The organism is Rickettsiella endosymbiont of Xylota segnis (assembly GCF_964019545.1).
Classification (GTDB): Bacteria; Pseudomonadota; Gammaproteobacteria; order Diplorickettsiales; family Diplorickettsiaceae; genus Aquirickettsiella.
Genome location: NZ_OZ026451.1, coordinates 1,501,715 through 1,617,057, shown reverse-complemented (window position 1 = coordinate 1,617,057; position 115,343 = coordinate 1,501,715). Strand labels below are relative to the sequence as shown.

At 35.4% G+C, this 115,343-nt stretch carries 109 protein-coding genes, 8 tRNA genes and 1 other RNA gene (2 of these 118 running past the window's edge); 60 read left to right on the top strand and 58 right to left on the bottom strand.

Annotated features, from left to right (window positions below; translation table 11 throughout):
- Positions 1 to 177, bottom strand: the beginning of a protein-coding gene (locus AACL18_RS07355) for a type II toxin-antitoxin system RatA family toxin (RefSeq protein ID WP_339050311.1). Its footprint begins 288 nt before the window's first position; 177 of the gene's 465 nt are visible here — the first part of the coding sequence; its start codon is at positions 175 to 177; its stop codon lies beyond the left edge, outside the window.
- Positions 178 to 257: 80 nt separating this feature from the next.
- Here AACL18_RS07355 and smpB point away from each other — a divergent pair, with 80 nt between their 5' ends.
- From smpB to AACL18_RS07335, 4 genes are all read left to right on the top strand, one after another.
- Entirely contained in the window at positions 258 to 734 is a 477-nt protein-coding gene (smpB, locus tag AACL18_RS07350; RefSeq protein WP_339050310.1) for an SsrA-binding protein SmpB, read from the top strand.
- Positions 735 to 818: 84 nt separating this feature from the next.
- Positions 819 to 1,229, top strand: a transfer-messenger RNA (tmRNA) gene (gene ssrA, locus AACL18_RS07345).
- Between the two features lie 194 nt (positions 1,230 to 1,423).
- The gene (locus tag AACL18_RS07340; protein ID WP_339050309.1) at positions 1,424 to 1,939 is read left to right on the top strand and encodes a glycine cleavage system protein R; all 516 of its coding nucleotides are present in this window, start codon (positions 1,424 to 1,426) and stop codon (positions 1,937 to 1,939) included.
- Between the two features lie 33 nt (positions 1,940 to 1,972).
- Positions 1,973 to 2,437 carry a peroxiredoxin gene (locus AACL18_RS07335; RefSeq protein ID WP_339050307.1) on the top strand — a complete coding sequence of 155 codons (465 nt, stop codon included), beginning with the start codon at positions 1,973 to 1,975 and terminating at the stop codon, positions 2,435 to 2,437.
- A 41-nt stretch (positions 2,438 to 2,478) separates the two neighbouring features.
- Here AACL18_RS07335 and AACL18_RS07330 read toward each other — a convergent pair whose 3' ends face one another.
- The 3 genes from AACL18_RS07330 to guaB form a co-directional block, all read right to left on the bottom strand.
- Positions 2,479 to 3,555 carry an AI-2E family transporter gene (locus AACL18_RS07330; protein ID WP_339050306.1) on the bottom strand — a complete coding sequence of 359 codons (1,077 nt, stop codon included), beginning with the start codon at positions 3,553 to 3,555 and terminating at the stop codon, positions 2,479 to 2,481.
- A 197-nt stretch (positions 3,556 to 3,752) separates the two neighbouring features.
- Complete coding sequence (gene guaA / locus AACL18_RS07325; RefSeq protein ID WP_339050304.1) at positions 3,753 to 5,324, bottom strand: glutamine-hydrolyzing GMP synthase; 1,572 nt, start codon at positions 5,322 to 5,324, stop codon at positions 3,753 to 3,755.
- An 89-nt stretch (positions 5,325 to 5,413) separates the two neighbouring features.
- Entirely contained in the window at positions 5,414 to 6,874 is a 1,461-nt protein-coding gene (gene guaB, locus AACL18_RS07320) for an IMP dehydrogenase (protein WP_422395884.1), read from the bottom strand.
- 199 nt (positions 6,875 to 7,073) lie between these two features.
- Between guaB and AACL18_RS07315 the strand changes: the two genes are divergently transcribed.
- Complete coding sequence (locus AACL18_RS07315; RefSeq protein ID WP_339050303.1) at positions 7,074 to 7,742, top strand: hypothetical protein; 669 nt, start codon at positions 7,074 to 7,076, stop codon at positions 7,740 to 7,742.
- 132 nt (positions 7,743 to 7,874) lie between these two features.
- On the opposite strand, the gene AACL18_RS07310 is transcribed toward AACL18_RS07315, so the two are convergent.
- Positions 7,875 to 8,372 (bottom strand): hypothetical protein, encoded by a 498-nt coding sequence (locus tag AACL18_RS07310; RefSeq protein ID WP_339050302.1) that lies wholly within the window; start codon positions 8,370 to 8,372, stop codon positions 7,875 to 7,877.
- A 141-nt stretch (positions 8,373 to 8,513) separates the two neighbouring features.
- Between AACL18_RS07310 and AACL18_RS07305 the strand changes: the two genes are divergently transcribed.
- From AACL18_RS07305 to der, 8 genes are all read left to right on the top strand, one after another.
- A complete protein-coding gene (locus AACL18_RS07305) occupies positions 8,514 to 9,296 on the top strand; it encodes a glycerophosphodiester phosphodiesterase (RefSeq protein WP_339050301.1) in 783 nt (260 codons plus the stop codon).
- A 343-nt stretch (positions 9,297 to 9,639) separates the two neighbouring features.
- The gene (gene ndk, locus AACL18_RS07300) at positions 9,640 to 10,074 is read left to right on the top strand and encodes a nucleoside-diphosphate kinase (RefSeq protein WP_339050300.1); all 435 of its coding nucleotides are present in this window, start codon (positions 9,640 to 9,642) and stop codon (positions 10,072 to 10,074) included.
- Positions 10,074 to 11,186, top strand: coding sequence for a 23S rRNA (adenine(2503)-C(2))-methyltransferase RlmN (gene rlmN / locus AACL18_RS07295; RefSeq protein WP_339050299.1), 1,113 nt, complete (start codon positions 10,074 to 10,076; stop codon positions 11,184 to 11,186). Before ndk ends, rlmN begins: the two co-directional genes overlap by 1 nt.
- 30 nt (positions 11,187 to 11,216) lie before the next feature.
- Positions 11,217 to 12,014 (top strand): type IV pilus biogenesis/stability protein PilW, encoded by a 798-nt coding sequence (gene pilW, locus AACL18_RS07290; protein WP_339050298.1) that lies wholly within the window; start codon positions 11,217 to 11,219, stop codon positions 12,012 to 12,014.
- A 2-nt stretch (positions 12,015 to 12,016) separates the two neighbouring features.
- Complete coding sequence (gene hisS, locus AACL18_RS07285; RefSeq protein ID WP_339050297.1) at positions 12,017 to 13,303, top strand: histidine--tRNA ligase; 1,287 nt, start codon at positions 12,017 to 12,019, stop codon at positions 13,301 to 13,303.
- A complete protein-coding gene (locus tag AACL18_RS07280; protein ID WP_339050295.1) occupies positions 13,296 to 13,925 on the top strand; it encodes a YfgM family protein in 630 nt (209 codons plus the stop codon). The genes hisS and AACL18_RS07280 overlap by 8 nt, the downstream gene beginning before the upstream one ends.
- A gap of 11 nt (positions 13,926 to 13,936) precedes the next feature.
- Positions 13,937 to 15,094 (top strand): outer membrane protein assembly factor BamB, encoded by a 1,158-nt coding sequence (gene bamB, locus AACL18_RS07275; protein WP_339050293.1) that lies wholly within the window; start codon positions 13,937 to 13,939, stop codon positions 15,092 to 15,094.
- On the top strand, positions 15,067 to 16,434 hold the full coding sequence (der, locus tag AACL18_RS07270; RefSeq protein ID WP_339050292.1) for a ribosome biogenesis GTPase Der: 1,368 nt from the start codon (positions 15,067 to 15,069) through the stop codon (positions 16,432 to 16,434). The genes bamB and der overlap by 28 nt, the downstream gene beginning before the upstream one ends.
- 50 nt (positions 16,435 to 16,484) lie before the next feature.
- On the opposite strand, the gene AACL18_RS07265 is transcribed toward der, so the two are convergent.
- Positions 16,485 to 17,285, bottom strand: coding sequence for a Dam family site-specific DNA-(adenine-N6)-methyltransferase (locus tag AACL18_RS07265; RefSeq protein WP_339050291.1), 801 nt, complete (start codon positions 17,283 to 17,285; stop codon positions 16,485 to 16,487).
- A gap of 179 nt (positions 17,286 to 17,464) precedes the next feature.
- On the opposite strand from AACL18_RS07265, the gene AACL18_RS07260 reads away from it, so the two are divergent.
- Positions 17,465 to 19,717, top strand: coding sequence for a hypothetical protein (locus tag AACL18_RS07260; RefSeq protein WP_339050289.1), 2,253 nt, complete (start codon positions 17,465 to 17,467; stop codon positions 19,715 to 19,717).
- On the opposite strand, the gene AACL18_RS07255 is transcribed toward AACL18_RS07260, so the two are convergent.
- The 3 genes from AACL18_RS07255 to hisC form a co-directional block, all read right to left on the bottom strand.
- Positions 19,710 to 20,492: a class I SAM-dependent methyltransferase gene (locus AACL18_RS07255; protein ID WP_339050288.1), complete on the bottom strand. Its 783-nt coding sequence runs from the start codon at positions 20,490 to 20,492 to the stop codon at positions 19,710 to 19,712. The genes AACL18_RS07260 and AACL18_RS07255 overlap by 8 nt on opposite strands.
- On the bottom strand, positions 20,489 to 21,043 hold the full coding sequence (locus AACL18_RS07250) for a methyltransferase type 11 (RefSeq protein WP_339050286.1): 555 nt from the start codon (positions 21,041 to 21,043) through the stop codon (positions 20,489 to 20,491). Before AACL18_RS07250 ends, AACL18_RS07255 begins: the two co-directional genes overlap by 4 nt.
- An 80-nt stretch (positions 21,044 to 21,123) precedes the next feature.
- Positions 21,124 to 22,176, bottom strand: a complete 1,053-nt coding sequence (gene hisC / locus AACL18_RS07245; RefSeq protein ID WP_339050284.1) for a histidinol-phosphate transaminase — start codon at positions 22,174 to 22,176, stop codon at positions 21,124 to 21,126.
- A 60-nt stretch (positions 22,177 to 22,236) separates the two neighbouring features.
- Between hisC and AACL18_RS07240 the strand changes: the two genes are divergently transcribed.
- A complete protein-coding gene (locus AACL18_RS07240; RefSeq protein WP_339050283.1) occupies positions 22,237 to 23,019 on the top strand; it encodes a type III pantothenate kinase in 783 nt (260 codons plus the stop codon).
- 24 nt (positions 23,020 to 23,043) lie between these two features.
- Here AACL18_RS07240 and AACL18_RS07235 read toward each other — a convergent pair whose 3' ends face one another.
- Positions 23,044 to 23,784: a YdcF family protein gene (locus tag AACL18_RS07235; RefSeq protein WP_339050281.1), complete on the bottom strand. Its 741-nt coding sequence runs from the start codon at positions 23,782 to 23,784 to the stop codon at positions 23,044 to 23,046.
- 187 nt (positions 23,785 to 23,971) lie between these two features.
- Between AACL18_RS07235 and AACL18_RS07230 the strand changes: the two genes are divergently transcribed.
- The 5 genes from AACL18_RS07230 (at position 23,972) to AACL18_RS07210 (ending at position 29,922) form a co-directional block, all read left to right on the top strand.
- Positions 23,972 to 25,858, top strand: a complete 1,887-nt coding sequence (locus tag AACL18_RS07230; RefSeq protein WP_339050280.1) for an IucA/IucC family protein — start codon at positions 23,972 to 23,974, stop codon at positions 25,856 to 25,858.
- Between the two features lie 2 nt (positions 25,859 to 25,860).
- Positions 25,861 to 27,066 carry an MFS transporter gene (locus AACL18_RS07225; RefSeq protein ID WP_339050279.1) on the top strand — a complete coding sequence of 402 codons (1,206 nt, stop codon included), beginning with the start codon at positions 25,861 to 25,863 and terminating at the stop codon, positions 27,064 to 27,066.
- Positions 27,067 to 27,171: 105 nt separating this feature from the next.
- Positions 27,172 to 28,563 (top strand): hypothetical protein, encoded by a 1,392-nt coding sequence (locus tag AACL18_RS07220; protein ID WP_339050277.1) that lies wholly within the window; start codon positions 27,172 to 27,174, stop codon positions 28,561 to 28,563.
- Positions 28,564 to 28,576: 13 nt separating this feature from the next.
- A complete protein-coding gene (locus tag AACL18_RS07215; RefSeq protein WP_339050276.1) occupies positions 28,577 to 28,966 on the top strand; it encodes a GtrA family protein in 390 nt (129 codons plus the stop codon).
- Complete coding sequence (locus AACL18_RS07210) at positions 28,963 to 29,922, top strand: glycosyltransferase family 2 protein (protein ID WP_339050275.1); 960 nt, start codon at positions 28,963 to 28,965, stop codon at positions 29,920 to 29,922. The genes AACL18_RS07215 and AACL18_RS07210 overlap by 4 nt, the downstream gene beginning before the upstream one ends.
- A 7-nt stretch (positions 29,923 to 29,929) precedes the next feature.
- Here AACL18_RS07210 and AACL18_RS07205 read toward each other — a convergent pair whose 3' ends face one another.
- Positions 29,930 to 30,082 carry a hypothetical protein gene (locus AACL18_RS07205; protein WP_339050274.1) on the bottom strand — a complete coding sequence of 51 codons (153 nt, stop codon included), beginning with the start codon at positions 30,080 to 30,082 and terminating at the stop codon, positions 29,930 to 29,932.
- A gap of 537 nt (positions 30,083 to 30,619) precedes the next feature.
- On the opposite strand from AACL18_RS07205, the gene AACL18_RS07200 reads away from it, so the two are divergent.
- The gene (locus AACL18_RS07200) at positions 30,620 to 31,072 is read left to right on the top strand and encodes an Hsp20/alpha crystallin family protein (protein WP_339050272.1); all 453 of its coding nucleotides are present in this window, start codon (positions 30,620 to 30,622) and stop codon (positions 31,070 to 31,072) included.
- Between the two features lie 152 nt (positions 31,073 to 31,224).
- Here AACL18_RS07200 and AACL18_RS07195 read toward each other — a convergent pair whose 3' ends face one another.
- The 4 genes from AACL18_RS07195 to AACL18_RS07180 all read right to left on the bottom strand — a co-directional run bounded on the left by AACL18_RS07195 (position 31,225) and on the right by AACL18_RS07180 (position 33,360).
- Positions 31,225 to 31,761, bottom strand: a complete 537-nt coding sequence (locus AACL18_RS07195; protein ID WP_339050271.1) for an Hsp20/alpha crystallin family protein — start codon at positions 31,759 to 31,761, stop codon at positions 31,225 to 31,227.
- 121 nt (positions 31,762 to 31,882) lie between these two features.
- Complete coding sequence (locus AACL18_RS07190; RefSeq protein ID WP_339050269.1) at positions 31,883 to 32,047, bottom strand: hypothetical protein; 165 nt, start codon at positions 32,045 to 32,047, stop codon at positions 31,883 to 31,885.
- Position 32,048: 1 nt separating this feature from the next.
- Positions 32,049 to 33,050 carry an Rpn family recombination-promoting nuclease/putative transposase gene (locus tag AACL18_RS07185; protein WP_339050267.1) on the bottom strand — a complete coding sequence of 334 codons (1,002 nt, stop codon included), beginning with the start codon at positions 33,048 to 33,050 and terminating at the stop codon, positions 32,049 to 32,051.
- 91 nt (positions 33,051 to 33,141) lie between these two features.
- On the bottom strand, positions 33,142 to 33,360 hold the full coding sequence (locus tag AACL18_RS07180) for a hypothetical protein (protein ID WP_339050265.1): 219 nt from the start codon (positions 33,358 to 33,360) through the stop codon (positions 33,142 to 33,144).
- Positions 33,361 to 33,505: 145 nt separating this feature from the next.
- Here AACL18_RS07180 and AACL18_RS07175 point away from each other — a divergent pair, with 145 nt between their 5' ends.
- The 12 genes from AACL18_RS07175 (at position 33,506) to AACL18_RS07120 (ending at position 42,971) form a co-directional block, all read left to right on the top strand.
- Entirely contained in the window at positions 33,506 to 33,847 is a 342-nt protein-coding gene (locus AACL18_RS07175) for a hypothetical protein (protein ID WP_339050264.1), read from the top strand.
- Complete coding sequence (locus AACL18_RS07170) at positions 33,840 to 34,319, top strand: hypothetical protein (protein WP_339050263.1); 480 nt, start codon at positions 33,840 to 33,842, stop codon at positions 34,317 to 34,319. Before AACL18_RS07175 ends, AACL18_RS07170 begins: the two co-directional genes overlap by 8 nt.
- Positions 34,297 to 35,127 carry a PD-(D/E)XK nuclease-like domain-containing protein gene (locus tag AACL18_RS07165; RefSeq protein ID WP_339050262.1) on the top strand — a complete coding sequence of 277 codons (831 nt, stop codon included), beginning with the start codon at positions 34,297 to 34,299 and terminating at the stop codon, positions 35,125 to 35,127. Before AACL18_RS07170 ends, AACL18_RS07165 begins: the two co-directional genes overlap by 23 nt.
- Before the next feature lie 13 nt (positions 35,128 to 35,140).
- Positions 35,141 to 35,929, top strand: coding sequence for a hypothetical protein (locus tag AACL18_RS07160; protein ID WP_339050261.1), 789 nt, complete (start codon positions 35,141 to 35,143; stop codon positions 35,927 to 35,929).
- Between the two features lie 331 nt (positions 35,930 to 36,260).
- Positions 36,261 to 36,728 (top strand): helix-turn-helix transcriptional regulator, encoded by a 468-nt coding sequence (locus AACL18_RS07155; RefSeq protein ID WP_339050259.1) that lies wholly within the window; start codon positions 36,261 to 36,263, stop codon positions 36,726 to 36,728.
- Positions 36,729 to 36,751: 23 nt separating this feature from the next.
- Positions 36,752 to 37,177 (top strand): hypothetical protein, encoded by a 426-nt coding sequence (locus AACL18_RS07150; RefSeq protein WP_339050258.1) that lies wholly within the window; start codon positions 36,752 to 36,754, stop codon positions 37,175 to 37,177.
- A gap of 24 nt (positions 37,178 to 37,201) precedes the next feature.
- Positions 37,202 to 37,924, top strand: coding sequence for a hypothetical protein (locus AACL18_RS07145; RefSeq protein ID WP_339050256.1), 723 nt, complete (start codon positions 37,202 to 37,204; stop codon positions 37,922 to 37,924).
- Between the two features lie 30 nt (positions 37,925 to 37,954).
- Positions 37,955 to 38,527, top strand: coding sequence for a response regulator (locus tag AACL18_RS07140; RefSeq protein ID WP_339050255.1), 573 nt, complete (start codon positions 37,955 to 37,957; stop codon positions 38,525 to 38,527).
- A 96-nt stretch (positions 38,528 to 38,623) separates the two neighbouring features.
- Positions 38,624 to 39,295: a response regulator transcription factor gene (locus AACL18_RS07135; protein WP_339050253.1), complete on the top strand. Its 672-nt coding sequence runs from the start codon at positions 38,624 to 38,626 to the stop codon at positions 39,293 to 39,295.
- Positions 39,292 to 40,383, top strand: a complete 1,092-nt coding sequence (locus AACL18_RS07130; RefSeq protein ID WP_339050251.1) for an MFS transporter — start codon at positions 39,292 to 39,294, stop codon at positions 40,381 to 40,383. The genes AACL18_RS07135 and AACL18_RS07130 overlap by 4 nt, the downstream gene beginning before the upstream one ends.
- A 134-nt stretch (positions 40,384 to 40,517) precedes the next feature.
- Complete coding sequence (locus tag AACL18_RS07125; protein ID WP_339050250.1) at positions 40,518 to 41,435, top strand: hypothetical protein; 918 nt, start codon at positions 40,518 to 40,520, stop codon at positions 41,433 to 41,435.
- 12 nt (positions 41,436 to 41,447) lie between these two features.
- On the top strand, positions 41,448 to 42,971 hold the full coding sequence (locus AACL18_RS07120) for an ATP-binding protein (RefSeq protein ID WP_339050249.1): 1,524 nt from the start codon (positions 41,448 to 41,450) through the stop codon (positions 42,969 to 42,971).
- Here AACL18_RS07120 and AACL18_RS07115 read toward each other — a convergent pair.
- The gene (locus tag AACL18_RS07115; protein WP_339050247.1) at positions 42,952 to 43,512 is read right to left on the bottom strand and encodes a phospholipase D family protein; all 561 of its coding nucleotides are present in this window, start codon (positions 43,510 to 43,512) and stop codon (positions 42,952 to 42,954) included. The genes AACL18_RS07120 and AACL18_RS07115 overlap by 20 nt on opposite strands.
- Before the next feature lie 183 nt (positions 43,513 to 43,695).
- Between AACL18_RS07115 and AACL18_RS07110 the strand changes: the two genes are divergently transcribed.
- Both AACL18_RS07110 and AACL18_RS07105 read left to right on the top strand, forming a co-directional pair.
- Entirely contained in the window at positions 43,696 to 46,098 is a 2,403-nt protein-coding gene (locus AACL18_RS07110) for a hypothetical protein (RefSeq protein WP_339050246.1), read from the top strand.
- A 31-nt stretch (positions 46,099 to 46,129) separates the two neighbouring features.
- Positions 46,130 to 47,620: a hypothetical protein gene (locus AACL18_RS07105; RefSeq protein WP_339050244.1), complete on the top strand. Its 1,491-nt coding sequence runs from the start codon at positions 46,130 to 46,132 to the stop codon at positions 47,618 to 47,620.
- A gap of 2 nt (positions 47,621 to 47,622) precedes the next feature.
- Here the strand turns inward: AACL18_RS07105 and AACL18_RS07100 are convergent, their stop codons facing one another.
- The 18 genes from AACL18_RS07100 to AACL18_RS07015 all read right to left on the bottom strand — a co-directional run bounded on the left by AACL18_RS07100 (position 47,623) and on the right by AACL18_RS07015 (position 66,049).
- On the bottom strand, positions 47,623 to 47,754 hold the full coding sequence (locus AACL18_RS07100) for a hypothetical protein (protein WP_339050243.1): 132 nt from the start codon (positions 47,752 to 47,754) through the stop codon (positions 47,623 to 47,625).
- 9 nt (positions 47,755 to 47,763) lie between these two features.
- On the bottom strand, positions 47,764 to 50,082 hold the full coding sequence (locus AACL18_RS07095; protein WP_339050241.1) for a hypothetical protein: 2,319 nt from the start codon (positions 50,080 to 50,082) through the stop codon (positions 47,764 to 47,766).
- Positions 50,079 to 51,419 carry a hypothetical protein gene (locus tag AACL18_RS07090; protein ID WP_339050240.1) on the bottom strand — a complete coding sequence of 447 codons (1,341 nt, stop codon included), beginning with the start codon at positions 51,417 to 51,419 and terminating at the stop codon, positions 50,079 to 50,081. Before AACL18_RS07090 ends, AACL18_RS07095 begins: the two co-directional genes overlap by 4 nt.
- Complete coding sequence (locus AACL18_RS07085) at positions 51,416 to 52,537, bottom strand: hypothetical protein (protein ID WP_339050239.1); 1,122 nt, start codon at positions 52,535 to 52,537, stop codon at positions 51,416 to 51,418. Before AACL18_RS07085 ends, AACL18_RS07090 begins: the two co-directional genes overlap by 4 nt.
- Before the next feature lie 19 nt (positions 52,538 to 52,556).
- Positions 52,557 to 53,135 carry a hypothetical protein gene (locus AACL18_RS07080; protein WP_339050238.1) on the bottom strand — a complete coding sequence of 193 codons (579 nt, stop codon included), beginning with the start codon at positions 53,133 to 53,135 and terminating at the stop codon, positions 52,557 to 52,559.
- Between the two features lie 3 nt (positions 53,136 to 53,138).
- On the bottom strand, positions 53,139 to 53,402 hold the full coding sequence (locus AACL18_RS07075; protein ID WP_339050237.1) for a hypothetical protein: 264 nt from the start codon (positions 53,400 to 53,402) through the stop codon (positions 53,139 to 53,141).
- Entirely contained in the window at positions 53,399 to 54,787 is a 1,389-nt protein-coding gene (locus AACL18_RS07070; RefSeq protein WP_339050236.1) for a hypothetical protein, read from the bottom strand. Before AACL18_RS07070 ends, AACL18_RS07075 begins: the two co-directional genes overlap by 4 nt.
- Positions 54,784 to 55,428 carry a hypothetical protein gene (locus AACL18_RS07065; protein WP_339050235.1) on the bottom strand — a complete coding sequence of 215 codons (645 nt, stop codon included), beginning with the start codon at positions 55,426 to 55,428 and terminating at the stop codon, positions 54,784 to 54,786. The genes AACL18_RS07070 and AACL18_RS07065 overlap by 4 nt, the downstream gene beginning before the upstream one ends.
- A gap of 13 nt (positions 55,429 to 55,441) precedes the next feature.
- Positions 55,442 to 56,686, bottom strand: coding sequence for a hypothetical protein (locus AACL18_RS07060; RefSeq protein ID WP_339050234.1), 1,245 nt, complete (start codon positions 56,684 to 56,686; stop codon positions 55,442 to 55,444).
- A gap of 43 nt (positions 56,687 to 56,729) precedes the next feature.
- Positions 56,730 to 57,368, bottom strand: coding sequence for a hypothetical protein (locus AACL18_RS07055; RefSeq protein ID WP_339050233.1), 639 nt, complete (start codon positions 57,366 to 57,368; stop codon positions 56,730 to 56,732).
- A gap of 145 nt (positions 57,369 to 57,513) precedes the next feature.
- Positions 57,514 to 58,665, bottom strand: coding sequence for a hypothetical protein (locus AACL18_RS07050; protein WP_339050232.1), 1,152 nt, complete (start codon positions 58,663 to 58,665; stop codon positions 57,514 to 57,516).
- 130 nt (positions 58,666 to 58,795) lie between these two features.
- Complete coding sequence (locus tag AACL18_RS07045) at positions 58,796 to 60,799, bottom strand: hypothetical protein (protein ID WP_339050231.1); 2,004 nt, start codon at positions 60,797 to 60,799, stop codon at positions 58,796 to 58,798.
- A complete protein-coding gene (locus AACL18_RS07040) occupies positions 60,793 to 62,331 on the bottom strand; it encodes a hypothetical protein (protein WP_339050229.1) in 1,539 nt (512 codons plus the stop codon). The genes AACL18_RS07045 and AACL18_RS07040 overlap by 7 nt, the downstream gene beginning before the upstream one ends.
- Complete coding sequence (locus AACL18_RS07035) at positions 62,315 to 62,752, bottom strand: terminase small subunit (protein WP_339050227.1); 438 nt, start codon at positions 62,750 to 62,752, stop codon at positions 62,315 to 62,317. The genes AACL18_RS07040 and AACL18_RS07035 overlap by 17 nt, the downstream gene beginning before the upstream one ends.
- Positions 62,753 to 62,854: 102 nt before the next feature.
- On the bottom strand, positions 62,855 to 63,142 hold the full coding sequence (locus AACL18_RS07030; RefSeq protein WP_339050226.1) for a hypothetical protein: 288 nt from the start codon (positions 63,140 to 63,142) through the stop codon (positions 62,855 to 62,857).
- A gap of 149 nt (positions 63,143 to 63,291) precedes the next feature.
- The gene (locus AACL18_RS07025) at positions 63,292 to 63,711 is read right to left on the bottom strand and encodes a hypothetical protein (RefSeq protein ID WP_339050224.1); all 420 of its coding nucleotides are present in this window, start codon (positions 63,709 to 63,711) and stop codon (positions 63,292 to 63,294) included.
- A gap of 83 nt (positions 63,712 to 63,794) precedes the next feature.
- Complete coding sequence (locus tag AACL18_RS07020) at positions 63,795 to 65,147, bottom strand: AAA family ATPase (protein ID WP_339050223.1); 1,353 nt, start codon at positions 65,145 to 65,147, stop codon at positions 63,795 to 63,797.
- Between the two features lie 23 nt (positions 65,148 to 65,170).
- Positions 65,171 to 66,049 (bottom strand): Cro/CI family transcriptional regulator, encoded by an 879-nt coding sequence (locus AACL18_RS07015; protein ID WP_339050222.1) that lies wholly within the window; start codon positions 66,047 to 66,049, stop codon positions 65,171 to 65,173.
- 320 nt (positions 66,050 to 66,369) lie between these two features.
- Between AACL18_RS07015 and AACL18_RS07010 the strand changes: the two genes are divergently transcribed.
- Positions 66,370 to 67,464: a tyrosine-type recombinase/integrase gene (locus AACL18_RS07010; RefSeq protein WP_339050221.1), complete on the top strand. Its 1,095-nt coding sequence runs from the start codon at positions 66,370 to 66,372 to the stop codon at positions 67,462 to 67,464.
- Positions 67,465 to 67,507: 43 nt separating this feature from the next.
- Here the strand turns inward: AACL18_RS07010 and AACL18_RS07005 are convergent.
- The 4 genes from AACL18_RS07005 to AACL18_RS06990 all read right to left on the bottom strand — a co-directional run bounded on the left by AACL18_RS07005 (position 67,508) and on the right by AACL18_RS06990 (position 68,056).
- Positions 67,508 to 67,583 (bottom strand) — tRNA-Lys (locus AACL18_RS07005).
- Between the two features lie 6 nt (positions 67,584 to 67,589).
- Positions 67,590 to 67,665 (bottom strand) — tRNA-His (locus AACL18_RS07000).
- Between the two features lie 25 nt (positions 67,666 to 67,690).
- Positions 67,691 to 67,767 (bottom strand) — tRNA-Arg (locus AACL18_RS06995).
- A gap of 212 nt (positions 67,768 to 67,979) precedes the next feature.
- Positions 67,980 to 68,056: transfer RNA gene (locus tag AACL18_RS06990), tRNA-Pro, on the bottom strand.
- Between the two features lie 303 nt (positions 68,057 to 68,359).
- On the opposite strand from AACL18_RS06990, the gene AACL18_RS06985 reads away from it, so the two are divergent.
- Positions 68,360 to 71,791 (top strand): acyl-[ACP]--phospholipid O-acyltransferase, encoded by a 3,432-nt coding sequence (locus AACL18_RS06985; RefSeq protein ID WP_339050219.1) that lies wholly within the window; start codon positions 68,360 to 68,362, stop codon positions 71,789 to 71,791.
- A gap of 15 nt (positions 71,792 to 71,806) precedes the next feature.
- Here the strand turns inward: AACL18_RS06985 and AACL18_RS06980 are convergent, their stop codons facing one another.
- The 10 genes from AACL18_RS06980 to rplM all read right to left on the bottom strand — a co-directional run bounded on the left by AACL18_RS06980 (position 71,807) and on the right by rplM (position 79,299).
- Positions 71,807 to 73,105 (bottom strand): replication-associated recombination protein A, encoded by a 1,299-nt coding sequence (locus AACL18_RS06980; protein WP_339051641.1) that lies wholly within the window; start codon positions 73,103 to 73,105, stop codon positions 71,807 to 71,809.
- Positions 73,106 to 73,246: 141 nt separating this feature from the next.
- Positions 73,247 to 74,128, bottom strand: coding sequence for a 30S ribosomal protein S6--L-glutamate ligase (gene rimK, locus AACL18_RS06975; protein WP_339050218.1), 882 nt, complete (start codon positions 74,126 to 74,128; stop codon positions 73,247 to 73,249).
- Positions 74,125 to 74,574 carry an ATP-dependent zinc protease gene (locus AACL18_RS06970; RefSeq protein WP_339050217.1) on the bottom strand — a complete coding sequence of 150 codons (450 nt, stop codon included), beginning with the start codon at positions 74,572 to 74,574 and terminating at the stop codon, positions 74,125 to 74,127. The genes rimK and AACL18_RS06970 overlap by 4 nt, the downstream gene beginning before the upstream one ends.
- Position 74,575: 1 nt before the next feature.
- A complete protein-coding gene (locus AACL18_RS06965; protein ID WP_339050216.1) occupies positions 74,576 to 74,965 on the bottom strand; it encodes a ClpXP protease specificity-enhancing factor in 390 nt (129 codons plus the stop codon).
- Position 74,966: 1 nt separating this feature from the next.
- Positions 74,967 to 75,617 (bottom strand): glutathione S-transferase N-terminal domain-containing protein, encoded by a 651-nt coding sequence (locus AACL18_RS06960; protein WP_339050215.1) that lies wholly within the window; start codon positions 75,615 to 75,617, stop codon positions 74,967 to 74,969.
- Between the two features lie 37 nt (positions 75,618 to 75,654).
- Positions 75,655 to 76,380, bottom strand: coding sequence for a cytochrome c1 (locus AACL18_RS06955; RefSeq protein WP_339050214.1), 726 nt, complete (start codon positions 76,378 to 76,380; stop codon positions 75,655 to 75,657).
- A gap of 50 nt (positions 76,381 to 76,430) precedes the next feature.
- Positions 76,431 to 77,672, bottom strand: a complete 1,242-nt coding sequence (locus AACL18_RS06950) for a cytochrome bc complex cytochrome b subunit (RefSeq protein WP_339050213.1) — start codon at positions 77,670 to 77,672, stop codon at positions 76,431 to 76,433.
- 93 nt (positions 77,673 to 77,765) lie between these two features.
- On the bottom strand, positions 77,766 to 78,341 hold the full coding sequence (petA, locus tag AACL18_RS06945; RefSeq protein ID WP_339050211.1) for a ubiquinol-cytochrome c reductase iron-sulfur subunit: 576 nt from the start codon (positions 78,339 to 78,341) through the stop codon (positions 77,766 to 77,768).
- 79 nt (positions 78,342 to 78,420) lie between these two features.
- The gene (gene rpsI, locus AACL18_RS06940) at positions 78,421 to 78,858 is read right to left on the bottom strand and encodes a 30S ribosomal protein S9 (protein ID WP_339050210.1); all 438 of its coding nucleotides are present in this window, start codon (positions 78,856 to 78,858) and stop codon (positions 78,421 to 78,423) included.
- A 3-nt stretch (positions 78,859 to 78,861) separates the two neighbouring features.
- Entirely contained in the window at positions 78,862 to 79,299 is a 438-nt protein-coding gene (gene rplM, locus AACL18_RS06935; RefSeq protein ID WP_339050208.1) for a 50S ribosomal protein L13, read from the bottom strand.
- A gap of 173 nt (positions 79,300 to 79,472) precedes the next feature.
- Between rplM and hemB the strand changes: the two genes are divergently transcribed.
- The 10 genes from hemB to AACL18_RS06885 all read left to right on the top strand — a co-directional run bounded on the left by hemB (position 79,473) and on the right by AACL18_RS06885 (position 88,927).
- A complete protein-coding gene (gene hemB, locus AACL18_RS06930) occupies positions 79,473 to 80,474 on the top strand; it encodes a porphobilinogen synthase (RefSeq protein WP_339050206.1) in 1,002 nt (333 codons plus the stop codon).
- A 40-nt stretch (positions 80,475 to 80,514) separates the two neighbouring features.
- Positions 80,515 to 80,599: transfer RNA gene (locus tag AACL18_RS06925), tRNA-Leu, on the top strand.
- 43 nt (positions 80,600 to 80,642) lie between these two features.
- Entirely contained in the window at positions 80,643 to 81,956 is a 1,314-nt protein-coding gene (tig, locus tag AACL18_RS06920; protein ID WP_339050204.1) for a trigger factor, read from the top strand.
- Between the two features lie 91 nt (positions 81,957 to 82,047).
- Complete coding sequence (clpP, locus tag AACL18_RS06915) at positions 82,048 to 82,713, top strand: ATP-dependent Clp endopeptidase proteolytic subunit ClpP (RefSeq protein ID WP_339050203.1); 666 nt, start codon at positions 82,048 to 82,050, stop codon at positions 82,711 to 82,713.
- A gap of 78 nt (positions 82,714 to 82,791) precedes the next feature.
- Positions 82,792 to 84,111 carry an ATP-dependent Clp protease ATP-binding subunit ClpX gene (clpX, locus tag AACL18_RS06910; RefSeq protein ID WP_339050202.1) on the top strand — a complete coding sequence of 440 codons (1,320 nt, stop codon included), beginning with the start codon at positions 82,792 to 82,794 and terminating at the stop codon, positions 84,109 to 84,111.
- A gap of 20 nt (positions 84,112 to 84,131) precedes the next feature.
- Positions 84,132 to 86,621: an endopeptidase La gene (gene lon / locus AACL18_RS06905; RefSeq protein ID WP_339050201.1), complete on the top strand. Its 2,490-nt coding sequence runs from the start codon at positions 84,132 to 84,134 to the stop codon at positions 86,619 to 86,621.
- A 237-nt stretch (positions 86,622 to 86,858) separates the two neighbouring features.
- A complete protein-coding gene (locus tag AACL18_RS06900; protein ID WP_339050200.1) occupies positions 86,859 to 87,137 on the top strand; it encodes an HU family DNA-binding protein in 279 nt (92 codons plus the stop codon).
- A 42-nt stretch (positions 87,138 to 87,179) separates the two neighbouring features.
- A tRNA-Val gene (locus tag AACL18_RS06895) sits at positions 87,180 to 87,255 on the top strand.
- Between the two features lie 10 nt (positions 87,256 to 87,265).
- Positions 87,266 to 87,342 (top strand) — tRNA-Asp (locus AACL18_RS06890).
- Between the two features lie 127 nt (positions 87,343 to 87,469).
- Positions 87,470 to 88,927 carry a peptidylprolyl isomerase gene (locus AACL18_RS06885; protein ID WP_339050199.1) on the top strand — a complete coding sequence of 486 codons (1,458 nt, stop codon included), beginning with the start codon at positions 87,470 to 87,472 and terminating at the stop codon, positions 88,925 to 88,927.
- 22 nt (positions 88,928 to 88,949) lie between these two features.
- On the opposite strand, the gene ispD is transcribed toward AACL18_RS06885, so the two are convergent.
- Positions 88,950 to 89,657: a 2-C-methyl-D-erythritol 4-phosphate cytidylyltransferase gene (gene ispD, locus AACL18_RS06880; protein ID WP_339050197.1), complete on the bottom strand. Its 708-nt coding sequence runs from the start codon at positions 89,655 to 89,657 to the stop codon at positions 88,950 to 88,952.
- Positions 89,658 to 89,725: 68 nt separating this feature from the next.
- Between ispD and cysQ the strand changes: the two genes are divergently transcribed.
- Positions 89,726 to 90,520 carry a 3'(2'),5'-bisphosphate nucleotidase CysQ gene (gene cysQ / locus AACL18_RS06875; RefSeq protein WP_339050195.1) on the top strand — a complete coding sequence of 265 codons (795 nt, stop codon included), beginning with the start codon at positions 89,726 to 89,728 and terminating at the stop codon, positions 90,518 to 90,520.
- Between the two features lie 36 nt (positions 90,521 to 90,556).
- Positions 90,557 to 91,546, top strand: a complete 990-nt coding sequence (locus AACL18_RS06870) for a malate dehydrogenase (RefSeq protein ID WP_339050194.1) — start codon at positions 90,557 to 90,559, stop codon at positions 91,544 to 91,546.
- A gap of 413 nt (positions 91,547 to 91,959) precedes the next feature.
- Here AACL18_RS06870 and AACL18_RS06865 read toward each other — a convergent pair whose 3' ends face one another.
- Positions 91,960 to 94,266: a DNA translocase FtsK gene (locus AACL18_RS06865; protein ID WP_339050193.1), complete on the bottom strand. Its 2,307-nt coding sequence runs from the start codon at positions 94,264 to 94,266 to the stop codon at positions 91,960 to 91,962.
- A 156-nt stretch (positions 94,267 to 94,422) separates the two neighbouring features.
- Here AACL18_RS06865 and trxB point away from each other — a divergent pair, with 156 nt between their 5' ends.
- The 4 genes from trxB to AACL18_RS06845 all read left to right on the top strand — a co-directional run bounded on the left by trxB (position 94,423) and on the right by AACL18_RS06845 (position 97,292).
- Complete coding sequence (trxB, locus tag AACL18_RS06860) at positions 94,423 to 95,382, top strand: thioredoxin-disulfide reductase (RefSeq protein ID WP_339050191.1); 960 nt, start codon at positions 94,423 to 94,425, stop codon at positions 95,380 to 95,382.
- Between the two features lie 27 nt (positions 95,383 to 95,409).
- Positions 95,410 to 96,144, top strand: a complete 735-nt coding sequence (locus AACL18_RS06855) for a VacJ family lipoprotein (RefSeq protein WP_339050190.1) — start codon at positions 95,410 to 95,412, stop codon at positions 96,142 to 96,144.
- Between the two features lie 98 nt (positions 96,145 to 96,242).
- Positions 96,243 to 96,722 (top strand): Dps family protein, encoded by a 480-nt coding sequence (locus AACL18_RS06850; protein WP_339050189.1) that lies wholly within the window; start codon positions 96,243 to 96,245, stop codon positions 96,720 to 96,722.
- 156 nt (positions 96,723 to 96,878) lie between these two features.
- Positions 96,879 to 97,292, top strand: coding sequence for an RNA-binding protein (locus AACL18_RS06845; RefSeq protein WP_339050188.1), 414 nt, complete (start codon positions 96,879 to 96,881; stop codon positions 97,290 to 97,292).
- Positions 97,293 to 97,326: 34 nt separating this feature from the next.
- Here AACL18_RS06845 and AACL18_RS06840 read toward each other — a convergent pair whose 3' ends face one another.
- Complete coding sequence (locus AACL18_RS06840) at positions 97,327 to 98,061, bottom strand: ComF family protein (RefSeq protein WP_339050186.1); 735 nt, start codon at positions 98,059 to 98,061, stop codon at positions 97,327 to 97,329.
- Positions 98,062 to 98,232: 171 nt separating this feature from the next.
- On the opposite strand from AACL18_RS06840, the gene glmS reads away from it, so the two are divergent.
- Positions 98,233 to 100,065 carry a glutamine--fructose-6-phosphate transaminase (isomerizing) gene (gene glmS, locus AACL18_RS06835; RefSeq protein ID WP_339050185.1) on the top strand — a complete coding sequence of 611 codons (1,833 nt, stop codon included), beginning with the start codon at positions 98,233 to 98,235 and terminating at the stop codon, positions 100,063 to 100,065.
- Between the two features lie 12 nt (positions 100,066 to 100,077).
- On the opposite strand, the gene glmM is transcribed toward glmS, so the two are convergent.
- The 5 genes from glmM to AACL18_RS06810 form a co-directional block, all read right to left on the bottom strand.
- Complete coding sequence (gene glmM, locus AACL18_RS06830) at positions 100,078 to 101,424, bottom strand: phosphoglucosamine mutase (protein WP_339050184.1); 1,347 nt, start codon at positions 101,422 to 101,424, stop codon at positions 100,078 to 100,080.
- A gap of 26 nt (positions 101,425 to 101,450) precedes the next feature.
- A complete protein-coding gene (ftsH, locus tag AACL18_RS06825) occupies positions 101,451 to 103,367 on the bottom strand; it encodes an ATP-dependent zinc metalloprotease FtsH (RefSeq protein WP_422395883.1) in 1,917 nt (638 codons plus the stop codon).
- Between the two features lie 225 nt (positions 103,368 to 103,592).
- Positions 103,593 to 104,219: a 23S rRNA (uridine(2552)-2'-O)-methyltransferase RlmE gene (rlmE, locus tag AACL18_RS06820; RefSeq protein WP_339050181.1), complete on the bottom strand. Its 627-nt coding sequence runs from the start codon at positions 104,217 to 104,219 to the stop codon at positions 103,593 to 103,595.
- Entirely contained in the window at positions 104,212 to 105,525 is a 1,314-nt protein-coding gene (locus AACL18_RS06815) for an MFS transporter (RefSeq protein WP_339050180.1), read from the bottom strand. Before AACL18_RS06815 ends, rlmE begins: the two co-directional genes overlap by 8 nt.
- Positions 105,526 to 105,560: 35 nt before the next feature.
- A complete protein-coding gene (locus tag AACL18_RS06810; protein WP_339050179.1) occupies positions 105,561 to 106,898 on the bottom strand; it encodes an MFS transporter in 1,338 nt (445 codons plus the stop codon).
- Positions 106,899 to 107,113: 215 nt separating this feature from the next.
- Between AACL18_RS06810 and AACL18_RS06805 the strand changes: the two genes are divergently transcribed.
- Positions 107,114 to 107,200 (top strand) — tRNA-Leu (locus AACL18_RS06805).
- Positions 107,201 to 107,213: 13 nt separating this feature from the next.
- Here the strand turns inward: AACL18_RS06805 and ispF are convergent.
- Positions 107,214 to 107,699 (bottom strand): 2-C-methyl-D-erythritol 2,4-cyclodiphosphate synthase, encoded by a 486-nt coding sequence (gene ispF / locus AACL18_RS06800; RefSeq protein ID WP_339050178.1) that lies wholly within the window; start codon positions 107,697 to 107,699, stop codon positions 107,214 to 107,216.
- 150 nt (positions 107,700 to 107,849) lie between these two features.
- On the opposite strand from ispF, the gene AACL18_RS06795 reads away from it, so the two are divergent.
- From AACL18_RS06795 to ribF, 4 genes are read left to right on the top strand one after another with little or no spacing between them, the layout of a single operon-like run.
- Positions 107,850 to 108,473 (top strand): YqgE/AlgH family protein, encoded by a 624-nt coding sequence (locus AACL18_RS06795; RefSeq protein WP_339050177.1) that lies wholly within the window; start codon positions 107,850 to 107,852, stop codon positions 108,471 to 108,473.
- Positions 108,466 to 108,885 (top strand): Holliday junction resolvase RuvX, encoded by a 420-nt coding sequence (gene ruvX, locus AACL18_RS06790; protein WP_339050175.1) that lies wholly within the window; start codon positions 108,466 to 108,468, stop codon positions 108,883 to 108,885. The genes AACL18_RS06795 and ruvX overlap by 8 nt, the downstream gene beginning before the upstream one ends.
- A complete protein-coding gene (murJ, locus tag AACL18_RS06785; RefSeq protein ID WP_339050174.1) occupies positions 108,882 to 110,414 on the top strand; it encodes a murein biosynthesis integral membrane protein MurJ in 1,533 nt (510 codons plus the stop codon). Before ruvX ends, murJ begins: the two co-directional genes overlap by 4 nt.
- On the top strand, positions 110,411 to 111,355 hold the full coding sequence (gene ribF / locus AACL18_RS06780; RefSeq protein ID WP_339050173.1) for a bifunctional riboflavin kinase/FAD synthetase: 945 nt from the start codon (positions 110,411 to 110,413) through the stop codon (positions 111,353 to 111,355). Before murJ ends, ribF begins: the two co-directional genes overlap by 4 nt.
- On the opposite strand, the gene AACL18_RS06775 is transcribed toward ribF, so the two are convergent.
- Positions 111,315 to 111,671, bottom strand: coding sequence for a hypothetical protein (locus AACL18_RS06775; protein ID WP_339050171.1), 357 nt, complete (start codon positions 111,669 to 111,671; stop codon positions 111,315 to 111,317). The genes ribF and AACL18_RS06775 overlap by 41 nt on opposite strands.
- A 467-nt stretch (positions 111,672 to 112,138) precedes the next feature.
- Here AACL18_RS06775 and AACL18_RS06770 point away from each other — a divergent pair, with 467 nt between their 5' ends.
- Positions 112,139 to 115,343, top strand: the 5' portion of a protein-coding gene (locus AACL18_RS06770; RefSeq protein ID WP_339050169.1) for a hypothetical protein. Its footprint extends 152 nt past the window's final position; only the first 3,205 of its 3,357 coding nucleotides appear in the window; the start codon lies at positions 112,139 to 112,141; the stop codon falls past the right edge of the window.

Below are 115,343 nucleotides of genomic sequence, written 5' to 3'. Positions count from 1 at the left end.
CGAAAGCCCTCCACCAGTCAATGTAAGACGGGCTTGTATACTATCTTCATCCTGGCTAATGATTTGGCTTTCGGTACACCAAGGAAGAAATTCACTATATTTTTCGATGTGGTTGACGAGCTTATACATCTCCGACACATTGTAAGGCACTTCTAAAGAATGTTGAATAAATGGCATAATTAAGGTTCAGGGCGACTATCGTTACTATGTTTGCTATGCTTGGAGCCTATGATTGCTAATATGTTTGAGTATATCCCATGAATTCAAAGAAAGCATTGCAAGACACAATAATTGCACTAAATAGACGCGCTCGTCATGATTATTTTATTGAACAATCTATCGAAGCTGGCTTAGTTTTGCAGGGATGGGAGGTCAAAAGTCTTCGTAGTGGTCGAGCTCAACTGACGGAAAGTTATGTGGTATTAAAAAATGGTGAGGCATGGCTTTTAGGTTGTCATATTACTCCTCTTGCTACAATATCTACTCATCATAGTCATCCTGATCCGACTCGTACGCGTAAGCTTCTCCTCAATGAACGAGAGCTAAGTAAATTTGCCGGAAGCATTATGCGTAAAGGGTATACGCTTATCGCACTAAAGCTTTATTGGAAAAAAAATCGGGTTAAGTTAGAAGTGGGTTTAGCAAAGGGTAAGCAGGAGCATGATAAGCGAGCTAGCATCAAGGAAAAAGATTGGCAACGCGAAAAAATGCGTTTAGGACGTTTATCGAGGTAAGGATATTACTTACATTTAAATTTTTTTCCTTATTTTTTAAGGCTTAACAGAAAGCTTTGTATAAATGAGGTATAATTAATGCTTGGGGGCGACCTGGCTTCGACGCCGGTTACAAACCCTGAGGTGCATGTCGAGGATGCAACTTTGCCTCGTTAATCATGTTGTAAATCTATAGTTGCAAACGATGCTAACTATAACGCTAAAAAAGACGTTGCTATTGCTGCCTAATAGGTAGTTAATTTTGTAACGTTGGGTCTGCCTAAACAGCAGCCGGCGCCATGAACTTCATAGGCTTGTATGTGGAGGTAGTGGTCATAACTGACAAGCTCGTAGTCTAGCCCCTTCTGAGGCGAAAGCTACTAAAACCAAACAGAATCGTCGGTCAATTCCCTGTCAATCGGAGATGGATCGATTAAATTTAAAGATTGTACTAAACATGTAGTACCAAAGGCAGCGGACTTGCGGACGTGGGTTCGATTCCCACCGCCTCCACCAAATTAAAAAATGGTTCTTAAGAATTTGAATCATGGGGTATAAGTTAAAAGGGGTAATGATTTGGATTAAAGTTTTTCCCAAATCCTTACATGGTTTAAAGCATAGCCATAGCTATTGGCCTATCTCGCCCCTAGTGACAACCTCCTTAAAAAAGAATAGACTACCGGCTCGTTAGAAAAACATGATTAATATTTATGGAAAACCTGGTTGTTGTTGTCCTAGGCCTTAATGAAAATCAGCTTACTGATCAAGTATTTAGGTTGGTTGCTCATAGCGGTTGCCATATTGTTGATGCGCGTGTAAATACCACTGCAACCCATGTCACAATGACCTTGTTGATCGGGGGAGCCTGGAATACCATCGCTAAATTTGAGACACTTATAAAAAAATATGAAGGTCAGGTTTTAGTTGCGCGTACCCAGTTTCGAGGTGCCCAACCTGATAGTTTTCCTTATTCTTCTTACATTGTGGCTCCTGATATACCGGACGTTTTAACGAAAATCATTCAATTTTTATCTGAACAGGAAGTAACACTTTACAACCTTCATATAGAGTCATATAAAGCGCCGATAACAGAAGCAGCAATGCTTGGTATATCTTTGTCGTTTGGTTTTCCTGCGCATCATTTAGTAGCAGACTTTCGTGAACACTTTATTGTATTTTGTGATGAAAACAATTTTGATGTAGCTATGGAACCCCAAAAAAATTAGATATATTTTTTTCTTTAAATAGTGTTAGTCGATATGTTAGCTATAAACAAATTTGCACCTGATTTTAGTTTACCCGCTACTAGCGGTAAAATAATAGGTTTAAAGGATTTAATAGGTAAAAATATTATTTTGTATTTTTATCCTAAAGATTGTACGCCGGGATGTACGCAGGAAGGAAAAGATTTTGCAGAAAATTTTAAAAAATTTGCTTCTCTAAACACGACGATTTTAGGAATTTCACGCGATAGCTTGAAACTTCATGAAAAATTTAAGTCAGATCAGCAATTTCCTTTTGAGTTATTATCTGATGTAGATGAAAAAGTATGTCAGTTGTATCATGTGTTAAAAGAAAAAACTATCTATGGCAGGAAAACGTTCGGAATAGAACGAAGTACTTTTTTGATTGATAAATTAGGTGTTTTACGTCATGAATGGAGGAAGGTCAAAGTGCCTGGTCATGTAGAAAAAGTTTTACAAGCAGTCGGTGAATTAAGTTAAAATATGCTGTTCGCACTTGAATTTTCTGCGAGTATATTGATTTAACATAATTTATTTTTATGTGCAGGAACTTTTTTGTAAGAAATAGCATTTAAAATAGCTTTTACCACGCTAGCAAGAGGTATAGCAAAAAATACTCCCCAAAATCCTAGTAAACCACCGAATACCAGCACAGCGATAATGATAGTTACTGGATGTAGATCAACAGCTTCAGAAAATAAAAAGGGAACTAAGACATTAGCATCCAATGTGATAATTAACGTGTAAACCGCAACCAGATATGCAAAATGCGCTGTCCATCCCCATTCTAAAAATCCGATAATAAGGACAGGAATAGTTACCATAACTGCGCCTATATAAGGGATAATCACCGAAATTCCAACTAATACGCTGAGTAATATAGCGTACTGAAGACCAAGTATTGCAAATGAAAGATAAGTAACTATCCAAACTATCAACATCTCTAAAGCTTTCCCTCTTACATAATTACCTGTTTGGGTAAGTACTTCTGTCCAGACTTGAGAAATTAATCGACGTTTTTCAGGTAAATATTGAGTTAGCCAGCTGATTATTTTTTTTTCATCGAGTAAGAAAAAATACACTAACAAAGGGACCAAGACAAAATAAATGGCAAAGGCGATAACATTGGGAATGTAACCTAATGATGCAGATAATATTCCTTGTCCAGTATGAGTTAATTCACCCTTAAATTGATTGATCCATTCTTGAATTTGACTGGCTGATGTATAGCCTGGGTAACGAGTAGGGAGGTACAATAGTAGTGCTTGACCTTTTGCAGCCATGACAGGTAGTTCACTAATTAAGTTACTTAATTGGCGAAATAATAATGGTAACAAACCCACAATCGCCAAGATAACTAAACCTACAAAACTAATATACACTCCTAAAACTGCAGCAATTCGAGGTAAACGCAACTTTTCTAAGGAACTAATCGGCCATTGTAGTAAATAGGCCATAACGACACTGACAAACACCGGAGCTAAAATTTTACCTAAAGAAGCAAAAATAATGATAATGAATAATAGGAATAGCCATAAAATAGCCAATTCTGGGTCGAGAAAATATCGGGAAAACCAATTTTTAACAAGTTGCAGCATAGGTTAAATCACTACTTCTATGAAGTATGAGTATGAAGTCTATTGAACAGATGAGTTAAAGTCAAAAATATACTTTTCGGACTTAAGTTTCTGTCTATATTCTGGTTCAATCCCTGTTCCTTTTTATGGTACTTACCTATAACTCAATTTGCCGTAAGTATAGCTTCCTATAAGTCTTTGATTATGAGAAAATTTTTTTATTCCCATTCTATTGTTGCAGGTGGTTTACCCGAAATATCATAAACTACTCGAGAAATACCAGGCACTTCATTAATAATTCGATTTGATACAGTTTCAAGTAAATGATAAGGCAGATGTGCCCAGCGAGCTGTCATAAAATCTATGGTTTCTATAGCGCGGATCGCAATAATTGGGGCATATTGACGAGCGTCTCCGATAACTCCCACAGAGTTTATCGGTAAAAAAACACAGAATGCTTGGCTTATTTTGTTATAATAATTTTGCTCACGTAACTCTTCTTGTAAAATAAGATCGGCTTTACGGACAAGGTTAATATTTTTTTGATTAACTTCCCCTAAAACGCGTATAGCTAATCCAGGGCCCGGAAAAGGATGTTTATAAATGAGCTCTGATGGCAAACCTAATTCTAAGCCCAGTTCACAAACTTCATCCTTAAATAATTCACGTAAGGGTTCCAATAACTTAAGTTTAAGCGTATCTGGAAGTCCACCTACATTGTGATGAGATTTAATAGCATGAGCCTTTTGAGTACTGGTGCCAGCAGATTCAATGACATCAGAATAGATAGTTCCTTGTGCTAACCAAGCAATATCTGGGTATTTACTGGCTTCAGCTTCGAATATTTCAACAAATAAATTACCTATGGTTTTACGCTTTTCTTCGGGATCAGTAATTCCTTTTAAAGCATTTATAAAACGTTCAGAGGCATCTATTTTTACAACAGAGATATCCATATCATCAGCTAAAGCTTGTATCGCAGAGTCTTTATCGGTAATACGTAGTAAACCGGTATTAACAAAGACACATAATAATTGTTTACCGATAGCTTTATGTAATAATGCAGCTAATACAGTAGAATCAACACCACCTGAAAGTGCTAGTAAAACCTTTTCCTTCCCTACTCTCTCTTTTATTTCAGCAATCTCATGTTCTAAAATTTTAGGCGCTGTCCAACTCGGTTGACACTGGCAAATTTTTTTTACAAAGCGAGCCAATATTTTTTTTCCTTGACGGGTATGAGTCACTTCTGGGTGAAACTGCAAACCATAAAAATGACGCGTCGTGTCAGCCATACCCGCAATAGGGGTGTTCGGAGTATTTAATATAACAACAAAACCTGGGGGAAGTTGTTCAACATGATCACCATGACTCATCCAGACATCCAACAATGCATCTTTTCCTTTTTTCGGGTTATCTTGAATATGGGTTAATAGTTCAGTTTCTGTCGCCACTAAAGCAGGAGCATATCCGAATTCTCGGTTTGCACAGGAAACGACTTTACCACCGAGTTGCTCAGCCATGGTTTGCATACCATAACAAATACCTAAAACTGGACAGCCTAAGGTAAATACTATTTTTGGTGCGCGGGGGGTTGTATCTAAAGTAACTGTTTCAGGGCCGCCGGATAGGATAATCCCTTTAGGAGCAAAGGCTAAAATTTCTGACTCGGGGATATCATAAGGGTAAATTTCGCAATAAATGTGTAATTCACGGATGCGTCGAGCAATTAGGGGCGTATATTGTGAGCCAAAATCGAGAATTAGTATGCGTTCTTTAGGAATAGTCATCTTAAGTACACTCCGTTTTTATTCGAGATTAATTTTAGTTTTCATAAAAAATGCTAAGAATTACTTTGAGAATTGGTTTAAAGAAATATTCAATCTTCTCGGTAATAATTAGGAGCTTCTTTGGTAATCGCCACATTATGAACATGGCTTTCTCTTATGCCGGCAGCTGTTAGTTTTATAAATTGTGCTTTTTTATGGAGATCAGCAAGATCAACACTTCCTGTATAGCCCATACCCGCTCTAACTCCACCTAATAAATGGTGAATAACTGTTTGCAAAGGGCCTTTATAAGGTATTCTTCCTTCTATGCCTTCAGGAACGAGTTTGTTTGACTCCAAAGTATCTTGAAAATAACGATCGGATGATCCTTGCTGCATGGCACCTAAGGAGCCCATGCCACGATACGCTTTGTAAGGTTGACTTTGATAAAGTTCTATTTCTCCAGGCGCCTCTTCAGTGCCTGCAAACAAGCTGCCAATCATGACTGCATGTGCACCAGCTGCCAATGCTTTACAAAGATCTCCTGAATAACGAATTCCACCATCAGCGATAATAGTTACAGGTTTGCCCTTTAGAGCAGCAGAAACATTCATGATAGCTGTAATTTGAGGAACGCCAACACCCGTCACAATTCGAGTTGTACAAATTGACCCAGGCCCCACCCCCACTTTTATAGCATCTGCGCCTGCCGTAGCTAAGGCCTGTGCTGCTTCAGCAGTAGCAATATTTCCTGCTATGAGAGAAACATCTGGGTATTCATCTTTTAACCACTTGATCATATCGATAACGCTTTGTGCATGACCATGTGCGGTATCAACACAGAGTATATCCACACCAGTTTCAATCAAAGATATTGCACGTTTCTTAGCACTGGCACCTACACCTACCGCCGCACCTACGCATAATTGACCGCGTTGATCCTTAGTTGCGTAGGGTTTTTCTTTAGTTTTTTGCAAATCTTTTGCTGTCATCAAGCCACGGCATCGAAATTGATTGTCGACAATTAAGATTTTTTCTAAACGATGGCGATGCAGTAAATCGATTATTTCTTCTGACGTAGCTTGTTCTTTAGCTGTGATGAGTCTTTCTTTAGGTGTCATTACTTGAGATGCGGGTTGATCTAAGCTTTCTTCGAACCGTATATCTCTATGTGTGACTATACCGACTAACTGATCCTTTTCGATAACGGGTATCCCTGAAATTGAGTAAGTTGCCATTAGTTTAAGTAATTCTCTTAAAGTTGTTTCCGGAGCAACAGTGATAGGATTTCTTACCATTCCACTTTCAAAGTTTTTTACTTTTCTAATTTGTTGGGTTTGTGCTTCTATAGCCATATTTTTATGAATAATGCCTAAGCCACCTTCTTGAGCAAGTGCTATTGCAAGCTTTGCTTCCGTGACGGTATCCATGGCTGCTGAAATCAAAGGGATTTTCAAATTAATTTTAGAAGTTAATTGTGTTTCAAGTGATACATCTTTAGGTAAAACCACTGAATGATTTGGGAGCAATAGTATATCGTCAAACGTTAACCCTTCTTGAATCGTTTTCATAATACAAATAAATAATAAAACTAAATAAAATTGCGTAGAAGGTACCTTATAGCCCCCCCTGAAGTCTAGTGGCCGAAAAATAAAAAACCATATTTGGTCCTGCGTAGGCTAGCATTTATTATCTATTTTTAGTTAACTACTTGAGTTAAAATAATTTTTTTAAGTTTAATAAATATCTCTTACAAGGAGACTGACTATTATGTCCAAGGCATTACTTCAACGTAATTTAGATACTCCCGGCACAAGACTTAAATATTTACGCTCAATTTTGCGGTTGACTCGGGCGTATATAGAAAAGAAATATAAATTGCCAGAAATTACTTTGAAATCTTGGGAAAATAGTATGATCAAAATTTCTAAAAATGGTATTAAACGCTGTGTAGCTGTCTATAAAAATGAAGGTTTAATAGTTGATGAAGCTTGGATAGCAGATGGCAAAGGGTTAGATCCTACGGTTAGGCTTTCATTAGGTCATTATTTTGCAATGCCTAGCGAAATTATTAACTTACCTATCGATGCAGATGATGAGATTGCTATGATGCGAGATGCTCAGGAATTTCGAGATCGATACGCTAATGCGGTAGTCATGATAGTTTCTAATGATGAAATGAGCCCCCATTATCGAGCTGGAGATTATGTGGGTGGGAGGCTTAGACCCTGCAATGAATTTGATTCCATCGTCAATAAGGACTGTATCATTTATTTGAAGGATGGCGGACAATATTTCCGGCGACTTTTTAAAGATTCGTTAGGACGTTTTAATCTTGCTTGTTTGAATCCGCTTGGAAGAACGGCAGAGCCTATTATTTTTGATGCGGATATAGAATCCGCTGCAGCGGTTATCTGGATCCGAAGAAAAGACGAATAGTATGGATAAAAATAACATCTTTCAGCTCAAAATGTACTTATACGGTGAGTTTTGACAAAATGCCGTAAAAAAAAGGGTGACAGGAGCGTATTATATATATTAATTGCGACCTAACCAATAGCATAGATAAAATCAAGTGCGAAGAGCATAGTTACTTTCTCTCTCAATGATCTTAGTTAGGTCATTTTTAAGTCTAGTAATTTGAGTATAATATTTAGTGAGGAAGCTAAAATGATTAAATTTCGAAAGTCCAGTAGCTAATACAATCATATAGTTTAGATGATGTTGTTTATGTATAAGCATTAAACCATTTTTCATACCATGTAATGATCGTTGTCGCATGATTTCTTTTCCTTGCGAATCAATATAGTCTATTTCTGAAAAAGGTATAATATTTCTTTGAGATAATTTTTTAGCTTGAATTAAAGGATCGTTATTGGTTATTTGGTTTTTATCGAAATAAATTTGCCATTCTAATCTGGAAATAAGAGAAGTGAGTTTTTTTTGGGCATGATTCTCTATACCTACAGCAAAATAATCTATCGGAGGGATGTTAATATTATTAATGTAGTCGAAAAAGGTAGATCGTGTAGACTCCGCGGATATAGGAGTATAATGGTATTCCTTCATGGAAAAAAGACCTCATTGGACAAGGATACAAGTAAGCTTTGAGTTAGTATTTTAAGGCTTTACATGCTATAAATGAGGAATATTTTATCATATTTTTTTATCAAACAAAGATATATTTATACTAAGTATTATGGGATTTGTATGTTTCCACTTTATCAGGTTAATGCAAAACCGCTTGTTATCGCTCATCGTGGAGGAGCGGGGTTATGGCCTGAAAATACTTTATTTGCATTGCAGGAGGCTACAAAACTAGGAGCAGATTTAAGTGAGATTGATATTCATATGACTCGGGATGGGGTTTTAGTTGCTATCCATGATGAGTCAGTCGATCGGACAACGAACGCTAGAGGATTAGTACAAGATCTCACATTAGCTGAATTGAAAAAATTAGACGCAGGGTATCGTTGGACTAGTGATGAAGGTCATACATTTCCTTTTCGGGATCAAGGAATAAAAATTCCAAGTTTAAATGAAATTTTTGCTGCTTTTCCAAAGCAAGTTATAAATATAGAGATAAAACAAAATGATCCACCTATTGTAGCGGCTTTAAGGGAGCTGATAAATCAGCATAAAAAAACTAAACAGGTATTAGTATCTGCTTTTAACGCACGGACTATGAAAGTAGTGCGCAGGCTTTGCCATAACATTGCTACCGCAGGTACACAAGCTGAGCTGGATCGCTTTTCTAAATTGAGCAAACTATTTTTAACGCGCCCTTTTTTATTATCTGCTACTGCCTTAGAAGTCCCTTATGAGATGGTAACTGCACATTTTGTAAAAGCGGCGCATAAAAAAAATATACGGGTTGATGTTTGGACGGTCAATGAAGTAGAAGAAATGGAAAGACTACTAGCTTTAGAGGTAGATGGTATATTAACGGATTTCCCGGATAGAATGCTGAACTTGCTTCAAAAGGCTGAGTAGGGTCAGTAAATAGATAAAATTCGAAAATCTTGTAAGCATTTTTCAATGCATTAACAACAGGGGTTTTTAAGAAAGCTAATCTTATAAGACCCCTTAAGATCCCAGAAACACCCTGCAGAGGGTATAGTCATATTAAACCTGTAGTACCGGGCTATTAAGTCTGTATAATATACTTTTCGCACTTGAATTTTTGCCTGTGCTGCCCGCTCAACTCGCAATTCTTATGTATATTATACACGCAGATTGCTTCATAGCGTGGTCAACTCAAAAACCCAATTGCTGCGAGTAAACTTATTTTTTCTTAAAAATAAATAATTTGTTATAACAAAAGTAAGAGGCATTTATGACAATTCAAAAGACCCTTTCTATAATTAAGCCTGATGCGGTAAGAAAAAATTGTATTGGCGAGATTACTAAAAGATTTGAAAATTCGGAATTAAAAGTTATTGCAGCCAGAATGGTGAAGCTGAAGAAAGATCAAGCTGAAAAATTTTATGAAATCCATAAAGATAGGTCTTTTTTTAATGAATTGGTTGAGTTTATGTGTTCAGGGCCAGTGATGATACAGGTTTTAGAGGGAGTTAATGCGATTCTAAAAAATCGTGAATTGATGGGAGCTACTGACCCACAACAAGCACTCCCAGGTACAATTCGTGCAGATTTTGCAGAAAGTGTGGGTCAAAATGCAGTTCATGGATCCGATAGTATTGAGACAGCTAAACAAGAAATTGCTTTCTTTTTCACGCCAGATCAATGTTTTGGTGAAGGTTCTAAATAATGAACGTACCCCTAAAAAATTTACTCGATTTTGATCGAGATGGGATGGAGCTCTTTTTTCAAGAATTAGGAGAAAAACCTTATCGAGCGCAGCAGGTTTTAAAATGGATTCATCAAAAGGGTAAGGATATCGAGATGATGAGTGATTTAAGTAAATCATTGCGTTCAAAACTTAGATCATTAGCACAAATCAATTTACCAGAAATAGTTTTTGAAAAACAGTCTGATGATGGTACTAGAAAATGGTTGTTGCGACTGAGTGATGGTAATTGTATCGAAACTGTTTTTATCCCTGAGGTAAATAGAGGCACTTTGTGTGTTTCATCACAAGTAGGCTGTGCATTGAATTGTAGTTTTTGTTCAACCGCGAAACAGGGATTTAGTCGTAATTTAACCGTAGCAGAAATTATTGGACAAGTATGGTTAGCAGTGCGTAGTTTGTCAGATGGGTCTTTACGACATGACCATACTGTCAGTAATATTGTGATGATGGGCATGGGAGAACCTTTATTAAATTTTGATAATGTTGTTAAAGCAATGAATTTAATGATGGATGACTTTGCCTATGGTTTTTCTAAACGTCGTGTTACTTTAAGTACTTCAGGTATAGTTCCTGCATTGCGACGTTTATCTGAAATAAGTGAAGTAGCCCTTGCGGTATCTTTACATGCACCAAATGACGAACTAAGGGACCGTTTAGTTCCTATCAATAAAAAATATCCTCTTGCTGAATTATTAGAAGTATGTCGAAATTATTTTAAAGGGGATAATAGAAGACGTATTACTATGGAATATGTCATGCTAGAGGGAATCAATGATCACCCTGAACATGCGCGGCAATTAATAAAAATTTTAGAAGGCATTCCTGTTAAAGTAAATTTAATTCCCTTCAATCCTTTTCCTGATACGGTTTATCGTCGTTCTTCTCTTGCAACAATTGAAAATTTTAAAAATATTTTAATGAGAGCTGGATTTAATGCAATAACGCGAAAAACCAGAGGTGAAGATATTGATGCAGCATGTGGTCAATTAGTAGGACGCGTTCAAGATAAAAGTTACCGTAGCAGAGAACGTCAAAAAGTAATTCCTATTTTAATTGAATCATCTGCATGAATTTGATGGAATTTAAAAATGGGAGAGTACATGATTTCGATATTAAAGCAATTCATCATCATTATTTTAATAGTAACGCTTACGGCTTGTAGTGTTTTTTCAAAATCTAGAACACAAGTATCCGGTTCGCAAGCATCCGATGTAAATGTTCAGCTAGGTTTAGCTTATTTAGAAAATGGTGATGTACAACGTGCACATCAAAAATTATTGCTCGCTGAACAACAATCGCCGGGATCCTTGCAGGCAAAAGGGGCCATGGGTTATTTCCTAGAAAGTACTGGAAGTTTGTCTTCTGCAGATGCTTATTATCGTCGCGCGATTACCCTTAATCCAAAATCCGGTGCTGCACAAAATAATTATGGTACTTTTTTGTGTCGTCGTGGTCGTTACTCGGAAGCGGATCAGCACTTTTTATTGGCATTACAAGATCCTAGTTATCTTAATACGGCTCAAGTCTATGAAAATGCAGGTTTATGTGCTATGCAGATACCTGATACTGAAAAAGCCTTAGGGTATTTTACACAAGCAATTACTCAGGACCCAAAACGGGCGATTTCTTGGTTGGAATTAGGAAGAATAAATTATCAAACCAAAAACTATCAACAAGCTCAGCAATATTTAGATCATTATATGCAGCTTGTTAAAGAGCCTACAGCTAATGCTTTATGGTTGGGCGCTGTTTTAGCCAGAAATTTAGGAAATCAAACAGCTGCAGGTAGTTATACTTTAAAGTTACAAACAAGATTCCCAAATTCTGACGCCTATAAAGCATTAATTCATACACCTAAATTAAAAACCAAACATAAAAGTAAACAACTATATTATTAATTATGACAGAAAAAATACAAGCGATTCGTGGCATGAATGATATTCTGCCGATGGAAATTTTTACATGGCAGAAAGTTGAAAATAGTTTGCGTAAGCTTGCTAAGCAATATGGATACCAAGAAGTTCGTTTTCCCATTCTAGAAAAAACCGAGTTGTTTAAACGTTGTATTGGCGATGTAACTGATATTGTTGAAAAGGAGATGTATACTTTCATTGATCGTAATGGCGAAAGTTTATCTCTAAGACCTGAAGGAACTGCGGGTTGTGTTCGAGCTGGTATAGAACAAGGTTTACTTTACAATCAAATTCAACGTTGGTGGTATTTAGGCCCCATGTTTCGGCATGAACGACCTCAGAAAGGCCGCTATAGACAGTTCCATCAATTTGGCATGGAAGTGTTTGGTATAGGTCGTCCTTACATTGATGCCGAATTAATTTTGATGACAGCACGTCTTTGGGATGAATTAGGTTTAAAACATCAATTAAGTTTGCAAATTAATTCATTGGGGTCTTCAATTTCGCGTAAGTTACATAAAGAAAGCTTAGTTAATTATTTTACTCAACATCTAAAATATTTAGATGAGGACTCTCAGCGGCGATTACAAACCAATCCATTACGTATTTTGGATAGTAAAAACCCTGAAATGCAGGAGCTCATTGAAAAATCACCTAAGTTACTTGATTACCTTGATTCTGATTCTCAACAAGATTTTTGTACTTTACAAGAAATACTTACGAATACACATATTGATTTTACCATTAATCCTCGTTTGGTCAGAGGCTTAGATTATTACAATAAAACAGTTTTTGAATGGATTTTGACAGATGAACAGCAAGCTGCTCAAAATACAGTTTGTGCAGGAGGTCGATACGATAAACTAGTAGAACATCTAGGTGGACATGCCACCCCGGCAGTGGGTTTTGCCATAGGCTTAGAACGTTTGATTAATTTATTACCTAAATTAAATTCTGCAACATCCATCTCTGTTCCGGATATTTATTTTATTGCAATAAATGATATTGCTATTCAAAAAGCTTTGATTTTTGCAGAACATTTACGAGCAAAGTTGCCTACGGTTACTTTGATGCTTGATGTGAGCGGAGATGGGATTAAATCTCAATTTAAACGTGCAGATAAAAGTGGGGCGCGTTTTGCTTTAATTTTAGGGGATGATGAAGTAAAGTCTAACACTTTCATTATTAAAAACTTAAGAGAAAAAAGTCCACAAGAAATCGTCTCCCAAGATCAGACGTTAAAAAAACTGCAGGAATGTTTAATACATGAATGAATTAATCGCAATAGAACAAGCTGAAAATGTAAAAAAATGGTGCCGTGAATATGGTGTCGGAATTTTAATAGGTATTATTTTTGCTGTTTTTATTAGTTGGGGCTGGAATTATTGGCGTCAAGAGAAAGAAAATAATTTGCTTCTAGCATCAATGCAGTATGAACGTTTAATGGCATCAATAGCCACGGGTGAAAAAATCTCTATTCTCAATAGTTTAGCAGATGGATTGTTAAAGAATTATCCATATACTCCTTATGCATCTTTAGCAGCCTTACAATTAGCTAAATTAGCAGTTAATGAAAATAATTTAATTGAGGCTGCGAATAGATTAGTTTCGATTATTGATCATGGTCATGATCAAGCTTTACAATCTATCGCACGGTTACGTTTAGCGCGAATTTTATTAAATCAAAATCAAGCAAAAGAAGCGTTGAATTTACTATCTAAAAATGAAGATAAGGCTTATATTCCGATTTTTTTGGAGGAAAAGGGAGACATTCTTAATAATTTAGGCCATCGCAAAGAAGCACTCCAAAATTATTTAGCTTCTGAGCAAGCTTTTGGAAATATTATTGAGCAACCTCTGTTAAAAATGAAAATTAATAATTTGGTTTACGCTTGATGAGAAATTTAATGAATAAAATTTATATTTTCGGTCTTTTTATTTGCGTATTCTTTTTAACAGCTTGTGCGGGTTTAGGGGATGATAATACACCTATGCCAGCACCTTTGACTGCATATCCTTTCCAACTTCAACCAGTATTAATATGGTCTATAGCAACCGGCAGAGGTATGGACGATGACTATTTACATTTAAGGCCTGTTATTCAACAAAATCAAATTTTTGTTGCAAGTAAATCCGGTCTTGTAACAGCTTTAGATTTAGCCCATGGTCGTAAAATATGGCAAAAAAATATTAAGCAAGTTATTACGAGTGGCCCAGCTGTTAATGATGGAATAGTTGTTATGGTTACTAAGCAACCTAAAGTGATGGCTTTAGCGGCGGATACAGGAGATGTCTTATGGCAAGCAATCTTGCCTAATCAAGTATTAGCTCCTCCCGCTATCGGACAAGGTCAAGTTATTTTTAAAACGGTAGATGGGCAAGTATTAGCATTAAACTTACAAAACGGTGAATTATTATGGTCTTATGAGCATGGTTCACCTATGTTAATCCTAAGACCAAGTAGCGCACCACAAGTTATAGATAATAGGGTTATAGTTGGTTTTTCAGATGGTAAATTAGCCGCGCTGAATCTAAGGAGCGGTAGTTTAATATGGGAGCGAAATATTACGTTTCCACAAGGGGTGACTGCCGCCGATCAATTAATTGATATAGCTGTGGATCCAATATTATCTTGCGATGTAATTTATGTAGTGACTTATCAAGGGGAACTAGCAGCAGTTTCTTTACGGTCTGGACGAATTTTATGGCAAAGAAGTTTTTCAAGTTATTCGGGTCTTACCGTAGGAAATAGCTTGTATATAACAGATACTGATGGTGTTGTATGGGCCTTCAATCGTTCCACGGGTGAATTGCTTTGGCAGCAGCAGGTACTAAAACATCGAGGTTTAACTGCCCCGGCTTTATATGGAAATAGTTTAATTATAGGTGACCAAGAAGGCTATATTCATTGGCTTGCTCAATCAGATGGTCATCTTTTAGCAAGGGATCTTGTTCATGAGAATGCCAGTATTATAGCAGATCCCGTCGTGGATTATCCGATGGTATGTATCTTAACTAGGGAAGGTGGTTTATCTGCTTGGACGCATACAAGCTTGCCTGTATGACCACTTCTGCTTTGCCTAGTATTGTTCTTGTAGGGCGACCCAATGTAGGAAAGTCGAGTTTATTTAATTGCTTGACTAAAACTCGACATGCTTTAGTTGCAGATACTCCTGGTTTAACTCGAGATCGACTTTATGGCAAAGGGGTTGTAGGAAATCAACCTTACATCGTAGTGGATACGGGAGGTTTAACTGGAAGTAAAGAAAAAGATATTGCTTTTCTTATGGAACAGCAAACCCAACGTGCCATTACTGAGGCCGATCATGTTCTATTTTTAGTTAATGGCAGGGAAGGTCTGTCAGTATTGGATCAGCAATTAGCACAACTTTTACGTCGGCTAAATAAGAAAATTACATTAGTGATTAATAAAAGTGAAGGCTTAGATCCTGTTTTATTACAAAGTGAGTTTTCACCATTAGGTTTTCATACGAAATCACTTGCAAATATTTCTGCAATTCATGGTCAAGGGATTCGAGAATTAATGGAAAAAGTATTAAGTCATTTCCTTAATATTGAAACTTTAACCATGGAACATGCGCTTTTTGAAGAAGATGTTGCTCCAAGAATAAAGGTATCTATCATAGGAAAACCTAATGTAGGTAAATCAACCCTATTAAATAGGATTTTAGGAGAAGATCGAGCTATCGTTTTTGATCAGCCGGGGACCACTCGTGATAGTATTGCAAACGATGTAGAATATCGGGGTAAATTGTATACTTTCATTGACACCGCAGGCATTCGTCGAAAATCAAAAACGGTACAAGAGATAGAAAAATTTTCTGTAATTAAAAGTTTGCAGGCTATTGAGGCAAGTAATGTAGTTTTATTGGTGATTGATGCACAGAAAGGCATAAGTGAACAAGATTTGCATCTTTTAGGATTTATTCTGGAAAGTGGAAGAGCACTTATCATAGCTGTAAATAAATGGGATGGCTTGTCTAACGAACAAAGAGCGCAAGTCAAAAAAGATTTGGATCGGCGTTTACAATTTGTAACTTTCGCAAAACTTATTTTTATTTCAGCTCTTCACGGAACGGGTGTTGGTAATTTATTCGCATTAATCCAACAAGCCTATCGGTCTGCAACGCAAACTCTATCTACGTCACGCTTAACTCGTTTATTAGAACAAGCGGTAAGCGCACATCAGCCTCCTTTGAGTCGCGGACGAAGTGTTAAATTACGCTATGCTCATCCAGGAGGATATAATCCCCCAGTAATCCTCATCCATGGACAACATACTAGTTTTTTACCGGAATCTTATCGGCGTTATCTTGAAAATTTTTATCGCAAGACGTTGAAAATTATCGGTAGTCCAATTCGGATTGAATTTAGAGATAAATAAATTATTCTATTGAAGAAAGAAATATTTTATTTAAACGCTACAAAAAAGAGTTAGGAGAAAATAGCCAATAGTTCTTTAGCTTTTTTTCGTTCTGATCCTTTACTGCTAATGTTGCGTTGCACTATTAATGAAATAATTGTTGCACCTGTATAAATTTCACGAGTAAATTCTGTATCATGATTGGAAATTATCACTCGAATACCATTCGCGGCCAAATTTCTTGCAGCACTTGCTAGGCAAATATGTTGGGTATGACTAAATCCTTCAGACGTATATTGTGTAAAATTTGCAGTTTTAGATAATCCAACATAAGGAGGATCGCAATATATTACATCTCCTTGCTTTACATATTCTAGTGTAGACAAAAAATCTCCATGAATAAATTCCGCTCTTTTTGCATGCACATAAAAATATTGCATTTCCTTCTCAGGAAAATAGGGAGTTTTATAGTAACTAAAAGGAGTATTAAATTCCCCTTTTCGATTAAATCGAGCCAATCCATTGAAGCAATGTTTATTTAAATATAGTAATAAAGCAGCTCTTTTACGATGTTCTTTACAATCATTAAATAAACGACGTAAACGATAGAATTCCTCGGCAGTATTAAAATTATTCTGAAAAAAAAATCGACAATAATCGATAAAAAATTGACCTTCTTGTTGCAAATATTTATATAAGTGAATTAAATCAAGATTGCTGTCACCTAATACATAAGTAGGATATGAAGTGTTAAGAAAGACAGTAGCAGAACCTAAAAAAGGTTCGACTAAACGATCAGTTTTAGGTAAGTAGAATTTAAGTTTATCGATAATTCGATGTTTGTTTCCTGCCCATTTCAAAAAAGATTTCATATTTAAGCAAAGTCTAATCGAAATTGGCTATTAAAAAAAGATTGGGCTGTATTTAATCAGGTTAAAAAATTTTAATTTTTCAAATTATGATAATTAAATTTAAAAAAATAATATATACTAAACAAAAAAATATTTAAAAATTGACTATTGTAATCCACTAAATTCCAGAAGGAGCTCTTATGGTTGATCAATTTTCCATTGAAAAAAAACATAATCAGGGAATAAAAACAACATTCGAACTTGGTGGAAATGCTCCTAGTATTCCTAGAAGGTTAGAAAGACAAATAAGTTTATCGGGACCGAATTCAGAAGGGGAAAAATCGCTATTAAAAAAAGATCCAAGTTGGTTAGTGAGCCCTAAAACAAAAATCCCTGTTTTTAATAGTTGTCTCTGTTCTTTAGATGAACTGGTAGCTACACCTTCTATAAATGTAAGTGTGATTGAAAGTGCATGTGATAAAGATTTTAAGTTTTTTGATGCCATTAATAACAGTAAATTTGTAGGGTTGATCGATGGCGGATTGGTAGTTCTTGGTGTATGTGCCAGTTTTATAAACATTTATGTAATTAAATATTGTACATTGCGTGAAGCAGAACGAAACAGTAATTATTTTTATTTTTATCAATTGTCTAAATTATTTAATGAAGAAATTAAAAAGAAATTAGATAAAATTGATCAATATAAGAAAAATTCTGACTATCCAATTACTTATCCGCATTTAATAACAGCAGCGCATTTTAATCCTAATGATATTCCAAAAATTGCATGCTTTAGACGACGTTTATTTGCTTCTAAAGAGGAAAGAAAGCAACTTAATGATTTAAATGAATTGTTAAAAAAATATTCTAACGAAGAGATACTTAAAATAATTTCAGAACAAGTTTGTGGACTATTAAATCATGAAGTAGGATTGAATATTGTTAAAATTAAAGAAGATAATAATAATTGTACTATTGGCTTGACAGAAAATTATGCAAAAAGTTTTTTTAATCATGTATATCCTTTAATAGCGGCTAACGCAGAAACCACTTTAAAAGAAATAAAACGCGATAAAAGGTATAAAAGAATTATCGCCAGTATTTTTTCTGCCTTAGCTCAGAGTAGCTTTATTTACTGGATTTTACTGTTTATTTTTTATTTTATTCCAATTGCTCCAGTTGTTACGGCTGCACTGATTTCAGTTATTCCGTTAGGCATAAGCTTATGCGTTGCTTTACCTTTGTTGCTAATTATTAATCTTATCAATACCAATCAAACATTCAACATCAACCAAAATATGAAAAAGGAGACAATAGAAACACAACATAAAGACATGCTTGAAAAAAAAATAGTTCTTTTAACTAAACAAATTGTATTTTTAAAATTTCAAGAAAGAAAAGCTGCTAGTTCAACTGTAGTATTAAAAAATTCATTATTAATGAAAAAATTACAAGCGGTGATTAATAATCGTCGCTATAGCAAATACCATGCCATTTGTTTAGGTTTTCTTGAGGGTTGTTTTTTACCTTTATTTTTGGGATGGGTATTCTTCGATGCAACAAAAGTTATTCTTACCTATGCGTTGTGTCCTTCGACAGTAGCTTTGACCAGTTTTACGCCCATAGGTTTAGTAGTAACTGCAATTATTACTGGAGTAACTCTCTTAATAGGTATGAGTTATGGAGTTTATTTGGCAGTCAAGGCAAAGAAAGCCCATGAAAAAAGGTTTGATGACTTGGAAAATAAGATAAAATTATTAGTAGATGAAAGAGGAAATACAAAAATATTACAAGAAGACTATGATCGGATGTTACGTCGTTTTAGTGATGAAAAACCCTTTTGGACTAACATTAAAAAAGGTTTAAATCGATCCATGACAATTATTAAACGCTTGGGCACTGGCAGTTTGGTTTTTCGGCTGGTTATGTGGGGGCCTATAACCTCTATATATGCTGCAATTGTTGCTTCAAGTGCGGTGCCAGCTTTTTTTCCAATCATATTAATTGTGGGTACAGCGCTAGGGGCATTAGCTATCGCATCGTGGTATTTATTTGCTTACAATCTTGAAAGTAAAACTACACAAGTTGAAAGAGTAATGGAATATTTTGTCCAAAGCGAACAACTTATTGAGATTAATAAAGAGTTGTCAGTATCATTGCTCGAAAGTTTAGAAACACAAGAGTCAAGCCTTGAAGTATTAATGTCCTCATCGAAAAATTTAGTTGTATCTGAAAATGATACGCCATTTAGAAGAGCTGAAATTTCACAAGAGAATATTTCGTCTGCTAATGAGGATAGTAACTTAGAAAATATTGATGAAATGACAACTCAAACTGAAACTGCTAGGCAAAGAAGTAATAGTGCTTCGTGTTCGCATGGACTATTTAAAGTTAATCATATTGGAGAATACCATAAATCGGGGCGTTGTTTAAGCCCGGCAATGGTTAGTTAGAAAAATGAGTTAAATATACATCAAAACGGTGTTGTTTACCGAATATACTATGATGGGGTTTTATTTGTGCTAAATACCTAGATAATCGAGACCTTTTTACTATAACACGTCGCTTTGCACAGGTGAGTGCTAATTTCAGTAAATTAGGTGCATCATTATCTTCCCCTACAACGTGTCGAAGAAAGCGCATTTCCTTTTTTACTAAAGCAGATTTAGTAGAATGAGGAAACATTGGGTCTAGGTAAATAATTTCAGGAGATAAATGCATATTGGAAGTTATTTGCTTTAAGTAAATAAGTGCCTCGATTTTTATTAGTTGAACCGATAAAGATAGAAATTTTGGGTGAACTAAAGCGCGTTTTAGAGCATCCTCCAATAAAAGAAAAATTATCGGTGAACGTTCTAATAAAGTGATGGGACAACCTAACTGCGCTAAAACAAAACTATCGCATCCAAGTCCTGCTGTCGCATCTAAAACTACCGGTTTAAAATTAGGTTTTAATCCAATTGCTCTAGCCAACAATTGCTTTTGATTTTGAAGATGGTTTAGCCGATAAGCTAGTTTTCCTTGAAGAAAATCAATTTTTAATAAGCCGAGTTTTTTTTCGACATCCTCTAGATATAGACCCGTTGGACTCAAAGTTAAAAGATAATCAAATTTTTTACTTTCAAGATAATCTATATAGGGTAAGGAGTTATTTTTTGCTAACTCTTTTGCTGCAGATAATAAACAAATTTCACTACAAGTTATTGCAATAGAAAAGTTAGTGTTCATTCGTGTCTAAATACGTCAATACGTGCTGGAGGTAAATTTTGCCATACCCATTGTTGATGGACCAATTTTAGCTGCGGGGCAGGGCATAAGGGTTTTCCCCACAAACTGTAGGTATATTGAATATATAACCCGCCTTTTGTTAAAACATGATTAATTTGAATACCAATTTTTTCTACAATAGAAGGTGATAAAGTGCGTAAGGGCAAACTCGAAACGATAGTTTGTATAGGTGCAGAGGTAGATTGATTAATTAACTTACCTAACTGACATGCATCTCCTTGAATAATTCGTAATTCCGGAAAGCGTTGCATTAAAAGTTTAGAAAGTTTTGCAGATCGTTCAATTACGATAAGCTGACAAAAGAGCCCTTTTTGGTTTATTAAAGCAGCTGTTATAGCCCCTGTCCCAGCCCCCAGTTCGACTACTAATCCAGAATTATTTGATATTTGTTGAGTTAAACGATTAGCAAGTTTTTTTGAGCTAGGAAATAATGCGCCTACCATACTAGGATGCATGACAGCCTCATAAAGAAATAGAGTAAGTGCCCTCATTATTGTTATCCTAAAGTTTATTTTTTTTAATTGTCCAAAATGTATTTTAAATGAAAAATGCTTATCTAGATAGCAAAGTCTTATTCTGTGCTAGATTTAAGTATTTTTTCCAATATGCTTAAAAAGGATTTATTTTGCGTATATGTACCGATAGAAACGCGTAAAAAACTCGGTAAACCATAGTCATGTAACGGTCTTACAGATACTCCTTGTGACAAAAGCAGTTGACTGATAGGTAAACTCGGTGATTTCAAATTTACACATAGAAAGTTTGCAAAAGAAGGTAAAACTTCTAAGCCTAAATTTTGTAAGCCTTGGAGGAGTTGGGAGTACCCTTTTCTATTCAACAAATGGGTTAAATGAATATGAGCTTGATCTTTGAGACTAGCTTCTGCTGCTGCTAGTACAATCGCGTTAATTCTAAAAGGTAAAGAGCTATGATTCAACATACTGGCTATCTTTAGCTCACTTATGGCATATCCTAGCCTCAAACCTGCCAAGCCATAGAACTTGGAAAAGGTCCTAAGGATGATTAAATTAGGATACTGGGCTAAGAATTGAATGCTATTAGGATAGTCTTCGGTTTCAACGTATTCAGCATAGGCCTCATCTATAACGACGAATATATTTTCAGGAAGATGTTTCAACAGATATTGCAGCTCTAATCTATTTATATAGTTACCAGTGGGATTGTTAGGGTTAACGATGAAAACTACTTTGGTCATGGGTTCAATGGCTTCTAGCAAGCTTACAGCGGAGAGACATGAATGCGGATTTTTAGCTATTTTAAAACTAATATTAGCGTTTTTTAGGACTTTTGAAATCCCTGTAAAGCAAAAATTGGGGATAACAGCTGAATTTAAAGGTCCTAAGATCTTTTTGACAATAAGTTCCAATAAGCTTTCTGAGCCATTACCTAGTGTAATATTTTCAGCGAGAATACCTAAATGGGTAGACAAAGATTTTTTTAAATAAAGTCCATGACTATCTGGATAGCGATGGCACTTAAGCATGGCCTGTTGACCCGCAATGATTGCAAAAGGGCTAGCGCCAAGAGGGTTTTCATTTAGATCGAGCTTTATAATTTTAACAATTTTTTCTGTATCAAAAGTGGAGTTTTTGTTTGAAGACATTGTCTTTGGCCAGGCTTTTTAAGTATAGTGTGTCTATTTATAAATAATATTAGGTCAATTATGTTGTTATGTTTGGATGTAGGTAATACACATATGTTATGTGGAGTCTTCTCCAAAGATAAGCTTATTTTGCGTTTTCGCTATGCTACTCCTTTATTGGGGACAGCCGACCAATTCGGAATTTTTTTAATAAATATACTTAAATACAATAAGCTAGACCCTTTGAAAATCAAAGCGGTTGCGATCTCTTCTGTGGTGCCAAATTACGATTATACGGTGCGACATAGTTTTTTCCAATATTTTAAAGATGCTGATTATTTTATCTTACAGCCCGGCGTTAAAACTGGTTTAAATATCCGTTGTAAAAATGCAAATGAAGTGGGGGCTGATAGGATAGCCAATGCCATAGGAGCGATTGCTATTTTTCCTGAAAAGGCATTGATTGTTGTAGATATGGGCACAGCTACGACTTTATGTGCTATTACCAAAGATCGCAATTATTTGGGCGGCGCTATTTTACCTGGATTAAGACTTTGCATGGAAGCCTTAAAAAATAATACCGCTAAATTGATGGCTGTGGACATAGAAACTCCAATAAGTTACATGGGTAGAACAACGCGCGAAAGTATACAAAGTGGTCTTTATTATGGGCATTTAGGAGCACTTAAAGAAATTATTTTAGGATTTAAAAAAGAAGTTTTTTCTGGTGAAGTTGTTAAGGTTATTGGCACAGGCGGCTTTGCACAGCTTTATGAAGATACCGGTTTATTCGATACACTTATTTCAGATTTAGTTTTACAAGGTTTGCGAAAAGCATATGAATCTAGCCAAATAGAAAAATAATAGGGTTGTAAATTTCTGCTTGAATTATTTTTTATTCCAGCCCAAAAAGTTATAAATATAAAAACGAAGTATTCCTATATATTCATGAATTGCAAAATCATTCATTGCAAGATTATATCCTAATGGATATTTAGCAATAGGGATGGTAATAAAATCTGAAGCGACGGGTTTAGGATAAATGTTAAAAAAAGAAAAATATAAAAGTGCGCGTTTCAAAGCTAATCCAGAGCTAACTAGTAAAATTTGTTCATTATAATGCTTCTTTAAGAGATAGCTTGAAAACCTAGCATTTTGAAAAGTATTTTTACTTTGAGTCTCCAATAGAATATCTTTTGAGTTGATTCCTAAAGATAATAAATTTTCTTGATAGGTTTTTGCTTCTGATTTTCCATTATTCAATGGATCCCCACCACTTATTAGTATATGGCAGATTGCATTAGTATTTTTACATTCACGATAAATGATTGCAGTTTGCGAAATTCTTGAAAATGATAATATGCTGGGTTTTATTTGATTTGATCTTGGACTTTTACTGGTGCCTGCACCTAATAAAATAATAATATTCGTTTTTTTCCAGTTGATAGGAGGAGTTTGACTATAAGGTAGTTGTAAGTTGTGTAATAAATAAGCAGGGAAAAAACCATTGCCGATAAGAATATAACTTGTAATTAAAACTGTTCCAGTTACTAAACTGGTTTTTCTAAAATTAAATAGAATGAATAAAATGCATAATAGCAATAGCAGAAATAGAAAAAACGTTGACATATTAATTTTACTTACCGTTAGATAATAGAAAGCATAGATTAAAAGATAAAAAAAACAAAATAGTTCGATTGGAATTCTTGACTCAATTCTAAAACCATGAATAATAGCTAGCTTAATATATTTTATTGGAAAATTTAGTGGTCAGATACTGCTTAAATAATCTGATTTGGATTCTAAGGGAAGAATTATGCATGTGATCGACAGGATTTCTGCGCAAGAAATAAACTTTAGTGAACAATATAAACTTTACTCAAATACTAATAATCTTTCAATCGGTGAATGTATTTCTGAAGTAAATAAACATTCTTTAAAACAATTACTATTGGCATTTTTACGTGAAGGTATTTTTTCTTATCATTATCAAAACGCTACGGTAATTTTTGATCTTCAACATTCCAATTATTTTATATATGTTACTCGTGTAAAATTATTTTCATTATTGAGATTTACAAATTTTGATAGTTTAATTTTAAAACACAAAGCCACATCCTTAAAACAAACGATTACTGATCCTTTAAAATTATTAGATATTGTCAAAAATGAATTAGAAAATATTTTAGATATGGATCAATGGTCAAAATTTTATAAAGAAATTGCTAATAATTTACAAAATTCTTTACTTTCTACTTGGAAGAAATATAGTGTAAATACTTTGGTAGATCGAAGTAAAAAAAAATCTGATCTTCAACTCAATAATTTATTAAAATCATCAGAAATTGCTGTTAACAGTTCGCTAAAATTTGAACAGTCAGTATTTAGCGGACATCCTTATCATCCGTGTGCTAAAACGAAGCTTGGTTTTACTATCGAGGATACTATTAATTATTCTCCCGAATTTCAATCTAAAGTAGATATTCATGTAGCAGCAGTCCAAAAACAATATGTCCATATTGAATCTATGCAACAAAATATAAATTTTATTGAATGGTTTAGTAAGTATTATCCAGAAGCTTGGGTTAATTGGTTAGAAGAAATGAAAAAAAGTAACTTGGAAGTCAAGAATTACATACCATTTCCAGTTCATCCATGGCAAGTCTACTATTTTACATTTATTTCTCCCTTATTTAAAAATTATATGGAAAATAAAATTATTGTAATTTTTGATAAAACTAAAATTAAAACGAGTCCCACTTTATCATTTCGTACACTTTTGCCTATAGACAATATTAACTCACCTTATATAAAACTACCGGTTGCTGTGCAGGCCACAAGTATTGTGAGGACGTTATCGCCCATATCTACCAAAAATATGCCACGGATAAGTAATATTCTGCAAAAAATTTTGGTAACAGAGAATTATTTTTCTAGTCGGTTAAGTATATTGCCAGAGTCCCATGGATTACATTTAAAAGAACTTAGTATAGACGAGGCAAAACATTTTACTGCTATTTTTCGAGAAAATATCACTAAACATCTGGCCGAGAATGAGGTTGCTATTGTTGTAGCTGCTTTTTTTGAAAAATCCTCATTAAGTAAAACCAGTTTATTTATAGAGATCATGGAGCTATCAGGATGTTTAACTTACCATGATGCATTAGGTTATTTTCTTCATTATGCCGACCTTGTATTGGGTAGCTATTTAGATCTATTTCTACTCTATGGTATTGCTTTAGAAGGGCATCAGCAAAATACTTTGGCTATACTTAGGGAAGGGAAAATTAAAAGATTCATAGCTAGAGATTTTGATGGTATAGAAATGCATGACGAGAGTTTGAAATCAATGGGAGTTGACCTAGATTTAACGGAAAACTCACCATATTTGCAAAAAAATAAGGAGACTGTAAGAAATCAACTTTTATATACTGTTTATCAATTACATTTAGGAGAAATTATATTACTTCTAGCAAATTATTTTAATTGTGAAGAAAAACCCTTTTGGAAAATTGTTAGAAAGGTCACGGAACAAAGGTTTTATGCACTAAAGGATCGAATGTGTCCAAATATTTGGAAAAAAGAATTTAATACGATTTTGAATACTCACTGGCCAGTAAAAGCATTGCTTCGGATGAGATTAGAAAAAAATTATTTACGTGATGGCTTGTTCACCCAAATAGCAAATCCCTTAAGCATATAACTATGAAGATTGCGACATCCAATCTAGGTTGTTGTCAGCAGACCCGTTATATAATTTTTGGCCAGTTAATTATTATTGCCATGCTTGATATGAGCGATCCCTACTGGCCATTAATTATCGCTTCATACCATATTTTTCATCCCAAAATTTTACAATATTGGAGCGGTGCTATTTATATGGCCCCATTGTTAACTACAATTTTTACCACATTAATGTGGACAAAAATTGGAGAGCGTGTTGGATTTAAAAAAATGATTCTGCGCTCAGGAATTGCTTTGGCTGTAACTCAGTGGGCATTAATTTTTTTAAAAAATCCATGGGAAATTTTATTAATTAGATTACTGCAAGGAGCTTTAGCGGGTTTTACGGCGGCTGCGCAAGCATGGTCATTAAAAATGACGCCTATTCAAGCCCATAGTCGAGTAGTCGGGCGTCTACAAGCAGCCACTGCTATGGGAAGTATTGTTGGACCGATTTGTGGGGGACTGGTTTCACATTATTATGGGTATTTATGGATTTTTTTTACAGCTGGTTGCATGTGTTTATTACTTACGCTTATTTTAGCTTATTATCTTCAAGAAAATTCTACACAATCATTAGAAGTCATAGCAAAAAAAAAACAAAAAAATTTTTTTCTCCATGAAACCGGAAAAAATCTATTGCTTTTATTAATATGTGGTACCCAAATCGCTCGTTGGATGTCAACCCCTTTCTTCGCATTATATATAGCACAACAGTTACATGCTGATAATTTAGCATTAGGATTGATCTACGCTTGCATGGCTTTATCGATGTCTTTAATGACATTAACTGTAGGAAAAGCTATCGACAAACAATTCAGTTGGCATGCTTGGGCAAAACTATTACTTATTATGGCTTTAATCTTAAGTGCATTATCACAATGGGGGTTTGCCTTTATTACTAAGTTGTATCTTGCTTTTGGGCTAAGTATACTTTGGGGATTAAGTTTAGGTGTTATAGCAATAATTTTATTTAGTTTTTTATTAAGTGATATTAGTGATAGTAATAGAGCAAAAGCAGTAGGTTTAGGAAACACAGCATTAAAATTAGGTAATTTGCTCGGAATTATAGCCGGTACTTTTATACAAGCAGAATCAATACAAGTAGACGGGCATTTCATGGTAAGCTTTATGATGATAGGTTTTTTTTATTTGGTTTTGGCAATTATAGCAGGGCATTATAAATAAAATGAATTTCTAAGATCGTCAGTTAAAACTGTTTTGACTATATAATGATTTTTTTCTGAACTCAACTGAGTATCAAAATTATCGTTTTCTTTATTGAAGTTAATTATGCAAACTGATAATTTTTTTATTAGTTTGAAATGGCTATTTATTCTAGCCACTGCAAGTTTTTTTCTCTGCTTGTTCTTTCCTTATATTGGAGAAGAAGCTGTATATACTATTTCTTCCTATGAAATGTGGTATCACCATCATTATCTTTTCCCAACAACCTATGGCTTAACTTATTGGCGACCGCCACTGTTTAATTGGTTAATTATTTTTTTTGCTAACTCTATAGGTTGGCAACATATGTTAGTCGCTTCCAGACTAGTTACAGCTTTGGCGACAATTTCTACAAGTTTTATGTTAATGTCGTTAGCAAATCGATTATTTAAAAAACCTCATTTTAGTTTATTTGCAGCATTAGTTTATCTCACTAGCGATGCTTTATTTTATCATGGTTGGCTTGCTTATTCGGATCCATTATTTGCGTTTTTTGTAGTAAGTGCTATTTCCTTTTTGTGGATAGCTAATTTAGAGCAACGATATGCCTTTGTATGGCTATCTGTAATTGCCTTAATTGCTGCTTTTATGACGAAGGCATTAACGGCATATATATTTTATGTAATTTCATTTTTTTTTATTATCATTTTCGATAGAAAATTTAAATCTTTTCTTTTGAAACCAGCTAATCTTTTCGTATATTTATTTTCTATTCTTTTTTATTTTTTATGGAATATTGCATCGCAAAAAAAAACAGAAGCAGGGATGTGGATTGATATCTTTAGTAAGTTTCACACTATTTATTGGGGCGCATATATACAACAGTTGATAGTCTTCCCCTTAGAAGTTTGTAGTCGATTTCTACCAGTATCTGGACTTGCAATTTATTATTTTGTTAAGAGAAAATATGAAAAATTTAAATTTGGATGGAACCTAATACTAACATTATCAGGTATAGTTTTATTTAATTTTATTCCTTACTGGTTAGCGCCTCACACCAGCATTCGATATTTATTACCATTGTATCCATTTATTGCTTTATTATTGGCGATTGTCCTATGGAATTTGCCTAAGAGTAAACTAAAAATAATTATTATTTGGATAGCGCTAACTATTTTGGTGAAGTATGTAGAATTAGCTGCGATATATTATTATCAAATTTATTATAGGGGAGATTATACTCAGATTGCTAAACAAGTTATAATGCAAACAAAAGGATTCGCCATCTATTCAAATGATTTTGTGGCTACAGGATTAAGTGTTACAGCTGAAATCGACAGGTTAATCTTTCCTAGTCACCCTTTACAGGGGATTCAATTCGTTAAAGAAAGAAACTATTTTGTAATTAATGATAAAATTGATTCTAAATTAGGTAAATTATATAAAAAAATTAAGTTAGGTAAACAAGGAACATATCTTTATTTATTATGCCAAGGAAAAGCGTGTTATTTGCACTAGTTATTGCGAATTTATGAAAACTATTACTAAACAATTTTCTTGTTTTTTTATTGTAGGTGCACTATCAGCATTAATTCAATTTTCAATTTTAATAGATTTTGTTGAATTTTTCCTTATAAAACCAATTTTAGCTTCTACTTTAGGTTATATTGCGGGAGCCTTAATTAATTATACTTTAAATCATTATTTTACCTTTAAAAGTAGTCTATCGCATAAAAAATCAATAGTTAGATTTGCATTAAATTCCTTGTTCGGACTTCTTCTTAACTTTTCTTTAATGAAAATTTTGTTAACTTATTATTCTTATATTATAAGTCAAATTTTAGCATCTGGAGTTATTTTATTTTGGAATTTCTTAATACATCGATATTGGACTTTCGGCTCAAAAAGAAATGTTCCATGACAAATAATGAAATCTTTCCTATATTTCTTACAGTGATCATTCCAGTTTATAATGAGCATGAAGTGTTAAAAAAATTTCATTCTCGTCTTAATTCAGCTTTAATATGTATTCATAAACCTATTGAAATCTTATATATAGATGATGGGAGCCAAGATGTTTCTGGAAAAATTATTATACAATTAAAAAAAAGTGATTCACGCATTTCATATTTGGCTTTAAGTAGAAATTTTGGTAAGGAAATTGCTTTAACAGCCGGTTTAAATTATGCGCAAGGCGAATTTGTTATTATTATGGATGCAGATTTGCAACATCCCCCTGAATTAATCCCTAAATTTATTCAAGTTGCCCAACAAGGATATGATATCGTTTATGCTAGACCGATAGATCGTCAGATCGAATCATGGATTAAAAGAATGTTAACCCATACATTCTATAAAATAATCAATTCAGTAGCTAATATTCACATTCCAAGCCATGCAAGTGATTTTCGTCTATTAAGTCGTCGTGCAATTGAGGCAATAAAAAAAATAAATGAACAACATCGTTTTATGAAAGGTTTATTTGCATGGGTTGGCTATCCCCAAAAAAGCATTGATTACAAAATGGATGCGCGTTTTGCTGGAAAAACTAAATGGAGTTATTTAAAATTATGGAATTTTGCGATAGAAGGAATAACTTCTTTTACAATTATGCCACTTAAACTGGCTAGTTATTTGGGGTTAATTACAGCTTTTATTGCATTTCTTTATGGGATTATTATTATTAGCAAAACCATTTTATTTGGTGACTCTGCTAGAGGTTATCCTTCTTTAATGGTGGTTGTTTTATTTTTAGGTAGTATACAATTATTTAGCTTAGGTATTATTGGCGAATATTTGGGAAGAACTTTTAATGAGACGAAAAACAGACCTCTTTATTTCATAAAGAATTATTTTCCAAATAATTTTGATGTTTGAAAATGAGCTATTTTTTTTTGGTTTTACCCTTTTTTTTTCGTGCCATGCTATAAGCAATTGCTACGGCTTGTTTTTGAGGTTTTCCGGCTTTAATCTCTTTTTTCACATTAGTTGAAAACCCTTTAGAAGTATTGGCGGCTTTCCCTTTAATAAGAGGCATAGAATCTCCTTAGATAAAATAATATATTTTTATTTTAGTCAAAAAAAATTGGTAAACAAGTTAGAAAATCTTACCGAATTAATGGAGCATAATTTATATTCATAGGTATGAGATTGATCAGAAAAATATTTTAAATATTTTTTCTGATGGTGGGCCGTGATGGGATCGAACCATCGACCAATAGATTAAGAGTCGAAAACTTTCATCGTAAGTTATTGAAAAAACAACATTATTATAAACCGGACGATCCTTACAAATGTATAATAATGTCTATCTATAAATTGTTCAGTCGCGCAAAAGTCGCGCACAGACGATTCTTTTTTTCAGATTTTCGACCAATATGCTAAAAGCATGGCTTATTTTTACTTATTGGCCTTTAATTCACGTTTGATACTTTCAGCGCGAAGCGTTCTTTGTGCCGACCTTTATTTTTTATTAATAGTCCAATTTTTCTTTAATTGGTCTTGATTTTTTACTAGAAAATCCCCATAAAAATGATAGAGATAACTTAAAACCTAGCCACAAAGGAGGCTTAATATGACTAATTTAGCACGTTATGAATATAAAGTACCTTCCCTATTTGATTATATGAATCGAGTATTAAATGGAAGCTCATCTGATATATCATCTATCAACGATGGTTCGTTTGTAGAAACAAGTAGTTGGAAGCCCTACGTTGATATAAGGGAAGAAACCAATCGATTTCTAATTAAAGCGGATATTCCTGGAGTAGATCCCAAAGATATTGAGATTAATATGGAAGACAGTATTCTCAGTATAAAAGGTGAACGGAATACCTTTAATAAGGAAGAAAAAGAAGGATATACTCGATTAGAGAGGTTACAGGGGCAGTTTTATAGGCGTTTTACCTTACCCGATACAGCGGATGCTACTCAAATAAAAGCACGAAGCAAAAATGGGGTTATTGAAATTGAAATTCCTAAAAAGGAACAGGCATTACTTAAAAAAATAACAATTAAGGAAGAATAACTAATTTTACAAAGAACCACCTATTGTAGAGTGAACAATGGGCGGTTTTTTTAAGTATTAAACTAAAGTGATGTCTAACAAAAAATCATATTTAATGGATTAATACATTGAACCACACAAAGTATTATTTACAGATTCTAACTTAGATTTGATCAAGCTATTTCTTTTACAGGAATATCGATCATAGTTGCCAATTTATTGGTTTTTTCAATAGTAATCTGCAAAATACCACGCCTCAAAATCGCACTCATTTTGTGAGTGTTTGCATTTTCTGGCAATGTAACATGATATGAGAAATAATATGAATTAGATTCGTTATCTTTAGATTTATTATCATTTTTAGCTTGTATATATAATACCCCTTGTGAAACAGATACTCGAATTTTTTTGGGGTCGACACCCGGCAGTTCAAATAAAATTAAGAATTGTTTAGGATCTTCTTGTAACGTAAATTTATTGGAATACATTTCATTGCCAAAAAATTGCTTAAACATGACCGAATCTAAGTTCATTCCTTGCTGGAACCAAGTATCAACTGGGATAGATGAGTTTATTTCATTGTTTCGCTTAATTTGAGTTGAAGGTTCACTATTGAACATGACGGGTTTAGCAAAAGCTAAGCTTAATTTAGCGAATAGAACTAAACTTATGGTAAAAAAAATTGAAACTTGTATTATAGATTTTGACATATGAAAACCCTATATCAATTTTTTAATATTCCTTCTATAAATTTAATGTTTAGTTGAGAGTTAATTAAATTATTAATAAAATTCTCTTGATTTTCTTGTAAGCCCAGATAACTTATGAAAGTTAGACATCTTCAAGTTCAGTTAAAACTAGATCAGGCAGTTTAGTAACTTTTTTTACTAGTTCTAAAGGAAGACCTTCCGCTAGAAGGTTTTTAGCCATTTCATACCGCTCCTCTTGGCGGCCTTTCTCTATACCTAATCTTTCAAAACTTGTCACGTAACTCATCTTAAAGCCCTTCGAGCTCGAGTAATTCTTGTTCAGAAAGACCACTTGCTGATTTAATAGTAGCCAAGGAAACTTTCTGCTTTAATAAATTTCTTACCAACGCTAAAACTTCTTGGCGCCCTTGTTGTAGACCTTGTTGTAGACCTTGTTGTAGACCTTGTTGTATACCTTGCTGTTCAATTTTTTGTGCTATAGTACCCATAAACTCTTGTTTATATTCTTCTTTTAACTGTTGAGCAAAAGTCATAATTGTTTTCCTCGCTGGTTCTTCAGGGAAGGCTTTAATTAGTTCTTCAATTAAATGTTGAGCAGCCTTTGGTTCACTATCATCCTGACTCGTATTAACTATATAGTTTAACATATCCGTAAGATAGGAAATATTCAACTGTTTGATTACATTTTGTACAAACTGACTTTCAAGCAGATTCCTCATGATAGTTAAGAAATTTTTATCTCTTTGATGCTTAAAAAGCATCTCCATGAGCCCAACTAAACCATGGGTTTTGATTTCCTCATCACTGAGTATCGTTAAATCAATCAGCTTAAAGGGCCTGAAAGCGACTTCTTTTGCAAATTCTGAGTCATCAAAACAATCATAAAGAGAACTGGAATAAGGATAAGGTGACTTTTCTCCATGATATATGCAAAATGGCAAAATAATAGGTAGCTTCTTATATCCTTGTTTAAGATGCTCATAGCTTAAAGAAACAATGGCATGAAGAAAACGAAATGCCATTAATGGGTCATCAGTAGATTGGTGTTCTAATAAGAAAAACAGATACCCCGTCGAACTATTAATAAGACATTTATAAATAATATCACTATGAATCTCACGGAGCTGAGGAACAATGAAACTTTTTTCAGTTAATTGTAAAGAATGTATATCAATTTTTTGGTAAATATTTGATGGCAAATAGGTTTTTAAAAAATCAATTGCTACTTTTTTGTTTTTAAGGTTTTGCTTAAAAAATTTATCATGAGGGTGATGAATAGTAATTGTCACTTCTTGTTATCCTTATTTTGTGATTTAGTGAGAGAAGCTTATCGCAACATGTCCTAAATGGTAATAATCAATCGATATTTTAAATAAGGGATTACTTTTTTATATATTCTTTCATAAATTCTAATATAGCCTCCCTAGCACTTTTTCCTTCCTTCGCTAGTTTAGCTTTAAAATTGTTCCTTAAGTCTATAGGAACATCAAAACTCATACGAACTAATCTATTTTTTTCTTCTCTAGTGCGTTTAGCTGCTCTAAGATTCATAAAAATAAACCAAAAAAAATAAAAAGAAATTAAACTAGAATTTAACATATAATTTAAATCAAGTAAAAGAGTAAATGCTCTATTGCTTAAATACTCATCTGATGTTACAGTAAAAAAGGTAACAAAAGCGCCGATAGTAGGGACGGCAATCCCAACTACCAGCTAACCACAATCTACTTACTAGGAGTAAATCATGGCTAACGTCATAGTAGATCATTCCGCTCGAATAGAGCAATCTTTAACTGAACTTAACTTTCGAGCTTGCCAGATGGGCGAGCAAGTTCAATCCTTAGAACAGCAAGTTATTTTACAACTCAATAAATTAATCATCGAACTTGATAAAGAAAGAAATCAATCAAGGAAATTTATTCCCCTTTATGATCGAGAAAAGTTTTATCAATGGAATGAACGTTATCTAGATAAATTTAATAGAACTCTACTTAAATTATTCTTAGAAACTCGACAGTACGAAAGTCTTGTCCATAAATACCATGCTGCCATTCAGGCAATTAAGGCGGAGGTGGCACATGGTTAATCGACCCAATTTAGTACTACATAAAGCACTTGGCAACATAACTTGTTGCAGTAATGCTAAGCCTCATATGAATAATAAAAATAAACCGCTTTGGAATGATTTTAATTCTTTAATTGAACAAGCTGTGGTTCATCAGAAAGCTTCTTTTTATAGTGATCTGAATGAAGAAATGAAATGGGCTCTAGCGGTTACTGCTCTTCGTGAAAATAAAACGGAAATCTTAGATGCACAATATGATCATTTTAATCAATTAGTTGCTGATATCTTAGTAACTCGAGGCTCTTTTAAGAGTTTACGAAGGCTTTATGACGAGCTTGTTGCAACACTTATTGAATCGAAGTTTTCACAAGATGCCCATGTGGCTTATTGCATTGATCGCGCTTTAGAAAAAGAAGAAGACAAACAAGCTTCTTATGCTGCCGAAGAAACAGAAACTAAGGGAGGCTATTATGCTGAAGATTATAGTTTCTGACAAAAGCATTAAACCAGGTCTCTATGATCTTTCCATAGAAGATTACCATCGAGGTCCAGGTATTAGTCGTAGTGGTTTAATGGAGTTTAAGCGATCTCCCTATCACTATTGGTATAAGTATCTCAATCCAGATTATAAACCTGAGCCAGTAACACAGGCTCAGATCATAGGTAATGCCTTACACAGTTTAATCTTAGAACCTAATGAGTTTGAAAAACGATACTTTGTCATTCCTGAGTTTAATAAAGTCACCAAGGAAGGAAAAGAACGCTGGCAAAAGATTAAATCTGAGTTAGGCAAGAAAGAAACTTTAACTCTCAATCAATATCAAACCCTACAACACATGGCAGCTAGTCTTAAGAAGAATAAGTTAGCTAGTCAACTTATTGAAAACGCAGAGATAGAACAATCCTTATATTGGACTGATCCGGATACCGGTATTTTATGTAAATGTCGACCGGATATTTTACGTAATAATTTAGTTTGCGATCTGAAGACAGCTCAGGATGGTAGTCCACGATCGTTTCAGTATGCCGCATTCGATTATGGCTATTACATTCAAGCTGCCATGGTGAGAGAAGCAATAAAACAATTAAAACAAAAAATAATAAAAGACTTTCTGTTTTTGGTTATTGAAAAAGCTAGGCCCTATGCCATCTCTATCTATCAATTAGATGAAGCTTCCTTAGATAAGGGCTATCAAGAATTTAAAACACTATTAGTTCGTTATCAACATTGTCTAGAAAGCAATGATTGGCCTGCTTATACCATCCAAGAAGTTTCACTTCCCCGTTATGTGTTTTCTTAAATAGGAGAATAAAATGAATCAACCATTAATCAGCGATCAAGGAAAATTAGTCCGTGCAGAACTTGATATGCAGATCACAACCGCTAAAGCTTATCCAAGAAATCCAGATGATTTTATCCAGCTAGCAACTCAACTGGCTACCCAAGATTTAGAAACCGCACAATCCTGTTTTTATTGCCTCACCCGAAAAAGTCGAGACGGTAAGGTTAGTGAGATTAAAGGTGCTTCCATTCGTTTGGCAGAGATCGCAGTAGCCAGTTGGGGTAATCTCCATGCTGCAAGCCGCATTGTTGAAAATGATGGGAGAGCGATTACCGCAGAAGGAGTTGCTTGGGATTTAGAAAGAAATGTTCGTATTAGCAACCAAGTTAAACGAAGTATTATTACGACAACAGGTGCAACCTACAGCTGTGACATGCAAACCTTAACCGGTAATGCGGCAAGCTCTATTGCTTTGCGTAATGCCATCTTCAAAGTGATTCCTAAAGCATTGATCGACAGGGTATATGAGAAAGCCGTGCAGTATGCCGTAGGCGATCAAAAAACCTTAAGTACTCGTCGCAGTATGGTCTTTGAATGGTTTAGAAAACTAGGTGTGGGTCATTCAAAAATCTTTAAATACTTCAATAAAAATAGTTTTGAGGAATTCACCTTGGCTGATTTGGAGGATTTGATAGGAATTGGGACATCGATAAAAGATGGTTTTTTAGAAATTGATAAGGCCTTTGTCTTAGATGAGGAGACAACGCCCCTCAATGTTGAGGAGCGTGTCAAGAGTTTATTGAATAAAGAAAACAACTAAATCCTAACCGCCAACCCCGTTAAGGGGACACCGGTAAAGTGCGGAAACACTCTACCGGTGCCTGGCCACAACCAATTCTAGAGGAATTGAATCATGGTTACGCACAGCTTATCTCGATCGTTCGATCGAATCAAATTATTAAACCTAAATAATCTTTTTTTTAAAAAAATCAATATCCTGTTTTTGGAAGTCAAATATCTTGAGTTCCAATTAAAGGAATTCCATCTAAATTGTTATATATTCAGAATATGCGTATCCAAAATAAAAATAGGATATGCAATGTTTACCGGCTTTTTATTTTTTTATAATCCCCAAATTCCAGGGGGTTCAAATGGCTTATAGTAAGGAAAGGGAAGCTATTTGGTCTGACGTCCTCACTCGAGAAAAAGATCATTATCAATCACGTGCTCGATTATCACTAATCAAAAGGGGGATTAAAAATCCTAGCCCACTACAACTGAGATTAGAGATATTTTTTCATTCACATAAAAATTTAAATAATGACGCTTTTTTAGGGGATCTTTCAGATCATGAACTAGGCTGTATTTTATTAACTGCATGGGGGTGGGAGGCAAAAGAAATGGGAAATGTCCTTGGAATTAAAGAAGATAGTGTTCATAAATTCCGTGCCCGAGTTTCTCAAAAATTAAATGCCAAAAATATACCCAATACTGTTTATAGGGCAAGTCAAGCAGGAATTTTAGCTGTTGATAATATTGATTTTCTGCTTTATCTAAAGAAAGAAAATTCTATCCAAAAAATCAATAAAACTCACGAAATCGAAAATATTTTAATCTAAAAAAAATTAATCTTGGTGTCTTCATGGAAAAAAATAAAACGATAAAACAATTTAAAGTAGATTCTTCTTGGGACAATCGAGAGAAAGCATTGGTATTTTCTTACCGCACGGAATTTATAAAAAAATTCATTACTATTGCTGAGGATAATTTTAAATTCTTTGTTAAACCACAGCAAAGTCTGGACTCATTTATTACTGAATTACATTTTTCAAAATATCATGTCATTTATTTAGATATTGATCCTATTTTTTATAAATTGGATGAAATATTAACTGATATCAAAAATAGTAAAAATAAAAGGACTAAAGTTTATCTTATTACCTCAAATATAGAAAATTCTTACACGCTAAAAAAACGTGATTTCCCTAAAAACATTTTTCTTCTATTGGATGGAGAAGAAATCATATATCTCTCAGAAGATAGAAAATATATTTATAAAAAGTTTTAAATTTGTTACCAGAGGAAAACTAATATGACCATCGAAAATAATAATAAAACCGAAGCAATAAAAGCCTCTTTAGTGGTTCTTTTAGAGAAATTAGAAAACCAAAAACAAATTATCGCCACCAAAAAATCTTATATCATCTATATTGACGATAAGATAGCTCCCTACGATACAAAAGATAAATTAGAATTATTTAATAAAGCAACGAGTACATTAAGTAACTTAATTAAACAATTTAAATCTATCGATGATTTTAATTCGGTTAAAAAACTTAGACAAACTGAATTATTCTTTAAAAATCCTGATTTAAAAGATTTTAATTTTTTTAGTTATAAATCACTCATCGAACCTAATCTTCTAGATCACGTCAACATAGAAATAAGATTAGATAAGTTATCCAAAAAAGCTGATGATTTATACCGCCGTGGATATCGCTCAGAGGGCATCATTGTTAATGGTGTTGAAACTGAATTAAAAAAATTAAATCATTCTTATTTCGAGGAAAAATTAATTGATCTTAAGGATTACAAAATTCGAGCCTTGACTATTATTGATGAAGCCAGACCTCTATTAGAACAACATCGTGGGTGTAAGAAAATACTAGGTAATCTCCTTTTGCTTATATTCACTCTAGGAATAGCCCATATTGGCAATAAGCTTGTTAATAAGCAATTCTTCTTCTTCCGTGAAACAGAAAGTTCAAAGCAACTCAATCAACTAGACCATAGGGTGTCTAAATTAAATTATTAACTCATTTTTTTAGCAAACAAGGATAAAAACATGGAACCGGAAAAACAAAACGTATTACTTATAGAAGATGATGAAGCATGCCAAAGAATCATGACTCATTTTTTACAAAAACTTGATTACAAAGTTGATTTAGTTGATGAGGGTCAGAAAGCTGTAAAAATGGTGCAAGACAAGCAATACGATTTAATTTTAACGGATGTAAGGAACAAGGGACTCTCTGGAGATAAAGTTATTTTCTTTATACGTAGCAAGAATGATAGCAAGAATGCAGGTACGCCGATAATCGTATGGAGTGCCTTTGTCAATAAAAAAAACGAACCGATGTATTTAAATTGGGGTGCAGATGGGGCTTTAATAAAAGTTTGTAAGCTCCATGACGTAAAAAAAGCGATTGATGAATGTTCAGGGTATCGACGATATGAAAGAGAATTTTACCATAGAATAAAAATCATTAAAAAAAAGTGGCTAGAGGATGGCGGACAGGTAAATTTATTAGAAGAATTATCCAACTTACATAATCGTCAGCTTGGGATTTTGGTTGATGCTTTACAAAGTATTATTGAATATAAGCAATGGGATGACTTATCACGCACAGCTCTCTGAAAACTTAAGTACTTCAGAAGTAATAACAGAGAGTTCAAATCTCTAAAAGCCTTTAGAAGATGGCTACCCCTATAAAAATAATAAAATGAGAAAATTATGCGCATACTATTAGTTGAAGAGGGTGGAACCTCAAATGATGGGGTACAAAAGGGATTAAAACAATATGGTTACACAGTAGATCGATTGACGGATGGGAAGGTGCTATTAAGTTCAATAAAAACAGAAACATTTGGGGTTATTCTACTTGATTTAAATTTATCGAAGGTATCAGAGTTAAGTGTTCTACGTAAGATCCGTGCGGCAGGAATCACAACACCTGTACTTATTTTAATCAGCTATCAATCCGTTAAAGATAGAGTACAAGTATTAGATAATGGTGCTGATGATTATTTAACTAAACCTGTGGATTTAGATGAACTATCCGCCAGGATACGCGCGTTACAACGACGTTTTTCCAACAATCGAGCCTCTCCTTTACTAACTCATCAGGATATCGAATTAGATCCGAGTTCGTTGTCTGTCACCGCTAAAGGAGAAGCTATTAACTTCTCTCGCCGTGAATTTAGTTTATTACAAAAATTATTAGAAAATGTGGGTCATGTTGTTTCTCGTAAGTCACTGAGCCAATGTCTCTATGGTTGGGTAGATGAAATCGATAGTAATGCCCTCGAAGTGCATGTTCATAATATACGAAAGAAATTAAAAAATACCCAATTAATTCAAACCATACGTGGCATAGGTTATAGGATAGAGAAGGAAAATGTATGACCCTTAATAAAAGGATAACCCTATTATTTCCTTTGAGCTTAATTCTTTATGAATTACCTTTGTATTTATCCAATAATCTGTTTTTGCCGGCTTTACCAGAAGTTACCAAAAGCTTTCAAGTAACGAATGCTACCGCACAATTGAGTATTGCCTTTTGGTTTTTAGGGGCTTCAGCTTTTCAAGTAGTGTTAGGACCCCTCTCTGACCATTATGGACGTAAAAAAATATTATTGGGCGGAGGTATTTTATTTGTAATCGTCACTTTACTCTGTAGCTTTACTCATTCGATTCTTTGGTTTCTTGTTGGTAGGTTTTTCCAAGGTTGTGTTGTAAGCACTATTTTGATAGCTGGATACGCTACTATTCATGAATTCATGGAAAGAGAGCAGGCGGTTAAAACAATATCCTGGATGGGAAGTATTACTATTTTAGCGCCTGCTTTAGGGCCATTATTAGGGGGCTTGTTACTCCAATGGATGAATTGGAGAGAATTATTCATTGCTTTAACTACTTTTACGGCTTTAAGTTTATCTTTATTGTCTATCTATATGCCTCAGGATCGGCTTCAATTGGGGAAACTAAACCTCAAAAAAATAATTGTTGATTATCAAGTTATTATTACTAACTCTCAATTTTGGATCCATACATTAGCATTTTGTTTTTTATTGGCCAGTTTAGTTGCTTGGAATACCCTAAGTCCTTTTTATTTGATGGATTATTTAAAACTTAACCTCATTCAATTTGGCTTTGTGCAACTATTTGTGTATGGAGCTTTTATTATGGGTATAAATCTAAAAAATCTATTGATAACCACAATAGAAAAAATCATTCAGAACGGTATATTACTTACGGTAATCTTTTTTATCTTAAGCTTATGGACATTAGTGTATTTACCCCAGCATTTATATTGGGTAATGGGAAGTGTTTTGTTGTTTTGTTTGAACACAGGACTCGTTTTTTACTCATTACATCGTAAAGCGGTTGAGATTCCCAAAGCACCGATGGGAACAGTCATAGCAGTGTTTTCTACGTCAATGCACTTATTTGGATTTTTAGGTAGTTTAATGGCTAGAAAATTATATTTTTAAGGATATTTAATTCCTTTTTAGATAAAAAAATTGAATATTAATATAAAAAAATAAAATGATAAACTGAGAAAGAACTCTTACTTTGAATAAAAAAAGAGATTTTTTAATAAATTTAGAACAACAGGTATAAATTAATGATAAAAACACCAATAAAAGATAATAAAAAACCCCCTAGTTTTCGAATTGCACATTGTGGAAACTTTCCAAATTATCATTTAAATGGGATTTCCTTTCATGAGAGGAATCTTATTTATCTTGTCAGTGTAGGAAAAGAAAAGTTTGAAGATAATTGGGTTAAGCGTTTTGTTAGTTTCATAAAAGAAGTTAAACCTAAAAAAATCAATATAGTTGTTGCAGATACTTTACAGCGCTTTAATATTGAAGTAGATAAAAATATTACTCCCAAACAAGCCTTGAATGAATCCATTTATAAGGGGCAAGTTTGGGCTAATAAATATAATGCTTATTTTTCTAATCTAGATATTGATTGTAAGTTTATTCATTGGAGAACTTTAAAAGAAGATATAGACTTTCAATGTTATCTTGATGAAATTAAAAAACTAGACGAAGAAGATATCTCTTTTAAAGAAGCATTAGCAATTTCTTCGAAAGAATATACTAATCGTCCTTCCAGAGTAAATTCAGGTACTGACTGCCAAAAAGCAGAAGCAAATTCTCGTCAATTCCTAATTGAAGAATGTGCCGCCTTTCAAGTACTTGCAAAAGATAAAGATAATTTAGCAATAGTTTATCCTGGTGCTGTAACCAAGATACTCGCTTATGCTATTAAACATATTAATGAAAATTATAGAGCTAAAGAACATACTTTCCATTGGCTCGATTTAAAACCTACAAAAACTAACAAGAAAAGAAAACATGTTGTATCTGAAGAAAAAGAAGCAATTAAACCTCTTTTATCTAGAAGCCTCTCCCTAAATGAAGCTCAATTACCTACTTACCAAGATTTAAGTGAAAAAATGACTTTTTTTAGACGTCCTTCTTTACATTCATATCTCTCTGACGAAAAACCAAGTAAGTATATCCGTATTTAAAGGAAAATTAATATGAACTCAATAACAACTTACGAAAATTTATTAAATATCCTTGCAAAAGCCCCTGGTCATATTTATTGGAAGGATACTAAAGGTATTTATCAGGGATCGAATGACGCGCAGGCTATTTTTTTAGGCTATAACACGGGTAAGGATTTGATTGGAAAAACTGATTTTGATTTGCCTTGGAGAGAACAAGCTATTCATTTACAACAAATTGACAACCAAGTCATGGAGACAAAAAAGGAATATTCAATCGAAGAAGTTGTAACTAGTCTTGCAGGGGTAAAAACAATATTTTTATCCCGAAAGATTCCCCTCTATGATCCTAATAATAAAAAAGTAATAGGTATTATTGGAATCTCTTTAGATATCACAGCGAGTAAACAAGCAGAGCTAGCTAAACAACAGTTTATTATGAATATGGCGCATGATTTAAGAACACCTTTGGCCGGCATTATTGGTATTGCAGATATTCAAGCGAATCAGGGAACGAGCCCACAAGATAAGGAATATGGGCTTTGGATTTTAAATGCGAGTAGACAGCTTTTGGATTTATTGAATGCTGTTTTAAAAATTATCGCAACAGAACAAATTGAAGATTCCATTGCAGAAGAAACAGTTGACTTACCTGTTCTTATGGAAGAGTTAAAAGATCTGATACAGCCTTCTATTATTGCTAAAAAATTAAAATTTGAATGTATTTCAGATTCTAGCTTACCTTCTATTATCAGTGATAACATTCTAATAAAAAGAATCTTACTTAATCTTTTATCTAATGCAATAAAGTTTACGAATAAAGGAAAAATTAGTTTAGAAGTTAATCTCCTCGATATAAAAGATAAACGGGCAAAGATAGAAATTCAGGTTAAGGATACCGGAATTGGGATCGCTAATGATGAACTTGATAAAATATTTGATCGTTTTTATCGAGGACATCCTTCCTACCAAGCTGAGTATAAGGGTTATGGTATTGGTTTATTTTTAGTTAAAAAAGCTTTGGAACTTTTAGGTGGGGAAATAAAGGTTTTTAGTAAAGAAGGAAAAGGAAGCTGCTTTATATTAATATTTAACTTTCCTTTGGCAGAAGAAAATATAAAACAAACATCACCTGCAATATCACAACAATCAACACCTCAGCCTAAGGCAGATAAGAGAATGGGATCGGTGCTTGTTGCTGAAGATAATTCTTTAGTACTTCATGCAGTAAAAAATATTCTTGTTAATTTAGGTTATGAGGTTACTACAGTTTCTGAAGGAAAGGCAGCTTTACACGCTTTACAAAGCCAATCTTTTGATTGGGTATTGCTGGATATTGGATTACCTGATTTAGAGGGAACAGAGGTTGCAAGACTTTATCGTCAATGGGAGCAAGAAAATAACAACCCTCATCTTCCCATTTTTGCTCTGACAGCTCACAAAACAGCTGAAGTTAAAAAGAAATGTGAAATAGCTAACATTGATTATATTTTGAATAAGCCTTTTACTATTAAGGATGTCCAAATAATTAAACTATTTATGGAGAATAAGGACTAGATTGTCGCTCTCTTTTCTCCCAGTTTTCAATATATTTCTGTGCGAGTTTAGAGTCAGTTATAAATACTAAGTTTTCAGCATTTCGCTTTTGAGCTGAATCGGTAAAGTTGAAAGACCCGGTAATGACTTCTTTTCCGTCGATAATCATGATTTTATTATGAGCAATAGCAGGTTTAGTATCGATCCAGACAGGAATTCCAGCATCAACGATGTAATGTAATAAACTATATTTTTGTGAACGTTGGCTTTTATCTAATATAACTTTAATTTTAACGCCTTTTTTCTTGGCTTTGATTAATGCATCGGCAATATCTTTAGAAGTAAAATTGTAGGCTTGAACAAGAATAGAATGCTCAGCTTTTGCAATATGATTGGTAATTTGATGGGTACAATCCTGTCCTGGAGTAAAACAAACCTGAATAACAGGACAAGAAACAGATTTTTCTGGAAGACTAATTAAGTTAATAGGCGATGAACTAGAACATCCTTGAATAAGTGTAAATGAACTTAAAATACAAAATATGAAAAATCTCTTTAGCATACAGATATCTACGTGAAAGTTAAAATTTTTAATTTCTAATCAAACTCTAGCTTACCACAATAAAATAAATAATTTAAAACATTGGGTTTTTTGATAATTAAAATATAAATTATCTAGTCAAGATAAAAAATATCGCTTAGACTTATAATTAATAATAGGGAACAACAACAAAAGGAGTTAATTATGCCTTTCCCCTCTGCATTAAAAAATTTTTCTGAGAATGGTTTCTTTGAATTAAAAAATGCTGAATTTTCCTCTGAAAATATTCAGAATCTCCAAAGAAATATCGAAAAACTTAAACAGAGCCAATTTAGCATTCCTTTACGCATTCGCTTAAAGGATATTCAAATGATTCCTGATGCACCTCGGAAGAAACATCATTCGGGGCCAGTCATTCAACATGTTCCACGTCGATGGCAAGATAGCTATGGAGATTTCGCCATTCGTCAAATGGGCTCTCCCCATAGCTTGAACGCGCCGATGAATTTTGGATATTCAGAGGAAGTGTATTGGCATCCACCGGAAGAAACGCCACTCGAGGCATTGCAAAAAGATTTCATTTCTTTATTAACGCAACCCTGGAGCTCAATCGAATTGGATCAGCTGTTTTTCTACCCCAACCATCAGGTTGATCTAGAAGCTACTCAGAAATCTTACAGTCAATTACTTAATTCATTGGCCCAAATTTCTGGCTTGAAAGAATTAACTATAAGTCCTTTTTCGCTATCGAAACAGCAAATGGCTTTAATCCCTTTTTTAGTGAATTCTAAATTAGACCATTTACACCTCCATATTACCGAAGCTAATCCGTCTTCTTGGGAAGCACTTTGTCATATTTTAGAACGACATCCTACGCTTCAATCGTTGAATTTAGGTAATAGTGTGTTGGATGCGAACGCTTATACTGTTTTGGCTGATCTGCTAGATAAGAATTATAAGATTGAAATCACACTATCAGAACCCACCGATTCGGAATTACTAAAAGCCTATCAACCTTTAAAACAACGCATATCAAAACCGGGCATAGAACGATTTAAAGAAAAATATTTATCGCAAGATAATTTATTTAAAATGGCCATTGAGTCATTAGAGTCCCTTAAAAAATTAAAATCCATTCGCTATCAAAGTCTACAACAAGCGCAATTAGAAAAACAATTCGACTTTTTATTAAGGAGTCAAGCCTCTCCGGCTATTACAAATGGAAATCAAATCGATGTCCTACATCCCATCTACCAGGACCATCATTACCTGATTAATAAGGAATCCCCTTCTCTTATTCAATTGCACATAGATACATTACCGTCTAATACAACCAAAACCATCGGCTCTATTTTGCTAGAGAAGGCCTTAGAAACTAATAACCAAAAAGTCATACAAACCCTATTAAATGCGGACGCGAATTTATTTGAATTTCCTAAAGATGAAGAAGAACCCTTTTTAGTTAAAGCCCTGCAAAGCTCAAGAGATATAAAAAGGCTGATATTGGACCATCTTCGACGCAAGAATCAATTGGAGGAATCGGATCTGTTGCAATTACGCGTTGCCGATGAAACTAAAACCATTGGTTATGTTTTGTTGAAGAAGGCTTTACAGAGCGAGAATCTTTATACATTAAGATATTTATTAGCGGCTAAGGCAGACTTATTTGAATTTCCTAAGGATGAAGAAGAGCCCTTTTTAATAAAAGTCTTTCAAAGTCCAGGAGAATTAAAAAATTTTATAGTTGATTATATTCGCAAAGATTCACAATTAATAGCACTCACATCCGAACGCTTACAGAATTATTCCGGTTTACTGCAAGTCTTTACAAACCTAAAGAATCATTTGGACAAGTATAGCTTGCATTTGGTGAAAAAGGATAATCCTTCGCTGTTAATGTCTATCGCATATGAAGCATTAAATACTTGGAATAAGATGTTAGGTCTACAAAATCCATCCGAAGCAAGAGATAAGGAATGTGCGCAAATCTATAAAGATTTAGATGAAAGTCTTAAGGTGATTAATCAGGATCCCCTAGGCCTCACCTATGCTGCGTTCTCTGAAGTTCAAAAGATTATGCACAAAATGAAAGGAAAGTCAGTCAATGCCTTAAGAGGTATTTTTAATGTCTCTTCCTTACATGATAAGGCAATAAAATTAGTGGATGAATTTGATAGCCAGTTAAAAGCCAGTAAAGATCAGCTTCTTGAGCAGCAAGATAAAACAATCCAAGATCAAGCTGAGCAAATCAAGCAACTAACTGAAAATCGCGAAAAAGAACAGGAAGAATTAAAAGCAGAAAATGCAAAATTGAAAATAAAACAAACCACTACGGAAGGAAAACTTACTACGACGGAAGGAAAATTAGCTAAGGCGGAGAAAAAGCAAACTGCGACAGAAGAAAAATTTGCTAGGGTAGAAAAAGAACTAGATGAAACGAAAGCAGAACTTGCTGAGACGAAAGCAAGACAGAATAAATATGAAGCAGAAAATGCAGAATTCAGGAAAACATTGGAGTTATTGTTGAAACGAACAAGTACTCCTGCTGCTTCAGAGGAGGAAACGATGAATCAAACAAAGGCTAATGTTTCGTTTTTTCCCCGCTAATGTAAAAGGTTAGTTAAGGAGGGTGCTGGTGATGTTAATCGAAGACTTAGGTAGACAACTTGCCTGTAAACCCTTTGAATGGATGTCCTGGTGGTGGGGCGTAAAATGGGGAGGTTTTATTCAAATCTCCCCGCAGCTCAGCAAAGACAATCCTTTATGGCTACGCGAGCAAGAGGATTTAGAGAATTTAAGACTCTGTAGAAAAACACCGGATGAGTTACAACAACAAATTGCTTTGTATTGGCAAAAGCCTTTTTGGCGACGCTGGTTATTACGTTTATTTACCGACATTAATAATCGGATAGTTATTTATTCTTATTATCAGCGTTGTCTTTCCTTTCAGCGTATTCATCAGGAAAATCCACTCTCCGAACGGAGTTTGATACTGTATGCGCCTGAGCAACGTCTTGTAAACTTGTTTATGCGTGAATTAAAACGGGATCATTCAGTTTTAGAACAACGTCTTGAAGGTTATATAGGGAATGTTGAATGGATGAATAAAAACTTTGATGTTCTATTGGCTCAACATGAAGAAAAAAGACAACGGTTTTTTTTAAAGTTATTGGATCGTCATTTAAAGGAATTACCTGAAGGCTGTGATCGAGCCTCCATACAACGAAAGTTAGAAGACGAATATTCAGAGCTTGGAAAGGTACTGAGAAATTATTTTCAGCATTGGTGCCAACCTGTTAAAGCCAGTGAAGAAAATTCCTGTCAAGACTTAGTTTCTGTTAGTCCGGCGGTAGTTGAGAGAGTTATTAGTCCCTCTTTAGGCGCTGATCTTAGTTCTCCATTAAGTTCAGTCAATGAATGGTTAGCATTTAAACAACATCTCTTAAAAGAGCTGTTAAAAGAAAATCCACCTCCCTATAAAGAAATTCAGTCTTTTTTACAGCAGTGTTTACAAAGTTTAGAAGGATTAATTGACCCCTTATTGTCTGACTATGAACGGCTAGTCTATGAAACAAAACATAAACGAGTTAACTATAGGGAAATGTTAAATTGGTCGGATCATTTACAAAATCGATTTACCTATTTCTTTCGACATAGTAGTTTATTATTTCATCCTGATAGGTCAGGTGGAGATGAAATAATCGTTCGAATAAAAACAGAATTGTTTCAAAATTTTCAACTATTAGTTGAAGCCTCACTCGATAGATTGAATCACGGTTTAGTCATCTTAAAACAATGTGTTCCATCCTGGGAATTAGAGCTAGCTAAGCTAAGAGAGAAGCTCGAACAAGACCTCATAATATTTAGAGAAGAGCTTAATAAAAGGTTTCACAGAATAGAAACAAAACATGCAGAGATAGAAGCAAGACAGGCAGCAGTCGAAGCGCAATATGCAGAAGTCGAAGCGCAACATGCAGAAATAAAGGCAAAACAAACTGAAATAGAAGCAGAACAAGCTGAGAATAAAAAAATACTGGAAATACTTTTAAAACGAACTAGTACCTACATCGATTCAGAAGACAAGACAGTCTCGCCTGATCCAACAACAACCCATCCTCGGTTTTTTTGAAGTTATTCCGCTTGAAAATGTGCATCAGGCCAAACAGGTACATTGATCTCTTGTAAAGGCGCTTTCCAAGCACAGCTGGCTATCCAGCCGATCATGATTCCTAACGTTAAGATTAATAGTATTTTTTTTATCATAAAGTTTATTTAATATTTAATAACAAAATTAACTGCAGTATTGAGAGGTCTTGATTCATTGCCACCGTGATAGTCAACGTAAGAACTGCTGGGATAAGTACCGTGATAGCATTTTTCAGTCATTGTTGTTTGACTTCTCGGACCATCTTCATAACCTGTTGTAAAAGAATGGTTATGACTCAGTATTTCATCCAATTCGAATGCTCCAATCGTGTTTGTAATAAGGCCTTGCCCATAATTAAAAAATCGATCACCGGTATCTATTTTTTTATCCTTATCCCAACCTCTTAAAAAAACACCGCGTAAATCCGGTACCGCAAAATAAGCTTGGTTTATTGCACGCATTGTTTTTTGAGTAATTTTTTCTGCCGTATCACTTTCTTGAATATCAACGACGATACCGGTTCCATCTGCTTTTGGATCGGATCCTTGCTTATTCTTTCGATACCAAACATAAAAGTTTTCGGGTGTAGTGGTTGCAAAAGTCCAATAACTGCCAGGTTTAATTTGGCTGGCCTCATTAGTTTTTATTAAAGTCATTTGATGACCATTTAAAGTTTCAGCTAAACAGGAGGCCACCTCATTGGCAGTCTGTGTTGAAAAAAGCGCTAACTTTATTCCGTTTAATGAGGAGGGTTTTGGATCAATACCCTGACCATCAACCGTAAACCAAACATAATAAGTGACATTCGTCGTTGAAAATTGTAACCATTGACCGGCTAAATTTTTACTGTCAGTGCATACAATTTGAAACAAATGATTGGTAGCCGCTGAGTTTCGTAAATCATTTAAAGTAAACCCACTGGTCTTGGCATCAGGAGCTGGTGTAGCGCCGATAATACTTCCCTTGCAGATAATCTTATTAGAATCTCTTCCAGCCAACGCTTGGACATAATAATTATTTCCAGTCACAACCGGTGTTATCGTAAAACCGGATGTACCCGCAGTTGATGCGATAGCAGAACCTGGTTGATTGGTGGTAAGCCGTATTCTTGCTTGCTGCGAATCAAGTACAGCGGTTACAAAATTAGCACCGGTTCCATAACGATAATAATTTAATTCATCATCCCATAATTTTTTAGCAAGCCTTGAATAAGGAATTTCATCAGGAGAGATACCTGTACTTAAATAACGGCTGCCATCACATAATAATTCTCCTGGACTCGGTTTAGGATAAGCCGCTGAGTAAATCTTACCAATATCGCCATCATAAAATATAAATCCTGTTTTACTAAAATAAACCGGTAGATAATGATCTGAACCATCGAGCGCAGGTATGGGATTTCCCGCTAGACTTTGACTAATGACTTGGTTATCAGTTATTTGCGAATAATCAGTGATGATATTATTACCCTTACTCAACATAAAATCCGTTAACGACACATCAAATACACTGTTGGTAGGAAAGCGCAGTGCAATAGTAACGCTATCATCATCCTTTAGACTCAAAGTTTTATTTTGGTTTTCTCCAAAAATAAAAGGAATAGTCATCATCGAATAAGCAGCATTTATGGTAATCGTCTTGATGATTTTTTCTTCTAAGGGGCTTCCTCCCTGACCATAGTTTTTGATTAATAAGAGTGTTGCGGTTAACGTATTCCCGGTATTGGTTTGTGCGGCAAATGAAAAGGTATAAGCTTCCGTATTAGAAGCAAAACGATTCACATTACCAAAGCTTATTCTTAAATCTTTGAATAGATCACCTGCACAGGGCAGTTGATTTTCAATCCGAATGGCATAACGAGGATAACCCGAAGGATTATTTACACTGGATCCAAAGCGTTCAAAAACCACTAAATCTTTAGCGGTAGAATATTCTGGTCTCTGAAAAGTCCACCCACCTGGTGCGAGATAAGTGATTGCTTGGTTAATCTCACCAATAACTCTATTTTCTTGAGCTGGAATAGTGTTATGTAATAAAAACTGACCATTAGGGATTAAATTAATTAAATCCCTTTCATTGTTATTTTGTTCGATGGATATACTAGGCCACGCTTCACGGGTAAATTGTAACTGGCCATCCATACTTTCTACGGTAATATAATAAAGCTCAACATTTCCTTGTTCATCAAAGGGAAAATAATAAGGCAATACATTATTTCCATTGGCATCTTGTACAGTACCAACAGCACTTAAGCGCAATGGATTGGGTAATGCAACATACGTGTGCACGGGATCATTACTCAAAGTAAAGATAGGTTTTAGTACCGTGCGTTGTTTATCTTGATAAAAAGTAATGATGCCATTAGCTAACGGTAAGCCTGATTTTTTATCGATATAAGCTTGTTCCAGTGCGGGAGCTACGACATAACGTGGATCTAGATTCATAATGCTTCCTTATTATTAGGATTAAGTTGATTGGCAATTAAACTTTTCATGAGTAATTGATACGGGAGTTTTAAATTTTTTACTTGTTGAGTCGCATAGGGATTCGCTGCCAGATCAAGTAACTTAGGTAATACGTAATGATGCGCAGCACCCCCACCTATTAACCCCCCGAGTGCACCGAAACCACCGGGATGCGTTAATTCACCCAAACCTGCACCGGCTAATAAACTGGCTAATTGGCTGGTCATTTTTCCGCGATTCATTTTGTTCTCAAGTTGTTTATGCGCCGTTTGCAAAGTGTGATCCGAAGGTAACGATGCTTTTTCAGACAGAGTCATTAAAACATTATTTAATTTTTTCGGTGCAGCGGTTTTGATATCCCCTTGTGCTATTTTCGAGATAAAATTTTCTGCGTGATACGGAATCACTGTATTTTTGTAAAATCGGGTGGCTTGTTGGTATTGATTAAATAAATCAGGATGCGTTTGTTGTAGAAAGCTGTTTATATCCGTTTGTAAAGCAGCCCGCGCTTGCTTTAAATGAGTTATCGCATTATGCGTATGAATATCAATATGTTTACTCGTTGATAATTGTCCTATTTTAGAACCTAATTGGCTTTGTAGTTGATGTGCTTTTTCCAAACTAGAATTATTTGTAAAATCTTGATGCAAATCTTTTAGTTTGGCGTCAAAGGCCGTCAAAATATCTTGATGTAACTGAGGATAGGTTTGAGCCTTTATTTTTTCAGATCCAATGTTTCCTAAAACCTGTCCATACCGTTTTGTGGCTTCTGCTTTACTGTTTTCATAAGCATTTTTAAGCGAGGCAACCAGTTTGTTGGTAAAAGCTTGTGGATGAATAAATTCTGCTGCCTGATGAATTCCTTTTAATGCGAGTGGAACCGATTCACCCACGCCTGCCCATAACGCACCTTTTGTAGCACCTTCCATTCTATCGTTAGGATTTTCCAAAGCACCTGCCATTGAAGTTCCTAACAATCTTCTTGCAATACCGGGTAAACCTTCGCCACCGAGTGATTTAGCGAGTTGGCCCACAAATGGCAAACCTTCACTGGCCGCACGAGCGGCATTCAGTGCTTCACCCCCGCCGACGAAACCTAATAAATTTCCAGCAATATCACCTATCTTTCCTGATAATCCTTGTGAAGAAGGCGCATGATGAACAGGACTGTAAGGTAAATTCGCTAAACTATTTTGTAATGCACCACCGGCCCCTGCCAAAAAATTAAAAACGGGATTGTGCTGATTTATTTCGAAATTAGAATTTGACTTACTTTCTAATTGTTTTAACACGTCAGGATCATTGACAGGTTTCATTGTTCATACCACTGCCCTTGAATCTTATGATAGGTTTTACCATTGATGGTTTTAGATGCATCTTGAATAGGATTAAATGCTTTAATACGCTGCATCGGTGTTAAAGGGGATGCTGCAGTTTGTACCGATCGTGCGACTAAATTTAAGGTTTTACCGAGTTGATTAAGTTGCAGGATAAATTGCTGGGGATTAGAGGTTAAGGCATCCGCTGTTTTATCGAACATATTTTCAAGTATCTTACGTTGGGCATCGGTGGCACCCATTTGATCCAAGGTTTTAATGCGGCTTTCAATCAACGGTAAGGTTTGACGTTTGAAAGCAATATAATCTTCATAGGCTTTGGGATTCGTTTGTGACAATGCCGCTAATGCGGCTTTTCCTTTACCGGTTGCACCGGCATAAAGACTTGCGTTTTGTGCTTGTGACTGAAAGCTGGGATCATTAAAGATTCCTTCAACTTGAATTCCGCCTTCATATTGTCTGCGTGTTGCAGGTGTTGTTAAGACATTATTTGCAGAGAGTTGATTGGCTAATTGGGTTTGGCGAATATTGTCCGACGTTTGTTGTGAAAAGCGAGGAGATAAAGTTCTAGGAGAATTATTATTCAGTTCAGGTAAATATCTTTTTAATAATTCAGGGTTAATAAAGTTACTATTAGTTTGATTCCCTAAATCCACTAGCATTTGATTATAGTGATCTTGGTTTTGTGCGATCCAAATTTGCCGTGCCGCCGGCGCCATTGCTTGTAAAGCCCTCGCCATTTGATAGGCTCCACCAAAACGGGATCCGATTTGAGAGGCTTGCTGAGCTTTTATCAGTGCATCTAACGGTGCTAATTGCGTTGCTTGTTTGGTTTTTTCTGTTTGAGCCTGCAAATAGGGTATTTGTGCTGATTGATAGGCCAGCTTGGTTTGCATGGTTTCTGGCGCAAACTGTAATTGGATGTGTGATAAGGCATTGGCTAATTGTTGTTTCTGTAAATTCTCTTGTTCATTGGTTTTTAGAAAATGATTTTGAATAAAGTGTTGAGCTAAGTTTTGGCCAGTAGCCAAACCTCTTCCTAAGGGATTAGCCTGCGCAGAAGATAAAATGGGAAACTGTTGAACGGGTATCGCCATTATGTTTTTCTATTTTTTTCTATAAAAATCCACCCGCCAATCCCAATAGCATTCCTAATAATTGTTGATTGGATTGGTTTTGATTGGCAGCCGTGGAATACGCTAAATTGCCTTGTGACATTAATGCATTACTTAAGTTTTCGCCTAAATTATTAGAAGCACCAAAGCCCATGTTATAAATGTTTTGTTTACCTGCTAAACCCTGTCCATATAAACCTAAAACATGACTTAAGTAGCTATTGAAATCTTGATTGGCCAATTGACTGGCTGATTGCTGAGCTTGTTGTTGCTGCATCGGACTACCTAACATCCCTTTTGCTGCAGCAGCTCGATTACCTGCATTAAGTGTTTGATTCAATTGAAATTGATAGCCTGGAGATTCGTGGTAGCCTTGACCGAGTTTATTTAAAAAATTACCGGGATCCTTTAATAAATTGTCGTATTGCTCTTGTAATTGCGGATAAACCGCATTACCTCTATCAACATAAGGTTTTAAATACTGCTTTAAGATATCCGGTATTTGGTTGTAATAACTACTCGCTTGATTAGCATCATTACCACCCCATAAAAAGTTTCCAATATCACCAAAAACACTCATCGCTTAATCCAATTGAATGACTTTAAATTGACCCTTAACATTGCCTTTGAATTGTTGAGTATTCGCATCATAGATTAATGTGCCGGTTTTATTTGCTTGATTTAATTGGGTAATGATGGAAGTCGATTTTAAAGGCAACTGAAAACCTTCATCGGATAAATGGGTTTGCAATAAACTGGTGAGTTGTTGTAACCATAAACTCCAAGCGGCGGTCCATTGTCCTTGTTCATTAATCGGTTTTTCCTGCGGTAAATTTGGAATCTTCATGTGATACTCAAGAGCCCATTGCCTACCACAAAACGATCCTGTCCCCAGAAGCGACATTGTAAAGTGAGATCATTAGTGCGTCCTAACTGCCACCAACTCAAATGATTTTGTCGATGCGCTAAAGGGTTTAGGATTTTGGATAGAGTCGAACTAAAGCTAATTCCCCCATCTTTGGATAAGGATAAATCTACGCGTTGTACTGTTTGGTTATGGCCTTGTTCAAGGTGAAGTAACAATCGTTGTATCGTAAAAAAACCATTATCTAAAGAGCGAATAGGCGGCGTTATTCTAATTCTTGGAATTTCTTTGCCATCGGCTTCGGTATAGCGAGAATTTAATTCATACACATGACCGTCAATAAAACTAATAAAATAATAGCTGCCATTAAAATAAACAGCCTTTTTAGCAATGTGTGCATCCATGGCTTCATTGGTCAATGTAAAAAAGAGTTGAGTATTAAAATCATAGGCATAGGTTAAGTTATCTTCTGGAAAAGTAATTTGATAAATCAAATGACCATCTTGTTTGAATAAAAAACCATAGGCATTATTTGGGTTTTTTAACTGGGAAAATTTAAAGTTAATTCCTTCGGTGGAGATTTGTTGAATCGCGCCGCCATTACTTAACATAATGACAGGTCCCGATTTCTCATTACGGCCTAACCAAACAACAAATTCATCGCTGCTTGCAATGGTTGCTGGATTTAAACAGCCATAATCAATGTTAAAACTGGAAGCGCGTTGATAGGGAAATAAGTTTAAACCGATATCCGACCAACATTCAGTGACTATCGATCCCATAACAAAGAGCGTATTGCCACGCCCTGGTAAAGGAATCACCGCTAAGGGATTGTCGGCTTTGGTTTGGAATTCACCGACATGACTGCTATCTGCCGGCCAATGTAAACTATTTTCCTCATCACAGAGCCTCCACTCGGCATGCTCACTATCGGGTGCTAGGAAACGGCCGTTATGGTATGCAATAAAACCCGGAACAAAGTCTAATTCCGCTTTTTTAAACGTTGAATCACGGACATTAAAAATAAATATATCTTTTTGATCACAGATCGCAATCTCCTCTTTTTCGTTTTCAGCAATTAATACATCGCCTGTAAAGGTTTCTAAACTACCAATGCGTTGTGCATATAAGGTTCGGCCGATGATATAGACGCCATTATCGATGACAGCAATTAAATGATTAAAACGGACACTGTTAAATAATCCGCGCCCCGATCCTTTTTCGGCAATGGCTAATACCTTTTTATAACCGGCAAAGGGAACTAAAAAATCATCACTCACGAGCATATTAAAGGTTTGTTCAGCAGATATTTTCGGATAACGGCCAAAACCATTACCGCCTACCATAACAACAGGGAGCTGTTTCATGTTCTAAACATTGAAATCTTTTCTACACTGAGATCAAGGGGGGATGTATCCAGCAATTTTTTTTCTAATTCTCTTAACTTAATTTTCCCTGCAAAAGGATGGTTATAAAGATCACAAAGCGCGTCGGCTAAGCCATAACGAAGATAGAGAAGATAATCACGATCATAAAATAGACTAAAATCATCATTATAATCAACTTCGGTTAAAGCAAATTTTCCGATGAGTTTTAGTGAATACGGTTTATCGGGCGTAGGGCTTAAAAACAAAAAGCTTCCGCCTTTGGTTCTTTCTAAATGATAAAACCGTGGCTGTAAAAATTCTGGATAAGCCTGCTTAAAATATTCCTTTCTACCTAATAACGGTAATGGTTGCAATAAAAAACTACGGGGTTCTGCTTCACTCAGGGTTAAGGTATCTAAAGCAATCAAGTGTTTAACAAACAACTTTTCCTCATGGGGAACACAGCTTAACTCTTGAACTTGCGTATATGGAATCATTCGAGAATTAGCACTTTGCAAGGCCAAAAAATCATTGAGGTGCTCAAGTCCTTCTTTTAATTGATCGCCACTCACCGTTTCTGCCTGTGCTGCAACGATGCCGGATAAAGTCCAGGCTTTAGTGATTAATTCCGTTGCTCGCATTCGCTATTACCTTCTAAATAACAGGAAATAAAATACGCATAGCATAGTCAGGAACCATCAAGGTTCCCCACAAAGCTCCATAATGAAAACCAAATACATCTGTCCCCGCTGTTGTGCCATAGGTTACTCGTATCGCGACTCCGGTATCGGGATCGTATTTACTCACTGAATCATTAGGTCGTTCGGCCGGTAATTTCGGCATCGCAATATAAAAGGCATTATCACCAATTAATAATCCTGATTTGTGACTTGGCATAGTTTTTATTTTCATGCCTTTTACAATGTTGGTTGTAATATTCCAATTCGAAATGCTCGAGTCAGCACATAAGCTAGGCTCTATATTAATGGTAATGGGTCCTTTATCAGGCGCGGTTGCATTATTAGCAACACGACATTGCACGGGACAACTCGAAGGCGCATGACCTACAAAGGTGAGATAACGAACATCAGGAATATTGGGAATATTATCTTCAAATTGAATTAGATCACCTTTTTTATAAGCGATACTTCCTGGTTCAAAATCACCCGATAGCTTTAATTGCGTTATATTTTTACCGGAAGGATCGTCTGTTCCATCAACCGTTAGAATAATACCTTTTTGGCCAATAGCACCTGCTTCATGAATGGCAAGCATATTACTACGATAAAATTTTGTGTAATTGTATTCACCGATTTCATATCGACGCGCTAAGGCATCATTACGAATCGGTGTAAATTGATTTAACATGCCACTGCGTGCTTTCAATAAATAAAGATCGCTGACATAACAGTTAAGAGATGGAGAAGGAATACCCATTTCACGAAACAAAATAAGCATTTTTTCTAAATCTTCGATGCCACTAAACGTTGTTTTACCATCACCATAAAATCGATACGTAAAATCTGGTATGCGAGAAGCAATATTTTTTTCTACATAGGCAGATAATTCGGCGATAGCGGATTTACCTATTCTGTCGCGATTACTATTAAAGTGATAAATCATCTCTTCAGCACTCATTGCATAGGCAACATTACGCTTTTTATCCGTGATTAACTTTGTATGCCGTTGAATAAGTGGTTGTATTTTTGAAACGAGCGAATCATTGGTAATAAATCGAAAAGGTAATTCTAGGTTAATCTCATTACCTAAATTCCCGATAGTCTTTTCAAAATCGATAAATTTTGTATTAGCCGTTTGAATAAAGCAATTTCTATTTTGAAAGAGGGCTAATGCATCTTCTTGAAGCGTAGCAACGCTTTCTAACACATTTATACTCATGGTTATCCTTTATTATTATTTACTAAGCAAAAAAGTTCTGGAATCAAAAAATAAAACGCGGATCTTCTTTTAATTCACGCAGTGATAAATGACCGTTACCTGTTTTGGTGGTGGAAGGTTTTAATTGATTGAGCGGAGATCGATTTGAAGGATGGTCTTGTTGATTTTGTTTAATGGAATCCGATAAGCGTCGTAACTCTACCGTTGCAAGATTCGGATTTATTTGAGCACATTGTTTCAATATGACAGCTTTACTCGGATTTTTAGCGAGTTCATACATAATATCTGCGGTATTATCAAAATTATTAGCGAGTTGCACCACTTCAGGAAATTTATGCACTTCAAGATTTGCTAATGTTTCTTCAAAATCAGGATATTTATCTTTGGCTGCGGTTAATTTACCTAAAAACTGCTGTGCGATTTGTTGTGCCTGCCATTCATTCGCTTGTTGAGTGGTATGATTTGCAATTATATTGTGTACATCTTCTGTCGTTAACGACGTTGAAGTCGATGTAGAAACAGAATTATTTGCATGCGGCTCGACTAATTTATCTTGTTCACTCGCTTCATATTTTATTTGTTCTATAACGGATTGCGGTATGGATTCAACAGATACTATCGATTCAGTTTCAAGGGTTGATTCAGGTTTTGGTAGATTTTCCGGTATTAGATTTTCACTCATTTATTCTTATTTCCTCTGACAATAAACCTATAAGCCCGCTAACTAGGGAAGCTTAATAAATACTTTTAGGTATAGGCCTATTATCTAGCTACAAAATATAAATAGCGAGTCCATTATAGGGGAGTCAGTTGTAGTTTTAATGTTTTTAAAAAGGTAAGAAAATAGGAGGATATGGATCTGCTTTTTCAAAAGACATAGATGCGAAATATTGTTTAAATTGACTATTTCCTTGCGAACTTATTTTTATTCCTATTTCTAAAATATCGGTATAATCTAATGAATTCTTAACATGCTCAAAAATAGTTTTAAATATATTTATATCCTTATTCATCAAACTATAGATATCAGAAGTGGTAATAAGCGCTTTGTTTAATAATTTCCGCTCTATTAAAAGAACAAGAAAATTATTTAAGCCATAGTAAATGGCAACATCTAGAAAATTTCTTATGTTATCCTTTATAAGGATTTCATTTTCTTTTATTAAGGTTTTCAAGTAAATTTTCCCTTTATGCTTAATTAATTCATTTATTAATGCTCCTACTTCTCCGGCAATAACTTCAAATCCTTGTCTGTTTGAAGCCATTTTTCTATAATTTGCTGGCTTAAAGAAAGGATGGCCTCTTTCCATGTATTTTTTTTCCTTCAACAAAATTCCTGCATTTATTTTATCTTCAACCCCCATGAAAACTCGTGATCTACTATTTTCTGTAATAAATTGATCTAGAGTTATTTTATGCTTATTAATGAAACTGTTTTTTAATGAAGGGGATAATTTATCTAAACTTTTAAAAGATTGCATGTTTTTAAAAATAAAGGCTAAAGAACTTGGGCAAGACTCGTGATCAAAATAAGTAATATTCCCTGGTTCAGCAAAATTAAAATTAAGCAAATCATTCCAATGCTGATTTCTATTAGATAAGCGAAAAAGATGATCTAAGGTAAAAAATGAGCAACGCTCAAAATCGTATTGTATTTGAATTCCTCTATAGAAAAAAATTACGGGATTTAAATGTTGGGTGCTGTTTTTTATTAACTCAGCACTGCCATCGAGTACTGACGCATCAAGAATGAGTAAATAAAGCTGATTATTTTTAATATAACAATCTACACAAAACCAATGACCTTGACATTCTATAGCCAGTTGAAAACGAGAAGGAATTCTAGGATCATTAATATTTTTTGAAAGTAATTTAAAAAAAATACTGAGTTCACTATTATAACTAGTCATTCCATACTCTTCGGCAGAAAGTACAAATATATTCAAATTCTCCCTACGTGATTTTTTCTCTTCGATCAATCCATGCATTTCTTCGGCATATAAAAAAGGAGCTATAGGAGGGAGTGGTGCTCTAGGCATTTTTTTACTCTTTATAAAAACTTGCCTAAAGTTTAATTCTCCAATATTAAATAAATGTTAAATCATCTATTTAGCTTTTTTTCATCACCCACTCAATTTCTTTGGCTAAACGTTCGGTCTGAGCTTTTTCGAGTTGGACAAGATTTTGATTATGAGCCATTTGTATATCAGCCATCAGTTTCATACGATTGGTATCGATGGAATCTTTGGTTAAGTTCAATTCCACAGTTTTATGAAGGTGTTGTAATTGATTTTCTTGTAGCTGTGCGGCTAGCTTGCTTTTTTCTAGGTTTATTTTCTCTTGTAGCGGGTTAGGTTGGTTCATTTGTTGCTGTTGCTGAGATTTTAATTGTTGGACGAAGTTTTCAGTTTGAGCTTTCAGTTGGTCAATTCCTCGTATCTCGAGATTATCTAATAGGATCGGTAAACCTTCGGTATTAATAAACTGAGCAAACAAGGGAGAGGCTTGCATCAAAGCGATAATTTGCTGTAAGGCTCTGGATTTTTGGATAGCAAAATTAACGCCGGCACTCACTGATACTTCTAATTGTTCACTGCGATATTTAAGATCGATGCCTCCTTGTTGATTGATAAATGCATAACCGCGTTTACCATCCGGATAAGTAATAGGCAAGGTCCTTGAAGTCACATAGTATTTTGGAATGAGATCAATAATGATTTGTGCAACTTGATTCAAGGACTGTAAGAAACTCACCACATAAGGCATTGCTGCTGCATTGGATTGCGTAGCACCTTCTACAATGGCGACTCCACTTAATTGATTGTTGTTAATGCCTAATGATGCATCATAGGATCCTAAGATGGATTGCATGGTGGCATCGCTACTCGTAAAGGTCTGTATGATCTCTGGCGGTGCACTAACACGTCCCACTTCTTGCGGTGGAGGCAACGGAATCGTTCCTTGGCTACCTTCTTGAAAGGCGTTATACACTAGGACACTGGCTTTTTGAGGATTGATGTAGGCTTCTAAATATTTTTCAGGTATCGCTTCAGCAGCGACTTTCCATTTGTGCATCACCATGTTTTCAAGTTCATTCGCGAGACATTGACCGGCAAAGTTTTTTAACTTCTGATTCCCAACTGCATGATAGACATAAGGACGGGTTACTTGCTTAGTTTGCCCATGGTTGCTTAAACGTATTGAATTTCCATCGACATAAACGATGGGTAAAAACTGATAACTGGTCTCCTCATGGCTTAATACAGTAGATTCAATCAAGCGATAGCGATTAATGGTTTCTAATGAAGTGCTGCGTTCTTCTATGATCGTTGGGATCTGATCGAGCCTACCTATTTCCTGCCAATAGTGCTTTAGTTTTTTATAATCTTCAGATAATAAGGTATGTCCATTACTTAAACGTAATAACTTCTTGGATTTCTTCTTTTTTACATAGTAATCACACAATAATAGAATTTTTTCTTGCTGGTTTTGGTAAGACCAATTAAAACCTTTTAAATTTGAGGAGAACTTTAATGTCGATAGATCAATATCAGGATATTCTTTTTGAAATTCTTCTTTGGTTTTTGGAATCAGCTCAAAACAATACCGACCATCGCCTTTGTGCGGTAATGCCGCCAAAGGATCAAAGCCCACTAAAGTGGGATCAAAGACCCTGCCTATTTTAATCACTTGATCAAAGCTTTTCTCATGTTGATACTCAGTCCAAACCTTCATGGCACTAAAACCACCACTTAAGATATCGGTATAGACTTCATAAGAGCAACCATTGTGATTCGCTTCATCAAAGATTGATCGCAGATGACCTTCTAGAATTAGGGGTAAGTTAGGATCGAGTCCACTCTGATCTAATAGACGTACTGCAATGGAAGGCTCTTGTTTAGAAAATTCACCTCTTAACCGTGAAATAAAGGCTTCTAAGCTATTAAACTCTAGGATAGGTTTATTGGCTTCATGTAAGACTGCCTTGTCAGCTTCTGAAAGAGAGGATTGAAAGACAAACTGGCGAAAATAATTAAATCGTTTTACATTTTCTTGAAAATATTCACAGCTCTTTTCAATATTCTTCTTGATAACCGTTAATTGATCTACCATAAACGCTCTTCTCTTAACTGATTAAGCTGTTGAAAACGATCAGCTAATGTAGAGACAACACGATTCACGTCATCATGATGGCGTCTTGAGAAAAGAATAGACTGTTCAATTAATCCAAGTTTAATACCATCATACAAAGTATCGGCAATATCATCAAAACGATGGGTGTTGTTAGCGGTAATTTTTTTACAGTGAGTAATACAAGCTTCGGTATGCTTACCATTACGCGGTAAAGAAACTCTCTGGTTAGCAATAATCGGTTGTATTTCTAAATAGCGAGTAATTTTATTACCTGATTTAACCGAACGTTCAATTTCCCGAACCTCAATACCACGCCAGCTTTTAAGGAATGAAAGTAAAGTCACACCCGTAGATTTCTTTTCAATCGCAATGCAGTTAGGTTTTACTTTATGCCGATTGGCGATCGTATAAAAATGACGTAACTCATTTTCGAGATCTTTAGGCTCAATGTGCAGTTCGACACAATCAATCCAATGTAGACCCAATATGTCTGTTTCTGCTGTTTCGTTCTTTATGTGATATAAACCCCAAAAACTAAATACCGTCGCATCATTGTAAGTTTTATCCGTTTCAGCGGTATCCACCGTAATGAATGTCGCTAAAAAATCAGGTTCTTCATCTAATAAATAAAACCATTCCGGTTTAAAGATGCCGCCTCCTGTGGGTTGTGGATCTTGTTGATATTGTGCAGCAAACTCATAAGGTCTCTCAGCTTGAAATTTTAATAATTGCTTTTCATTGTGCATCAAAGGATTTAAGGCATTACCGGCTGAATCTAAAGCCGGTAAAATCAGTGTTTCCCAGGATTGGGTTTGAATGAAGTGACTGGGTAAATCCGCTTCGTGTAAGCGTTGGCCAATAAAGATAATGGGTGTTTTACCCGGAGCATTCACACGGCTTTGTAAGGTGTTGTAGTACCAATCAATAACGCCTTCACGCATGACATCACTCGTGACTTCATCGGGCTTATGAATATCATCGATAATAATTGCGCCTGAGAAACGATCGACATTCTGTAATCCAGCGCCTCTACCAGTAATCGTTCCACCACTACCGGCTGCAAATACGCAACCTCCTTGAGTGGTTTCGAAATTATCTTTGGCACTCGATACATCTGACAAATGCACACCAAATAATTTCTTATACTGCGGCAATGTCATAATTTGACGAATAGTCTGCGTTTGTTTCTTAGCAAGTGAATGTGAATAGGAAACATAAAGAAACTGTGAATCGGGATAACGCGATAGACACCACGCTACAAAATGAATCAGTAATTCGGTCTTTCCATAACGTGGTGGAATATTAATCAAAAGAAGCGGCATTTCACCCTCTAGCGTCTGCGTTAAGGCTCGACAGAGGGTGATGACATGAGGTTCACGACAAGTCGGCTGAGAAACGCTAAATTTACGTCCTGTGCGTAATTGATAAAATACTTTTGTGAATAATAATAATGATCCCCACAGTGTAGCTTTTGTTATTAAAGAATCTTTATTATCAATAGTCCTTAGCATGTTGTTTAATAAGATCTTCTAATTGTTGGAGATCAGGATCAGTTTTTATATTAAAGTTGACATGTTTTTCTGCTGAGTAGTGGCCCTGCATCTTATTCATCTCACTGATTGCTTGGATGGCACTATTTACTTTATGGGGACTTAAGTCTTCTTTATTCTCTATAAAAGCTTCAACAACCTGCTTTAATTTATTAAGTTTCCATTCATAATTTACAATCATTTGACTCTCCAAATCAGACTGTAAGGATTTTAAATAGTCTTGTACCTTCGGATTCTTTTTTAATCGATGGCCGATCGTTTTAGCAATATGCGGAGAATAACCGGCAGAAATAGCCGCTTGAGTCGCATTATGAGGAGGGATGCTATAGTTTTGGCAAAATTTGGTTTGTTTAATCGTTAAACCATTAGGTAGTTTACTCATTCAAAGATTAGCTTTTTCCGTCTTATTAATTATAGAGATTACAGGATATAGAATTGCAGGAAGCATTATAAAAAAATAATGCATTAATATTATCTATTGTTTTTAATTATTTTGCGAATGGCTTATATGGGGGTCAGTGTTGTCAAATCTAAATAATTTCGACCATTGAGCATAGGGATCATTACCTGAAAAATAGTTGATAACTTGCTTCAAAGCATAAAGGGAATCTTTATTAACTGCTCCTATGTAAATAGGAATTTCAAGCGTGGTATAACGTACCTGGCATTTAAAGCAATAGCGTCTTCTTCGGGTTAAATGACCTTTCTTGAGTTCAAATGAATCTATAGCTCTGGTTTTAAAGTAATTACAGCTTGGATTAAGGCACTTCATTTGATACCTCTCTTAATATCAAGAAGCTTAGCTAATCGGGTGTTTTTATCTTTTAATCGTTGGTTTTCCTGTTCCTTTCTTTTCAATCTCATTCGATAACATCGAATGTGTTGGAATAGTTTTTTCATAAACATCTCGGCTTCTCCTTTTTATTTATCCCAGTTCAAATCATTATTCACTAAACACCATTGGCAACAAGGAACTGTATCGTAGGGACAGCTAGCCCAAGTTTTTACTTCGCCACAGTTTTGACAATCCACTGTTTTAGTGTAAATAGCAGAAGGTATTTCGGGATCTAACCCTTTGAGCATGAGATAGGTTTCGATCATTGCTTTTAACATCGCTGGATTATCTTTCACTTCATCCCAATCATCAGCTGCAAGGGTTTTTAATTGGTCAATCTCTAAACCAAAATAGGGCTTATCAGGCCGCAACTTTTGAGGTGATTTTTTAGGGATAAAAGTTGCATTATTTATCCACAGCTTTGCAGAAAAAGTTTCAGAGGTATTTCGCTTTAAAGTCTTATAAGCTAAGGCCTTAGCACTAAAAGTCGCATTGTTTTGTTTCATATTTTTCTCCAAAATGAGCCAAGAGTTGCGAGTTGCACCCCTTAGGAAATGCAACTTGCAACTTTGGCCTATTCGCAGCATGATTAAGCATGCACAATGCATCCTTCTTCCTTTGCTTTTTTAAAATAACGACTGGCTTTTGATTTGCTAATACCTAAATCTAAAACAATCTCATGTTGTTTAAACCCTTGATTAGCCAAATCAATAACCTTTTCAAAGGTTGATTTCTCTAAAGTTTTTAATTCCCACACTTGCTTGTTATATTCTGTGTGTAGTTTGACTAATAAAGGTTGTGCCGATTCACCACAAAATGAACGTGCTTTTTCAAAATGAATTTCAAAACTAGCCCCTTCACTCGGATCGTAATCATTAGGATGTTTTAAAACAATGACAGTATCTAATACATCCTCTCGTTTACTCGTCCCACGTGCATTGCCATTCTTTGCTGCATGATGAACAAAGAGAACAGAACGGCCCTCTGAACGCATGCGCAAAGCCCAAGCTTGCACTAATATCCAACCTTCAGCCTCATTTTCTTTTCCAGTTCGGCATAAAGTTGAAATATTATCCACCACAATAAATTCAACATCCTTTAGAAAAGGTTCTAGTGCTTGCTGTCCTTCTAATGTAGATAGGTCAGGCATTCCTCTATTTTGGATATCGGGAGTAAGAATAGTAAAAGGAGCTTGTGCTTCTTTTTCATGGGATATTACGATAGAAGCCAGCCTCTCTTGCATAGTTGCCGCTGGCATTTCACCATCAAGATACAAAACCGAACAGGGTTTATCTGCTTTCCAACCTAAAAAAGAACCTCCACTAGCCACAGTATAGGCAATATTTAAAGCCACATGTGTTTTACCCACACCGCGTTTTGCATAGAGCATGGCTAATCCTTGCTTCGGTAGCCAAGGAGATAAAATAAGCTCACGTTGAGCAATATTCAGCGTTAGAAAGTCAATTAACGTAATTAACTGCAATTTATTTTCTGGAGAGAGCGTCACATTTAACTGTTGAATTTTATTTTCTAGCCAAACTAAAGTTTCCTTAGAATTTTTATGAGTAACATAATCATTTAAAAGCTGTCCTATCTCAATTAATTGACGACGATTCGAATGTTCCTTAATAATATCGACATAAGCACCAATATTCGATGTACTAAAGGTTGTTTTCATTAACTCCATTACATAAATGTCACCTTTTATTTCTTTTAACTCCGGGATTGTTTTAACAGCCTCACTTAAAGTTAAGACATCAACTTTTTCTCCTTTCTTTATCTTCTTTATAATTTGATCAAATAAAATTTGATGTTCTAATTGATAAAAATCCTTGGATACTAAATGTTCGCTAATACCAGACCAAGTTATATTATCAAGTATCAGTCCGCCCAATACCGCTTGCTCTGCTTGTAAGGAATAAGGAAGTTGAGAAGTATTCATGCAAAGTGCTCCTTTATTATTGATTATTTATTAAATTGGGATAAGAAATCGAATGATTTGGTTAAATTATTTTTTCTAATCTTGTAATCATCGTTATTGATTGTTTGTTTCCTTTTTTTTACAACTCGAATACTTTTTTGTTTGTTATATAAATATTCAGCGATTTCACCTGCTTTAGAAATTGATATTTTTCCTTCTAGAACTTGTAGGATTAGTGTACGGCTACCGTGTCGGAAGATTTTATTAAGCATTCTGCAAACATAATCACTACCAAACCCAAGTGCATCAGCAACAAAATCTCTTGTTTTAATTCCTTGAACTTGTGGAGGAAGATTCACAAGTTCATCAAGATCAGTCCTTCTTCCTTGACGTTTTCCAATAAATTTTTCTAAGGCATTTCTAATAGCCATTCGTTCAATTAAATTAAAGGTTTTAATTAAATAATGAACTTCATATTTTTTATTTCGTAAATCTTCTAGTGATATATGCCAAGAAAATACTGATTTTTTCCACCATTTTTTAGCAGCTTCAATATGCTCTAAACCATAAATAAGATGAAGATTTTCATCGACACAAATTGGGCGATAATCAGATAGAGGTAAGCCTTTTTGATGAAGAAAACTAAATATATCTGCAGGAAAAATAATTTTGTTTAAATGTGTTTTAACAAGGGAACAAGGAAAATCATCAAGTTCTGTATAGAATTTGCTTCTCCAAGGAATAAGTTTTTTAAATTTGATTTTACCCTTAGTTGCTTTTTCGATAAGCGAAGCAACATCAGGATCAATTGGCTGCCCTTCAAGATAACGATAAATACTTTGTCGGCTAATTTTGAGATTTTTTGCCATTTCTGAAATACTTCCAAAAAATTTAATTGCACTTCTAATTAATATTTCTTGCATATGATTCCTTTTTATTATTTTTAGTGTGTGTATATTTTAAATAAAAAAAATGTCCACATGTGGACATTTTTATGAAGTAAAATTTGTTTAATAAAAAAACAAAAAGGAGAACAAACAATGCAACCTCGGTTACTCCGTTTACGTGATGCTCCCAATTATTTAGGAATGGATCGACACCGATTTAATGAAGAAGTAAGACCCTATTTAGTGACAATTCCAATTGGAGAAATAGGAATTGCATTTGATCGACTTGATTTAGACGCATGGTTGGACGATTATAAGCAATGTAAGGGTCGTCCTCCATTAAAGGGGAGACCAATATGGGAAGAAAAAAAATGCCAGGACTCGTTAAACGCGGGAACATATGGCACATTAACAAAAAAGTCAACGGACGCCGCATTTCAGAAAGCACTGGATCAAGTTCTCTCGAAGAAGCCGAACGCTATTTAGTTCATCGGCTTGAGCAGGTTCGTAAAGCCAGTGTTTATGGGGTGAGACCGAAGCGAACTTTTAGAGAGGCTGCAACTAAATATTTATTAGAAAAAGATAAATCGAGTCTACATGTTGATGCTATTTATTTAAAAACTTTAGATAAATACATTGGTGATTTATCGCTTGATTTAGTTCATATGGATAATTTAAGAAGCTATATAAAAAAACGTAAACTTGAAGGAGTAAAAAGACGGACGATTAATTGTGGCTTACAAGTTGTGAGACATATTTTAAATTTAGCAGAGCAAGAATGGAAAGATGAGCACAATTTAAGTTGGTTGCATAAAGCACCTAAAATAAAATTGCTTCGTGAAATTGACAAGAGAGAACCGTATCCATTACAGATTGATGAACAGGCTAGGCTTTTTAGCGAATTACCTTTGCATTTAAAACGCATGGCTTTGTTTGCTGTCAATACAGGTTGTCGTGATCATGAAATTTGCCATTTGAAATGGAAATGGGAAATCAGAATACCTGAAGGTTCAGTTTTTATTATTCCTGCCGCTGAAGTTAAAAATCGTGAAAAGCGTTTGGTTGTTTTAAATAGAAATGCTTTAGCTATTATTGAGGAAGTAAGAGGAGAACATTCTGAGTATGTATTCACTTTTCGAAGAAAACCTATTACTCGAATGTTAAATTCGGCTTGGAAAAAAGCACGTCTACGTGCAAATCTACCTCAAGTTAGGGTGCATGATTTAAAACACACTTTTGGTTATCGACTACGTTCAGCTGAAGTTTGTTATGAAGATAGACAAGTTTTGTTAGGACATAAAACGAGAAGTGTAACCACACATTATTCGGCAGCTGAGTTAGGTAATCTTATTCATGCCGCTAATAAGGTATGTACCATGGGGAGACATTTAATGGTTTTAAGAAAAAATAACAACCTTGTAGATACAGCTCGCGCAAATGTCGCGCAGTGATATTTAGGAAAATTTTTTGAGTGATGTAAGTCTTTGATTTATCTGGTGGGCCGTGATGGGATCGAACCATCGACCAATAGATTAAGAGTCTACTGCTCTACCAGCTGAGCTAACGGCCCCAAAAATGGGGTGAACGATGGGGATCGAACCCACGACAACCGGAATCACAATCCGGGGCTCTACCAACTGAGCTACGTCCACCATTAAACATAAAGAATTTGGGAATTGGTGCGCCTGGCAGGACTCGAACCTGCTACCCTCGGCTTAGAAGGCCGATGCTCTATCCAGATGAGCTACAGGCGCTTTCCTGAAAATTATTATCTTATAATAAAAGTTTAAATAACAAGGCCTGTTTCCTAAAATCTAAAACTAATTTCTATAATGTGCTTATGTAAGTTGTTGTATCCTTGAGCGTTTTAATAAGGCTAAAAATAATACTAAGATATCCGTCTTACTTAATTGATATAATAAATCATCAGTTTTAATGATTAAAAATAAGTATAACTACAAAAATTTGGTCGGGGTAGAGGGATTCGAACCCCCGACATCCTGCTCCCAAAGCAGGCGCGCTACCAGACTGCGCTATACCCCGTAACCCTTCAACTTACGTTAGAGTTGGCTTAAGTCACTCTATAGAGCAGAAACTTGCACCAACTGCGGGTAAGGATAATACCTGCGCAATCGATTAATATCAACTGGTCTATTCATTACAGCTCAAGCTTGCATTTAATAAATATAAGTTATTTATTTAGTTTTTGGTGGGGAGTTAATTTTGTTAACTTGAATTAAAATCTTTTCAGATTTAGAAAAGTAGATTTAAAAATAAGCATGTTTCGGTGTTATACTGATAAGATTTTTTTTAGAAGAGGCGTTATTAGGCCTCATGAGAGGGTTTATGCCCGTATTCACTCAGTTTTCTTTACTAAAAAATCGACGATTTTTACCTTTGTTGTTAGTTCAATTTTTGGGCGCATTTAATGATAATATCTTTAAAAACGCGCTAATTATTTTAATTACTTACCAACTCATCACGCAATCTCTACTGTTGCAACAGCTTTCAGTAACCTTAGCGGCTGGATTATTTATTTTACCCTTTTTCCTTTTTTCAGCATTTGCAGGCCAATTGGCTGATAAACTAAGCAAAAGATACTTAACCATAATAATTAAAGGCTTCGAATGTTTATTTATGTTATTGGCAAGCTTAGGGTTTTATCTTCATTCAGTAAGTTTATTGATGCTAGTATTATTTTTTATGGGCATGCATTCAACTTTTTTTGGACCTATCAAATATGCTATTTTACCTGATCTTCTAGAAAAAAATCAGTTAATCGCCGGCAATGCATTAGTAGAGGCTAGCACGTTTATTGCGATCTTGATTGGGACTATCTTAGGTGGATTGTTAATTGCTAATCATACTGATCTAAGAAAGATTTCAACGGTCATAATCTCTATAGCGGGGCTGGGTTTGTTTGCCAGTTTTTACATTCCGGTTACTGAAAAAGCCAACCCGAATTTAAAGTTAAATTTACATTTTATTAAAGCCTCATTACAGATAATTCAGCAAGTAAAAACTGAAAAAAAGGTTTTCTTAGGAATACTCGCAATTTCTTGGTTTTGGTTAATTGGCGCTACGTTTTTAACCCAATTTCCTAGTTTTACTAAGAATATTCTGCAAGCTGATGCTAGTGTAGTGACATTTTTTTTAATTATTTTTACCGTGGGTGTTGCTTGTGGCTCATTAGTTTGTAATCGTTTATTGAAACATAGAATAAGTATGAAATGGATACCCATGAGTCTCTGGCTGATGAGTATTTTTATAATTGATCTTTATTTTGCTTCCAACCATTTACTCCATAACTCTGAAAAACTGACTAATTTTTCAGGCTTTTTTAATTTGTTACCTCATTGGAGAATATGCATAGATTTGTTTGGACTTTCTGTGAGCGGTGGCGTTTATGCTGTGCCTTTATATACCTTAATCCAAACAGATACTGCTACTGAACATCGCGCAAGAACAATTGCCGCTAATAACATAATTAATTCTATATTTATTGTTATCTCCAGCATCTTTATTGTTTTTTTACTTAAAATTGATTTGAGTGTCATACAGATTTTTTTATTATTAGGGATCATTAATACTGGATTGGCTATTTATGCAACAAGACTTATACCTCAAGGATTGATTAAACCTCTTTTACGAAAAATATTAAGATGTCTTTATGATGTTAAGTTAAGTGGCTTTGAGAATTATAAGCAAGCAGGTGAAAGTGTCGTTATTGTTGCAAATCACACTTCATTTTTAGATGTTGTTTTACTTTATGCATTTTTACCTGATGAGCTTCTGTTCGCAATTAATAGTTTTACATCACGTATTTGGTGGATACGACCTTTTTTATATTTTTCTAAAGTATTTGAACTAGACCCATTAAATCCCTTAGCAATCAAGACTTTAATCAAAGAGGTAAAAAAAGGACAAAAATGTGTGATTTTTCCGGAAGGGAGGATTACCACAACCGGTGCGCTGATGAAACTTTATGAAGGTCCAGGATTAATAGCGGATCATGCCAAAGTTAATTTACTGCCTATTCGTTTACAAGGGGCGCAATATACTCCTTTCTCCCGTTTACGAGGTAAAGTCCAAATACGTTGGTTACCAAAAATTTCTATTTCAATTTTGCCCCCCAGAAAGTTTATTGTTGATCCTAATATGAGTAGTCGAAAAAGAAGACAAGTTATTAGTAATCAACTATATGACATGATGGTAGAGATGTTATTTCGAAGCACAGATTATAATAAAACTCTTTTTCAGTCTTTATTAGAAGCGAAAGAAATTCATAAAGGGCCTACAAAAATATTAGAAGATATTACACGAGTAGCTATTAATTATAATCAATTAATAACACGATGTTTTATTCTAGGTCCTTATATTTGCCGTTACACTAATTATCAGGAGACGGTGGGTCTTTTATTGCCTAATATGACGAGTGCAGTGGTTAGTTTTTTTGCATTGCAAGCGTTTGGTAGAATCCCTGCCTTGCTAAATTATACTGCGGGTCCTCTGCAAATAGATTCTGCCTGTAAAGTTGCTCAAGTAAAATGTATACTTACTTCCAGAAAATTTATTGAAGTTGCTAATCTGTTCCAAGTTATTAACCGCTTAAACGAAAAATCTATCCATATTATTTATTTAGAAGATTTAAAAGAAGAAATTAGTTGGAAAGACAAATTACGCGCAAGTTTATTCAGTCGATTTCCGCAATATTATTATTATAAAAAATTAAAAAAAGGAACTAATCCACAAGATCCAGCAGTTATTTTATTTACTTCTGGATCAGAAGGTGAACCTAAAGGAGTAGTTCTTAGTCATAAAAATATACAAGCTAATCTTGCACAAATGACGACTCAAGTCGATTTTAATCAGCGAGATATTTTCTTTAGTTCATTACCATTATTTCATGCTTTTGGATTAACCGCATGCATCATTTTACCTATCTACCATGGAATAAAAGCTTTTATTTATCCATCTCCCCTACATTATCGTAAAGTTCCTAATATGATTTATGAATGTAATGCGACTATTATGTTTGGAGCAGATACTTTTTTAGCAGGCTATGGACGGTATGCGCATCCTTATGATTTTTATAGCGTACGTTATGTTTTTGCTGGTGCAGAAAAGTTAAAAGAAAAAACACGTAAATTATGGATGGAAAAATTTGGAATTCGTATTTTTGAAGGTTATGGTGTAACTGAAGCATCACCAGTTATTAGTGTTAATACGCCGATGCAAAACAAACCAGGTACAGTAGGTAATTTTTTACCGGGTATTCGTTATGAAATTGAACCTATTCCTGAAATTAAACAGGGAGGACGTTTATTAATATCCGGTCCTAATGTGATGTTAGGTTACTTAAGTAAAGAGCAGATTGGTGAAATTATTCCTCCCAGCCATGGATGGTATGATACGGGAGATATTGTTGAAGTCGATGCAGAAGGGTATCTGATTATAAAAGATAGAGCCAAACGCTTTGCAAAAATTAGCGGAGAAATGGTTTCTTTAACAGCCATAGAAAATGTAATTTATGAGATATGGCCTGATAAACACCATGCAATACTCACTGTTCCAGATGCTAAAAAAGGAGAACAACTTGTTTTAATCACAGATTATAAACTTGCCACTCGGCCTTTGCTTATTAAAACATTTAGAGTAAAGGGATTATCTGAATTAAGTTTACCGAGAAGATTATACTTTATTGATAGTATGCCCTTATTAGGTAGTGGGAAGGTAAATTATATTGCTGTTAAAACTTGGTTAGAAAAGCAAACTTAAAATTATAAGCACTTGTTATATTTTTTCTGATTTTTTTAAAAGTGCAAGTTTTTGTGCAATTTTAAGTTCCAAACCTCGAGGAACAGGAAAATAATATTGCCGATCCTTTAACTCTTCTGGAAAGTATATTTCTCCATCGGCATAAGCATTGGGTTCGTCATGGACATAACGATAGTTTTTTCCATAATGTAATTTACGCATTAATTGAGTTGGGGCATTGCGCAAATGTAAAGGCACTTCCAGCGTACCTTTTTCTTGAGCATCTTTCATAGCGGCATTAAAAGCAGTATAAACGGCATTACTTTTTGCTGTGCAGGCCAGATAAACAATGGCTTGTGCTAAAGCAAGTTCTCCTTCAGGGCTACCTAATCGTTCTTGAACTTCCCATGCCCCTAAGGCAAGTTGCAAACCTCTTGGATCAGCATTGCCAATGTCTTCACTTGCCATACGGAGTATACGTCGTGCAATATATAAAGGATCACAACCACCATCAAGCATGCGTGCAAGCCAGTACAGTGCAGCATCTGGATCCGATCCCCGTACGGACTTATGTAAAGCAGAAATCTGATCATGAAAAATCTCGCCACCTTTATCGAAACGACGTAAATTAGTTTGAGTGACTGTCTGTAATGTGCTCATATCAATAATATTATCTTCTGCTAAATCACTGGCAATTTCTAAAAGATTTAAAACTTGGCGCGCATCACCATCTGCGATAGCAGCTAATTGTTTTTTTACTGCTGGGGCTATCGTTAAATTCTTTTTGCCTAGTCCATCGATATCGTTGATTAGTGCTCGGTCGATGACTTGTGTAATTTCTTCCAGGGTTAATTTTTTTAATACATACACACGTGTTCGTGAGAGTAGAGCATTATTAAGTTCAAATGAGGGGTTTTCTGTAGTAGCACCAATTAATATAAATAGACCGGATTCTACAAAAGGTAATAATGCATCTTGTTGCGCTTTGTTAAAACGATGGATCTCATCAATAAATAACAAAGTTTTTTGTGGTGACTGAAGATGAAGCGCAGCTTGTGTACGCTCTGCAATTTGACGGATTTCCTTAACCCCCACTTGTAATGCAGATAAAGACTCAAATCGAGCGAGTAAATGATTTGCCATTAGCTTGGCTAAAGTGGTTTTCCCCGTTCCTGGCGGTCCCCATAAAATCATAGAGTGTAATTGGCCTTGTAAAATAACCTGACGTAAAGTTTTTTGTGGCCCTAAAAGGTGGGTTTGACCGAAAAAATCATCTAAATGACGAGGTCGTAAGCGGTCAGCGAGGGGAGAGTATGGGTTTTCGGTGCTAATCATGCCTAGATTTATACGACGACAATATTTCAGAGTCAACTATACTCTTTCTATTTTAATGTTGTCTGTATTGTCGCTTAATTCGCAATCCTCTTCTGGCAACCACAAAAATTCTTTTGTTGTGGTTATTATGCTTTATAATGATTAATGTTTATTGGATCTTTTTTCGATAGACTTAATAATTATTTCAGCAACATTTTTTTGTGTGGCCTTTTCTATTCCCTCTAAGCCAGGGGACGAATTTACTTCCATCACCAAAGGGCCTCTATTTGAGCGTAATAGATCAACTCCAGCAATATTGAGACCAATAACTTTAGCGGCTCGAACCGCCGTTGCTCGTTCTTCAGCTGTTAATTTAGCGAGGCGTACAGTTCCTCCACGATGGATATTGGAACGAAATTCCCCTAATTTTGCTTGCCGCTCCATAGCTGCAATGACTTTGCCATTAACTACAAAACAACGAATATCTGCCGCTTTAGCCTCTTTAATATATTCTTGAACCATAATATGGGCTTGTAAATCTAAAAAAGCTTCAATAACACTAATAGCCGCTTGCTGAGTTTCAGCGAGTACCACTCCAATCCCTTGAGTTCCTTCTAAAATTTTAATGACTAAAGGCGGCCCACCTACCATGCTGATTAGATCTTGAATGTCATCAGGAGAATAAGCGAAACCCGTAATAGGTAAACCTACTCCTTTTCGAGATAAAATTTGTAAGGAACGGAGTTTGTCTTGAGCTCTGGTAATAGAAATTGAATTATTCGCAACAAATATACCCATCATTTCAAATTGTCTGACCAATGCAGCCCCATAAAAGGTGATTGAAGCTCCAATTCTTGGAATTATTGCATCGAATTTATCAAGAATCTTTCCTTTGTAATGTATATATGGATTTTGTGTGGTGATGTTCATGTAACATCTTAGCGTATCAATAATTTTAACCTGATGCCCTCTTTTCTTAGCTTCTTCTTCCAAACGGCGCGTAGAATATAGTTTTGGACGGCGAGATAAAATTGCAATTTTCATGGGATTATAGTTTTTTTACTGTATAAATAAGAATGTGTGGGATCAACGATAAAACGTTGTTCTAAAGCCGTTCGACCTAGCAGCATCCTAAAACGCATATTGTCTCTGCTTGTCAAAGTAATTTCGATAGGCCAGCTTATTGTGCCGAGAACCACAGAGGTTTGAATAACACATCGATTTTCCTTATGGCCACCAGAATCGGTAATTTCACGTATATCGATTAAATCAGCAATACATTTAATAGAATTTTCTGGAAAACGTTTTGGTTGAGGATGTATGATAAAACATACTTGCTTTTGATAGTGAGTTTTTTCAATAACTTCTACACAACAAGCATGTAAAGCTGAGGTGCGTGCGCCTGTATCTACCTTGGTTTTCAAACGAGGAATTCCTAATTCAGGTAAAGATACCCATTCTCTCCATCCAATTATGATTGATGATGACATGCTATTTAACAATAGAAAGCTTGGGTTTTGTTCCTGGTCGAACTCTAGGTGGGGTAGGGCTTCCACCTTCATCACCACTTTCTTCTTGTGTAAATACCATTCCTTGACCATTTTCTCGTGTATAGATGGCTAATACCGCTTGAATAGGCGCGTAAATAAGCATCGATTGACCATTAAAACTAGCTTCAAATTGTATAGCTTGTGTATCTATTTTTAAATTTAATATGGCATCAGTAGATATATTTAAAGTAATTTTTCCATCTTTAATACATTGTTTTGGAACTTCTACATGTGGCAATTCAGTATCTAAAAGAATATACGGTGTTAATTGATTATCGATAATCCAATCATAAAATGCACGCAATAAATAGGAACGATTTGAGGTCATCATTTTAAATTTTTACTCCAAATTCGACCTCATTTAAAGTAGCTTTAAATGAGGGGCGTTTAAATAAGCGCTCTTCATATTCTTTGATAGCACTTGGCATAGGCGCTAGTTTAATATCTAAACGGTGTAAACGCCATAATAACGGCGCCATGCAACAATCTATTAAAGTAAATTCATCGCTCAAGAAAAATGATTTACCAGCAAATATAGGGGCCAGACTAGTTAAACTACTTTCTAATTTCTTTTGAGCGGCATGCATAGATTCTGTAGGTTTGGTTACTTTAGTATTATTTAATGCGTTTTCAATTTGTTGTAATAAAGGGTACCAATCTCGTTCAATTCGATAGATCATTTGTCGACTCTTGGCGCGAGCTACAGGATAAACCGGTAACAAAGGAGGATGTGGAAAGCGCTCATCCAAGTATTCAGTGATAATATTTGTTTCATAAAGGACGAGATCTCGATCAATAATAGTAGGTACAGTGCCATAGGGATTGTGTTGTAACAAACCCTCAGGTAAGTCTGTAGGTGATACTTCTATAATTTCTGCACTAATTCCTTTTTCAGCCAAAACAATACGTACCCTATGGCTATAAGGATCATTGATATTTGCATATAAACTCATAGTTGAACGTTTACCGGCAGGTTGTGCCATATAAAAGGTTCTCCATATTAATAATTTAAAACATTTTTCATGGTTTATGAAAAGTGTTTATTTTTTCTATACTTCGCCAGATTTGTTTTTTTAAAATAGAAACAAAAAAGGTTAATAACACCAAGAATCCGCATACTTTTTTACCTAATGATTGACGATTATTTTTTGTAGGCTCAGCTATATAAGCTAAAAAATTAACTAAATCAGTAACTACTTCTTCTAATGTAGGGACTTTTGATCTGTTTTTATTAGAATGTGAATATATTGCATGATTACTAATTTTTAGGGATAACCGATCGTTACTATTATTATTTACGTTATGATAAGTATTGGTATCCATACGTATTGTCGCTAATGGATCCGGCATTGCGGTGTTTTTAATGAAACTATTGTTAACTCCAAAAGGCCTTGTATCATCCAAATAAAAGCTAAGTAAGTAATTATACACCCAATCAGCGCTTCTTGCCCGAATACTCAACGAAAGGTCTGGAGGGAGCTTTCCAAACCATAATAAACTTTCTTTTTCACGTAAGTTTGATTTTATTGTATCGCTAGTTTTAGCCTGAGTAAAAATAAGATTTTCTTTTAATCGTGGTTGGGTGGTTGAGTTAAACTTATCGTCAATTTTCAGATCAACTCCAAGTCGATTATAACGCATATATTGTAGTGAATGACACCCTGAGCAATAATTCATAAAATATTTTGCCCCACGTTGCAAGGAAGCCAATTCAGGTGGTCGAATTGAGGATAGTTTATTTTCCAAGGGACTTGCTAACATGAAAAAAAATATAATGATAAATAGAAAAACTACACTTATTTTCCACATATAGATTTAGGTAGTGGTTTATTTTTTTCATATTTTGTATAAAAGGGCATGAAGAGAAAAAAAAGAAAATAGTTTAGTAATAAAATTTGTAAGAGAAGTATCTTATTGGGGGTAAGTATGGTTGTACTCATATAACTGAGTAAGCCAAAACTTAGTATAAAAATTGCTAAAGCACAACGAGAATAATAACTTCTATAGCGCATCGATCGAACCGGGCTACGGTCAAGCCAAGGCAACACAAATGGTATGCAAATAACTCCTACCATAATTAAAATACCTAATGACTTATTAGGGATAACGCATAATACCCCATAAAAAGGTGCCAAATACCATATTGGTTCGATATGACTAGGAGTTAATAAAGGGTTTGCAGGTATGAAATTATTTGCTTCAAGGAAATACCCATGCATCTCGGGAACAAAAAATACGATAATGGAAAAAATAAGCAGAAAAATTAGCAAAGCATGCAATTCTTTGACTGAGTAATATGGGTGAAAAGGGAGTTTATAAAGCGTTTTATTATGTAAGTTTGGTTTTGCCAATACAGAAATTCCTTCAGGATTATTACAGCCAACTTTATGTAAAGCAGTAAGATGTAGCCGAATTAAAAAAACCAAAATTAAAGGAATAGCGATCACATGGAAGGCAAAAAAACGATGTAAAGTTTCTCCTGATACAGTGTTATTACCTCGTATCCAAAGCGTAAGCGTTGGGCCAATTTTGGGAATTGAGTCTAGCAATGAAGTGCCGATTTGGCTTGCCCAATAGGAGGTTTGCCCCCACGGTAGTAAATAGCCAAGGAACGCCTCTAGTAATAAAATAATATAAAGACATACACCTAACAACCAAACTAGCTCCCTAGGTTTTTTATAGGATCCATATAAAAGGCTGCGAAAGATGTGTGCGTAAATTAGCAGAAAAAAAGCAGAAGCCCCAGTAGAATGTAGATAGCGGAATAACCATCCATAAGGTATATCTCGCATCATCATTTCGATTGAAGTAAATGCTCCTTCAGGCGTTGGGGTGTAAAAGAGGGTTAACCATATGCCGGTCAAAATTTGCAAAAAAAAAGTAAACAGGCTTAAAGAACCAAAGAAATACCAAAAATTAAGATTTTTTGGTAAATAGTAATGCGTTAAATGCTGGTGTATGTATTCATTGATTGGAAAACGATCTGACACCCAATTGATTATATTTTTAGGAGTTAAATTTTTGTCTGCGCTGCTCAATTATCAATCCCCAAGATTGTTTTAGATGCCTAAGATGTTTATTTGCAAGGTTTTGCTAAATTTTCAGCTGCCGTGAGCAAATGAATTTTTTTATTACACTAAATTTGGATTTTCGCCTATCACGACAGTATGCACGTTTATGAATCGATAGGGAGGGATTTTGAGGTTAATGGGTGCAGGAACTCCTTTCATAACCCGTCCTGCAAGATCAAACTTAGAACCATGACAGGGGCAATATAAACCACCGGGCCATTTGCCATTTAACTCTCCTGGCGAGGGTTTAAATTGCGGGGAGCAGCCTAAATGGGTGCATAAGCCAATAAGTATCAAATATTCAGGATTAAGAGAGCGATATTCATTACGCGCATAAATGGGTTGTTGTTCTGTTGAAGAATCTGGATCGCGCAATAAAGAATGAATATTAGAAAGATTATCTAACATTGCTTGGGTTCGTCGGATAATCCAAATAGGCTTATTTTGCCAAGCAACCACCATGGATTCACCGGGTGCGAGATGAGTTAAATCAACTTCCACAGAATCAGCCGCTTGTGCGAGAGTTTCTGTGGTTGGCTGTAATGATGCTAAGAAAGGTATAGAACTTGTGGCTATACCAAACCCAGCCATGATAGTTATTATAATAGCCAGTAAATGGCGACGATCTTCTTCCATTTTTTTCGTCGTTAAAAAGTATATAACTAATTATTGATATGCATGGTCTCTAAAAACACCACAATAAATAATACGATGATTATCGTTTTGAATATTGAGTTCCTTTACGTGCTTTATGTCGACCGACTTTTTTCCGTTCAACTTTTCTTGCATCTCGAGTAACCAAACCGGCACGGCGTAATAACCGACGAAACGAGGTATCGTTATCAGCATCATCATCATCGGTGTTTATAGTGGTCGATTCGTCATAACCTATTAACGCTCGGCTTATCCCATGTCGGACAGCTCCTGCTTGACCGCTGCTCCCTCCACCAGAAACTGTTACTGTGATATCAAATTTACCCATTTGATCAACAACTTCTAGTGGCTGGTGCACGACCATTTGGGCTGTTTCACGTCCAAAATAATTTTCTAAAGTACGACCATTCACTTGGATAATACCAGCTCCTTTTCTAAGGAATACTCTAGCGGTCGCTGTTTTGCGGCGACCTGTACCATAATTCTGTTCTAATGCCATAATTTATAACCTATCAATGCTAGTTGGTTTAGGGTTTTGAGCGCTATGAGGATGTGAAGAACCCGCATAGACTTTAAGTTTACTTATCATGGCATAACCTAAAGGATTTTTAGGCAGCATGCCTTTAACAGCTTTTTCAATAATTCGAGCAGGAAAGCTTTTTTGCAACTTCTCAAAAGAAATAGATTTTAGCCCACCAGGATAGCCAGTATAGCGTTCATATAATTTATTTTTAGCCTTCGTGCCGGTTACAGTCACTTTTTCAGCATTAATAACAACAATATAATCCCCAGTATCAACATGAGGTGTGAATTCTGGTTTATGCTTTCCGCGCAGAATACGAGCTATTTTAGTAGCCAGGTTACCTAAAGTTTTACCTGAGGCGTCAATCAAAAGCCATTTTTGTTCAATAAGGCCGGGTTTGGCCATCAATGTTTTCATAACTGGGAAGCTCCGAAGCTCTCTAATGCAATGACTACTCTCATGAGTAGGGCGGATGATTCTAACAAAAATAAATCAAACAATACAAGTATGGTGTTGAGTATTGTTTAAATATGTAATTTAATCAGTTAAAGTACTGCAAAATATAGAACAATTTAATAGGTAGGTATTTTATGCGTCAGTTTCCTCATACGCGCTTACGTCGCCTAAGAGAGAATCAATTTAGTCGGCGCTTAATACGCGAAACTAGGTTGAGCTGTGATGATTTAATTTACCCAGTTTTTCTGCTTCCTGGAGAAAGTCAAAAGCAGAATATAGTAACGATGCCTGGGATAGAGCGGCTTACCTTAGATTATTTATTGGATGAAGTCAGTATTTTACAACAGTTGAAACTCCCAGCTATCGCCTTATTTCCAGTTATTCCTGCAAAAGATAAAACCCGGGATGCTTGTGAGGCTTATAATCCAGAAGGCTTAATCCCTCATGCGATAAGAGAGTTAAAAAAGAATTTCCCAGAAATAGGTATCATCACAGATATTGCTCTTGATCCTTATACATCACATGGTCATGATGGTATTTTATCTGAACGGGGTGTTATTTTAAATGATGAATCGATAGAGATATTGGTTAAACAAGCGCTTTGCTATGCTCAAGCAGGTGTGGATGCTATTGCTCCTTCTGATATGATGGATGGTAGAATTGGCTGGATTCGTAAGGCGCTAGAGGAAAAGGGCTATCGAAATACTCAAATCCTTGCCTATTCTGCTAAATACGCTTCTCATTTTTATGGGCCCTTTCGCGATGCGATAGGAACTGCTGGCCAATTAAAAAACGCTGACAAAAAAACCTACCAAATGGACCCTGCAAATAGCAATGAGGCTTTACAAGAGGTAGCATTAGACCTTGCTGAAGGAGCAGATATAGTCATGGTAAAGCCAGGCATGCCCTATTTGGATATTCTTTATCGCATCAAGCAGCATTTTGGGGTGCCTACTTTTATTTACCAGGTTAGTGGTGAATATGCCATGCAAAAAGCTGCTATTATGCAAGGCTATTTAAATGAGCGTGAGAGTATTTTGGAGGGTCTTGGAGCTATGAAACGCGCTGGAGCTGATGGTATTTTGACCTATTTTGCCAAGCAAGCAGCTAGTTGGCTGACAAATTCACTAGATTGATTTTTTTCATGATAAGATACCTGTATAATTAACGACCTTTGCGAAAGTGGCGAAATTGGTAGACGCGCTGGATTTAGGTTCCAGTGGGGTAACCCTTGAGAGTTCGAGTCTCTCCTTTCGCACCAGCATGGCCCCCTAGGATTTACAACGATAAGAGCCTTAAAATTTATGAATGAAATGCAAGTTTCGGTAGAAAGCGTCGACAACTTTACTCGACGTCTAAGTGTCACAGTGCCTATCAGCCAGTTAGAAGAGAGAAAGAAGCTACATATTCTTGAATTGGCTAAAAAGACGCGTTTGGATGGGTTTCGGGCCGGAAAAGTGCCGCCAAGCCATATTGAGAAGCTTTATGGAAGTAGTATCTGGCAAGAGGTCATCGAAAAATCTTTACAGATTAGTTTGTCTACTGCTTTAGAGCGAGAGACTTTAAATCCAGTAGGACACCCCCATATTGAGTCCATAAAAGCGGAGCCGGGTGCAGATCTCACTTATACAGCAAGCTTTGAAATTTATCCGCAAGTAGAGGTGCCTACATTAAAAGGTGCTAGCTTAGAAAGACTTAAAGTAAATATAACCGAGGAAGATATAGTTAAGGTGTTAGAGCAAATGCGTAAGCAATACGCTGAGTGGATTGACGTGCCTGATAAAGCTTGTTATGGCGATCGGGTGAGCTTTGATATAGTTTTTGCCGATTCAGAAGAGAAAACGCGTAGAGATTTACAATGGGTTCTTGAGGAAGATAAAATTCCCGAAGGTTTTTCAGCGTTGCTTTCTAGCGTGGCTGGAGACACTTTATCAGTTTCTCTCCCTAAAGAACAAGGTAACTCAGCAGCAATAAAAGTAAAAAAAGTTGCAAAAGCAAAATTACCCGAATTAGATAATGCTTTTGCAAAACGGCTTGATATTAAAGAGGGCACTATCGAAGCTTTAAAAGATCAAGTTAGAGAACATATGCAGATAGAGTTAGATAGAATTTTACGTGAAAAATTAAAAACTCAAGTCATAGATAAGTTAGTTACTATACATGCTATTAATGAGTTGCCACAGGGAGCGCTTAATCAAGAGTTTAAGCGTTTAGAACAAGATGTGTTTAGGCAACAAAAACAACAAAATAATGAAAGAATTAGCTTATCAGAAATTGAAAAAGCAGATTTAATGAAAATGGCGTATCGGCGAGTTACGCTTGGATTGTTATTTAATGCACTTATTGAAAAACATCATCTGCATGTTGACGAATCTCGAGTCCAACAACATATTGATAAACTAGTAGGAGCTTTTCAATTTGATCAAATGGTGCGGGATAAGTTGTATAAAGACAAAAACATGATGATGAACATTCGTTCTTTGGTTTTAGAAGAGCAAGTAATTGACAAATTATTAGAAGAAGTAGAATACACCGAAAAACTAGCTGAGTATTCGGAAATTATGAATCTCACAAAGAAAAGTGGTGGTATGGGCAATACTGATGGAGTAGCAGTTTAATTGGACTAATTGGTTTTAGTTTTTTTAAATAACGAATATGTTATATCTTAGCAACAATCAAAAAATTTATTTTTATCTTTAGAGAGTAATTATGTATTTACGCAGTTTATCAAAGGAAGTAACGAATTCATTGTTAGTCCCTATGGTCGTTGAACAAACCGGACGAGGAGAAAGGGCTTATGATATTTATTCTCGTTTATTAAAGGATCGCATTATCTTTGTTGTGGGTCCTATTGAAGATCACATGGCCAATTTAATTATTGCGCAAATGCTTTTTTTAGAGTCTGAAAATCCTGACAAAGATATTTCGCTTTATATTAATTCACCAGGAGGCGTGGTGACATCCGGCCTAGCTATTTACGATACCATGCAATTTATCAAACCTGATGTGAGTACAATGTGTATTGGCCAAGCGGCCAGCGCAGCAGCTTTGTTGCTTTGCGGCGGAACAAAAGGAAAACGCCATTGTTTACCACATGCTCGGATGATGATTCATCAACCTTTAGGAGGCTATCAGGGGCAAGCAACGGATATTGAAATCCATACCCGTGAAATGTTGTTAGTTAGAGAAAGAATTAACAATATTATGGCCAAACATACAGGAAAAAATACGGAACAGATTTTGCGTGATACCGATCGTGATAATTTCATGGGAGCGCAGCAAGCCATAGATTATGGCTTAATCGACGCAGTTTTAACAATGCGTACAGAAACTGGGAAAACCAAAGAATCTTTAGCTGTTTCATCAGTTGATTAAGTAGTTAGTTATTCGAAAGTTTTTAAAATTTTGTTTAAATATCAATATATGAATAATAGTTTGTTGAGGTAATAAAATATGAGTAGTTCCATAAACGATAAAACCTCGGGGCCTCTTCACTGTTCATTTTGCGGTAAAAGTCAGGATGAAGTGCCAAAGTTAATTGCAGGCCCTTCTATTTTTATTTGTAATGAATGCGTGCAGCTATGTAGTGATATTTTGCAAGAAGAGTTTCAACAGGAAGTTCCGCGCCAGGAAGGTAGTATGTCCATTCCTAAGCCTGCAGAGATTCATGATGTATTTAACGAATTTGTTATAGGCCAAGAATTTGCGAAGAAAATATTATCTGTAGCTGCTTACAACCATTATAAGCGGCTAGAATTAATTAAAAAGGCGCGTCTTCATCCGTTGAACGTCAAAGATGATACCGAACTTAGTAAGAGTAATGTGTTGCTTATAGGTCCTACCGGGAGCGGTAAAACTTTATTAGCAAAAACTTTAGCGCGATTTTTCAATTTACCTTTTGCTATTGCGGATGCAACAACCTTAACCGAAGCGGGTTATGTAGGTGATGACGTAGAAAATATCTTACAAAAGTTATTACAAGCTGCTAATGGAAACATTGAAAAGGCCCAGTTAGGAATTATATATATCGATGAAATTGATAAAATTAGTCGTCGCGCCGAAAATCCCTCTATTACTCGAGATGTTTCAGGTGAAGGGGTTCAACAAGGATTACTTAAATTACTTGAAGGTACTGTTGCTTCTGTGCCTCTGCAAGGGGGGCGTAAGCATCCTAATCAAGAGACAGTACAGATAGATACTACTAATATTTTATTTATTTGTGGTGGTACTTTCTCCGGTCTAGAAAAAATTATTCGTGAACGTACCGAGAAAACTGGAATTGGATTTTCTGCTGATGTACGCAGCAAAGGGGATAAAAGGAGTCTAACAACGTTGTTAAATCGGCTTGAATCAGAAGATTTAATTAAATATGGAATTATACCCGAGCTAATAGGACGTTTACCTGTTATTGCAACTTTAGAAGAACTTGATGAAAAAATGCTGATACAAATCTTAAAGGAACCTAAGAACGCTTTGATCAAACAATATTTCAAATTATTTAAAATGGACAACGTTGATTTAGAATTTCGTGAAGACGCTTTACAAATGGTGGCTAGAAGAGCTTTAGAACGTAAAACAGGCGCAAGAGGTTTACGTGCAATCTTAGAAAGTGTTTTATTAGATACAATGTATGAATTGCCTTCTATGCAGAATGTAAATAAAATTGTTATTGAAGCAAGCACCGTTAGCAAGGGAGCAAAACCCTTGGTGATTTACAAACAAGAAAAAGAAATTGAATTAGATAATAAAGAAATAGCGGCGGGTAGCGAGTAAATCTTTCAAAGGTTGAATTTATGGCAAAGCAACTAATAAGCGGCGGGACAGCAACTTCTAAACTCACAGAGAAGCTTCCGCTGCTCCCTTTACGGGATGTTGTAGTTTATCCTCATATGGTAATACCGCTATTTGTAGGTAGAAAGCAGTCCATTAAAGCTTTGGAAGCTGCGATGGCTGAATCCAGTGTGGAGAAAAAAGTTCTACTTATTGCACAAAAAAACCCAGCTGAAGATAGCCCTACTATTGAAGATTTTTATCAAGTTGGAACGATAGCTACTATTTTACAATTGTTAGAATTGAAAGACGGCACTGTTAAAGTATTGGTTGAAGGTTCTCAACGAGGTAAAGTTAAGCAATTTTTCCAAGAGAAAGATTATATTGCCGCAGATATTGAAATCGTAGGTATACCTGCAGTTGAGCCTGATCAAGAGATTGAGGTTCTAACACGAACAATTTTAAGTCAATTCGAACAATACGTTAAGTTAAATAAGAAAATCCCTCTAGAAATTTTAAGTACCTTATCGAGCATTGATAATCCGGGCCGATTGGCCGATATGATTGCGGCACACTTGGCACTTAGAATTCAAGAAAAACAAGAAATACTCGAAATTTTTCCATTAAAAAAACGTTTAGAACGATTATTAGCTTTTCTTGAAAGTGAAATTGATCTATTGCAAATACAAAAGCGTATTCGCGGACGTGTTAAAAAGCAAATGGAAAGAAGTCAACGAGAATATTATTTAAATGAACAGGTTAAAGCAATTCAAAAGGAACTGGGCGAGTCGCAAGGCGTTACGAATGAGCTAGATGATCTTGCAAAACGTATCGAAAAAGCAAAAATGCCTAAAGAGGTGAAGGATAAATCAATCGCTGAACTAAATAAATTAAAATCGATGTCTCCTATGGCGGCTGAAGCGACAGTAAGTCGGAATTATTTAGATTGGATTTTATCTCTTCCTTGGAATAAACGGAGCAAGGTTCGTTACGATTTAGACAAAGCGCAAAAAGTACTACAAGAAGCGCATTATGGTTTGGAGAAAGTCAAAGAGCGGATTATTGAGTTTTTGGCAGTTCATCAACGTGTTAAAAAATTAAAGGGTCCAATTTTATGCTTAGTAGGACCACCTGGTGTTGGAAAAACATCCTTAGGACAATCTATTGCTGAGGCCATAGGACGTGAATTTGTACGTATGTCCCTGGGTGGTGTACGTGATGAAGCAGAGATTAGAGGACATCGTCGTACCTATATTGGTTCTATGCCTGGTCGAATTATGCAAAAAATGGCTAAGGTAGGGGTCAAGAATCCTCTATTTATGCTTGATGAAATCGATAAAATGGCAATGGATTTTAGGGGGGACCCAGCAGCAGCATTACTTGAAGTATTAGATCCTGAACAAAACCACGCTTTCGATGATCATTATCTTGAAGTAAGTTATGACTTATCTGAAGTTTTATTTATAGCTACGGCAAATACTTTGAATATTCCTCCAGCTTTATTAGATCGCATGGAAGTTATTCGTATACCTGGTTATACCGAAGACGAAAAAATTAACATTGCTAAACAACACTTATTACCTAAACAACTTATTCAGAATGGTTTAAAAATTACAGCAAAAAATAAAGAATTAATTTTGGCTGAAAGCGCATTGCAGGACATTATTCGTTATTATACTCGTGAAGCAGGTGTTCGTAGTCTTGAGCGTGAAATTGCTAAAACTTGTCGGAAAGTTGTTACAGAAATTGCGCGCAAGCCTAGTGTAAAATCAATTACTGTGACTAGTCATAACTTAGAAAAATATCTTGGTGTAAGGCGGTATCGTTACGGATTAGTTGAGCAGCATGATCAGGTGGGTCAAGTAAGTGGTTTGGCATGGACTGAAGTTGGTGGTGATTTATTAACTATCGAAGCGGCAGTTGTCCCTGGAAAAGGAAAAACCAGTTATACAGGCCATCTGGGCGAAGTGATGCAGGAGTCTATTCAAGCTGCTTTAACAGTGGTGCGAAGTCGTGCTGAAGTCTTAGGCATTCCTATTCACTTTTATGAAAAAAAGGATATCCATGTTCATGTTCCTGAAGGTGCAACGCCGAAAGACGGTCCTAGTGCTGGGATAGGTATGTGTACAGCATTGGTTTCTGCAATTACTAAAGTACCTGTACGAGCTGATGTCGCGATGACAGGCGAAATAACTTTACGTGGTGAAGTTTTGCCGATTGGTGGTTTAAAAGAAAAATTACTTGCAGCTCATCGTGGGGGGATACGTGAAGTTATTATCCCTGAAGAGAATAAACGAGATCTTAAGGAAATTCCAAAAAATATCAAAGAAGGTTTAATTATTCGTCCTGTTCGTTGGATAGATCAAGTGCTGGATATTGCTTTACAACATCCAGAAAAGGCTTCAGTTAAGTCTAATGCTAAAAAGAAGAGAGAAAAAAAAATGATTGTACCTATCAAGCTAATTGGTAAAAAAAATCAAGCAAAAATTAATCCTACTACAAATACTCGTTAGATACTTACAGCAATGAAGTTTCTGTCAAGGGTCGCTGAAGCAACCGAGTGTGTTGCCTGTCGTGGATTGCAAATGAGCAGCCAACACTGAAAAAAATTTAAGTGCGAAGAGTATATCTCTTATTCCCTTGACAGAGGATTCACGCTATTGATATAAACAGTTCACTTATAATCTATAGCAAGACGCTTAAAATTCAATTTAAAGGTATGGCCTTAATTTTTACCGTTGTGAGGGTATATGAACAAATCAGATTTAGTTGACGTTATTGTGGAAGCTGCACAAGTTCCAAAAAATGTTGCAGGAAAGACTTTAGAAAAAATTTTAGATTCTATTACTGTAGCTTTATGTAAGGGCGAAGATGTTAGCTTAGTTGGATTTGCTACACTTTGTGTTCGTCATCGTAAAGCTCGTACTGGACGTAATCCGAAGACAGGAGAATCTTTACATATTAAGGCAAGCAATGTTGTAGCGTTTAAAGCAGGGAAGGCATTAAAAGACGCTGTGCAAAAAGGGTAGCAATATCTTGCAAATAAGTTTAGAATGACGTCCCTTTCAACAGGGTGCTTAGCTCAGTTGGTAGAGCATCGCCCTTACAAGGCGAGGGTCGTAGGTTCGATCCCTACAGCACCCACCATTATATTGCGGGAGTGGTAGTTCAGTTGGTTAGAATACCGGCCTGTCACGCCGGGGGTCGCGGGTTCGAGTCCCGTCCACTCCGCCAGTCCTCTAAAATTTTAAATATTAATTGTAATTGTAAATTAAAGTCAGAATAATAAAATGTTCTCACTAGAGTTTATTTTATTCGTTAAAAAGCTTTTTATATTGATTTAAACTAAAGTTTCCTTAATATGTTGCAATCCATTCGTGATAGAACGCAAGGCTGGATAACCAGCACAGTAATCGGATTATTAATTATTGTTTTTGCTCTATGGGGAATCCACGGCTATTTAGAACTTAATGCAGGAAGAAATAATAAAGTAGTTGCTAAGATCGCGGGTCAAATATTACTACAGAGAAATTTTGATAAGGCTTATCAACGGGCTTATCAAGAAGCGCGGGATCGCCTAGGGAAAAATTTTTCTAATAATGAAGTAATGATTGAACAATTAAGACAACAAACTTTACAGGAGTGGGAAGCAACACAAGTTTTATTTCAAGCAGCGTTACAATCCAAATATCGCATTAGTCAGGCCCTAATAAATTCTGTTTTATTACAAATTCCAGCATTTCAATTGGCAGGTCGTTTTTCTGTTGAACAATTTTATGATGTGTTACATGCTATAAATTATACCAAATTTCAGTTTTTGATGGACATAAAAAAGGCACTTCTCATTAACCAGGTGCAGCAAGGGATTACACAAAGCGCATTTGCTTTACCTCAGGATATCAACAATTACATAAAATATACGCATCAAAAAAGGGATTTTGCATATCTAATTATTCCGCATTCAAGATTTTTACACCAACAATTTATGCCGCAGGATTCCAAAATTTTCGCTTATTATCTGAAAAATAAACAAATCTTTAGCCAACTGGAACAAGCTAGTATTGAATATGTCCAACTTTCTTCCAAGGATGAAAAGACATTCCTGGAAAAAAGAGCTAACTTAGCTAATTTAACTTACATTCATCCTGATTCTTTAGCAATCGCAGCAAAGAAATTAAATTTAACGATACATTCCACAGGTTTTTTCGGTAAGGATGGGGGAAAAGAAAAATTGAGTAAAGTTCCAAAAATCATTGCTGCTACGTTTAGCCAAGATGTTTTGCAAGGAAATAACAGTTCGGTTATTAATATTAATCCGAATATCGCCATTGTTTTGCGAATCAAACAATATCAACCCGCAGGTATACAGCCTTTTAATGAGGTGCGAGAAAAAATCAAAGGGATTTTGAATCAACAAACTGCTATTTCTGAAGCGCAACAATTTGGAGAGAATTTACTCAAAAATTTGGAAAAAAATGCCATTACTCCTAAGAGTTTCACGAGTAAAAATTTAAAATGGCAGTTTATTCAGCAAGTTAATCGGTATAATAATAAATTAAATAAGGACATAGTAAAGACTGCATTTATGTTAACTCCCCCGAATAAGAATATTTCTAGTACGTTATCGATGAAAGGTATTAGCTTGGAAACAGGGGATTATGCGTTGGTTAGATTAACTGCAGTTCACGATGAAAAATACAAACTTACAACCAACTCTACGCCAAATCTTTATCGTGAAGAAATAGCCAAAAGTTTTGGCCAGTTGGAATATGCTCTATATAGACATAACTTATTGAAAAAAGCTAAATTAGTTAATTAATAGCCATTGTGAATTTAAAAGATCAAGATTGACAAAGGTCAGGTCGAATAGAAAGGTAATAATCAAGCAGATTTAGATCTTCTTTATCAGTAACTTTAATATTATCAGTACGCCCTTCTATCATTTTAGGTTGTTGGCCAAATAACTCAATTGCATTAGCTTCATCCGTGGGGAATTGGTTTTTTTTGATAGCTGAATTAAGTGCGTTAAATAGCCAATGGTAGCGAAACATTTGAGGTGTTACAGCCACCCATAATTTTTTTCGGTCCAAAGTTTCAAATCGTTGATTATCAAAGTGTTTAACAGTATTCTTTATCGGGTACCCCAAAAGTCCTCCTATAGGATGGTTATTCAAGCCCATAATGAGTTTATCGATATCGCCTTCGTGCAAAAGTGGTCGGGCAGCATCATGTACTAATATCCAATCATCTTTTTTTGCGAACCCTTTTAAAGCTAACAAACCATTAAATACCGAATGACAACGTTCTTTGCCCCCCAATATGGTGAGTAAATGAGGTGAACTGAATTGCAGAGCTGACCAATGCTTGTCTTTTTTATTGATAACCACAACACATTTTTTAAATTTTTGATAGCGCAATAAAGTATTTAGTGTGTATTCAAGTATTTTTTTTCCATTAATAGAGATATATTGTTTAGGTAAATCTATTTGCATACGATTACCCACGCCTGCAGCTGGGACTATTGCAAAATAATTAGTTGAATCTTTCATTTTTAGCCGTATGTCCTAAACAGTTTAAAATTTTTGTATTTTCTTAATGGGCTGTATACTGCCAACTTATGAATTCTTTGCTTAACGATATAGTTTCTCTTGCAAAACAAGCTGGGAATCAAGTTTGCAATATTTACCAAAGTGATTTTACTGTTGAATATAAAGCAGATAAATCCCCTATTACTGTCGCAGATTTAGCCTCTCATGATTGTATTTGTCAAGGATTACGCCATTTAACCCCTGATTTACCTATTATTTCTGAAGAATCTGTACCTATTTCATTTCAAAAGCGTCGATCATGGGAGAAGTATTGGTTAATTGATCCCTTGGATGGAACAAAAGAATTTTTAGAAAAAAATGGCGAATTTACTATTAATATTGCTTTAATCGAGCAGCATAAGCCAAGTTTGGGGGTTATATTTGTTCCTTCCAAGAATATTTGTTATTTTGCTAGTAAGGGAATAGGAGCTTATAAGCAAATAGGTGAAGCTCAGCCAAAAGTAATGCTTAGCCGAGATTGGAAAGAAGAACAGTCAATCACCGCAGTGATAAGCCGTCGACACGGCATGGAGAAGTTAAAGAAATTTTTAGCTCAATTTTCCAGTTTAAATTTATTATATTGTGGAAGCGCATTAAAATTTTGTTGGTTGGCTGAAGGGTTAGCTGATATTTATCCACGTTTTTCTCCTACCTTTGAATGGGACACGGCCGCAGGGCAGTGCATACTTAAAGAGGCAGGAGGTCTAGTTATCGATAATACAGGCCAGGAATTGCAGTATAATATGTCATCTTCCCTACAGATTGCTAATTTTTTGGCTGTAGCGGATAAAAGACGTCATTGGTTACATTATCTTAAGTCATAAAAAAATACTACATACTAGTTTTATAGGAATCTAAATATGAACAAAAAACCGATTAAAATAGCCATTACCGGAGCAGCTGGTCAAATAGGCTATGCTTTGTTATTTCGTATCGCATCAGGTCAAATGTTTGGTTTTGATCAACCGGTGATACTTCATTTATTAGAATTGGAAAAAAGTCTTCCCATGTTACATGGAATAGCAATGGAGCTGGATGATTGTGCTTTTCCATTATTAAAAAACATTATTTGTACCGCTCAATTAAACGAATCGATGAAGGATATTAATTGGGCTATTTTAGTTGGGTCCATGCCGCGTAAAGAAGGAATGGAGCGTGCGGATCTGTTAAAAATAAATGGTAGTATATTTGCTCCGCAAGGAAAGGCCATCAATGCTCATGCTGCTGCGAATGTAAAAATCTTTGTGGTAGGCAATCCCTGTAATACCAATTGTTTGATCACCATGCACCATGCTCCAGATATCCCCAAGGATCGTTTTTTTGCTATGACTTTATTAGATGAAAATCGAGCTCGCGCTCAATTGGCTAAAAAAGCGGTAGTTTCAGTCGATGAAGTGACTCAAATGGCAATTTGGGGAAATCATTCATCAACGCAATATCCTGACTTTTATAATGCTAAAATTGCAAATAAACCTGTAATTGAAGTGATTACTGATAAAAATTGGTTAGAAAATGACTTTATCCCACTAGTGCAGAAACGAGGAGCAGCTGTCATTAAGGCTAGAGGAGCATCCTCTGCTGCTTCTGCAGCTAATGCAGTAGTGGGTAGTATTTATCATTTAACACATGATACAAGAAAAGATGATTTTTTTTCGGTTGCTTCATGCTCGACAGGTCAATATGGAGTTGATAAAGGATTAATATTTTCTTTTCCGAGCCGGGTTGAAAATGATCAATTTAGCATAGTCACTGATATTCAGCATAATTTATTTGGACAAGAAAAAATTAAACTGAGCTTAAATGAGTTGCGAGCAGAAAAAGATGAAATAAAACAAATGGGTTTAATTTGATTGAAATTTTTTAACCCGAAAACAAAAAATTGTACGGTGGATTTTTTTAATTAAAGTTTCTTTCCTCCGTACAATATAAAAAATTATTTTTATTTTCCAATAATAAGCCGAAAATTATTATTTTTGATTGACAGCTTTTTTATTTTTATTTCTAACTTTATTTTGAATCATTTTAATAAAAAATATTTATAAATTAATTTAGACAATTAAAAAATAATACCGAATTATTTTTTAATTGTCTAAATAAAAAAATTTATTAAATATTTTGTAATGAAAGATTATAGAATGACATTCTTTAAAAAATTCAAGAATATTGAGAGAGGAAATCGAATTTTTTGAAATGCTAAAAATAATGAAATGCTAAAAATAATATTTATCATGTCAGAGTTTTTAAACATATTTTGAAAATAAATTTATTCATTTAATCTATCGGGTATAAGAATGTCACGATTACCATTACTTTCCATAGCGCTGACCAAACCGGCTTTTTCCATATCTTCCATAAGTCGTGCCGCGCGGTTATAGCCAATTTTAAGTCGTCGCTGAATGCTCGAAATAGAAGCACGGCGTGTATCTATTACAATTTGTACAGCTTGATCATACAACACATCTTTTTCACTGGAGTTATTGTCTAAAAAATCTAAATCTCCGCCTTCATTAAGATTAGCTTGAGTGAGATCAAGCATATATTCTGGCACAGCTGATTTTTTTAAGGCGTTGACTACATGGTGAACTTCCTGGTCAGCGACGAATGCTCCATGGACTCGAATAGGAACACCCGTTCCAGGAGCTAAATACAACATATCCCCATGTCCTAATAGTTGATCAGCACCTTGTTGATCAAGAATAGTACGAGAATCAATTTTTGATGAGACCTGAAAAGAGATGCGTGTGGGAATATTTGCTTTGATTAAGCCGGTAATAACATCAACAGAAGGTCTTTGCGTAGCTAGAATCAGATGTATACCTGCTGCTCTAGCTTTTTGGGCAATTCTTGCAATTAATTCTTCAACTTTTTTGCCAACTACCATCATCATGTCAGCAAATTCATCGATTAATACAATAATATAGGGGAGATGTTCTAAAGTTTCTGCTTTACCACCTTGCTCAGCTTTCCAAAAAGGATCATTAAGTGGCTGCCCTTTATCATTGGCTTCTTGAATTTTTTGGTTATGTCCTGCTAAATTTCTTACTCCCAAATGTGCCATTAATTTATAACGACGCTCCATTTCCGCGACGCACCAACGTAATGCATTCGCTGCTTCTTTCATATCGGTGACAACGGGTGCTAAAAGATGAGGAATACCTTCATAGATAGCTAATTCCAACATTTTTGGGTCTATCATAATCAATCTAACTTGCTGAGGCGTTGCTTTATATAAAATACTAAGAAGCATGGCATTGAGACCGACTGACTTTCCCGAACCTGTAGTCCCTGCAACAAGTAGATGCGGCATTTTTCCTAGATCAACGATGACTGGATGGCCGGCTATATCTTTACCTAAGGCAAGAGAAAGCGGCGATCTCGCATGTTGATACGCGGTTGAGCTTAATATTTCACTGAGCCGAACAATTTCGCGATGTTTGTTCGGAACTTCGAGTCCAATAACAGACTTCCCAGGAATAACTTCCACAATTCGTACACTAACGACTGATAATGACCGAGCTAAATCTTTGGCGAGTCCTGTTATACGGCTTACTTTAATTCCTGCAGCCGGTTGCATTTCGAAACGTGTAATTACAGGTCCTGGATGTACGGCTACAACTTGTACTTGAATCCCAAAGTCTTTTAATCGTAGCTCAACATCACGTGATAGTTGCTCTAGTTCATCGCGTGTGTATCCTTCTTTACTTAATTTTTCAGCTGGATCTAATAGAGTTAATGAAGGAAGAGATTCAGTAATATTTTTTTTATTTGAAACTATAGTGGTAGGGGGCGAATAAGGCTTTATAGATAGAGGATTATGATTAGTTATTTCTGTGTTAGATAGGGGTGACTTTATTATAGAATTAAATTGAGGTGAAGATTTACTGTGAGACATATTTATTGTGTCAATCTTATTCAAAGTGCTTGTATGCGGGGGCTTAATTTTTTCAGATGCTCTTTTTTTTATAGCATACATGATGAGTTTTTTTATTTTTTCGGCAATTTTTCCTGGCATTACCGCGATATAGCTGCTTATTTTATCGATAATATTTAACCAAGAAAAACCAGTTGCAAGCGTTGTGCTGGCTAATAAAAGCGCCAATAGAAATAATGTACTGCCTACTACGTTAAATTGAACAATAAAACTTTTTGTAACAATATTTCCTAATTGTCCTCCTGGAGTATAGCCATGTTTTGTATGCGTACTGTGTAAAGCAGCGAGTCCACAAGCTGCAATAAAAATAGTGAGGAAACCTAATATACGCAAAGCCAAAAAAGGATAACTAAAAGATAAGCTAGAAAAACGACCTTTAAAACATTGCCATCCTCCATACACTAGTAATGCCGGGAACAAATAGGCTAAAGAACCAAAACTATAAAAAAAGTAATGGGCAAGTTGATCTCCCCAGCGGCCTGCTATGTTCATTGAGACTTTGGTATGTAGTGCTGGATGGTGAGTCCACAAGGCTAAAAACAAAAAAAGAGCTAAGGCTCCACTCACGATGAGTAGGCCCTCTAAAAGGCGCTGTTTGAGACTCAACTGTAAAAATTCTTCAGTGCTAGTTTTTTTCAAGGGTGCTCCTTATTTAAGGCGTAGCATAAGCATAGGGTCTTTTTGGATTACTTATGGGTATAGGTACTATTTATAGCGTTCTTTGTTATACTTTGTTAGCAATTTTAATTATAACAATTTTTTTATTATCTGGGTTTTTACCTTTAAGTGGTTTTTATGAATCAAGTTCAAAATCATCGACTAATTATTTTAGGTTCTGGTCCTGCAGGATATACAGCAGCGCTTTATGCAGCGAGAGCTAACCTTGATCCAGTGATTATTACGGGCTTGCAAAAAGGCGGTCAATTGATGACCACTACAGACGTTGATAATTGGCCAGGTGATGTAGAGGGTTTACAAGGACCAGTTTTAATGGAACGTATGAATAGACATGTTGAGCGATTTAATAGCAAAGTTATTTTTGACCATATAAATAAAATTGATTTATCCCGAAGACCTTTCACTTTAAAGGGAGACGACACCATTTATGAATGTGATGCTTTAATCGTTGCAACTGGTGCATCAGCGAAGTATTTGGGTCTGCCTTCAGAAAAAGAGTTTATGGGAAAAGGTGTTTCAGCTTGTGCTACTTGTGATGGACTTTTTTATAAGGATCAAAAAGTTGCAGTTGTCGGTGGTGGTAATACTGCTGTTGAAGAAGCTTTATATTTGGCTAATATTGCCGGCCATATTTTTCTCATTTACAGAGGAAGTGCACTTTTTCGTCCAGAAAAAATTTTGGTGGATAAATTAATGGCAAAAGTGAAAACAGGAAAGATTTCTTTAATATTAGAAACTGAAGTGGAAAGTATTTTAGGAGATGAGAAAGGGGTCAATGGACTAAAACTTAAAAACACTAAAACAAATACAACCAATCAATTAGAAGTGCATGGGGTTTTTATAGCTATAGGTCATACACCTAATACAGAGATATTCAAAAATCAATTAGATATGGAAAATAACTATATTTTAGTGCAAGGAGGAAGTAAGGGCTTTGCGACAGCGACTAGTGTAAAGGGCGTCTTTGCCTCCGGTGATGTTATTGATTCTGTTTACCGTCAAGCCATTACTTCCGCAGGGACTGGTTGCATGGCAGCACTGGACGCTGAGAAATATTTAAGTGATAGTTCTAATTAGAATTATAAATTAAAATGAGGCAAATGAATGCATAACAGATTATTAGGATTTTGCCTATTGTTATTAACGGCATCACCTGTTTTGGCTGTTGATTCAGATAGTGATTTAAATAATGATCCTTTTGAAAATTATAATCGACATGCCTTTAAACTGAATCAGACTTTAGATAAAATTTTTTTTAAACCCGTTGCTACTGTGTATAAAACCATTTTGCCTTGGCCAATTACTAAAGGTATTAATAACTTTTTTAGTAACTTAGAGCAAGTCCCTACAATTATTAATGATTTACTACAAGGGGAATTTTATGATGCGACTTCGGATACATGGCGTTTATTGATAAATAGTACTGTAGGGGTTGCGGGTTTTATTGATGTTGCCAGCAGAATTGATTTACCTGTGCATCATCAGGACTTTGGTTTAACCTTAGCCAAATGGGGTTATACCTCTTCAGCTTATCTAATAGTTCCTATTTTAGGTCCACGTACCGTGCGAGATGCTGTTTCTTGGCCTATAAACTATGGAGTTTTTTCCGTTTATCCTTATATTAATGATGTAGCTTGGCGAAATGGTTTAACATGGGGGAGTTTCATTAATGCTAGGGCGCAATTGTTGGATTTCGATCAAGCGATTAAGCAAGCTTCTTTTGATCCCTATATATTCCAACGTAATGCTTATTTACAACGTAGGAATTATTTAATTCGTGAGAACGATAATTTAATAACGGATGAGGATGAAGAAGATAATGTTGACGAGGCGGAATAGGTTCTATAAGCTTTTTTCTAGACATCTCATAAAATCATATGGATATACTTGATTTGGAAATAACAATCTAAAATATAAACTTTAATTTTGGAGGTTTCATGAAAGAAGTATTGAATGGCGGATTGACTGAAGCTAAACGGAAAAAAGTGGCTGAAGGATTGATTAAATTATTAGCAAATAATTATGTGTTGTATTTGAAGACGCATAATTTTCATTGGAATGTTGTAGGGCCTATGTTTCAACCTCTGCATAGTGTATTTGAAGCGCAATATATTGATCTCTGGAATGCAGGCGATACTATCGCTGAACGTGTGCGAGCTTTGGGATTTCCTGTGCCAGCTAGTTATGCTGATTTTGCAAAATTAAGCAAAATTAAAGAAGTTGTTGGAACGCGCACAATTAAAGCCAAAGACATGATTAGTCAGCTAGTGCATGATCAGGAAGTCATGGTTCGTTTAGCCCGTGAATTATTGCCAGAGACTGAAGAAGCTGATGATCAAGTATCAGTGGACTTACTTTCTGACCGGATGGAAGTTCACGAGAAAAATGCCTGGATGTTACGTAGTTTTTTAGAATAGTGTTTTTAACACCAAGTTTACCCTCCTATATACCCTAGAGGATTGTCCTGTGTTACTATGATTGCGTTTAGTTTATCTCTGCCATAGCCAGATTAATAAGCGTGGAAACGATTAATATCTTGGAAGTGGCCTTTTTTAGCCTTTTGGAGGTTTTGCGTGAATAAAAGATTGTATGTGGGTGGTTTAAGCTATAGCGTCGATGACGATGGACTAAGAGAGCTTTTTACCCCTTTTGGGACAGTAAATTTTGTTAAAGTTATCCGAGACTTCCATAGTGGCCGTAGTAAGGGCTTTGGTTTTGTTGAAATGTCTACACCTGAAGAAGCGAAAGAAGCTATAGAAGCTTTACATGGCAGTATCCACGAAAGACGTACCATTACTGTTTCCGAAGCTAATCCACCGGATTCTAGCTCAGGTGGTACTGGCGGCGGACGACGTACCGGTGGCGGTGCTAGCGGCGGCGGACGACGTACCGGTGGCGGTGGCGGACGCGGTGGCATGGGCGGTTCTGGCGGCGGCAATGGTGGTGGTTATCATCGTGGTCGTGAGCAACGTGAAGAGCAGTATTAAGAGATTTAATACTTTAGTATAATAGAAGTAGGGCTTAATTCCCGTTTAAGTAAGTGCGGGCACAACACCATACATCTATTCTTTTGACACCCACATCGTATAAAGCGTGACTCATCTCGATGAGCGTATGACCAGTGGTCATTACGTCATCGAGTAGCGCTACATGCTGGTTAGCAAGACTCTGGTGTGCGACAAACGCATTTTTCATATTACTTGAGCGTTGGTTTGCAGGCAGTATACTTTGAGCCGCGGTGTTTATTACTCTCTTACATCGTTTATAATCAATATGTATGTTTAATTTTTTCGAAATGGGACGAGCTAACTCTATCGCTTGATTAAAGCCACGCTCATACAGCCTTTTTTTATGCAAAGGCACTGGAATAATTAAATCTGGCAGTTCCTGGCTCTGGTATTGTGAGCAGATTTTTTCAGCTACTAAAGTTCCCAAAATATGTGCATAAATTAATCGTTGCTGAAACTTAAGACCAGTAATCAATTTTTTTATTGTTTCTGAATAAGAAAAAAAAACACATAATTTATGAAAAGGAGATGGCTTTTTTAAACAAATACCGCAAACTGATTGTGTTGACAAAATTAAAGGTGCAGCGCAATAAATACAGATATTTTTTAACCAAGGTAAAAGTTCTTCACACTCAATACATAAATCAAAGTCTCTATTGGCTTTATCATGGCATAAAATGCAATGATAAGGAAATAAACAGTGAGTGATTCCTTTATTTATTTGTTTTAGTAATTTGCTGATATCCATTATTTAAAATTCTTGTTAATCTATTAAAACATCTAAGCTATTTTAAGATAAGAATTAGTAGAAATATTTAGTTAATCCATAATAAACCTTTTTATAATGATTGAATCAATACGATATAAATTTCCTTGTTGATTAACAAGCGAAGGTTTAAGAAGTTGTGAAGGTATAAATATGTGTGGAATTGTAGCGGGAATAGCGCAACGTAATATTGTTCCTATTCTTATTGAAGGTTTGAAAAGGCTAGAATATCGTGGTTATGATTCGGCTGGAATCGCCATATTGGATTCTAAGCAACACTTAATACGTCGGCGGACTGTGGGTAAAGTTGAAGCTTTAGAGAAAGCAATAATACCCGAATTTTTATCAGGTAATATTGGTATTGCGCACACGCGCTGGGCGACTCATGGAAAACCAAGTGAATCTAATGCTCATCCCCATATTTCAGGTTCCCATATCGCATTAGTTCATAATGGCATTATTGAAAATTATTTACCTTTAAGGCAAGAACTGATAAAGGCGGGCTATTCCTTTGAATCTGAGACCGATACCGAAATCATGGCCCATTTACTGAATCAAGAGCTTAAAAAAAACAATAATTTTTTAATCGCGGTTCAGAAGACAGTAGCTCGTTTAGAAGGTGCTTTTGCCGTCGTTTTTCTCTATCAGAACGAACCTCAATCTTTAATAGCCGTGCGTAAAGGTAGTCCTTTAATGGTAGGGCTAGGTCATAGCGAAAATTTTATTGCTTCAGATCATTTAGCTTTACTTCCGGTAACGCAACAATTTATTTATTTACATGAAGGTGATATTGCTGAAATCACATCTGAAAAAGTTAGTCTCTATGACAGTCATGGTAAGAAAGTTCATCGTCCTAAGCATTCAATCGATTTGCCTAAAGATGTGGTGAGTAAAGGAAAATACCGCCATTTTATGGAAAAGGAGATCTTTGAACAGCCGAATGCGGTTAATGCGGCTCTTGAAGGTCGTATTGTGAATCAGCCAGAGGTCTGGAATGAAGTTTTTGGCTCTAATTCCATATCACGTTTTGCCAATATTAAATATGTGCAAATAGTCGCTTGTGGTACGAGCTATCATGCAGGTTTGATTGCAGCTCACTGGTTAGAGCGGTGGGTGGGCATTTCTTGCCAGGTAGATATTGCCAGTGAATTTCGATATCGCCCACATATTATTCAGCCAGATACATTGTTTATTGCTTTATCTCAATCGGGAGAAACCGCAGATACATTAGAAGCATTAAGACAAGCAAAAACTGAAGATTATGCAGCCACATTAACGATTTGCAATGTTCCTGGTTGTACTATGGTTCGCGAGTCTGATTTTGTATTGCTAACCCGAGCGGGTCCTGAAATTGGTGTGGCATCGACTAAAGCGTTTACGACTCAATTAACCATTTTATTATTATTAACCTCTTTTTTAGGCTTGTCTCATGGCTGGGACAGGGATCAGGAAGAAAACTGTCTATCGGAATTAAGAAGCTTACCTAAACTTTTAGAACAAACATTAAAATTAGATCCAGCTATTAAGAAATTAGCTAAAATATTTGTGGATAAAGAACATGCCTTATTTATTGCTCGAGGAATTCATTTCCCTGTAGCATTAGAAGGGGCTCTCAAACTGAAGGAGATTTCTTATATTCAAGCTGAAGCTTATCCGGCCGGAGAGTTAAAGCATGGACCACTTGCTTTGGTCGATAGTAATATGCCAGTCGTTGTTTTAGTGCCATCCAATGCCTTGCTAGAAAAACTTAAGTCAAATATTCAGGAAGTACGCGCGCGTAATGGCCAACTTATTTTGTTTGTACAAGAAGAGTTGGATATAAATGAGACTGATAGTAAGAGTATTTTATTACCTAAGGCGAGCGACATGATTAGTCCGCTAATTTTTGCAATTCCATTGCAACTTTTAGCTTATCATGTAGCGATTTTAAAAGGCACTGATGTCGATCAGCCACGCAATTTAGCAAAATCGGTGACTGTTGAATAAAAAAGTTAATCCTCAGAGATTATTTGTAGAAACTTTAACAATTTCAGCTAATTTATTCGCAATAGTTTGTACTTCGGACAATTCGCTTCCTTCGACCATGACACGAATTACAGATTCTGTTCCTGAAGGTCGTAATAATATACGGCCGCGATCTTTTAATAAAAATTCTGCTTCTTTCACCGCTTTTTTTATATTTGCGTCGTTCATCATCGCTAAAGGATTTTCTGCTGGGATGTTAATTAATATTTGAGGAAATTTTTTCATTGCTTTTTTGGCAGTATGCAATGATAGACCCGATGATTGAATAGCCTCTAACACTTGCAGTGCGATAATGATTCCATCTCCAGTTTTAGTTAAGCGACGAGAAATAATATGCCCAGACGATTCTCCACCTAATTGCCAATTTTTGCTTTGTAATGCTTCATTAACATATCTATCGCCTACTGAGGTACGAATAAAATCGAGGCCTAATTCTTTTATAGCTAATTCTAAACCGAGATTACTCATAGCGGTACCTACAATACCACCTTTAATGTGACCTTTTTTAACACCATGTTGGGTTAATAGAAATAGTAACTCATCCCCATCAACAATTTCACCCAAATTATCTACCATTAATACTCGATCACCATCCCCGTCAAATGCAATACCCAAGTCTGCTTTCTCGGATAAAACCTTTTTTTGTAAAAAATCTAAATGGGTAGAGCCACAGTCTTTATTAATGTTTAAACCATTTGGTTTTGTACCTAGTAATGTTAAATCCGCACCTAATTCAGAAAATAATGCCGGTGCAATATGATAAGTGGCTCCATTAGCACAATCGAGAATGATTTTTAAACCGTTTAATTGAAATGATTTTGGAACTGTTGATTTGCAAAAATTAACATAGCGTGCTTTAGCATCTTCTACTCGAATTGCTTTGCCTAATTTGGCAGAATCAACTGTATGGATAGTTTGATTAAGGTGATTTTCGATTTGTAGCTCAATGTTATCAGCTAATTTACTTCCATCATGAGAAAAGAATTTAATTCCATTATCATAATAAGGATTGTGAGAAGCGCTGATTACTATACCTGCTTGTGCATCTAAATCAGTAGTCAAAAAAGCAATAGCAGGAGTTGGGATAGGGCCTAGAAGATGTACATCGACTCCTGCTGCAGATAAACCAGCTTCTAGAGCTGATTCAAGCATGTAACCAGATATACGTGTATCCTTGCCAATCAAAACTTTATTTCGACCATTAGCTAAAACCTTTCCTACAGCCCAACCTAGTTTTAGTACAAATTCTGGTGTAATAGGATTTTCACCTACCTTTCCGCGAATACCATCTGTCCCAAAATATTTGCGGGTTTTAATCATGATGAATCCAAGAATAATTCGATCAATTACAGACTATCTACTGCCGGATCGTCAGTTATTGTCGAGTCTTTTTGAGAAGGAGATTTTTCCTCAGAAGAAGAGGGTGTATCTTTTTTACTCCCATTGCTCCAACCTTTGGGTTCCCTAGGAGGCTTACCCTCCATGATGTCATTTATTTGACTTGAATCAATAGTTTCATATTTTATCAAGGCTTCTGCCATGAGATGTAATTTTTCAATGTTATCTTGTAATAACGTTTCTGCAAGCTTGTAATTACGATCAATAATACTACGGCTTTCTTCATCAATTAATTGTGCAGTATCATCTGAGAATTTATTGTTTTTAGTAATTTGGTGTCCTAAAAATACTTCTTCATTTTCTTGATTATAAGTGAGAGGACCAAGGCGTTCGGATAAGCCCCATTTAGTTATCATGTTCCGGGCAATTTCAGTCGCACGTTGTATATCGTTTGATGCTCCAGTGGTGATTTGTTCTGGCCCAAAAATGAGATACTCAGCAATGCGCCCCCCAAATAAACTGGCAATCTGGCTTTCTAAGCGTTGTTTGGTATAGCTATAACGATCTTCTTCTGGCAAGAACATAGTAACGCCTAACGCTTTACCACGTGGAATAATAGTAACTTTATACACAGGATCATGGTCTGGGACTAAGCGTCCTACAATAGCATGCCCTGCTTCATGGTAAGCAGTTAGTTTTTTTTCTTTCTCATTCATCACCATGGAACGTCTTTCACTGCCCATCATGACTTTATCTTTGGCTTTTTCTAGGTCAACCATATCCACAGTAGATTTATTTTCACGTGCGGCAAATAAAGCAGCTTCATTGACTAAATTAGCTAGATCTGCTCCCGAGAATCCAGGCGTGCCTCTGGCTATAATCACTGGTTTCACATCTTTTCCGTAAGGAACTTTTCTAAGATGGACTTTTAGAATTTGTTCACGGCCACGTATATCAGGTAGGCCAACAATAACTTGTCGATCAAATCGGCCAGGTCGTAATAAGGCTGGATCTAAAACGTCGGGACGATTAGTGGCAGCCATAACAATAACACCTTCATTACCTTCAAAGCCGTCCATTTCAACCAATAATTGATTCAATGTCTGTTCGCGTTCGTCATGTCCGCCACCTAGACCGGCACCACGATGACGACCGACAGCGTCGATTTCGTCAATAAAAATAATACAGGGAGCTTGTTTTTTGGCTTGCTCAAACATATCTCTTACGCGAGATGCACCTACACCTACAAACATTTCAACAAAATCAGAACCAGAAATCGTGAAAAAAGGGACTTTTGCTTCGCCAGCAACAGCTCGAGCTAAAAGTGTTTTACCAGTCCCAGGAGGACCCATTAATAAAACGCCGCGTGGGATTTTCCCCCCTAACTTTTGAAATTTAGCGGGGTCTTTTAAAAATTCAACTAATTCACTGACTTCTTCTTTCGCTTCTTCAGCGCCAGCCACATCGGCAAAAGTAACTTTAACTTGGTCTTCACCTAATAAACGAGCTCGGCTGCGACCAAAAGATAACGCGCCCTTTCCACCCGCACCCCCCATTTGGCGCATAAAAAATATCCATACCCCGATGAGCAATAGCATAGGGAACCAATTAATAAAAATACGCATCAAGAAGCTTTCCTGCTGCGGTGGTTCTCCTTTTACATTAACCTTATTTTTCAATAACTCAGGAAGTAAATATTGATCCGGAATAGGCATATAGCTCGTGAAAGATTTTTCACCCTGTAACTGGCCTTTTATAACTTGGTTGCTTTGTATCGTTACAGACTGCACATTCCCTTGTTGAACGTCTTTCAAAAACTCAGAATACGTTAAGCGTTCGCCACCGTTATTGCGAGGTTCGAGATTGTTAAATACCGAGATAAGTATGACAGCAATAATGAGCCATAAAAATAGATTTTTCAGCATGTCGTTCAAGCTAGACTACCTCGCATTTCTCACAAAGAGGGCATTATATACTAAATTTTGTGTTTCGATTATTTTAAGCTCTTTTTCAGTGCGTTACCAAAAGAGGAATAACTAAATATATTCTTCGTACTATCGTACTAGAATTTTCTGTGTAACCGCTGGCCTTGCAATCGCTCCTCGTGGCATTGGTTAAAAATCCCATTAGGGTGAGTATAAATCCAATGTTTATTTTCCCTTATGATACCCCATAGCAACCAAATAAACCTCAGCAGAGCTTCCTCTGGAAGCGGAAGGTTTTCGAATAGTAACTTTTGTAAATAAGCTTCTTAAGTTTTTTAAAAAAACTTCAAATCCTTCTCCTTGAAAAGTTTTTACTACAAAGCAGCCTTTTGGTTTTAGTACTTTCTGAGCAAAATCTAAGGCTAATTCCGCTAAATAAATGGATCTGGGTTGGTCAACACTACGCATTCCACTAAAATTGGGGGCCATATCAGAAATTACAAGGTCTATAGGCTTTAATTGTACACGTTGTAAGAAATGTTGCATAACAGATTCTTCTCGAAAATCCCCTTGGAGGAATTCCACATGGCTCAAAGCATCCATTGGCAAAATATCCAAGGCATAAACTTTTCCTGTGATTCCAACTATTCCAGAGACAATTTGAGACCATCCTCCAGGCGCCGCTCCAAGGTCAACGATAGTCATACCTGGCTTAATTAGCTTAGTTTTCTCTTGAATCTCTAACAATTTATAAGCCGAGCGCGAGCGCAACCCTTCTTTTTGTGCCCGTTTTACATAGGGGTCGTTAAAATGCTGTTTTAACCAGCGCGGACTACTTTTACTCTTAGACATCGGGTTGTTGTTGGCAATGGGTTTCTCGTATTAGGAACTTTCCAACTAATAAGGCTATCAGGTAACAGAAAGGCAATATGATTAAGGCTTTTCGGTAATTTTCGACGCTATAAAAAGGACTACCATTATAATAGGTTCCATTCCAGTTTAAATGTAAAAGTATACCAATCACTGGTTGAAATAAAGCTCCTCCTGCAACCGTGGCCATGTTATTAATCCCCATTGCTGTTCCTGCTACACTAGAGTGATTATTATCTTTAACAACTCCGAATGCGAGTGATTGTCCCGAAGCTGCAAGACCAAATAAGAATAAACAAATATAAAGCCAAAATAAGGGAAGGTGTGGAATATAAATAACTGGTATTAAACCAACTAGACCTAAGCTCGCTGCAAACTTTAAAGGCATCCCACGTAAGTTTACTCTATCTGACCACCAGCCTAATAATGGGCAGCCTATTCCGATAGCCAACCAAATCATAGTGCAAGCGGTAGAAGCTGCTTTAGTGCTAATACCGTATGCTACAACTAGAAAAGGTACGCCCCATAATGCAGCAAAAGCAGTAATAGGTGCCCATACCATAAAAGAATATAACGCTATGGCCCAAGTTTGACTATTAGATGCTACCTGATGAAAACTTTTTAGTAAGCTTTTTTTTGAAGTGGACTGAAATTTGTGACCTTTCAAAACAACTTCTGGACTGTCTCTAACTATCAGCCAAATTAATAAGGCTAAAATAACACCTATTACACCTATAAAAATGATAGTTAGTCGCCACCCCCAATGGCCTACGGCAATAGTTAATGGGGTTTCGCCAACAATTGCCCCTATACAGCTCATTAATTCGACTAAACCTGTTAAAAAAGCAAAATAACGCGAAGGAAACCAGCGCGATATAAGGACTAAAGTGCCTATGAACGCAAAAGCGGAACCCATTCCCATCATAAATCGGCCCATGGAAGCGGTGGTTATATTGTTGGTTGACCCAAATAAAAAAGCACCTGCAGCACAGGTTAGAACTGCAATAGTTAATAAGCGTCGAGGACCAAACCGATCAAATAAAAATCCTGCTGGCAGTTGCATCGGGGTATAAGAATAATAATAAAAAGCCGCCATTGTTCCTAAGGTAATAGCATTGAGCCCTAAGTCATTAATTAATTGATTGGTCATTACTGCAGGTGAAACTTGCAATATAAATTCGTACATATAAAAACAGGAGGCAAGAATACAGATAATGGCAGCAAGTAAAGTAGGTTTTTGTTTTGGTAAAGAAAGTGAGGGTAAATCGTTATTTTTATTTTCAGACATAAGATTTGATTACAGTAGCAATGCTAATAAAAAACTTAAATTGCACTAGCTGTTTCATTGGAATATTGTGGTCTGCAATAAGTTTCTCGAAGCAAAAAATGACTTACAAAAAATGCAATGATATAACATAAAGGTAATACAAAAAGCGCTTTCTGATAATCTACTATACCATAAAAAGGGGTGCCATTATGCATAATGCCCCTCCAATTGACATAAAGCAAAACTCCTATTAAGGGTTGAAACAAAGCTCCTCCCGCGACAACAGCCATATTATTAAACCCAATAGCTGTGCCGACTACACAAGAAGTATTGTTGTCTTTGACAACTCCAAAGGCTAATGATTGTCCTGATGCAGCTAAACCAAAGATAAATAAAATAAAGTATAACCAAGGTAACGGTAAAGGAGGGGAATATATAATAATAGTGAGACTAATTATCCCCAATAGAGCAGAAAAACTGAGTGGTTTGGATCGCGAATTGATTTTGTCTGAGAACCAACCCGCTAAGGGACTACCTAAGCCGATACCTAGCCAAATCATTGCGCTCGCTTCTGAAGCAGCTGCTGTAGTAAGACTATAACTGGCTACAAGAAAAGGTATGCCCCACAAAGCAGCAAATGCAGTAACAGGAGCCCATATAGAAAATGAATACAAGGCAATTAGCCAAGTTTGTTTATTGCTACATACTTGTTGTAGCCGTTTCAATTCACTTTTTTTAGGTGGGGATTGAAATTTATGCCCTTTTGAAACAGATTCTGGGCTATCTCTTACCACCATCCATACTAGCAGCGCCAATAAACAACCAACGATAGCTAAAGAGACAAGAGTTGATCGCCAACCCCAGTGATTAATAGCCGATACTAAAGGAACTTGCCCAGCGATTGCTCCAACTGAGCTCATCAACTGAACGAGCCCGGTAAGTAAAGCAAAATATTGAGGAGGGAACCAACGTGAAACAAGGAGTAAAGCACCAATAAACGAAAAAGAAGATCCTATGCCCATTAATAACCTACCAAACGAAGCCATAACTGCATTTGGTGTTATACCAAACAGAAATGCCCCTAGAGCGCATATTAAAATAGCTAAGGTTATTAAACGCCGTGGACCAAAGCGATCAAAGAGTAGACCGGCGGGTAATTGCATGGGCGTGTAAGAATAGTAGTAAAAAGCAGCCACAGTACCTAAGCTTGCTGCATTAAGACCTAAATCATGCATCAATTCGTTAGTCATAACTGCAGGAGATACTTGCAAAGTATACTCATACATATAGAACATGGCAGCAAGTATACAAATAACAGAAGCGAGGAGTAGTTGTTTTTTAGTAGTTAATGAGTGTGACACATCTTGTGGCATTATCGCTTCATTATTGTACATTATTTACCTCATAGATCATGTTCCTCATGACCTTATTGTTGATAGCTTTTTTTAAAAGATCAAGTTAACGTTATTATGCAACGCCCTAACGCCATATACTAAAAATTTGATAGAAAACAATAAGTGATTGAGATTTTGATTGCAAGATCATAATTTTTCAGACTAATGATTAAGATTGATCCTAAAAAATACTTTGTTATACTTAGGCGGGTATTGCCGGGATGGCGGAATTGGTAGACGCGCCGGACTCAAAATCCGGTGATGGTGACATCGTGTGGGTTCGAGTCCCACTCTCGGTACCAGTAAAAATAAAAATTATTTAGTTTGAAGAAGAACGATCGCAGTTGCTGCAACTCCCTCTTGGCGCCCAATAAAACCTAATTTTTCTGTGGTAGTTGCTTTTACATTGATCTGGTTCAGATCAATTTTCATATCTTGCGCTAAATTAAAACGCATTGCTGCAAAATAGGCTTTAAGCTTGGGTGCTTCTGCGATGACAGTAATATCTGCATTATTGATGGAGTAATTTTTTTCATCCAACATTTGAACGGTTGCTTGTAGGAAATGCCGACTATCCTTATTTTTCCAACGCTCGTCAGTGTCAGGAAAATGTAGGCCTATATCACCCAAAGCACACGCTCCTAAGAGCGCATCAACTAGAGCGTGAATGACGACATCACCATCAGAATGCGCTTTAAGACTCATTCGATATGGAATTTTGACACCCCCTAAGATTATGTGGTCTCCTATTTCAAAAGCATGTACATCGTAACCATAGCCTACGCGAAAATTAATGTTCATAGCTTCCTCTTTTTTATGGCTTTTTTTTTGCTTAACGAGATAACGATTAGTATCGTATCATGTTGAGCAAATGTTTTTCAGCCTAATCTTGAAGACATAAGGAATTATCGTTCTAAGTTAAAGACTAGGTTGGATATTAAAGCAGATGCTATGATTAACGAGCAGATTTTAGCCGGGAAGGGTTTAATGATAGAGATGACAAATTATTTTACAAATTACTTTTTAGTGGCTATGCCCATTTTAACGGATGCTTATTTCAATCGTTCCGTTGTATATATATGCGAGCATACTGAAAAAGGAGCAGTAGGCATTATAATTAACCAACCCTTACAATCTTTGCGGGTTAATCTTTCAGAAATATTACAAGACATCACCAATAGCGAGATAGAAGCAACTAAAAGTACTGCAGGGGCAGATTTTCCAATCCTATGTGGAGGGCCTGTTCATCCTGAACGTGGTTTTGTAATACATGCACCTATGGGGGAATGGCAGTCAAGCCTAAAAATGAGCAGTGAAATTTCCGTAACGACTTCTAAAGATATTTTACTAGCGATTGCTAAACAACAAGGACCTGATAAGTTTATTTTCTCATTGGGTTATGCAAATTGGATAGCCGGTCAAATGGAACAAGAAATTATTAATAATTGTTGGTTAACTTTGCCCGCCAGTCCTAATATATTGTTTGATATTCCTTTCGAACAACGATGGTTAAAGGCTATGAATTATTTAGGGGTTGATGTCACTAAACTAGCTTATATGGGTGGCCATGCCTGAATTTAAAACTGTAATAGGATTTGATTTTGGTTCTAAGTATATTGGTGTGGCAGTAGGACAAACATCACCTTCCTTAGCGCAACCTTTGACTAGTTTAAGCGTGAAAAAAGGTGAGCTTCCATGGAAAGAAATTGAGCAATTATTACAGACTTGGTCACCAGAGATATTAGTAGTTGGTATTCCACTAAATATGGATGGCTCAGAGCAACCGATAACGCATTTAGCGAGAGATTTTTTAATAGAATTAAAAAATCGTTTTCAGCTACCAGTTTTTCCGGTTGATGAAAGATTGACTACCGTCGAAGCCCGGTCACGCCTTTTTGCTGTTGGAGGATATAAGGCTTTAAAAAAAAAATCTATCGATAGTATTGCAGCTCAATTAATTGTTGAAATGTGGTTAGAAAACCGATGAGTAAGGCACTTTTTAAGTCAACTTCAGTCGTTGCGTCCATGACCTTGGTTTCGCGGATTTTAGGATTTGTTCGCGATATGGTGGCAGCCAGGATTTTTGGTGCGACTGCAGCTGTCGATGCTTTTTATATTGCGTTTAAGATTCCTAATTTCATGCGCGGGTTATTTGCTGAAGGATCTTTCTCTACGGCTTTTATTCCCACGTTATCTGAATATAAACAAACTCGTTCACAAGAAGAAGTGCAACAATTTGTGTCGCATATAGCCGGTACATTAGGGTTGATTTTATTAGGCATTTGTATTTTAGGTGTTCTGTGCAGTAAGGGTTTAGTTAGTTTATTTGCCCCAGGCTTAGATCCTTATCGTTTCCAATTAGCAATAGAGATGTTAAGAATAACGTTTCCTTATTTAATGTTAATTTCTCTAACCGCTTTAGTCGGTGCGACTTTAAATTGCTATGGACAATTTTGGGTTCCTGCTTTTACACCTGCATTACTAAATATCTCATTAATCTTTACTGCCTTTGGTGTGACGCGGTTTTTTAAAGTTCCTATTGAAGCCCAGGCTTGGGGTGTATTGCTAGCTGGATTTCTACAATTAGGCTTTCAATTACCTTTTTTGAATCGATTAAAATTATTACAAAAACCAAAATTTAAATGGCGCGATCCTGGCGTACAAAAAGTATTAAAACTTATGTTGCCGGCTTTATTCGGTTCATCTATAGGTCAAATTAGTTTATTGCTGAATACAATTTTTGCTTCTTTTTTAGTTGCTGGCAGTGTGACTTGGCTTTATTACTCAGATAGGCTGGCTTATTTTCCATTAGGTGTGTTTGGTGTGGCTTTAATGACAGTAATTTTACCGCATCTTTCTCGACAACATGCAGCGAAATCTCCTGAATTGTTTGCCAGTACCTTAAATTGGGGGTTGCGTTGTAATTTATTGATAGGTATTCCTGCTTCATTAACTATGTTGATATTATCGGGACCGTTAATTGTTACGCTTTTTCATTATGGAAAATTTACTATCCATGATGTTTTTATGACTCAACGCAGTGTGATTGCATATTCTGTAGGTTTACAAGCTTTTATGTTGATAAAGGTATTGGCAGCAGCTTTTTATGCGCAGCAAAATATAAGAACACCTGTGAGAATAGGCATTATTGCCCTAATTGCGAATATGATTTTTAATGCTTTATTAATCTTTCCTCTAAAACATGCCGGTTTAGCTTTGGCAAGCTCGTTATCTGCTTGGTTGAATGCTGGATTATTATTATGGGGTTTGCAAAGTCGTCAGGTTTTTCAATGGCAATCCGGTTGGTTAAAGTTTGTGTTACGGCTATTATTAGCAAATAGCGCATTGTGTTTATTTTTGTATAAGGCAGCAGCAGCTACTCCGGTTTGGATAAATTGGAGCTGGCAGCAACGTTTCTCACATATTTTTATTCTGGGTATTGCTGCAATTATTATTTATATTGCTATGCTATGGGTAAGTGGTTTGCGTTACCATGATTTAAAAGCTAATTCATGACAGAACTAATATGCAATACTCATAATATAAAAGCGAAGCATAAAACTTGTGTCGTAACCATTGGTAATTTTGATGGTTTACATCAAGGACATCAACGTGTTATTCAATCTCTAATCAAACTCGGGAAGCAACTTAATTTACCCACTTGCGTGATTCTTTTTGAGCCTCATCCCCAAGAATTTTTTTATGCAGAAAAAGCTCCAGCTCGTTTAATGCGACTCGGAGAAAAAATTAAATTGTTACAATTTTTAGCGATTGATCGAGTTCTTTGCTTACGTTTTAATAAACGTTTAACAGAATGCACCGCAGAAGAATTTGTTAAAAAAATTTTAGTCGATAAATTAGGAATTAAAGGCTTAATAATTGGAGATGATTTTCGTTTTGGCAGAGGGCGGCAAGGAGATTTTGTTTTTTTGCAAAAATTAGGCCAGGAATATGGTTTTAAGGTTTTTTCTACGCCAACCTTATTATTTGATAATGAGCGCGTAGGTAGTTCTCGCGTAAGAAATGCTGTCAAGCAAGGTGATTTTAAATTAGCAGCATTATTACTAGGACGCCCGTTTAGACTTAGTGGCCGCGTTATTTATGGTGATCAACGCGGTCGTTTACTTGGTTTCCCCACCGCGAATATTGGGTTGCATCGCAAAGTAACACCTTTACAAGGTGTATTCGTTGTCAAGGTATATGGCTTAACGACACCATTACTAGGAGTTGCCAATTGTGGTAAACGTCCCACCATAAATGGGTTAAAAAATTTATTAGAAGTTCATCTATTTGACTTTGATCAGAATATCTACGGTCGATTTATTGAAGTAGAATTTTTGAAAAAAATACGTGATGAAAAAAAATTTGATAGCTTAGAAACGCTTAAACAACAAATTACTATGGATGTGATTGAGGCTAAAAATTATTTTGTAGACAAAAAAAACAGCTGTGCATAGTACAAAAACTCAAAGAGTATTTCCAAGGAGGGGTTTTGAAATTAAGACATTCAAGCCTTGAGATAAAATCAAAGCCATAGCGGAAGAGATTATTCTGAGGATGAAAAGAATTACCGTGTTTTTTAAATAAAATAGGTTTTTGTGTCAGCCAACGAAATAATTGACCATTAGCTACACGATCAGCTAATATTCCGGCTATGTTAATCTGAGGGAAGTTATTGAGGAGTAAGCTAATGAGGACACGTTGTTCATTAAAAATCAGAATTTCCGGCTTTAGGTAAAACTTCCCAAAATAAGGCAACAGATAATCTTTCATAGCCAACATCTAAAAAAAAAATATTAATTTTACTTTTCCCCTAATACCAATTACTTCGATCTATGTTGATATAGACTCGTTTATCGACAGGAAAAAATAAATTAAAAATCCATCATGCGAGCAGTGCGTAATCTAATGTAAATTGTTTGAAAAATCGCTGTAGACATATATAGCGTGAACTCCTGCTATCTCACTTAAGTTCATATACGAACGAGAAGATAGCCAGTAGCAGGTTGGTAAAACAATCTATCTGACCTTGTTCCAATCAAAGATTTTACCTACGGTCTTTGTAGTGTGTTTTCCATTTTTTTCACCTATCAATGCACGCCTCTCGCAAACTTTTTAGCTATAAATCTCATTCTCGCATTGCCTTTTTTTGATCAATTTATATTGATTCAATGTTTTTAATAAAATTTTAAGATTAAGTTGTTAGTCTATTATTTAATAAATAGATATAGGTGGCATAAATGCTTGATTTTAAAGAAGCAATATTAAAAAAATCTTTAGCATCCTTTCAATATAGTCCTGAAAAAATTAAAAATATGCTCGATATACGGAACAGAACAAAAAATATAACTGCAGATCAAGCTCGAATAATTATCAAAATAGAAAATTGGACTAAAAGTAGGTGGGGGAAACCAGGTCAAGGAACAGCATTAGCCCCTAAAAATCCAGACATAAACAGTCCAACAAAAAATTCACTAACTTATAAAAGATCATTAGTTCAAGATCATAATAACAATAATGTTAAATCTAAAAATCAGATGATAAACTGCGGGCACAGTCTAAATAATAATAAAAATCGATTACTTCCTCTTCGTCTGCAATTATCTGATATAGGGAACACAAAGTTTGATCAAATTTCAATATTAGCGAAGAACCCAACGAAAAATTCATCAATTTATAAAACTTTATCCGGCCAAAGCCGACACTCGCCACCTAAAAAATCTGACCAAGTACCATCATTTCATAACAATGCTAAAAATCCGGAAAGTTACACAGGCAAAATAAATAGCGACACTTATTTATCGCTGCTGTTAAATATTGATTATTTAAGCGCAGATATTAGTGCTTTATACACAACAGACTCCGACAGTATGAATAATCTTCTGAATCCAATAAAAGAATCCATAAAACAATTAGAATCTGCAAATATTCGGCAAAAGCTAAAAGAGTTAGAAAAAATAAACTCCTATTTAACGAATCTTCCAGTAAATATTTATAATTTAGGACTAAAAGATAAATTGCTAGAAGAAACTCAGGTTACTAATGAAAAGCCAAATGAAGAACTAAAAAATTCAAAATTTTTCTTAAAGGATCTTTCAATGGATCCTTTATTAGATTTCTCTAAAATAAATCAAATAAAACAATCGCTAAAACAGTTCTTATTATCCCAAGATCATGCAGTGCGCAATGATAAATTAGAAAACATAACGCGTTGGTTAAATGAGCTTTCAGCAAGGCCACTTACAACAGATCTTATAGAAGAAACTCTAAAAAAATTACAAAATCCGGAAATAATAACTAATGAATTACTAAAAAAACTATATATAAGCTTAAACAAATCTTCAATCCTCACTTTAGAGCTAATGAAAGAATCTAAAGAAACATTATTGGCAACAACAGATTCTAAGGTAAAACAAAATGAACAAGAAAAAATGAGACTATTCATAATTGATCATTTGGTAAAAACCAATATTTCAGAATTTATAAATAATATTTTAGAAAAAAATACGCCTCAAATAGAAATAAATGAAGCTATCTACTCATCTATAAACCTAACTATTGATTCATTCAAACATATATTATCTAAAATAGCTCTGAATTTAAGCAATGCAAATCAAAAAACTCGCGAGCCGCTATGCTCACCTTATCTCGTCGATATAGATTTATACAAGCAAAAACAACTTGGTTATTTAAAAACAAAACTAACTACTTTAATGAGAAAAATGTGTCAATTAAATTCATCCTTGGTTCAGGAAAACAACTCAGATTATTTCAATGTGATGAACCAATTAAAAGAATATACGACTGGCCTAATTAAAAAAGAAGAAATAACTGATTCATTATTAAATATAGAAAAAAGCCTAGATACGCTTGATAAAGAAAAAAATCCTAAACTTTATCTTAAGATCAATCAATATTATTTCCTTCTAAAAACCATTAAGACAGAGTTAGAGCGAATTAACAATTTTGTAGATTTTGATGACTATTTATCCTCTTACTCTATGCCATTATCACTGACCTCAATTTTTTGGGATAAGATTAATACACTCACTGATTTATTAATTAACGATCATATCCCTTTTAATAAAGAAATTTTTGGAAAATTTGGGTCAATATTAATAAATATGCAAGCACTTTTATACGAAAGGTCCCTATCGGATACGAACTTAAAAAATAGTACCGCTGCGTTTTTAAATCAACTGGCTAGTTTAATAACGGAAATATACAAAAAAAAATGCTTTTTAGAAAATTCTGATGAAACATTTTTTAAGCTCATTAGTGAATGCCATCATGCCATAATTTTTTCTAAAACACATTTAGAACATATTTTAGATAAGGAGCAACACTCTAAAAGCATTTGCATTAATTTTAGCAATCAATATAGAAGTTTGAGAAATAGGATGCAGCTTTATTATTCTAAGATTAGTAATGTACTACCATCCAAATCAGCAGCGTTAACATTATTTAATGATCAAATAGGCGATTTGATCGATTTAGAAACTTGTAAATTAAAAAGAAAAAAGGGTTATATTCAAACGCTTATTCATTTAAATATTCTTTTAGGCAAATTAGAAAAAGAAGTACCATGTATAGAAAAAAATGCATCGTTATTCAGAGAAATGTTTGATCTTCGACAATTGCTGTCTCAGCACAAAAACTTATGTTTTCGAAACGAAAAAATAATTTATGATTTTGAAGTAATCGAAAAAAATTTAGATATATCTCTTATTAATGATGTTCTATCTAATCATAAATTCAATAAAATACAAAATATATCGGATCTAACAAAACTAAACTCAAATAAATGTTTAAAAAGCACGTTAATTAGTCAATGTTTAATTGTTAAAAAAGCTATTGACAATATTAGTCTAATTAATAAAACTGAATTTAATAACCTTATTAACAAGAATCTAAATTCAGATATGAAGTTTAATGCGAGTTTAGTAAAAAGATTCTTGACCTTCGAGAACCACTCATTATGCGAGCTTATCGCATTCAAATTAAATTACCTACGACACGGTAAGAAAATAATAAAAACATTAAAAAACAATCAAAAAATTAATAGTTATCCAATGCTCTTAAATAAGGTATTTGTAAAAAAAATCATAGAATGGGAGCCCTTATTTATTAATACTACTCGGAAAAAAATAACGGGTACAACTGAAGAAAGTCTATTTAACAATAATTTCTTAGAAATAGTAAAAAATATTTTTGATCCTTTATATAGCGAATCTTTGAATGATTCTGATCACTTTAAAAAAATGGAAGATCATTTAAATCAATTGCATCGATGCCTAGCTTCTCTGGATACTTCAATTAATATGTTGCCTGATAAGCATTTTGGCAATAAAAAAGGCAAGTTAGGTCATTCAGCTTTAGAGATTAGAGCATCGATAAAAGATTTACTCCCGTTAGTCATTCTTTCGAAAATTCAAGTCTCTCAAT

Coding starts and splice junctions, on each gene's coding strand:
- ruvX (WP_339050175.1), top strand. CDS start 108,466: ATGCCTGAATTTAAAACTGTAATAGGATTTGATTTTGGTTCTAAGTAT.
- rimK (WP_339050218.1), bottom strand. CDS start 74,128: ATGAAAATTGCAATTTTATCTCGCCGTCCAAAACTATATTCTACGCGC.
- AACL18_RS07060 (WP_339050234.1), bottom strand. CDS start 56,686: ATGAGTATAAATGTGTTAGAAAGCGTTGCTACGCTTCAAGAAGATGCA.
- cysQ (WP_339050195.1), top strand. CDS start 89,726: ATGAATTCTTTGCTTAACGATATAGTTTCTCTTGCAAAACAAGCTGGG.
- guaB (WP_422395884.1), bottom strand. CDS start 6,874: ATGAAAACGATTCAAGAAGGGTTAACGTTTGACGATATACTATTGCTC.
- AACL18_RS07075 (WP_339050237.1), bottom strand. CDS start 53,402: ATGAAGATTCCAAATTTACCGCAGGAAAAACCGATTAATGAACAAGGA.
- AACL18_RS07220 (WP_339050277.1), top strand. CDS start 27,172: ATGCAAACTGATAATTTTTTTATTAGTTTGAAATGGCTATTTATTCTA.
- AACL18_RS07065 (WP_339050235.1), bottom strand. CDS start 55,428: ATGCGAGCAACGGAATTAATCACTAAAGCCTGGACTTTATCCGGCATC.
- AACL18_RS07230 (WP_339050280.1), top strand. CDS start 23,972: ATGCATGTGATCGACAGGATTTCTGCGCAAGAAATAAACTTTAGTGAA.
- AACL18_RS06960 (WP_339050215.1), bottom strand. CDS start 75,617: ATGGCACAACCTGCCGGTAAACGTTCAACTATGAGTTTATATGCAAAT.
- smpB (WP_339050310.1), top strand. CDS start 258: ATGAATTCAAAGAAAGCATTGCAAGACACAATAATTGCACTAAATAGA.
- AACL18_RS07045 (WP_339050231.1), bottom strand. CDS start 60,799: ATGGTAGATCAATTAACGGTTATCAAGAAGAATATTGAAAAGAGCTGT.
- AACL18_RS07125 (WP_339050250.1), top strand. CDS start 40,518: ATGATAAAAACACCAATAAAAGATAATAAAAAACCCCCTAGTTTTCGA.
- hisC (WP_339050284.1), bottom strand. CDS start 22,176: ATGTCTTCAAACAAAAACTCCACTTTTGATACAGAAAAAATTGTTAAA.
- rplM (WP_339050208.1), bottom strand. CDS start 79,299: ATGAAAACATTGATGGCCAAACCCGGCCTTATTGAACAAAAATGGCTT.
- AACL18_RS07250 (WP_339050286.1), bottom strand. CDS start 21,043: ATGAGGGCACTTACTCTATTTCTTTATGAGGCTGTCATGCATCCTAGT.
- AACL18_RS07095 (WP_339050241.1), bottom strand. CDS start 50,082: ATGAATCTAGATCCACGTTATGTCGTAGCTCCCGCACTGGAACAAGCT.
- AACL18_RS07315 (WP_339050303.1), top strand. CDS start 7,074: ATGTCCAAGGCATTACTTCAACGTAATTTAGATACTCCCGGCACAAGA.
- rpsI (WP_339050210.1), bottom strand. CDS start 78,858: ATGGCATTAGAACAGAATTATGGTACAGGTCGCCGCAAAACAGCGACC.
- AACL18_RS06985 (WP_339050219.1), top strand. CDS start 68,360: ATGCCCGTATTCACTCAGTTTTCTTTACTAAAAAATCGACGATTTTTA.
- trxB (WP_339050191.1), top strand. CDS start 94,423: ATGAATCAAGTTCAAAATCATCGACTAATTATTTTAGGTTCTGGTCCT.
- rlmE (WP_339050181.1), bottom strand. CDS start 104,219: ATGTCTAAGAGTAAAAGTAGTCCGCGCTGGTTAAAACAGCATTTTAAC.
- AACL18_RS07070 (WP_339050236.1), bottom strand. CDS start 54,787: ATGAAACAGCTCCCTGTTGTTATGGTAGGCGGTAATGGTTTTGGCCGT.
- AACL18_RS07035 (WP_339050227.1), bottom strand. CDS start 62,752: ATGAGTAAACTACCTAATGGTTTAACGATTAAACAAACCAAATTTTGC.
- AACL18_RS07195 (WP_339050271.1), bottom strand. CDS start 31,761: ATGTCAAAATCTATAATACAAGTTTCAATTTTTTTTACCATAAGTTTA.
- AACL18_RS07020 (WP_339050223.1), bottom strand. CDS start 65,147: ATGAATACTTCTCAACTTCCTTATTCCTTACAAGCAGAGCAAGCGGTA.
- AACL18_RS07310 (WP_339050302.1), bottom strand. CDS start 8,372: ATGAAGGAATACCATTATACTCCTATATCCGCGGAGTCTACACGATCT.
- AACL18_RS07205 (WP_339050274.1), bottom strand. CDS start 30,082: ATGCCTCTTATTAAAGGGAAAGCCGCCAATACTTCTAAAGGGTTTTCA.
- AACL18_RS07140 (WP_339050255.1), top strand. CDS start 37,955: ATGGAACCGGAAAAACAAAACGTATTACTTATAGAAGATGATGAAGCA.
- AACL18_RS07115 (WP_339050247.1), bottom strand. CDS start 43,512: ATGCTAAAGAGATTTTTCATATTTTGTATTTTAAGTTCATTTACACTT.
- AACL18_RS07120 (WP_339050249.1), top strand. CDS start 41,448: ATGAACTCAATAACAACTTACGAAAATTTATTAAATATCCTTGCAAAA.
- murJ (WP_339050174.1), top strand. CDS start 108,882: ATGAGTAAGGCACTTTTTAAGTCAACTTCAGTCGTTGCGTCCATGACC.
- AACL18_RS07040 (WP_339050229.1), bottom strand. CDS start 62,331: ATGCTAAGGACTATTGATAATAAAGATTCTTTAATAACAAAAGCTACA.
- AACL18_RS07130 (WP_339050251.1), top strand. CDS start 39,292: ATGACCCTTAATAAAAGGATAACCCTATTATTTCCTTTGAGCTTAATT.
- ribF (WP_339050173.1), top strand. CDS start 110,411: ATGACAGAACTAATATGCAATACTCATAATATAAAAGCGAAGCATAAA.
- AACL18_RS07080 (WP_339050238.1), bottom strand. CDS start 53,135: ATGAGTGTTTTTGGTGATATTGGAAACTTTTTATGGGGTGGTAATGAT.
- ispD (WP_339050197.1), bottom strand. CDS start 89,657: ATGAAAGATTCAACTAATTATTTTGCAATAGTCCCAGCTGCAGGCGTG.
- hemB (WP_339050206.1), top strand. CDS start 79,473: ATGCGTCAGTTTCCTCATACGCGCTTACGTCGCCTAAGAGAGAATCAA.
- AACL18_RS06870 (WP_339050194.1), top strand. CDS start 90,557: ATGAACAAAAAACCGATTAAAATAGCCATTACCGGAGCAGCTGGTCAA.
- AACL18_RS07090 (WP_339050240.1), bottom strand. CDS start 51,419: ATGAAACCTGTCAATGATCCTGACGTGTTAAAACAATTAGAAAGTAAG.
- ndk (WP_339050300.1), top strand. CDS start 9,640: ATGACAATTCAAAAGACCCTTTCTATAATTAAGCCTGATGCGGTAAGA.
- AACL18_RS07180 (WP_339050265.1), bottom strand. CDS start 33,360: ATGTTAAATTCTAGTTTAATTTCTTTTTATTTTTTTTGGTTTATTTTT.
- AACL18_RS07190 (WP_339050269.1), bottom strand. CDS start 32,047: ATGAGTTACGTGACAAGTTTTGAAAGATTAGGTATAGAGAAAGGCCGC.
- guaA (WP_339050304.1), bottom strand. CDS start 5,324: ATGACTATTCCTAAAGAACGCATACTAATTCTCGATTTTGGCTCACAA.
- AACL18_RS06900 (WP_339050200.1), top strand. CDS start 86,859: ATGAACAAATCAGATTTAGTTGACGTTATTGTGGAAGCTGCACAAGTT.
- AACL18_RS07055 (WP_339050233.1), bottom strand. CDS start 57,368: ATGAGTGAAAATCTAATACCGGAAAATCTACCAAAACCTGAATCAACC.
- AACL18_RS06815 (WP_339050180.1), bottom strand. CDS start 105,525: ATGTCTGAAAATAAAAATAACGATTTACCCTCACTTTCTTTACCAAAA.
- AACL18_RS07160 (WP_339050261.1), top strand. CDS start 35,141: ATGAATCAACCATTAATCAGCGATCAAGGAAAATTAGTCCGTGCAGAA.
- AACL18_RS07175 (WP_339050264.1), top strand. CDS start 33,506: ATGGCTAACGTCATAGTAGATCATTCCGCTCGAATAGAGCAATCTTTA.
- AACL18_RS07305 (WP_339050301.1), top strand. CDS start 8,514: ATGTTTCCACTTTATCAGGTTAATGCAAAACCGCTTGTTATCGCTCAT.
- AACL18_RS06965 (WP_339050216.1), bottom strand. CDS start 74,965: ATGATGACCTCAAATCGTTCCTATTTATTGCGTGCATTTTATGATTGG.
- petA (WP_339050211.1), bottom strand. CDS start 78,341: ATGGAAGAAGATCGTCGCCATTTACTGGCTATTATAATAACTATCATG.
- AACL18_RS07100 (WP_339050243.1), bottom strand. CDS start 47,754: ATGATAAAAAAAATACTATTAATCTTAACGTTAGGAATCATGATCGGC.
- rlmN (WP_339050299.1), top strand. CDS start 10,074: ATGAACGTACCCCTAAAAAATTTACTCGATTTTGATCGAGATGGGATG.
- AACL18_RS07335 (WP_339050307.1), top strand. CDS start 1,973: ATGTTAGCTATAAACAAATTTGCACCTGATTTTAGTTTACCCGCTACT.
- hisS (WP_339050297.1), top strand. CDS start 12,017: ATGACAGAAAAAATACAAGCGATTCGTGGCATGAATGATATTCTGCCG.
- AACL18_RS07085 (WP_339050239.1), bottom strand. CDS start 52,537: ATGGCGATACCCGTTCAACAGTTTCCCATTTTATCTTCTGCGCAGGCT.
- AACL18_RS07215 (WP_339050276.1), top strand. CDS start 28,577: ATGAAAACTATTACTAAACAATTTTCTTGTTTTTTTATTGTAGGTGCA.
- AACL18_RS06795 (WP_339050177.1), top strand. CDS start 107,850: ATGATTAACGAGCAGATTTTAGCCGGGAAGGGTTTAATGATAGAGATG.
- AACL18_RS06810 (WP_339050179.1), bottom strand. CDS start 106,898: ATGTACAATAATGAAGCGATAATGCCACAAGATGTGTCACACTCATTA.
- AACL18_RS06855 (WP_339050190.1), top strand. CDS start 95,410: ATGCATAACAGATTATTAGGATTTTGCCTATTGTTATTAACGGCATCA.
- AACL18_RS07340 (WP_339050309.1), top strand. CDS start 1,424: ATGGAAAACCTGGTTGTTGTTGTCCTAGGCCTTAATGAAAATCAGCTT.
- AACL18_RS07135 (WP_339050253.1), top strand. CDS start 38,624: ATGCGCATACTATTAGTTGAAGAGGGTGGAACCTCAAATGATGGGGTA.
- AACL18_RS07280 (WP_339050295.1), top strand. CDS start 13,296: ATGAATGAATTAATCGCAATAGAACAAGCTGAAAATGTAAAAAAATGG.
- AACL18_RS07200 (WP_339050272.1), top strand. CDS start 30,620: ATGACTAATTTAGCACGTTATGAATATAAAGTACCTTCCCTATTTGAT.
- AACL18_RS07030 (WP_339050226.1), bottom strand. CDS start 63,142: ATGAAGTGCCTTAATCCAAGCTGTAATTACTTTAAAACCAGAGCTATA.
- AACL18_RS07240 (WP_339050283.1), top strand. CDS start 22,237: ATGTTGTTATGTTTGGATGTAGGTAATACACATATGTTATGTGGAGTC.
- AACL18_RS07145 (WP_339050256.1), top strand. CDS start 37,202: ATGACCATCGAAAATAATAATAAAACCGAAGCAATAAAAGCCTCTTTA.
- AACL18_RS07255 (WP_339050288.1), bottom strand. CDS start 20,492: ATGAACACTAACTTTTCTATTGCAATAACTTGTAGTGAAATTTGTTTA.
- clpP (WP_339050203.1), top strand. CDS start 82,048: ATGTATTTACGCAGTTTATCAAAGGAAGTAACGAATTCATTGTTAGTC.
- glmM (WP_339050184.1), bottom strand. CDS start 101,424: ATGATTAAAACCCGCAAATATTTTGGGACAGATGGTATTCGCGGAAAG.
- lon (WP_339050201.1), top strand. CDS start 84,132: ATGGCAAAGCAACTAATAAGCGGCGGGACAGCAACTTCTAAACTCACA.
- AACL18_RS07010 (WP_339050221.1), top strand. CDS start 66,370: ATGGGAAGAAAAAAAATGCCAGGACTCGTTAAACGCGGGAACATATGG.
- AACL18_RS06850 (WP_339050189.1), top strand. CDS start 96,243: ATGAAAGAAGTATTGAATGGCGGATTGACTGAAGCTAAACGGAAAAAA.
- bamB (WP_339050293.1), top strand. CDS start 13,937: ATGAATAAAATTTATATTTTCGGTCTTTTTATTTGCGTATTCTTTTTA.
- AACL18_RS06775 (WP_339050171.1), bottom strand. CDS start 111,671: ATGAAAGATTATCTGTTGCCTTATTTTGGGAAGTTTTACCTAAAGCCG.
- AACL18_RS07235 (WP_339050281.1), bottom strand. CDS start 23,784: ATGTCAACGTTTTTTCTATTTCTGCTATTGCTATTATGCATTTTATTC.
- AACL18_RS07165 (WP_339050262.1), top strand. CDS start 34,297: ATGCTGAAGATTATAGTTTCTGACAAAAGCATTAAACCAGGTCTCTAT.
- AACL18_RS07105 (WP_339050244.1), top strand. CDS start 46,130: ATGTTAATCGAAGACTTAGGTAGACAACTTGCCTGTAAACCCTTTGAA.
- AACL18_RS06970 (WP_339050217.1), bottom strand. CDS start 74,574: ATGTCATCATCAATCATAATTGGATGGAGAGAATGGGTATCTTTACCT.
- ispF (WP_339050178.1), bottom strand. CDS start 107,699: ATGAACATTAATTTTCGCGTAGGCTATGGTTACGATGTACATGCTTTT.
- AACL18_RS07260 (WP_339050289.1), top strand. CDS start 17,465: ATGGTTGATCAATTTTCCATTGAAAAAAAACATAATCAGGGAATAAAA.
- clpX (WP_339050202.1), top strand. CDS start 82,792: ATGAGTAGTTCCATAAACGATAAAACCTCGGGGCCTCTTCACTGTTCA.
- tig (WP_339050204.1), top strand. CDS start 80,643: ATGAATGAAATGCAAGTTTCGGTAGAAAGCGTCGACAACTTTACTCGA.
- AACL18_RS07155 (WP_339050259.1), top strand. CDS start 36,261: ATGGCTTATAGTAAGGAAAGGGAAGCTATTTGGTCTGACGTCCTCACT.
- pilW (WP_339050298.1), top strand. CDS start 11,217: ATGATTTCGATATTAAAGCAATTCATCATCATTATTTTAATAGTAACG.
- AACL18_RS07225 (WP_339050279.1), top strand. CDS start 25,861: ATGAAGATTGCGACATCCAATCTAGGTTGTTGTCAGCAGACCCGTTAT.
- AACL18_RS07170 (WP_339050263.1), top strand. CDS start 33,840: ATGGTTAATCGACCCAATTTAGTACTACATAAAGCACTTGGCAACATA.
- AACL18_RS06840 (WP_339050186.1), bottom strand. CDS start 98,061: ATGGATATCAGCAAATTACTAAAACAAATAAATAAAGGAATCACTCAC.
- AACL18_RS07265 (WP_339050291.1), bottom strand. CDS start 17,285: ATGAAATCTTTTTTGAAATGGGCAGGAAACAAACATCGAATTATCGAT.
- AACL18_RS07110 (WP_339050246.1), top strand. CDS start 43,696: ATGCCTTTCCCCTCTGCATTAAAAAATTTTTCTGAGAATGGTTTCTTT.
- AACL18_RS06885 (WP_339050199.1), top strand. CDS start 87,470: ATGTTGCAATCCATTCGTGATAGAACGCAAGGCTGGATAACCAGCACA.
- AACL18_RS06980 (WP_339051641.1), bottom strand. CDS start 73,105: ATGATTAGCACCGAAAACCCATACTCTCCCCTCGCTGACCGCTTACGA.
- AACL18_RS07025 (WP_339050224.1), bottom strand. CDS start 63,711: ATGAAACAAAACAATGCGACTTTTAGTGCTAAGGCCTTAGCTTATAAG.
- glmS (WP_339050185.1), top strand. CDS start 98,233: ATGTGTGGAATTGTAGCGGGAATAGCGCAACGTAATATTGTTCCTATT.
- AACL18_RS07015 (WP_339050222.1), bottom strand. CDS start 66,049: ATGCAAGAAATATTAATTAGAAGTGCAATTAAATTTTTTGGAAGTATT.
- ftsH (WP_422395883.1), bottom strand. CDS start 103,367: ATGCTGAAAAATCTATTTTTATGGCTCATTATTGCTGTCATACTTATC.
- AACL18_RS07150 (WP_339050258.1), top strand. CDS start 36,752: ATGGAAAAAAATAAAACGATAAAACAATTTAAAGTAGATTCTTCTTGG.
- AACL18_RS07210 (WP_339050275.1), top strand. CDS start 28,963: ATGACAAATAATGAAATCTTTCCTATATTTCTTACAGTGATCATTCCA.
- AACL18_RS07330 (WP_339050306.1), bottom strand. CDS start 3,555: ATGCTGCAACTTGTTAAAAATTGGTTTTCCCGATATTTTCTCGACCCA.